At 64.5% G+C, this 108,804-nt stretch carries 122 protein-coding genes and 3 pseudogenes (1 of these 125 only partly in view); 68 read left to right on the plus strand and 57 right to left on the minus strand.

The annotated features are described in order from the left end of the window. Positions 1-336: 336 nt before the first annotated feature. Entirely contained in the window at positions 337-1,755 is a 1,419-nt protein-coding gene (locus R5H32_RS14265; RefSeq protein ID WP_318339360.1) for an amidase family protein, read from the plus strand. A 144-nt stretch (positions 1,756-1,899) separates the two neighbouring features. After that, a pseudogene (locus R5H32_RS14270) lies at positions 1,900-2,604 on the plus strand (IS6 family transposase). 238 nt (positions 2,605-2,842) lie between these two features. On the opposite strand, the gene R5H32_RS14275 reads toward R5H32_RS14270, so the two are convergent. Both R5H32_RS14275 and R5H32_RS14280 read right to left on the minus strand, forming a co-directional pair. Then, positions 2,843-4,144 (minus strand): glycosyltransferase, encoded by a 1,302-nt coding sequence (locus tag R5H32_RS14275; RefSeq protein ID WP_318339361.1) that lies wholly within the window; start codon positions 4,142-4,144, stop codon positions 2,843-2,845. A gap of 4 nt (positions 4,145-4,148) precedes the next feature. Then, positions 4,149-5,105, minus strand: a complete 957-nt coding sequence (locus R5H32_RS14280) for a GntR family transcriptional regulator (protein WP_318339362.1) — start codon at positions 5,103-5,105, stop codon at positions 4,149-4,151. A 202-nt stretch (positions 5,106-5,307) separates the two neighbouring features. Here R5H32_RS14280 and R5H32_RS14285 point away from each other — a divergent pair, with 202 nt between their 5' ends. The 9 genes from R5H32_RS14285 (at position 5,308) to R5H32_RS14325 (ending at position 12,884) form a co-directional block, all read left to right on the plus strand. Beyond that, on the plus strand, positions 5,308-6,333 hold the full coding sequence (locus R5H32_RS14285; RefSeq protein ID WP_318339363.1) for a spermidine/putrescine ABC transporter substrate-binding protein: 1,026 nt from the start codon (positions 5,308-5,310) through the stop codon (positions 6,331-6,333). An 86-nt stretch (positions 6,334-6,419) separates the two neighbouring features. Beyond that, complete coding sequence (locus tag R5H32_RS14290; RefSeq protein WP_318339364.1) at positions 6,420-7,253, plus strand: ABC transporter permease; 834 nt, start codon at positions 6,420-6,422, stop codon at positions 7,251-7,253. Next, complete coding sequence (locus R5H32_RS14295) at positions 7,246-8,040, plus strand: ABC transporter permease (protein WP_318339365.1); 795 nt, start codon at positions 7,246-7,248, stop codon at positions 8,038-8,040. The genes R5H32_RS14290 and R5H32_RS14295 overlap by 8 nt, the downstream gene beginning before the upstream one ends. Next, a complete protein-coding gene (locus R5H32_RS14300; RefSeq protein ID WP_318339366.1) occupies positions 8,037-9,020 on the plus strand; it encodes an ABC transporter ATP-binding protein in 984 nt (327 codons plus the stop codon). Before R5H32_RS14295 ends, R5H32_RS14300 begins: the two co-directional genes overlap by 4 nt. A 15-nt stretch (positions 9,021-9,035) precedes the next feature. Then, positions 9,036-10,313 carry a glycosyltransferase gene (locus R5H32_RS14305; RefSeq protein WP_318339367.1) on the plus strand — a complete coding sequence of 426 codons (1,278 nt, stop codon included), beginning with the start codon at positions 9,036-9,038 and terminating at the stop codon, positions 10,311-10,313. Next, positions 10,310-10,675 (plus strand): cupin domain-containing protein, encoded by a 366-nt coding sequence (locus tag R5H32_RS14310; protein WP_264772902.1) that lies wholly within the window; start codon positions 10,310-10,312, stop codon positions 10,673-10,675. The genes R5H32_RS14305 and R5H32_RS14310 overlap by 4 nt, the downstream gene beginning before the upstream one ends. Further along, positions 10,672-11,013 (plus strand): cupin domain-containing protein, encoded by a 342-nt coding sequence (locus R5H32_RS14315; RefSeq protein ID WP_318339368.1) that lies wholly within the window; start codon positions 10,672-10,674, stop codon positions 11,011-11,013. Before R5H32_RS14310 ends, R5H32_RS14315 begins: the two co-directional genes overlap by 4 nt. Before the next feature lie 7 nt (positions 11,014-11,020). Beyond that, complete coding sequence (locus R5H32_RS14320) at positions 11,021-11,368, plus strand: cupin domain-containing protein (RefSeq protein ID WP_318339369.1); 348 nt, start codon at positions 11,021-11,023, stop codon at positions 11,366-11,368. 61 nt (positions 11,369-11,429) lie between these two features. Continuing rightward, complete coding sequence (locus tag R5H32_RS14325; RefSeq protein WP_318339370.1) at positions 11,430-12,884, plus strand: aldehyde dehydrogenase family protein; 1,455 nt, start codon at positions 11,430-11,432, stop codon at positions 12,882-12,884. Positions 12,885-13,190: 306 nt separating this feature from the next. On the opposite strand, the gene R5H32_RS14330 is transcribed toward R5H32_RS14325, so the two are convergent. From R5H32_RS14330 to R5H32_RS14380, 11 genes are all read right to left on the minus strand, one after another. After that, positions 13,191-14,318, minus strand: a complete 1,128-nt coding sequence (locus tag R5H32_RS14330) for an alpha-hydroxy acid oxidase (RefSeq protein ID WP_318339371.1) — start codon at positions 14,316-14,318, stop codon at positions 13,191-13,193. Positions 14,319-14,333: 15 nt separating this feature from the next. Next, the gene (gene comE, locus R5H32_RS14335; RefSeq protein WP_318339372.1) at positions 14,334-14,888 is read right to left on the minus strand and encodes a sulfopyruvate decarboxylase subunit beta; all 555 of its coding nucleotides are present in this window, start codon (positions 14,886-14,888) and stop codon (positions 14,334-14,336) included. Continuing rightward, on the minus strand, positions 14,885-15,391 hold the full coding sequence (gene comD / locus R5H32_RS14340; protein WP_318339373.1) for a sulfopyruvate decarboxylase subunit alpha: 507 nt from the start codon (positions 15,389-15,391) through the stop codon (positions 14,885-14,887). Before comD ends, comE begins: the two co-directional genes overlap by 4 nt. Before the next feature lie 64 nt (positions 15,392-15,455). Continuing rightward, entirely contained in the window at positions 15,456-15,860 is a 405-nt protein-coding gene (locus R5H32_RS14345; RefSeq protein ID WP_318339374.1) for a universal stress protein, read from the minus strand. Positions 15,861-15,894: 34 nt separating this feature from the next. Then, positions 15,895-16,890, minus strand: a complete 996-nt coding sequence (locus R5H32_RS14350) for a zinc-dependent alcohol dehydrogenase (RefSeq protein WP_318339375.1) — start codon at positions 16,888-16,890, stop codon at positions 15,895-15,897. Beyond that, positions 16,887-17,657: an SDR family NAD(P)-dependent oxidoreductase gene (locus R5H32_RS14355; protein ID WP_318339376.1), complete on the minus strand. Its 771-nt coding sequence runs from the start codon at positions 17,655-17,657 to the stop codon at positions 16,887-16,889. Before R5H32_RS14355 ends, R5H32_RS14350 begins: the two co-directional genes overlap by 4 nt. Beyond that, positions 17,650-18,957 (minus strand): histidinol dehydrogenase, encoded by a 1,308-nt coding sequence (gene hisD / locus R5H32_RS14360; protein ID WP_318339377.1) that lies wholly within the window; start codon positions 18,955-18,957, stop codon positions 17,650-17,652. The genes R5H32_RS14355 and hisD overlap by 8 nt, the downstream gene beginning before the upstream one ends. An 11-nt stretch (positions 18,958-18,968) precedes the next feature. Then, positions 18,969-20,300 (minus strand): TRAP transporter large permease, encoded by a 1,332-nt coding sequence (locus tag R5H32_RS14365; RefSeq protein WP_318339378.1) that lies wholly within the window; start codon positions 20,298-20,300, stop codon positions 18,969-18,971. 10 nt (positions 20,301-20,310) lie between these two features. Further along, a complete protein-coding gene (locus R5H32_RS14370; protein ID WP_318339379.1) occupies positions 20,311-20,826 on the minus strand; it encodes a TRAP transporter small permease in 516 nt (171 codons plus the stop codon). Positions 20,827-20,946: 120 nt separating this feature from the next. Then, positions 20,947-22,095 (minus strand): TRAP transporter substrate-binding protein, encoded by a 1,149-nt coding sequence (locus tag R5H32_RS14375; RefSeq protein ID WP_318339380.1) that lies wholly within the window; start codon positions 22,093-22,095, stop codon positions 20,947-20,949. Between the two features lie 20 nt (positions 22,096-22,115). Further along, on the minus strand, positions 22,116-22,301 hold the full coding sequence (locus R5H32_RS14380) for a hypothetical protein (protein WP_318339381.1): 186 nt from the start codon (positions 22,299-22,301) through the stop codon (positions 22,116-22,118). Between the two features lie 151 nt (positions 22,302-22,452). Between R5H32_RS14380 and R5H32_RS14385 the strand changes: the two genes are divergently transcribed. After that, a complete protein-coding gene (locus R5H32_RS14385) occupies positions 22,453-23,538 on the plus strand; it encodes a LacI family DNA-binding transcriptional regulator (RefSeq protein WP_318339382.1) in 1,086 nt (361 codons plus the stop codon). A 416-nt stretch (positions 23,539-23,954) separates the two neighbouring features. Here the strand turns inward: R5H32_RS14385 and R5H32_RS14390 are convergent, their stop codons facing one another. The 4 genes from R5H32_RS14390 to R5H32_RS14405 form a co-directional block, all read right to left on the minus strand. Further along, positions 23,955-24,566 (minus strand): hypothetical protein, encoded by a 612-nt coding sequence (locus tag R5H32_RS14390; protein WP_318339383.1) that lies wholly within the window; start codon positions 24,564-24,566, stop codon positions 23,955-23,957. Further along, positions 24,563-25,351, minus strand: a complete 789-nt coding sequence (locus tag R5H32_RS14395) for an ATP-binding cassette domain-containing protein (protein ID WP_318339384.1) — start codon at positions 25,349-25,351, stop codon at positions 24,563-24,565. Before R5H32_RS14395 ends, R5H32_RS14390 begins: the two co-directional genes overlap by 4 nt. Further along, positions 25,348-26,436: an ABC transporter permease gene (locus R5H32_RS14400; protein WP_318339385.1), complete on the minus strand. Its 1,089-nt coding sequence runs from the start codon at positions 26,434-26,436 to the stop codon at positions 25,348-25,350. The genes R5H32_RS14395 and R5H32_RS14400 overlap by 4 nt, the downstream gene beginning before the upstream one ends. A gap of 124 nt (positions 26,437-26,560) precedes the next feature. Continuing rightward, positions 26,561-27,577, minus strand: coding sequence for a sugar ABC transporter substrate-binding protein (locus R5H32_RS14405; RefSeq protein WP_318339554.1), 1,017 nt, complete (start codon positions 27,575-27,577; stop codon positions 26,561-26,563). Positions 27,578-27,859: 282 nt separating this feature from the next. Here R5H32_RS14405 and R5H32_RS14410 point away from each other — a divergent pair, with 282 nt between their 5' ends. Beyond that, positions 27,860-29,005 (plus strand): ROK family transcriptional regulator, encoded by a 1,146-nt coding sequence (locus R5H32_RS14410; RefSeq protein ID WP_318339386.1) that lies wholly within the window; start codon positions 27,860-27,862, stop codon positions 29,003-29,005. Positions 29,006-29,098: 93 nt separating this feature from the next. Beyond that, positions 29,099-29,491, plus strand: a pseudogene (locus R5H32_RS14415) (transposase); the annotation flags it as partial. Positions 29,492-29,581: 90 nt separating this feature from the next. On the opposite strand, the gene R5H32_RS14420 reads toward R5H32_RS14415, so the two are convergent. Both R5H32_RS14420 and R5H32_RS14425 read right to left on the minus strand, forming a co-directional pair. Then, complete coding sequence (locus R5H32_RS14420) at positions 29,582-29,893, minus strand: ETC complex I subunit (RefSeq protein WP_318339387.1); 312 nt, start codon at positions 29,891-29,893, stop codon at positions 29,582-29,584. Between the two features lie 136 nt (positions 29,894-30,029). Next, the gene (locus R5H32_RS14425; protein ID WP_318339388.1) at positions 30,030-31,955 is read right to left on the minus strand and encodes a DUF3604 domain-containing protein; all 1,926 of its coding nucleotides are present in this window, start codon (positions 31,953-31,955) and stop codon (positions 30,030-30,032) included. Between the two features lie 412 nt (positions 31,956-32,367). Here R5H32_RS14425 and uvrB point away from each other — a divergent pair, with 412 nt between their 5' ends. Then, on the plus strand, positions 32,368-34,542 hold the full coding sequence (gene uvrB, locus R5H32_RS14430) for an excinuclease ABC subunit UvrB (protein WP_318339389.1): 2,175 nt from the start codon (positions 32,368-32,370) through the stop codon (positions 34,540-34,542). A 21-nt stretch (positions 34,543-34,563) separates the two neighbouring features. On the opposite strand, the gene R5H32_RS14435 is transcribed toward uvrB, so the two are convergent. Next, positions 34,564-35,379: a protein-disulfide reductase DsbD domain-containing protein gene (locus R5H32_RS14435; protein WP_318339390.1), complete on the minus strand. Its 816-nt coding sequence runs from the start codon at positions 35,377-35,379 to the stop codon at positions 34,564-34,566. A 126-nt stretch (positions 35,380-35,505) separates the two neighbouring features. Between R5H32_RS14435 and R5H32_RS14440 the strand changes: the two genes are divergently transcribed. Continuing rightward, positions 35,506-36,060, plus strand: a complete 555-nt coding sequence (locus R5H32_RS14440; RefSeq protein WP_318339391.1) for a YqgE/AlgH family protein — start codon at positions 35,506-35,508, stop codon at positions 36,058-36,060. A gap of 2 nt (positions 36,061-36,062) precedes the next feature. On the opposite strand, the gene R5H32_RS14445 is transcribed toward R5H32_RS14440, so the two are convergent. Together R5H32_RS14445 and argH are read right to left on the minus strand one after the other, a co-directional pair. Then, on the minus strand, positions 36,063-36,206 hold the full coding sequence (locus R5H32_RS14445) for an argininosuccinate lyase (RefSeq protein ID WP_318339392.1): 144 nt from the start codon (positions 36,204-36,206) through the stop codon (positions 36,063-36,065). Beyond that, a complete protein-coding gene (gene argH / locus R5H32_RS14450; RefSeq protein ID WP_318339393.1) occupies positions 36,203-37,594 on the minus strand; it encodes an argininosuccinate lyase in 1,392 nt (463 codons plus the stop codon). Before argH ends, R5H32_RS14445 begins: the two co-directional genes overlap by 4 nt. A 21-nt stretch (positions 37,595-37,615) precedes the next feature. Between argH and R5H32_RS14455 the strand changes: the two genes are divergently transcribed. After that, positions 37,616-38,173, plus strand: coding sequence for a TlpA disulfide reductase family protein (locus R5H32_RS14455; protein WP_318339394.1), 558 nt, complete (start codon positions 37,616-37,618; stop codon positions 38,171-38,173). A gap of 71 nt (positions 38,174-38,244) precedes the next feature. On the opposite strand, the gene R5H32_RS14460 is transcribed toward R5H32_RS14455, so the two are convergent. Beyond that, a complete protein-coding gene (locus R5H32_RS14460; protein ID WP_318339395.1) occupies positions 38,245-38,814 on the minus strand; it encodes a DNA-3-methyladenine glycosylase I in 570 nt (189 codons plus the stop codon). A gap of 100 nt (positions 38,815-38,914) precedes the next feature. Here R5H32_RS14460 and R5H32_RS14465 point away from each other — a divergent pair, with 100 nt between their 5' ends. The 5 genes from R5H32_RS14465 to R5H32_RS14485 all read left to right on the plus strand — a co-directional run bounded on the left by R5H32_RS14465 (position 38,915) and on the right by R5H32_RS14485 (position 43,488). Further along, the gene (locus R5H32_RS14465) at positions 38,915-39,754 is read left to right on the plus strand and encodes an EAL domain-containing protein (protein ID WP_318339396.1); all 840 of its coding nucleotides are present in this window, start codon (positions 38,915-38,917) and stop codon (positions 39,752-39,754) included. 158 nt (positions 39,755-39,912) lie between these two features. Beyond that, a complete protein-coding gene (locus R5H32_RS14470; RefSeq protein ID WP_318339555.1) occupies positions 39,913-41,088 on the plus strand; it encodes an acetyl-CoA C-acetyltransferase in 1,176 nt (391 codons plus the stop codon). A 106-nt stretch (positions 41,089-41,194) separates the two neighbouring features. Next, positions 41,195-41,917: an acetoacetyl-CoA reductase gene (gene phbB, locus R5H32_RS14475; protein ID WP_318339397.1), complete on the plus strand. Its 723-nt coding sequence runs from the start codon at positions 41,195-41,197 to the stop codon at positions 41,915-41,917. A gap of 354 nt (positions 41,918-42,271) precedes the next feature. Next, complete coding sequence (locus R5H32_RS14480) at positions 42,272-42,856, plus strand: sigma-70 family RNA polymerase sigma factor (RefSeq protein ID WP_318339556.1); 585 nt, start codon at positions 42,272-42,274, stop codon at positions 42,854-42,856. Beyond that, positions 42,853-43,488 (plus strand): ChrR family anti-sigma-E factor, encoded by a 636-nt coding sequence (locus tag R5H32_RS14485; RefSeq protein WP_318339398.1) that lies wholly within the window; start codon positions 42,853-42,855, stop codon positions 43,486-43,488. Before R5H32_RS14480 ends, R5H32_RS14485 begins: the two co-directional genes overlap by 4 nt. A 99-nt stretch (positions 43,489-43,587) precedes the next feature. Here R5H32_RS14485 and R5H32_RS14490 read toward each other — a convergent pair whose 3' ends face one another. Further along, the gene (locus tag R5H32_RS14490; protein ID WP_318339399.1) at positions 43,588-44,313 is read right to left on the minus strand and encodes an SDR family NAD(P)-dependent oxidoreductase; all 726 of its coding nucleotides are present in this window, start codon (positions 44,311-44,313) and stop codon (positions 43,588-43,590) included. Further along, complete coding sequence (locus tag R5H32_RS14495; protein WP_318339400.1) at positions 44,310-45,083, minus strand: DUF1365 domain-containing protein; 774 nt, start codon at positions 45,081-45,083, stop codon at positions 44,310-44,312. Before R5H32_RS14495 ends, R5H32_RS14490 begins: the two co-directional genes overlap by 4 nt. 167 nt (positions 45,084-45,250) lie before the next feature. Between R5H32_RS14495 and R5H32_RS14500 the strand changes: the two genes are divergently transcribed. The 7 genes from R5H32_RS14500 (at position 45,251) to R5H32_RS14530 (ending at position 51,350) form a co-directional block, all read left to right on the plus strand. Continuing rightward, complete coding sequence (locus R5H32_RS14500) at positions 45,251-46,582, plus strand: NAD(P)/FAD-dependent oxidoreductase (protein ID WP_318339401.1); 1,332 nt, start codon at positions 45,251-45,253, stop codon at positions 46,580-46,582. Next, a complete protein-coding gene (locus tag R5H32_RS14505) occupies positions 46,533-47,690 on the plus strand; it encodes a cyclopropane-fatty-acyl-phospholipid synthase family protein (RefSeq protein ID WP_318339402.1) in 1,158 nt (385 codons plus the stop codon). The genes R5H32_RS14500 and R5H32_RS14505 overlap by 50 nt, the downstream gene beginning before the upstream one ends. A gap of 55 nt (positions 47,691-47,745) precedes the next feature. Further along, positions 47,746-48,177, plus strand: a complete 432-nt coding sequence (locus R5H32_RS14510) for a hypothetical protein (protein ID WP_318339403.1) — start codon at positions 47,746-47,748, stop codon at positions 48,175-48,177. Then, positions 48,177-49,403 (plus strand): MFS transporter, encoded by a 1,227-nt coding sequence (locus R5H32_RS14515; protein WP_318339404.1) that lies wholly within the window; start codon positions 48,177-48,179, stop codon positions 49,401-49,403. Before R5H32_RS14510 ends, R5H32_RS14515 begins: the two co-directional genes overlap by 1 nt. After that, complete coding sequence (locus R5H32_RS14520; protein WP_318339405.1) at positions 49,400-49,960, plus strand: DUF3833 domain-containing protein; 561 nt, start codon at positions 49,400-49,402, stop codon at positions 49,958-49,960. Before R5H32_RS14515 ends, R5H32_RS14520 begins: the two co-directional genes overlap by 4 nt. Positions 49,961-50,015: 55 nt before the next feature. After that, entirely contained in the window at positions 50,016-50,747 is a 732-nt protein-coding gene (locus tag R5H32_RS14525) for a hypothetical protein (protein ID WP_318339406.1), read from the plus strand. Between the two features lie 78 nt (positions 50,748-50,825). After that, the gene (locus R5H32_RS14530; RefSeq protein ID WP_318339407.1) at positions 50,826-51,350 is read left to right on the plus strand and encodes a DUF3833 domain-containing protein; all 525 of its coding nucleotides are present in this window, start codon (positions 50,826-50,828) and stop codon (positions 51,348-51,350) included. 84 nt (positions 51,351-51,434) lie between these two features. On the opposite strand, the gene R5H32_RS14535 is transcribed toward R5H32_RS14530, so the two are convergent. From R5H32_RS14535 to R5H32_RS14550, 4 genes are read right to left on the minus strand one after another with little or no spacing between them, the layout of a single operon-like run. Then, the gene (locus R5H32_RS14535; RefSeq protein ID WP_318339408.1) at positions 51,435-52,697 is read right to left on the minus strand and encodes a glycosyltransferase 87 family protein; all 1,263 of its coding nucleotides are present in this window, start codon (positions 52,695-52,697) and stop codon (positions 51,435-51,437) included. Positions 52,698-52,705: 8 nt separating this feature from the next. Next, a complete protein-coding gene (locus tag R5H32_RS14540) occupies positions 52,706-53,701 on the minus strand; it encodes an NAD(P)-dependent oxidoreductase (protein WP_318339409.1) in 996 nt (331 codons plus the stop codon). Between the two features lie 31 nt (positions 53,702-53,732). Beyond that, on the minus strand, positions 53,733-54,101 hold the full coding sequence (locus R5H32_RS14545; RefSeq protein WP_318339410.1) for an EamA family transporter: 369 nt from the start codon (positions 54,099-54,101) through the stop codon (positions 53,733-53,735). A gap of 21 nt (positions 54,102-54,122) precedes the next feature. Continuing rightward, positions 54,123-55,094, minus strand: coding sequence for a UbiA prenyltransferase family protein (locus R5H32_RS14550; protein ID WP_318339411.1), 972 nt, complete (start codon positions 55,092-55,094; stop codon positions 54,123-54,125). 250 nt (positions 55,095-55,344) lie between these two features. Here R5H32_RS14550 and R5H32_RS14555 point away from each other — a divergent pair. Further along, positions 55,345-56,324 (plus strand): annotated as a pseudogene (locus R5H32_RS14555) (IS5 family transposase). Between the two features lie 110 nt (positions 56,325-56,434). Here the strand turns inward: R5H32_RS14555 and R5H32_RS14560 are convergent. The 3 genes from R5H32_RS14560 to R5H32_RS14570 form a co-directional block, all read right to left on the minus strand. After that, positions 56,435-56,602 (minus strand): YdcH family protein, encoded by a 168-nt coding sequence (locus tag R5H32_RS14560; RefSeq protein ID WP_318339412.1) that lies wholly within the window; start codon positions 56,600-56,602, stop codon positions 56,435-56,437. Positions 56,603-56,729: 127 nt separating this feature from the next. Next, positions 56,730-57,485: a tRNA1(Val) (adenine(37)-N6)-methyltransferase gene (locus R5H32_RS14565; protein WP_318339413.1), complete on the minus strand. Its 756-nt coding sequence runs from the start codon at positions 57,483-57,485 to the stop codon at positions 56,730-56,732. A gap of 1 nt (position 57,486) precedes the next feature. Next, entirely contained in the window at positions 57,487-57,696 is a 210-nt protein-coding gene (locus R5H32_RS14570) for a DUF2007 domain-containing protein (protein ID WP_318339414.1), read from the minus strand. 54 nt (positions 57,697-57,750) lie between these two features. Between R5H32_RS14570 and R5H32_RS14575 the strand changes: the two genes are divergently transcribed. The 3 genes from R5H32_RS14575 to R5H32_RS14585 all read left to right on the plus strand — a co-directional run bounded on the left by R5H32_RS14575 (position 57,751) and on the right by R5H32_RS14585 (position 61,905). Beyond that, positions 57,751-58,752, plus strand: a complete 1,002-nt coding sequence (locus tag R5H32_RS14575) for a polyprenyl synthetase family protein (RefSeq protein WP_318339415.1) — start codon at positions 57,751-57,753, stop codon at positions 58,750-58,752. Positions 58,753-58,830: 78 nt separating this feature from the next. Further along, positions 58,831-60,849 carry an NADPH-dependent 2,4-dienoyl-CoA reductase gene (locus R5H32_RS14580; protein WP_318339416.1) on the plus strand — a complete coding sequence of 673 codons (2,019 nt, stop codon included), beginning with the start codon at positions 58,831-58,833 and terminating at the stop codon, positions 60,847-60,849. Between the two features lie 150 nt (positions 60,850-60,999). Beyond that, the gene (locus R5H32_RS14585) at positions 61,000-61,905 is read left to right on the plus strand and encodes a LysR family transcriptional regulator (protein ID WP_318339417.1); all 906 of its coding nucleotides are present in this window, start codon (positions 61,000-61,002) and stop codon (positions 61,903-61,905) included. 37 nt (positions 61,906-61,942) lie between these two features. On the opposite strand, the gene R5H32_RS14590 is transcribed toward R5H32_RS14585, so the two are convergent. Genes R5H32_RS14590 through R5H32_RS14605 form a run of 4 tightly spaced genes read right to left on the minus strand, consistent with a single transcriptional unit; the run spans position 61,943 to position 64,888 of the window. Then, the gene (locus R5H32_RS14590; RefSeq protein ID WP_318339418.1) at positions 61,943-62,863 is read right to left on the minus strand and encodes an OmpA family protein; all 921 of its coding nucleotides are present in this window, start codon (positions 62,861-62,863) and stop codon (positions 61,943-61,945) included. Next, positions 62,860-63,393, minus strand: a complete 534-nt coding sequence (locus R5H32_RS14595; protein WP_318339419.1) for a peroxidase-related enzyme — start codon at positions 63,391-63,393, stop codon at positions 62,860-62,862. Before R5H32_RS14595 ends, R5H32_RS14590 begins: the two co-directional genes overlap by 4 nt. A 59-nt stretch (positions 63,394-63,452) precedes the next feature. Then, a complete protein-coding gene (locus R5H32_RS14600; RefSeq protein ID WP_318339420.1) occupies positions 63,453-64,160 on the minus strand; it encodes a GNAT family N-acetyltransferase in 708 nt (235 codons plus the stop codon). After that, the gene (locus R5H32_RS14605; RefSeq protein ID WP_318339421.1) at positions 64,157-64,888 is read right to left on the minus strand and encodes a competence/damage-inducible protein A; all 732 of its coding nucleotides are present in this window, start codon (positions 64,886-64,888) and stop codon (positions 64,157-64,159) included. Before R5H32_RS14605 ends, R5H32_RS14600 begins: the two co-directional genes overlap by 4 nt. A 97-nt stretch (positions 64,889-64,985) precedes the next feature. On the opposite strand from R5H32_RS14605, the gene map reads away from it, so the two are divergent. Beyond that, a complete protein-coding gene (gene map / locus R5H32_RS14610; RefSeq protein WP_318339422.1) occupies positions 64,986-65,816 on the plus strand; it encodes a type I methionyl aminopeptidase in 831 nt (276 codons plus the stop codon). Positions 65,817-65,818: 2 nt separating this feature from the next. On the opposite strand, the gene R5H32_RS14615 is transcribed toward map, so the two are convergent. After that, positions 65,819-66,673: a glycosyltransferase family 2 protein gene (locus tag R5H32_RS14615; protein ID WP_318339423.1), complete on the minus strand. Its 855-nt coding sequence runs from the start codon at positions 66,671-66,673 to the stop codon at positions 65,819-65,821. 196 nt (positions 66,674-66,869) lie between these two features. Here R5H32_RS14615 and R5H32_RS14620 point away from each other — a divergent pair, with 196 nt between their 5' ends. Next, positions 66,870-67,733, plus strand: coding sequence for a DUF302 domain-containing protein (locus tag R5H32_RS14620; protein WP_318339424.1), 864 nt, complete (start codon positions 66,870-66,872; stop codon positions 67,731-67,733). Positions 67,734-67,843: 110 nt separating this feature from the next. Here the strand turns inward: R5H32_RS14620 and pnp are convergent, their stop codons facing one another. Continuing rightward, complete coding sequence (pnp, locus tag R5H32_RS14625; protein WP_318339425.1) at positions 67,844-69,997, minus strand: polyribonucleotide nucleotidyltransferase; 2,154 nt, start codon at positions 69,995-69,997, stop codon at positions 67,844-67,846. A 175-nt stretch (positions 69,998-70,172) separates the two neighbouring features. Beyond that, positions 70,173-71,015 (minus strand): hypothetical protein, encoded by an 843-nt coding sequence (locus tag R5H32_RS14630; protein WP_318339426.1) that lies wholly within the window; start codon positions 71,013-71,015, stop codon positions 70,173-70,175. 600 nt (positions 71,016-71,615) lie between these two features. Between R5H32_RS14630 and R5H32_RS14635 the strand changes: the two genes are divergently transcribed. The 11 genes from R5H32_RS14635 to R5H32_RS14685 all read left to right on the plus strand — a co-directional run bounded on the left by R5H32_RS14635 (position 71,616) and on the right by R5H32_RS14685 (position 81,759). Beyond that, positions 71,616-71,813, plus strand: coding sequence for a hypothetical protein (locus tag R5H32_RS14635; protein WP_318339427.1), 198 nt, complete (start codon positions 71,616-71,618; stop codon positions 71,811-71,813). 148 nt (positions 71,814-71,961) lie between these two features. Further along, the gene (gene cpaB / locus R5H32_RS14640) at positions 71,962-72,765 is read left to right on the plus strand and encodes a Flp pilus assembly protein CpaB (protein WP_318339428.1); all 804 of its coding nucleotides are present in this window, start codon (positions 71,962-71,964) and stop codon (positions 72,763-72,765) included. A gap of 19 nt (positions 72,766-72,784) precedes the next feature. Continuing rightward, the gene (locus R5H32_RS14645; protein ID WP_318339429.1) at positions 72,785-74,290 is read left to right on the plus strand and encodes a Tad domain-containing protein; all 1,506 of its coding nucleotides are present in this window, start codon (positions 72,785-72,787) and stop codon (positions 74,288-74,290) included. 4 nt (positions 74,291-74,294) lie between these two features. Continuing rightward, positions 74,295-74,819 carry a TadE/TadG family type IV pilus assembly protein gene (locus R5H32_RS14650; RefSeq protein ID WP_318339430.1) on the plus strand — a complete coding sequence of 175 codons (525 nt, stop codon included), beginning with the start codon at positions 74,295-74,297 and terminating at the stop codon, positions 74,817-74,819. Next, positions 74,816-75,466 (plus strand): TadE/TadG family type IV pilus assembly protein, encoded by a 651-nt coding sequence (locus R5H32_RS14655; protein WP_318339431.1) that lies wholly within the window; start codon positions 74,816-74,818, stop codon positions 75,464-75,466. The genes R5H32_RS14650 and R5H32_RS14655 overlap by 4 nt, the downstream gene beginning before the upstream one ends. Before the next feature lie 54 nt (positions 75,467-75,520). After that, complete coding sequence (locus R5H32_RS14660; protein WP_318339432.1) at positions 75,521-76,729, plus strand: AAA family ATPase; 1,209 nt, start codon at positions 75,521-75,523, stop codon at positions 76,727-76,729. Between the two features lie 5 nt (positions 76,730-76,734). Beyond that, on the plus strand, positions 76,735-78,126 hold the full coding sequence (locus tag R5H32_RS14665) for a CpaF family protein (protein ID WP_318339433.1): 1,392 nt from the start codon (positions 76,735-76,737) through the stop codon (positions 78,124-78,126). Then, positions 78,123-79,091 (plus strand): type II secretion system F family protein, encoded by a 969-nt coding sequence (locus R5H32_RS14670; RefSeq protein WP_318339434.1) that lies wholly within the window; start codon positions 78,123-78,125, stop codon positions 79,089-79,091. Before R5H32_RS14665 ends, R5H32_RS14670 begins: the two co-directional genes overlap by 4 nt. 12 nt (positions 79,092-79,103) lie before the next feature. Beyond that, complete coding sequence (locus R5H32_RS14675; protein ID WP_318339435.1) at positions 79,104-80,102, plus strand: type II secretion system F family protein; 999 nt, start codon at positions 79,104-79,106, stop codon at positions 80,100-80,102. A gap of 291 nt (positions 80,103-80,393) precedes the next feature. Next, a complete protein-coding gene (locus R5H32_RS14680; protein WP_318339436.1) occupies positions 80,394-81,257 on the plus strand; it encodes a helix-turn-helix transcriptional regulator in 864 nt (287 codons plus the stop codon). A gap of 13 nt (positions 81,258-81,270) precedes the next feature. Then, a complete protein-coding gene (locus R5H32_RS14685) occupies positions 81,271-81,759 on the plus strand; it encodes a prepilin peptidase (protein WP_318339437.1) in 489 nt (162 codons plus the stop codon). Between the two features lie 22 nt (positions 81,760-81,781). Here the strand turns inward: R5H32_RS14685 and R5H32_RS14690 are convergent, their stop codons facing one another. Genes R5H32_RS14690 through R5H32_RS14705 form a run of 4 tightly spaced genes read right to left on the minus strand, consistent with a single transcriptional unit; the run spans position 81,782 to position 84,894 of the window. Continuing rightward, complete coding sequence (locus R5H32_RS14690) at positions 81,782-82,561, minus strand: ABC transporter permease (protein ID WP_318339438.1); 780 nt, start codon at positions 82,559-82,561, stop codon at positions 81,782-81,784. Further along, positions 82,558-83,283 (minus strand): ABC transporter permease subunit, encoded by a 726-nt coding sequence (locus R5H32_RS14695; protein ID WP_318339439.1) that lies wholly within the window; start codon positions 83,281-83,283, stop codon positions 82,558-82,560. Before R5H32_RS14695 ends, R5H32_RS14690 begins: the two co-directional genes overlap by 4 nt. Positions 83,284-83,292: 9 nt before the next feature. After that, complete coding sequence (locus R5H32_RS14700; protein ID WP_318339440.1) at positions 83,293-84,066, minus strand: transporter substrate-binding domain-containing protein; 774 nt, start codon at positions 84,064-84,066, stop codon at positions 83,293-83,295. Positions 84,067-84,096: 30 nt separating this feature from the next. Beyond that, positions 84,097-84,894, minus strand: a complete 798-nt coding sequence (locus R5H32_RS14705; protein ID WP_412099028.1) for an ABC transporter ATP-binding protein — start codon at positions 84,892-84,894, stop codon at positions 84,097-84,099. A 142-nt stretch (positions 84,895-85,036) separates the two neighbouring features. On the opposite strand from R5H32_RS14705, the gene R5H32_RS14710 reads away from it, so the two are divergent. The 3 genes from R5H32_RS14710 to R5H32_RS14720 all read left to right on the plus strand — a co-directional run bounded on the left by R5H32_RS14710 (position 85,037) and on the right by R5H32_RS14720 (position 87,331). Then, positions 85,037-85,819, plus strand: coding sequence for a dimethylarginine dimethylaminohydrolase family protein (locus tag R5H32_RS14710; RefSeq protein ID WP_318339442.1), 783 nt, complete (start codon positions 85,037-85,039; stop codon positions 85,817-85,819). Between the two features lie 121 nt (positions 85,820-85,940). Then, positions 85,941-86,246 (plus strand): hypothetical protein, encoded by a 306-nt coding sequence (locus R5H32_RS14715; RefSeq protein ID WP_318339443.1) that lies wholly within the window; start codon positions 85,941-85,943, stop codon positions 86,244-86,246. 110 nt (positions 86,247-86,356) lie between these two features. Next, positions 86,357-87,331 carry a zinc-dependent alcohol dehydrogenase family protein gene (locus tag R5H32_RS14720; RefSeq protein ID WP_318339444.1) on the plus strand — a complete coding sequence of 325 codons (975 nt, stop codon included), beginning with the start codon at positions 86,357-86,359 and terminating at the stop codon, positions 87,329-87,331. Positions 87,332-87,346: 15 nt separating this feature from the next. Here the strand turns inward: R5H32_RS14720 and R5H32_RS14725 are convergent, their stop codons facing one another. From R5H32_RS14725 to R5H32_RS14735, 3 genes are all read right to left on the minus strand, one after another. After that, a complete protein-coding gene (locus tag R5H32_RS14725) occupies positions 87,347-88,339 on the minus strand; it encodes a DUF4105 domain-containing protein (RefSeq protein WP_318339445.1) in 993 nt (330 codons plus the stop codon). 61 nt (positions 88,340-88,400) lie between these two features. Further along, positions 88,401-88,679 (minus strand): YiaA/YiaB family inner membrane protein, encoded by a 279-nt coding sequence (locus tag R5H32_RS14730; RefSeq protein WP_318339446.1) that lies wholly within the window; start codon positions 88,677-88,679, stop codon positions 88,401-88,403. Between the two features lie 123 nt (positions 88,680-88,802). Further along, positions 88,803-89,480, minus strand: coding sequence for a PspA/IM30 family protein (locus tag R5H32_RS14735; RefSeq protein ID WP_318339447.1), 678 nt, complete (start codon positions 89,478-89,480; stop codon positions 88,803-88,805). Between the two features lie 104 nt (positions 89,481-89,584). Here R5H32_RS14735 and R5H32_RS14740 point away from each other — a divergent pair, with 104 nt between their 5' ends. Both R5H32_RS14740 and R5H32_RS14745 read left to right on the plus strand, forming a co-directional pair. Beyond that, positions 89,585-90,202 (plus strand): TetR-like C-terminal domain-containing protein, encoded by a 618-nt coding sequence (locus R5H32_RS14740; RefSeq protein ID WP_318339448.1) that lies wholly within the window; start codon positions 89,585-89,587, stop codon positions 90,200-90,202. 68 nt (positions 90,203-90,270) lie between these two features. Continuing rightward, a complete protein-coding gene (locus R5H32_RS14745) occupies positions 90,271-91,041 on the plus strand; it encodes a FadR/GntR family transcriptional regulator (RefSeq protein ID WP_318339449.1) in 771 nt (256 codons plus the stop codon). 6 nt (positions 91,042-91,047) lie between these two features. Here the strand turns inward: R5H32_RS14745 and R5H32_RS14750 are convergent, their stop codons facing one another. The 6 genes from R5H32_RS14750 to R5H32_RS14775 form a co-directional block, all read right to left on the minus strand. Next, the gene (locus R5H32_RS14750; protein WP_318339450.1) at positions 91,048-91,806 is read right to left on the minus strand and encodes an SDR family oxidoreductase; all 759 of its coding nucleotides are present in this window, start codon (positions 91,804-91,806) and stop codon (positions 91,048-91,050) included. Positions 91,807-91,924: 118 nt separating this feature from the next. Continuing rightward, positions 91,925-92,479, minus strand: coding sequence for a F0F1 ATP synthase subunit B (locus tag R5H32_RS14755; RefSeq protein WP_318339451.1), 555 nt, complete (start codon positions 92,477-92,479; stop codon positions 91,925-91,927). 4 nt (positions 92,480-92,483) lie between these two features. Further along, complete coding sequence (locus R5H32_RS14760; protein WP_318339452.1) at positions 92,484-93,059, minus strand: F0F1 ATP synthase subunit B'; 576 nt, start codon at positions 93,057-93,059, stop codon at positions 92,484-92,486. A gap of 80 nt (positions 93,060-93,139) precedes the next feature. Further along, positions 93,140-93,376, minus strand: coding sequence for a F0F1 ATP synthase subunit C (locus R5H32_RS14765; RefSeq protein ID WP_263334738.1), 237 nt, complete (start codon positions 93,374-93,376; stop codon positions 93,140-93,142). A 49-nt stretch (positions 93,377-93,425) separates the two neighbouring features. Beyond that, positions 93,426-94,196 (minus strand): F0F1 ATP synthase subunit A, encoded by a 771-nt coding sequence (locus R5H32_RS14770; protein ID WP_318339453.1) that lies wholly within the window; start codon positions 94,194-94,196, stop codon positions 93,426-93,428. 2 nt (positions 94,197-94,198) lie between these two features. Further along, positions 94,199-94,528, minus strand: coding sequence for an AtpZ/AtpI family protein (locus R5H32_RS14775; protein WP_318339454.1), 330 nt, complete (start codon positions 94,526-94,528; stop codon positions 94,199-94,201). A 258-nt stretch (positions 94,529-94,786) separates the two neighbouring features. Between R5H32_RS14775 and R5H32_RS14780 the strand changes: the two genes are divergently transcribed. Next, positions 94,787-95,122, plus strand: coding sequence for a metalloregulator ArsR/SmtB family transcription factor (locus R5H32_RS14780; protein ID WP_318339455.1), 336 nt, complete (start codon positions 94,787-94,789; stop codon positions 95,120-95,122). 189 nt (positions 95,123-95,311) lie between these two features. Here the strand turns inward: R5H32_RS14780 and R5H32_RS14785 are convergent, their stop codons facing one another. Then, positions 95,312-96,223 (minus strand): DMT family transporter, encoded by a 912-nt coding sequence (locus R5H32_RS14785; protein ID WP_318339456.1) that lies wholly within the window; start codon positions 96,221-96,223, stop codon positions 95,312-95,314. 4 nt (positions 96,224-96,227) lie between these two features. Next, complete coding sequence (locus R5H32_RS14790) at positions 96,228-97,115, minus strand: LysR family transcriptional regulator (protein WP_318339457.1); 888 nt, start codon at positions 97,113-97,115, stop codon at positions 96,228-96,230. A gap of 102 nt (positions 97,116-97,217) precedes the next feature. On the opposite strand from R5H32_RS14790, the gene R5H32_RS14795 reads away from it, so the two are divergent. The 11 genes from R5H32_RS14795 to trmD all read left to right on the plus strand — a co-directional run bounded on the left by R5H32_RS14795 (position 97,218) and on the right by trmD (position 104,096). Continuing rightward, positions 97,218-97,808, plus strand: coding sequence for an FMN-dependent NADH-azoreductase (locus tag R5H32_RS14795; protein WP_318339458.1), 591 nt, complete (start codon positions 97,218-97,220; stop codon positions 97,806-97,808). Between the two features lie 347 nt (positions 97,809-98,155). Further along, positions 98,156-99,664 (plus strand): signal recognition particle protein, encoded by a 1,509-nt coding sequence (gene ffh, locus R5H32_RS14800; protein ID WP_318339459.1) that lies wholly within the window; start codon positions 98,156-98,158, stop codon positions 99,662-99,664. Further along, entirely contained in the window at positions 99,661-100,206 is a 546-nt protein-coding gene (locus R5H32_RS14805; RefSeq protein ID WP_318339460.1) for a GNAT family N-acetyltransferase, read from the plus strand. Before ffh ends, R5H32_RS14805 begins: the two co-directional genes overlap by 4 nt. Further along, positions 100,203-100,712, plus strand: a complete 510-nt coding sequence (locus tag R5H32_RS14810) for a GNAT family N-acetyltransferase (protein ID WP_318339461.1) — start codon at positions 100,203-100,205, stop codon at positions 100,710-100,712. Before R5H32_RS14805 ends, R5H32_RS14810 begins: the two co-directional genes overlap by 4 nt. Continuing rightward, positions 100,709-101,245: a GNAT family N-acetyltransferase gene (locus tag R5H32_RS14815; RefSeq protein WP_318339462.1), complete on the plus strand. Its 537-nt coding sequence runs from the start codon at positions 100,709-100,711 to the stop codon at positions 101,243-101,245. Before R5H32_RS14810 ends, R5H32_RS14815 begins: the two co-directional genes overlap by 4 nt. Beyond that, positions 101,242-101,772 (plus strand): GNAT family N-acetyltransferase, encoded by a 531-nt coding sequence (locus R5H32_RS14820; protein WP_318339463.1) that lies wholly within the window; start codon positions 101,242-101,244, stop codon positions 101,770-101,772. Before R5H32_RS14815 ends, R5H32_RS14820 begins: the two co-directional genes overlap by 4 nt. 147 nt (positions 101,773-101,919) lie before the next feature. Next, on the plus strand, positions 101,920-102,216 hold the full coding sequence (locus R5H32_RS14825) for a chorismate mutase (RefSeq protein ID WP_318339464.1): 297 nt from the start codon (positions 101,920-101,922) through the stop codon (positions 102,214-102,216). 54 nt (positions 102,217-102,270) lie between these two features. Next, positions 102,271-102,627, plus strand: a complete 357-nt coding sequence (gene rpsP, locus R5H32_RS14830; protein ID WP_263334765.1) for a 30S ribosomal protein S16 — start codon at positions 102,271-102,273, stop codon at positions 102,625-102,627. Between the two features lie 11 nt (positions 102,628-102,638). Further along, the gene (locus R5H32_RS14835) at positions 102,639-102,791 is read left to right on the plus strand and encodes a hypothetical protein (RefSeq protein WP_318339465.1); all 153 of its coding nucleotides are present in this window, start codon (positions 102,639-102,641) and stop codon (positions 102,789-102,791) included. Next, the gene (gene rimM / locus R5H32_RS14840; protein WP_318339466.1) at positions 102,781-103,287 is read left to right on the plus strand and encodes a ribosome maturation factor RimM; all 507 of its coding nucleotides are present in this window, start codon (positions 102,781-102,783) and stop codon (positions 103,285-103,287) included. Before R5H32_RS14835 ends, rimM begins: the two co-directional genes overlap by 11 nt. Before the next feature lie 68 nt (positions 103,288-103,355). After that, positions 103,356-104,096, plus strand: coding sequence for a tRNA (guanosine(37)-N1)-methyltransferase TrmD (trmD, locus tag R5H32_RS14845; protein ID WP_318339467.1), 741 nt, complete (start codon positions 103,356-103,358; stop codon positions 104,094-104,096). A 78-nt stretch (positions 104,097-104,174) separates the two neighbouring features. Here the strand turns inward: trmD and R5H32_RS14850 are convergent, their stop codons facing one another. Continuing rightward, positions 104,175-104,633, minus strand: a complete 459-nt coding sequence (locus tag R5H32_RS14850) for a c-type cytochrome (RefSeq protein ID WP_318339468.1) — start codon at positions 104,631-104,633, stop codon at positions 104,175-104,177. A 595-nt stretch (positions 104,634-105,228) separates the two neighbouring features. On the opposite strand from R5H32_RS14850, the gene rplS reads away from it, so the two are divergent. Further along, complete coding sequence (gene rplS, locus R5H32_RS14855; protein WP_318339469.1) at positions 105,229-105,612, plus strand: 50S ribosomal protein L19; 384 nt, start codon at positions 105,229-105,231, stop codon at positions 105,610-105,612. 11 nt (positions 105,613-105,623) lie between these two features. Beyond that, positions 105,624-105,845, plus strand: coding sequence for a 50S ribosomal protein L31 (rpmE, locus tag R5H32_RS14860; protein WP_318339470.1), 222 nt, complete (start codon positions 105,624-105,626; stop codon positions 105,843-105,845). Positions 105,846-105,922: 77 nt separating this feature from the next. On the opposite strand, the gene R5H32_RS14865 is transcribed toward rpmE, so the two are convergent. Continuing rightward, complete coding sequence (locus R5H32_RS14865; protein WP_318339471.1) at positions 105,923-106,444, minus strand: hypothetical protein; 522 nt, start codon at positions 106,442-106,444, stop codon at positions 105,923-105,925. A 251-nt stretch (positions 106,445-106,695) separates the two neighbouring features. Between R5H32_RS14865 and R5H32_RS14870 the strand changes: the two genes are divergently transcribed. After that, the gene (locus tag R5H32_RS14870) at positions 106,696-107,505 is read left to right on the plus strand and encodes a division plane positioning ATPase MipZ (RefSeq protein ID WP_318339472.1); all 810 of its coding nucleotides are present in this window, start codon (positions 106,696-106,698) and stop codon (positions 107,503-107,505) included. 7 nt (positions 107,506-107,512) lie between these two features. Here R5H32_RS14870 and R5H32_RS14875 read toward each other — a convergent pair whose 3' ends face one another. Beyond that, positions 107,513-107,689: a hypothetical protein gene (locus tag R5H32_RS14875; protein ID WP_318339473.1), complete on the minus strand. Its 177-nt coding sequence runs from the start codon at positions 107,687-107,689 to the stop codon at positions 107,513-107,515. Positions 107,690-108,345: 656 nt separating this feature from the next. On the opposite strand from R5H32_RS14875, the gene R5H32_RS14880 reads away from it, so the two are divergent. Beyond that, the gene (locus R5H32_RS14880) at positions 108,346-108,726 is read left to right on the plus strand and encodes a hypothetical protein (protein ID WP_318339474.1); all 381 of its coding nucleotides are present in this window, start codon (positions 108,346-108,348) and stop codon (positions 108,724-108,726) included. 13 nt (positions 108,727-108,739) lie between these two features. Next, positions 108,740-108,804, plus strand: partial view of a dynamin family protein gene (locus tag R5H32_RS14885; protein WP_318339475.1) — the beginning only. 1,966 nt of this gene lie beyond the right edge of the window; only the first 65 of its 2,031 coding nucleotides appear in the window; its start codon is at positions 108,740-108,742; the stop codon falls past the right edge of the window.

The raw sequence follows: 108,804 nt of genomic DNA on the forward strand, positions 1-108,804 counted from the left end.
CTCGGAGCGCAGCTTCTACTCGAGGGTAAATTTCAAGAAGAACCGCGCCGCTGCTCTCGCCGAGTGGCGCGGCCTCGGCGCGTCATAAGGGACAGCGATCCTGCCCTCGTGGAGACGGGTTCGAATTGGTCTGACACCACCCCGAAAAGCGTTGCAAGGGAGCGTTGCTGACGGCACCATGACGCCGGACGCGAACCTCTTGGGAAAGATCGGCCAAAAGTGCAAGGAGTGATCCCAATGGTTGGACAAACTCGTAGATCATTTTTAAAGGGGTCCGCTGCCGCGGCGTCTGTTATTAGTATGCGGCCAATTGCAGCGGTCGCACAAACGCGTCGCATGGATGAACTGATCGACGAAGATGCGACGGGGCTCGCGGAGCGTTTGCGCGCTCGTGAATTTACTCAAGCAGAACTGGTCGAGACGTTCATCCGCAGGATCGAAGTCATGAACCCAGCGCTGAATTTCATGACAAACTCGGCCTTCGACCGAGCCCGCTTGAAGGCTGACACAATCCCGCTTGATGCTCCCTTCGCCGGTGTTCCAATCCTGATGAAGGACATGATCGACATCGGTGGTTTGCCCCGTACGGACGGGTCACGGTTCATGTTGAATAACGTTCCAGAGCGTAACGTAGAATATGTTGACGGTGTCGAAGCCGCTGGGTTCAACATACTTGGCCAAACAAACGTGCCTGAATTGGCAAGTTTCATCATTACAAACAATGATGTCTTCGGGGCCACCAAAAACCCGTGGAACCCGGACTATTCGGTTTTTTCTTCAAGTGGTGGATCTGCTGTCGCGGTTGCGGCCGGGGTTGTACCGATGGCGCATGGAACAGACGGCGCAGGGTCCAATCGGCTTCCACCTTCAGCGACTGGCATTTTCGGCATGAAACCGAGCCGCAGGCGTATGCGGTCCGGTGAAGCAAACGGCACTCACGATGTCGCAAAAACAAACCAAATGCTGAGCCGCACGGTCCGCGACAGCGCACTTGCTTTTTCTCTTACGGAATCTCTGTCAGGTGATCCATTCCCGCCAGTGGGCTTCGTCTCAGGGCCGTCTGGCCGACGGCTGAAAGTCGGACTGGTTGTTGACGATGGTAAATTGATAACAACGGAGCCGGAGATTTTGGAGTCTCAGCGCAAGGTGGCGCTCCTGATGCAAAACCTTGGTCATGCAGTGGAAGAAACGCCCTGGCCCGTCGACGCAAATGTAATGGCCGACGCCTATTCAAATTTCTTTGGTGGCAAGCTCGGCGCCCTCAAATCAGCAGTCGAGGGGGCCACTGGGAAATCGGTCATGGAGTCGGGTCTGCTGACGCGGTTTCTGGCGTCCAATATCGAGGCATCAGCAAAAATTTCGCCAGAAGAAATCGCGGAGGGCCGTGCGTTCCTCGACAATTTGGTGCCCGTGTTCGCCGGGATTTTTGAGCAATTTGACGTTCTTCTGGCACCAGTTGCACCCGTGGTGGTACCCCCGTTGTACGAGCATACTCCTGACGAATTGTTTTCTGATGAGTTGTCTCAATATGTTGCGGCGCGTCTGAAATTCACATCGCCAATCAACTTCTCTGGATGCCCGGCCATGTCCGTACCGCTCTCTTGGAGTTCAGACTTGGGTATTCCGATAGGTTCACACTTCATTGCTGCAGAAGGGCAAGACCGACTTCTATATGAACTGGCCTATGAACTGGAAGAGGCGCGCCCCTGGAGAAACATCTGGGCACCGTTTTCATTGAAATACGTGCCTGTCTAATTTCGCATCACTTAGTTTCAGGAGCGGACACACGGGTTCAAGTGAAGCGAAATCTCGTCGAAGGCCAAAGCGTTGAGTTTCTTGCTGGGCATTGTCAGAGCAACTTGGCTTGAGGCGCGGCAGGGGGCTGGGTAGCGTCCGAGCATGACCAAACCCAGCCCGTTCAAATACTTCAAGACGAGCGAGGAGATCATCCGACTGGCGGTGATGCTCTACGTTCGTTTCCCGCTCTCGCTGAGAAATGTCGAGGATCTGCTGCACGAGCGCGGCATCGACGTGAGCCACGAGGCGGTCCGGTTTTGGTGGCATCGCTTCGGCCCGATTTTCGCCGCGGAGATCCGGAAGCGCCGGATCGAGGGCATGAAATCGAGCCGCTGACAGTGGCATCTCGACGAGATCTTCGTGAAGATCAACGGCGAACGGCACTACCTCTGGCGCGCTGTCGATCACGAGGGCGAGGTCTTGGAAAGCTTCGTCACGAAGACGCGGGACAAGAAGGCTGCATTGAAATTCCTCAAGAAAACAATGAAGAAGCATGGACGGGCCGACGTCTTCGTGACGGACAAGCTCCGGTCCTATGGCGCTGCTTTGAGGGATCTCGGCGCGGTCGACCGCCAGGAAACGGGGCGGTGGGTGAACAACCGCGCGGAGAATTCGCACCTGCCATTCCGACGAAGGGAACGCGCCATGCTCCGCTTTCGGCGTATGCCAACTTTACAGAAGTTCGCGGCCGTCCACGCCTCAGTCTACAACCTCTTCAACACGGAACGCAGCCTCTCCAGCCGACACCTCTTAAAGGCCAACCGAGCCGCCGCTCTCACCGAGTGGCGCGGTCTTTGCGCGGCATAAGGACAGGTCTGCTGTCCTTATGGAGACTGGTTCGCATTTGTCTGCCAGCACCCCCGATCCTGATATTCTCGTCGGCCGAGTAATGCTTGCGGGTCTTGCGCTTGATGCCCCTGACCAGCCTGTCAGCGGCGTCCTTTGATGTTCCGGATCTCTTGTTCATCTTCGCTCCATAATGGCTTCGATGAACCGGAGATCCTCCGTCGCTCAAACGCCGAAATCTGTCCGGTGGGCGCTGACGTCAGACAATCATCGGGGCGGCGCCTTCGCGCCCCCGAAGCGCTACCGCAATTATCTGGTCCGCCGCCAGATCGACGCCGTTTTCAGGGACCATGCGGCGGGCGTTTTCCTTCAGCGTCTCGCGCATCAACGTATCTTCGAGTGCCGATCGCATCACCGCCACCAGTTCGTTCGTCGTCCAATGCGCACGATGGAGCCACCTGCCTGTCCCGGTTTCAACAGCACGGCGGGCGTTGTCGTGCCCGTCCCAGCAATAAGGCATGATGAGCGACGGCACACCGCAATATAGCGCTTCGCAGAAGCTGTTGTTGCCGCCGTGGTGGATGAAGAGATCCGCCTTGGCCACGACACTTGGCTGCGGGAACCACTGATCGAGAATGATATTGTCAGGTACCGCGCGATAGGCGTCCCGGAATGCGCCGACATTGACGAGGAAACGGGCAGGAAACTCGGCGAACACGGCGATCAGTCGCTTTATGAGGTCGGTATCCAATGCACCAAGGCTGCCGAAAGAGACATAGATCAGCGGCCCCTCGCCCGTCGCGAATTCCGGAACGTTGTAAGGCGCTTCCTGCCGGACGCATCCCTCGAGGAAGGTGAAGCGCGCAGTGTCCAGCGGGACTTGCCGGTCATGACGCAGGATCGAGGGGGCCAGCAGAAGATTGTGCCAGGGCGAGGGCTCGAGGAACAGGCCCTCGTCGAGCGGCGGCAGGCCATGACGGGTGCGGAAACTGTTGAACCGGGCATGGACAGGCCCGACCGCGGCATTGTAGCGGTCTTTGAAGGCCCGCCATTGCTCTTTGTCATCCCCCGGAAGACCGGACAAGTATGGCGGAACATTCGGATCCGGCAGCTCGGTTTCAGCGCAGGAGATCACCCGCACCCAGGGACAGCCCGCACGCAGGATCGCGGGAAACATCACAACGTTGTCGAGAACGACCGTATCGGGTCTGAGCCTTTGCAACAGCGCGAACAGCGGCGCCTCGGCTTGTTCTGCGGTCTCGACGATCGCGTCCCATGTGGGGGCGACATAGGTTTCGATCTGGTCGTCGGGGTCGAGATTGAAATGAGGCTGGTGGCGGCTGATGAAATCCTGCCAGTAGGTTTCCGGCGCAGATGCGTCGGCCAGCGGCAAATGGTATTCCTGAAAGCCGTATTCCGCGAAGACGCCGGAAAACCCCGCGTGGCAGATGAAGACCGGCCTCGCTCCGCGCGCCTTCAAAGCCCGCGCGATGCCGACGCAGTTCAGAGCGGCGCCGAAGCTTGCCTCGGGAAAAAGCGCGATGGTGGGGCCGACGTTCATTCCGTCATCGCTCGTGTGGAGTGGTGCGGATGGCAAGCGGCGGCACGCCGCGGTTCGCGGCCCTTGGCCGTTGGCTGCGCGACAGGCGCAGGTGGACGCGCAGCAGGTCGGCCGCGACCATGACCTGACCGCTTTCCAGATGATCGAGGATCTGGAGGTGCTCGTGCATAGCCTGCCTGAGCCGCACGACATTGCTGCTCACCACTGCGCCAGGCAAGCCGCGTAGGCGGTGATGGGCAACGAGCACCCCGCTGACGTAGCGGTTCGATGCTCCGCGCGCGATCAGCATGTGAAACTCGAGGTCCAGCCGGCGAAAACGGTTGCCATCGAGGCGGTCGTCGGGTTCCGCCAGAAGCGTCACCATTGCGCGGCGCAGCGCGGCGGCCCGATCCTGATCGAGCGCGAATCCCGGTGTCGTCAAGGCAGCAGGTTCGAGAATCAGCCGGAAATCGAGGCTGTCGGACTGCGACTCAGGACTGTCGGGAAGTTTGGCGAAGACCCAGGACTGGCCTGGCGCGCGCGAAACGAGACCATCCTCAGCCAAGGTGCCGAGCGCCTTGAGGACTGTTCGGCGATCGGAGGCATAGCGGCGCATGACCTCGCCCACCGTCACGGTCTCGTCCAGGCGGCGGGCGGCGCGGTCGCGAATGATGCGGGCGGCAAGCTCGGCCTCCTCGGGGTCGGGCAGCGGCTCGGCAAAGGCGCCGGCGAGGGACACTCCGTTGGCGAGACGGTAGCCCTGATCTGTCTCGTGTTCGACAAGACCTTGTTTCGTCAGGAGCTTCAGCGCCGCGCGGACGGGCGTACGCGAGACGTTGCACTGCGTGGCGAGGAACTGTTCGGGAAGGTGCGCGCCGGGCCCCATCCCCCGTTCACGCGCGACATCGAGAATTCGGCGTGCGAGATCCAGATGGTTCTGGCGCGGTCGTGACGAAGGGGTTCTGCTGCCGGTTCTCTGCATCATCCTTCCATCTCGTAGGGCGGCATCCCCGCCGCCTAGGATATTGACGTATTTTTTCACTGAATAATACTATCCGGTCAAGGCGATCAGCCAAAGGTCGTCCAGTATCGGTTCTAAATGCAAAAATAATACAGACCGACTTCGGTCAGCATCCAACAGAAGAGGACCTGAAATGACACAACAGAACCCTCATTTTCGGCTGTTGCTAGCCGGCGTGGCCGCCACTGGTCTTGCCGCCGCCGGCCCGGCATCGGCCGAACTGGTGATCTCGAACTGGGATGGCTACATGGCGCCGGACGCGGTCACGGCCTTCACAAGTGAAACCGGTGAGGCCGCCGAGATGGTCGTCCATGCCACCAACGAAGAAATCATGGGTAAGCTGATCGCGTCGGGCGGCGCCGGTTACGACGTCGTGTTCGTCTCCTCACCCTTCGCAGAAGTTCTGCACAACCTTGACCTCTTGGAGCCGATCGACGCGGGCAAGGTGCCGAATCTCGTCAATCTCTTTCCCGAGGCGGCCGCATTGCCGCACGATCCGGGCAACACCTTCTCGGTGCCCTATGCCTGGGGCACGACGGGCCTTTGCTACCGCTCTGACCTCGTCTCGCCCGAGCCGACGTCTTGGAACGACCTTCTCCACCCGGCCGAGGCTCAGGTGGGCAAGGTCACGCTTCTCGGCACCGACCGCTGGCTTCTGGCCGCCGGGTTGCTTGCACACGGCTTATCAGTCAATGAAACTGACCAGGCCAAGCTCGACGAGGTCGAGGCCGACCTGATCGAGGCGAAGAAGACCATGCTCGCCTTCGACGACACGACCTTCTATTCGAAGCTCGTCTCCGGCGAGGCGACACTGGTTCATGCGTGGGATGGCTGGTGCAACTACGGCATTGCCGAGAACCCGGCGATCAAGTTCATGATCCCGTCCGAGGGCTCCGACCTCTGGGTCGACACGATGGTGGTGATGAAGGCGTCCGGGAACAAGGACGGCGCATTCAAGTTCATCAACTACATCCTCGACGCCAAGAACCATGCCTGGGCGGCCGAGAACATCCTCTACAAGGTGCCGAACAAGCCCGCGATGGAGAGCTTGTCGCCCGACATGGCCGCGACCTATCCCAACATGGGCATGGCGCCGGCCGACCTGGTCGCGCTGGAACAGCTTCGCGACGTGGGCGAGGCGAGCCGCGCCTATGCCAAGGCCGTCAGCGCGATCAAGGCCGCGCAGTGACCTGAAAGGCGGGGCCGTCCGGCCCCGCACCCTTTCCCGAAAAGACCTGTCGCGTGCAAAGCCCAAATACCCGCTCGACCCTCCTTATGGCGCCGGCCCTTCTGTGGCTGACGGCGCTGATGGTCGTTCCCTGCGGGCTGATCCTCGCGCTCGGCTTCTTCCGGCGCGGACTTTACGGCGGGATCGATTACACGTTCACGTTGGAAAATTTCGCGCTGATCATCGATCCGCTCTATGCCGGGATCTTCCTGACCTCGGCGCGGATTGCCGGACTGGCGACCCTGATCGCCGTTGTCATCGGCTATGCCGCCGCCTATGCCATCGCCGCCGCGCCACGCCATCGCCAGCCGCTCCTGCTCTTCCTCGCCGTCCTGCCCTTCTGGTCGAACTACCTTATCCGCACCTATGCCTGGATCGTGCTTCTGAACCGCGAGGGGCTGATCACCCAAGCACTGCGGATGCTGGGGTACGAGGGCGAGCCACCCTCGATGCTTTACACCGAAGGCGCGGTCATCACCGGGCTCGTCTACAACTACCTGCCGTTCGTTATCCTCGCTTGCTACGCACCACTCGCGCGGCTGAACCCGGAGCTTGCCGAGGCGTCGCGCGATCTCGGCGCCTCGGCCTTCACCACGTTCCGAAGGGTGATCCTGCCGATGACGCTGCCGGGGATTGCTGCCGGCGCGGTCTTTGTGTTCGTCCTCTCGGTCGGCAACTTCATCACCCCTGCCCTTCTCGGCGGCGGGCGGTTCCAGATGATGGGCAACCTGATCTACGCGCAGTTCCTGACCGCGAACGACTGGCCCTTCGGCGCGGCGATCTCGATGGTGCTGATCGCGATCATGATGGGGCTTCTGACGCTCCAGGCCATCGCCGCCGAGAAGGGCGCGGGCGAGAGGCGGGAGGGCGCCAATGGCTGATCGTTCGCCCGCCACCCGCCGCAGCCTCGCGGCGCTTCTCGTCGCGGTCTTCGCCTTCCTCTACATTCCGATCGTGACCCTCGTCGCGCTCAGCTTCAACGAGGGCGGGATGCCAACCGCCTGGACCGGCTTTTCGGTCAAGTGGTACAGCGCGCTGATGGCGAACCGCGACATCCTTTCCGCCGCAATCAACACGCTGATCGTCGCGGTGATCTCGACCGCCATCGCCGCGGTTCTGGGAACCCTCCTCGCGCTCGGGATCGAGACGCGCAGACGGAAGGGGCGGGCGCTGGAGGCCCTGGTCTTCGCGCCGATGATCATTCCCGACATCGTGCTCGCCATCGCGCTTCTCAGTTTCTTCTCACTCCTGAAGGTGCCGATGGGGCTGCACACGATCATCCTCTCCCATGTCGTCTTCAACCTCGCCTTCGTCTCGGCTGTCGTGCGGGCGCGGCTGAAGAGCTTCGACTGGTCGGTGACGGAGGCCTCGGCCGATCTCGGCGCGCCCGCCTTCACCACCTTCCGCCGGGTAACGCTGCCTCTGATCCTGCCCGCCGTCATCGCCGGCGCGCTTCTGGCGTTCACGCTGTCGGTCGACGAGTTCATCATCGCCTTCTTCACCGCCGGGGCGGGCCGCGCCTCCACCACCCTGCCGATGCAGATCTTCGCGATGATCCGCTTCGGCGTGACGCCCGAGATCAACGCGCTCGCGACGCTCGTGATGATCGTCTCGGTCACCGCGCTGACCCTGTCGCAACGGCTCAACAAGGGGGTGCTCGCGCCGTGACCGCGCTTTTGTCGATCGACGACGTGAGCAAACGCTTCGGCGCCGTGACGGCGGTCGACCGGCTGTCGCTCGACATCATGGAGAACGAGTTCTTCGCGCTTCTTGGTGCCTCCGGGTCGGGCAAGACCACGCTTCTCAGGATGCTCGCGGGGTTTGAGACGCCGGATGCGGGCGCGATCCACCTCGACGGCGCCGATATCTCGCGCGTTCCGCCGAACCGGCGGCCGGTGAACCTTATGTTCCAGAGCTATGCGCTCTTCCCGCATATGACGGTCGAGGGGAACATCGCCTACGGGCTGGAGATGGAGCGCCTGCCCCGGTCGGAAATCGCTTCGCGCGTGGCTGAGATCATGGAGATCACCGAGCTTGCGCCGATGGCAAGGCGAAAACCCGACCAGCTGTCGGGCGGCCAAAGGCAACGCGTTGCGCTCGCGCGGGCACTGGTCAAACGGCCGCGTCTTCTCCTGCTTGACGAACCTCTGGGCGCGCTCGACAAGAAGCTCCGCGCGGCGATGCAACTCGAACTCAAGCGGCTCCAGCACGAAGTCGGCATCACCTTCATCGTCGTGACCCACGACCAGGAGGAGGCGCTGGTCATGGCGGACCGCGTGGCGATCCTGAAGGACGGGCGGCTTCTGCAATGCGGCACACCGCACGAGGTCTACGAGCACCCAGCAAACCGCTTCGCCGCCGACTTCATCGGCGTGATGAACTTCATAGAGGAAGGCGGCCGCACGCTCGCTGTCCGGCCTGAGCGCTTACATCTCTTCCCCGACCGGGCCGATCGCACGGTCGAGGGCCGGGTCACGGCACGCGCCTATCACGGGCTCGACCTGCAGCTTCACGTCGCAACCCCGCTGTCACCGAAACCGCTTCTCGTCCGTCTGACCGCCAACGCTGCCGACCGGCGTCCCGTCGCCGAGGGCGATATCGTCACGCTCGGTTGGAACGAGGCCGACACACGCCATTTCAACGATTAGAACAGGGAGACAATCATGGCCCAAAAAACCTTCGCCTTCTTCCCCGAAGCCGCCTTTGGCCCGGCACTGAATTCCGTCGGCATCGCTCAGGCGGTCGAGGCGCTCGGCCACAAAGCGGTGTTCCTCTCCGATCCGGGTTTCGTCGAGGTCTACCAGGGCTACGGGTTCGAGGCGCATCCCGTGGCCTTGTCGGAACCGATGCCCCCCGAGCAGATGGCGAAGTTCTGGGAGGACTTCATCAACGGCCACATCCCGAACTTCCGCAAGGCACCTATCGACCAGATCGACAACTACGTGAAGGACTGCTGGGAGGCGATCGTCGACAGTGCGAAATGGGCACAGAAGGATCTCCCGGGCGTGCTGGCAAAGGTAAAGCCCGACGTGATCGCCGTCGACAACGTGATCCTGTTTCCCGCAATCAAGCAATACGGCGTACCCTGGGTCCGCGTCATCTCCTGCTCGGAAAACGAGATCGAGGACGAGGGCATTCCCCCGCACCTGTCGGGCTGCGGCGAGAAGGACTTTACCTGTCACAAGGCCTTTCGTGACCGCTTCAACGAGGTCATCAAACCGATCCACGATGACTTCAACGCTTTTCTCGCCGAATGCGGCGAGGACGCCTATCCGGTCGGCCAGTTCTTCGAAGCCTCGCCCTACCTCAACCTGCTCCTCTATCCCGAGCCGGTGAAATTCCACCGAAACGAACCTTTGGACGCAGCGCGTTTTCAGTATCTCGAAGGCTGCGTCAGGAAGGAGGAGCCATACGAAGTCCCGACCTTCGCGAAGAACAATGACGGCCCGCTTCTTTATGTCTCGTTCGGCTCGCTCGGCGCGGGCGACACCGACCTTCTCAAGCGGATCATCGCCGCGCTCGCGTCTTCGCCCTATCGTGCGCTGGTCAATATCGGCGACTATGCGGCTGAGTATTCCGACCTGCCGGGCAATGTCCATGTGGCGGGCTGGTTTCCGCAGCCCTCTGTCATTCCACAGGTCGACGCGGTGATCCATCACGGGGGCAACAATTCTTTCACCGAATGCCTCTACTTCGGCAAGCCCGCGATCATCATGCCCTATGTCTGGGACGGCCATGACAACGCCACGCGGGTCCAGGAAACCGGCCACGGCTTCAAGATGCCGCGCTACGACTGGACCGATGCCGAGCTACTGGCGAAGATCGAGACCTGCCTGACCGACAAGGCGATGGCGGCGAAGCTCGCCGCGACATCAAAGCATATGCAATCCCAGAGCGGTCCGGCCAAGGCCGCGAAGCTTCTAGAAGGGCTCGCGAAGTGAGCTCGGCACCGCATTTTCATGACGCCTCTACCCGGGCAGACCTCGTCGACTGGGGCGCCCAGCCGGACGCGATTTCGGGCGCCTCGCGATCCTCGGGCAAACTCGTCCACAAGGGGCCGGGGAACCGGCCCGAAATCGGCATCTGGGTCTGCACGCCGGGGCGCTGGCGGCTCTCCATCCCGCGCGACGAGTTCTGCCATTTCGTCGCCGGCCGGGCCACCTACCGCTCCGATACGGGCGAGGTGATCGAGGTCACGCCGGGCACCGCCGTGATGTTTCCCGCGGGCTGGACGGGGGAATGCGAGGTGCACGCGACCATGCGCAACACCTACTACCTTTCCGATCGCGAGGCCGACAAATGACAACCCCCAACTGGCCCGACGCTACCGAAGTCACGCTCGACGACTGGGGCCCGAGCAATAACGTGATCGAAGGCGCGCCGCATCTCTCGGGCAAGGTGATGCATGCCAACCCTGACGGGTCGAGCGAATGCGGCCTCTGGTCCTGCACGCCCGGCAAGCGGCGCGTCACCATCCCCTCGGACGAGTTCTGCTACTTCGTCGCGGGCAAGGGCCGTTATGTCGCCGATGACGGGCAGGAGATCTCCATCGCCCCCGGCGCGATGGTCTTCTTCCCCGCCGGCTGGACCGGCCTCTGCATCGTCACCGAAACCGCCACCAAGGCTTTCATGAGCCGCTAGGAGTCCCATGACCACCACACCTTTGATGCGCAAACCGCTGGACCAGACAGACCTCGTCGACTGGGGCGTCGTCCCGACGATGATCGAGGGAGAATCGCGGGTCTCGGGTCGGCTCATCTCGCGCAACCCCGACGGATCGAGCGAATGCGGCCTCTGGATCTGCACGCCCGGCAAGTGGTTCTGCCATGTCACCCGCGACGAGTTCTGCCACTTCCTCGAAGGTCGCAGTACCTATGTGCACGAAAGCGGCGAGGTGATCGAGATTACGCCCGACACGGCCGCCTTCTTCCCGCAGGACTGGAAGGGCACCTGCACCGTCCACGAGACGATCAAGAAAGTCTACATGATCCGCTGAGGCCAGAATGGATTTCGACCCCGCAAGACCCGCTTGCTTCGTGAATCCCGATTTCCGCCCAATGGCGGGCGTACCGCGCGACGTCATTGATCCCGCGACGCTGGAGGTCGTAGGCCATAGTACCGAGGCCGACGAGAGCGAGACATCGGCAGCACTCGATGCTGTTACCGCTGCACAGGCCAGGTGGAAGCGGATCGACTCCAAGTCGCGCGCGAAGGTCTTGCACGATCTGGCCAACGTGATCGAGACGACGGATCACAGGCGCGCCGCGATCCTGATGAGCCGCGAGATGGGCAAGCCCTACCCAGAGGCCATCGGCGAGATTGCGAACTGCGCACCGATCTTCCGCTACTACGCGGAAATGGCTCGGGACGAGGCGGGTAAGGTCGCAGGCACGACGCAAGCCGGATCGTTTCAGTACGCCCGCTATGAACCGCTCGGCGTGTCGGTCCATATCATGCCGTTCAACTTCCCTGTGCTTCTCATGTGCTGGACGGTCGCGGCGTCGATCGCCGCCGGCAACGGCTGCATCGTAAAGCCGGCGCCCGCAACGACGCTGTCGACGCTCGAATTCATGAAATGCTTCCGGGGATTGCCTGAGGGACTCGTCGCCTGCCTGCCGGGCGGGGCGACGCTGGCCGAAGCGCTCATCGCCTCGCCCCGCACCCACGCGGTCGCCTTTACCGGATCGGTCGCGGCGGGCAAAGCGGTTGGCATGGCCGCCGCCGCCGCGATGAAGCCCGCGGTGATCGAGGCGGGCGGTAGCGATCCGATGATCATCTGCGAAAGCGCGCCGATCGACGTCGCCACCGCCGGCGCGGTCACGGCGGCGTTCCACCTCTCGGGGCAGGTCTGCACCTCGGCGGAGCGGTTCTATGTGGTCGATGCCGTACATGACGCCTTCGTCGAAGCTTTCGCGGAAAAGACGCGCGCGCTAAGGATTGGCAATGGCCTCTCGAAGTCCGAAATCGGCCCGCTTGTCTCCGAGGCCGCGCGCGACCGGGTCGCGGGGTTGGTTGCGGATGCGGTCGCGAAGGGCGCGGAGGTCGTCACCGGCGGACGCGTTCCGCCCGAACTGAGCCGGGGCTGGTTCTACGAGCCGACGATCCTGACGGGCTGCAACGAGGGCATGGCACTTCTGCAGTCGGAATGCTTTGGTCCGGTTGCCGCCGTCGTCCGCGTGCGTGACTTTGACGAGGCCGTCTCGCGCGCGAACGCCTCCCCCTTCGGGCTTGGCGCATCAGTCTTTACCACCAGCCTTGAAGAGGCGATGGAAGCAGCCGAACGGCTGGAGGCCGGTATGGTCTGGGTCAACAATCCACTCATCGACAACGACGCACTGCCCTTCGGCGGCTGGAAGGCTTCGGGACTCGGGCGCGAACTCGGGAGGCAGGGGATTGACGCATTTCGGCGTACGAAGATGGTCATCATCGACCACAAGCCGGCACTCCAGGACTGGTGGTATCCTTACTCCGACGACTGGTTTCTGGAGGGAGGCGGCCGCTCGTTAGGTTGACGCCCTGCCGGCGACTACTTGTGCGGGCACTTTCAGATAAACCCCGCTTGAGGCGGGAAAAGGGGCTCGGCAGCGTTCGCCATGACCCAACGCAGCCCCTTCACGTGGTTCAAGACCAGCCCCGATAGGCTCTGTCGCACAAATCGAGTGACAGTCAGGCTTCCCCTTTCCCCGGACAGACTTATCCCGCAACCTCTGTGACAGGTGTGCCGAGCGCGGTGAAGCCGTTCAGGACCGCGACTCGTTCTTGACTCGTAGCCAGACCACCTTTGAATGGAGGTCGTTTGACAGCGCCGCAGCGCGAGATTAGCCGGAATCTGGTTGCGCAAGGCCCCCTTCAAGCGACGTCAGTCCCGTACGACCGATCTGCGCCAGTGTCACGCTGGCTTCTTCAGCAAGCGCGTTCCAAAGGCTGTGCAGTCCGGCTTCCCCTTTCGCCGCAATTGCGAAAAGCAGAATTCGTCCGAGAAACACGAAATCGGCGCCCACCGCATAGGTTTTGACGACATCTTCGCCCGATCTGATGCCGCTGTCGAAATAGAGAGGGAACTCCGGGCCGAGGGCACGGCGTATGTTCTGCAACGCGAGGATCGGCGGCAAGGCACTGTCAAGCTGACGGCCACCATGACTTGAGACCTGAATTGCATCCACGCCGGCGCGCTTGAGTTCTTGGGCATCTTCCACGTCGAGCACACCCTTGACCACGAGCTTGCCGGTCCAGCGATCGCGCAGGCGGGCCAGATAGGACCAGTCCGCCTTTGCGCGGCTTTCCGTTCGGTCGAAGGTAAAGCCCGGGCGTTGGAAATTCGCCATGCCCGGCTTGCCTTTGACGAGCATGGTCAGCGACCATCGGGGATGCAGGGCGAAGTCGACGAACTGGCGCGGCCCGATGCGGAACGGCATCGTGAAGCCGTGGCGCAGTTCGCGCGGGCGCCGGGCCACTTCGGGCACGTCGAGGGTCAGGACGAGGGTCTTGTAGCCGGCGGCCTCGGCACGGTCGACAAGCTTCATTGTGCCGCTGCCGTCGCCACTGAAATAGAGCTGGAACCAGGCATGGCCCTCGGCGGTCTCGATCATCGTCTCCAGGGGCGTAGAGGCGACGGTGGAGACCCCGAGCGGTACCTGGTGGCGCGCCGCGAGCCGTGCCAGCATCAGATCGGCGCCCGGTGCCGCAAGGTTGCACATGCCCATCGGGCTGATCCCGAAAGGTCGATCGACGGTTTCGCCGGACAGTGTCACGCCGAGGTCGCGGCGGCTCACATCGACGAGCACGCGGGCGCGCAGCCTTATGTCACGGAGCGCGGCGCGGTTCAGCGCCACGCCATGTTCTTCACCGGCGGCCCCGTCGATATAGTCGAAAACCATCCACGGCAGGCGTCGCCGTGCCTGCCGCCGTGCCTCTGCACTCGAATGGATATCGGGGGACCAGAGCATCGAGACGCGGCCGGATCAAGACCTGACCACCATCATGAACCGGTCGCGGATCACGACCGGGTCCATGGTGATCACAGGGTGTTTGGCATTACCGCTTTCGCATTTGCAGACGATCACGGTCATGCGACCACCTGCAAGCGCCTCTTCCAGCGCCGCCTTGGTGTCCTCGGCTCTGCATTCGATCACGTTGTCGCAGCCGCAGGCCTTCGCCACAGCCGTCAGCGAGGTCTTCTTGCCGGCATAGGTCGGCTGATCGCCGGTCGAGCCGTAAGAGCCATTATCGATGATCAACAGGATGTAATTGTCCGCGGCGTTGTTGGCGATCGTGGGCAAGGTGCCGAGATTGGTCAGGACCGAACCGTCGCCGTCGATGGCGATCACCTTCTTCTCCTGGGCCAGCGCCAGCCCGAGACCGATTGACGATGCAAGCCCCATCGTGCCGAGCATGTAGAAATTCGACGGCTGGTCGTCGATGGCGTGCAGTTCCTGGCTCGGGATGCCGATATTGCAGACGACAAGCTGGTCGCGAATGACGGGGGCGATGTCCTTGAGGATATCGGAACGGATCATTGGTCTCCATAGCCTCCCCAGAATGACGCGTCGGTCAGGATCGCGACGGGCTTGTTGCACATGAAGGTGTATTTCAGGATCGCATCCAGTTCGTCGGCATCCGTTTCCTTGTGAAAGTGATAGGTCGGGATGTGCAACTGCGATAGCAACGCCTTGGTGTGGACCGCCATCTCAACCTGACAGGCAACCGGTTCACGCAGTTCACCGCGATAGGAAATCAGCATCGGCAGTGGAATCCGGTAGAACTGGATCAACGTGGCCAGCGTGTTGATGGTCACGCCGATTGCGGCGTTCTGCATGATGATCGCAGGTCGCTTGCCACCCATGAAGGCGCCGGCACAGAGGCCCATGCCCTCATCCTCCTTGTTCGAGGGCACATGTAGAATTTCGGGGCGTCGCTCGACCTCTTCGATAACCCCCGCAAGCTGCTTGCACGGAACGGTTGTGACTAATCCAATGCCATTGGCGATCAGGTCATCGGTTATGCGAGCATGAATGGACACGGTGGTCGAGCTCCCTCATGGAATGGCTGTGTCTGACGGGCGTCAGCCGGCCAAGTTCGCTCCGTCAGCGTAAGACGTGGACCGAACAGGGTGCGTGCCGCACGACCCGCGCAGCCGTCGATCCGAGAAAATAGTCCTTCAGACCGGGTTTGTGCGATCCGATCACGATACAGTCCGCGCCGATCTCGTTAGCGTAGTCGGCGATTGTGCGGCCGGTATGCCCGGCGAGGATGACCGGGGTAACGTCTTTATGGTCGGCCACCCGCTGCTCCAGCCGCGCGCGGGCGGCCTGAAAGGCGGAGGTCACCGCTTCTTCGTCGAGATAGGTGCGGACTGAGCCCTGCGGCGCTTCATAGACGTGAAGGGCAACGATCTCCCCGTCCTTATCAAGAAGATGTCGGGCAACCCCAATCGCGGAAATGCCTATACCGTGATCGAGTGCCATGGGGATCAGGATCTTCTTGTACAACGGCCTCTCCTCTTGTCGTGGACTTGAGGTGCGGTCAGGCACCGGGTGTAAGTATGATCTTCGGCGCGGGCGCCGTGCCGGATCGGATCTCGCCGAAACTCGCGGCGCCGCCGCTGAGTGGTCTTTGGTCGATCCAGTCGAGCGCGCCGAGATGGCCGTCGAAAATCGCCGCCGCGGTCTGGCGGAAATCCTCGGCGGTGTAGGTATATGTGCCGATGAAGGCGATCTCTTGCAGCGTCATCCGGCGGACATCCAGCCCGCCGGCATTCTCGCCCAGTCCGATATGCAGGATCACGCCGCCGGGCCGGGCATGTCTGGACGCCGTGGCGCGGGTCGCGGCGAAGCCCACGCCGTCAAGGACGACGTCGAACAGGTCACCCGCGCCAAGCTGATCCGGCGCGATCGCGTTCTGGCCGCAGCGGTAGCGCAGATAGGTCCGGCGGGTCGGATTGGGTTCGATCACGGTGACATCGGAAATGCCTTGGGCGGAAAGGCTGAGCGCGCCGCCAAGTCCGATTGCCCCTCCGCCGAGCACCAATGCCCGTGGTGATCCTGCGGTGTCGCCGAGGGCTGCCCGGCCGAGCCGCACTGCATGCCAGCCGCAGCCGATTGGCTCGGCCAGGGCGGCCTTGGCGAAGGAAACGTGGTCCGGAACGGTTACGAGATTGCGCGCCGGCATCGCCACCCATTCGGCGAAGGCGCCTTCGCGCGGCGGCATCGAGATGATCTGCCGGCTGGCGCAGAGGTTGTCGCGCCCCGCCTGGCAGGCCGGGCAGGCACCGCAGGTCACGAGCGGATTGATCGTCACCCGCTCCCCGTCGCGCGGCCCGCCGGTGATCACGCCGGATGCCTCGTGGCCGAGGATCAATGGCGCGGGTCGTCGTTCGTCATGGCCAAGATAGGCATGCATGTCCGAGCCGCAGATGCCCACCGCCTCGATCCGGATCAGTTCCTCACCCGGGCCTGGTGTCGGGTCGGGCATGTCACGGTAGGTGAGCGTCTCGGGGGCTTCGTAGACCAGCGCTTTCATTTTGCCGTGAATCCTCCGTCGACCATGAGGACCTGTCCCGTAACATATGCAGATGCCGCGGAGCAGAGGAACAAGAGCGGCCCGTCGATATCCTCGGGTTCGCCGTTGCGCCCGATGCAGGTTTGCGCGGCGTTCCGAGCGGCGCGCTCGGGATCGGCAAAGACCGGCGCCGTCAGCTCCGTGCGGAAGAATCCCGGACCGATGGCGTTCGCGTTGACGCCATGACGCGACCACGCCTCGGCCATCGCACGGGTGAGCTGGGCGATGCCACCCTTCGACGCGCCATAGGCGAGCCCGCCGGGAAAGGCACGCGTCGTCTGAAGCGAAGCGAAGGTGACGATGCGGCCCCAGCCCTTCTCCTTCATCGCCGGCACAAGCTTCTGGCTCAGAAAGAACGGGATTGCGAGGTTCAGGTTCAATGTCGCGTCCCAGCCCTCGGCGGTCACGTCATCAGCCGTCTGCCGCGTGTTGATCCCGGCGGCATGCACGACGATGTCAGGTGCGCCAAAGGGCGCGGCCACTTTCTCGGCGAGTGCCGGCACTGATGTGCGATCGGAGAGATCATGTGCGACCGCAGCGGTTTCACCCGCTACCTCGGATCGCCAGGCATCGAGCACGTCCGCCCGCCGCGCGACCCCGATAACGCGCGCACCGGCTGCCGCCAGCACCGTGGCCGCACGACGGCCAAGCCCCGAACTGGCGCCCGTGACGCACGCCACCCGGCCGGACAGGTCCAAGAGTCCGGATATGCGCGCGGCGTCAGGCATCGGCGGTCAGGTCGAACTCTTCATCGGGAAAATACTTTTTCAGCCGAATGTCAGCCGTGCGGGCGTGACCCTCCATCCCCTCCAGCCGCGCGATGCGGGCTGTTGCCTCGGCGACTGGTTTGGCCCCATCGCGCGTGGCGCGTTGCCAGGTCACGATCTTCATATACTTGTGGACGCTGAGCCCTCCGGTGTAGCTGGCCGCGCCAGATGTCGGCAGAACGTGGTTGGTGCCCGACGCCTTGTCACCGAAGGCGACCGTCGTCTCTTCACCGAGGAACAGCGAGCCGTAGCAGGACAGCCGGCCAAGCCACCAGTCGAGATCCTTGGCCTGCACCGTCAGATGCTCGGGCGCGTAGTCGTCCGATGTCGCCGCCATTTCCTCGCGGTCCGCGCAGACGATAACTTCGGCGTAGTCGCGCCATGCGGCCGCAGCGTTCTCGCGGTTCACCTCGGGCAGATCGTCGATCAGAAGCGGCACCAGCCGCATCACCTCTTCGGCAATCGCGCGATCGTCGGTGACAAGCCAGACCGGCGAGTTGTAGCCGTGCTCCGCCTGACCAACCAGATCGGTCGCCACGACCATCGGATCGGCTGAACTGTCGGCGAGGATCAGGCTGTCGGTCGGACCGGCTATCATGTCGATGCCGACGCGCCCGAACAGCATGCGCTTGGCCTCGGCGACAAACTGGTTACCCGGTCCGACGAGGATGTTTGCCTTCGGCAGCCCGAACAGGCCGAACGTCATCGCGGCAACACCCTGCACCCCGCCCATCGCGAGGATCTTGTCGGCGCCGCAGATATGGGCCGCGTAGATGATCGCCGGCGCGATCCCGACGTCTGGCCTCGGTGGCGAGCAGGCGACGATGTTCTTGCACCCGGCGACCTTGGCGGTCGTTACCGTCATGATGGCGCTTGCGATATGGCTGTAGCGCCCTCCGGGAACGTAGCACCCTGCGGCATTGACCGGGATCGCCTTCTGCCCGGCGACAAGGCCGGGAACCACTTCGGTGTCGAAATCGGCTACGGTCGAGAGCTGCGCCTCGGCGAACTTCTTCACGTTGGCGTGGCTGAAGGCGATGTCGCGGCGAAGCTTCTCGGGCACTTCTGCTGTTGCGGCCGCGATCGCCTCGGGCGACAGAATGATCTCGCCATCGTACTTGTCGAACTTCTTGGCATAGTCGAGAGCCGCGGTGTCTCCACCGGCCTCGATCGTGTCGAGAATCTCCCGGACGATACGCTTGGTTTCCGAGGCGTCACTGCGGGAGTGGAGCTTTGCCTTCTTGAGATACTCTCTCGCCATGAGTCCAGGTCCTATTTGTAGATGTCAGGAAGAAGCGTCGTCGAGATCACCGGCAGGTAGGCGATGAAGAGCGTGACGATCAGCATGAAGATGACGAAGGGAACCGCACGCCACGCGATCTTGAGGATCGACTCGCCGGTGAGGCCCGAGACGACGAAGAGATTGAGCCCGAGCGGCGGCGTGATGAAGCCGACGCCCAGCGCCGTGATCATCATGATGCAGAACTGGATCTCGTTCATGCCGATGTTGTCGGCCAGGGGCTTAAGGATCGGCGCCAGGATCACGATATTGGGCGTCGTCTCCATCACGCAGCCGGCGGCGATCAGGATCCCCACCATCATCAGGATCAGCACCCACGGTTCCTCGCTCACCGATGTCGCGGCAGAGACGAAACCCTGCGGCACACCAAGGATCGCGAGCGCCTGCGCGAGAGGCAGAGAAAACGCGATGATCGGCAGGATGACGCCGTTCACCTTTGCCGAACTCACCAGCATCGCCGGGAAGTCTGACAGTTTCAGCGTACCAAGGATGAAGCCCATGAGGATCGTGACGACGACCGCCGTCGCACCGGCTTCTGTCGGCGTGAGCCGCCCGGAAAAGATGCCGTAGAAAATGATTCCGGGCACGATGAACGCATACCAGCCCGACTTGAGCGCGGTTCCGAGCCGGCCCGTCCATTCCGAGAAGGCCATGTTACCGCCACCTTCCCAGCCGTAGAGGCGGTTCATGATGATGTTCGTGGCGAGGATCGAAAAGAGGATCGCGAGACCAGGAATTACAGCGGCAAGGAACAGGGTCGAGGCCGAGATGCCCAGAACGAGACCAATGATGATGTAGGCAATCGACGGCGGGATAAGGATGCCGGTGCAGGCCCCGGCGGCGACCAGAGCACAGGCATAGGGCCGCGGGTAACCGGATTCGACCAGCCGGTCGATCGTCATCCGCCCCACCGCCGCGGCGCCCGCCGCGTCCGAACCGGAAATCGCCGCGAACATTCCGCACACAAGCACCGTGGCCGAGCCGAAGCCGCCCTTGGCGAACTGCGTCAGCGCCTCGGCCACGTCGAGGAACTTGCGGCTGAGCCCCGTCCGGACCAGAACGTCGCCGGTCAGGATGAAAAGCGGCACCGCCGTGAGTGCGAAGTGGTCGATACCATGAAAGAGGCTTTCGCCTACAAGCGATAGCGGCAACGCGCCCGAAATGAGCAGCATGAGGATCGCCGACGCGCCGATCGCGGCCCAGACGGGAACGGCCAGCGCCACAAGCACGATGAACAGGAGGACCGGACCGTAGAAGTCCCAGCCAAGCTCGACGGTCTGTTCCTGAAGCTGGTTCCAAAGCATCGGCTGTCCCTCAATCGAATAGCTTGTCGCCCTCGTACACGGACCGCCCGTGTCGAAGGTCGGATAGGTCGCGAAGGAACGACTGGACGAGGCGGAAGCTGACGAGTGCGAAGCCGATCGGCACGGCCGACAGGAACCATACCTGACTGATGCGAAGCCCGTGCGTCACCGAGCCGAACTTCGCGGAAACGATGACGGTCTCGAACGACCAATAGAGCGCGACCAGCGCGACGGCGAACATCACGATGTCGCCGAAGATGTAGAGGAGCGCCTTCATCCGTCGCCCGACATACTGGAGGATCACGTCGATCCGTATGTGGCCGCGCTCGCGGACCGCAGAGGCCGCACCGATCCATGCAAGGTAGATGAACGAATAGCGCACGATCTCCTCGCCCCAAATCGATGAGTAGGACAGGATCTCGCGCCGAAGCACCTCGATGAACATGGTGATCACGAGCATCACGTAGAAGACAAGGAGCGCCCATCGCTCCGCGTTGCGGTTCAGGGCATCAAGAATGCGTGGCATATGCTCCTCCCGTCGCCGGTCGCCTCGGGGGCGCCGGCGCTTCGTCAGGTTCGTTGTCTGTCAGACCGTGGATGGCACCGGGTCGGCGTGGATCGCACCGACCCGGTAACCTTTCTTGGATCAGGCGTCGTGAACGTAGAAACGCCCCTGGGTGCTCGCCGCTTCTTCGAGCTTGGCGAAGACATCCATCGAGCCGGCCAAATCAGTCTTGAACTTGTCCCATTCGGAGCGCTGGTAGCCGCCAGCCTCCTGCCACTCGCCGAGCTGGTCCTCGGTGAGGGAATGGAACTCGACGCCGGCCTTGCGCAATTCTGACATCGCGTAATTGCGTGCCGCCGGCACTTTGGCGAGGTTCTGCTGGCGAGTGATCGAGCCCGCGAACATGATGCCTTCCTGCACGTCGCTCGGCAGGCTGTTGAACCATTCGAGGTTCATCGAGTAGATCTGGCTGTCCGGCACCGCCTGGGTGAAGGTGATGTGGCTCAGGATGTCCTTGAAGCCGAAAACGTAGAGCGCGCCCACGGACGGGTCGAGCGCATCGGCCACGCCCTGCTTGATCGCCGACGGCGTCTCGCCCCAGGCGACCGGCGTCGGATTGGCCCCAACCATCCGGTAATATTGCTGAAGCATCTCCGACCCCGGCACGCGGAACTTGACGCCCGACAGATCCGAAGGCGACAGGACCGGACCAGCCCCGCCCTTCCGCATCGCCACGACGCGTGGGTCGATGTTCACATAGAAGAGCGCCTTGAAACCCGAAGCCTCGACCTTCGGATTGACCTCTGCCCGCCATGCCTCGGACGAAATGAGGTTTTCGAAACGCTGGTTAGACCCGCAGAAATACGGCAGGTTGATCAGGTCGACGACACTTGCGAAAGGCGCGAAATTCGACAACGAGTGCTGCGCGCACTGAATCGTGCCGGTCTGCACCCCCTGGGCCAGGGCACCGCCAGCGCCAAGCTGGCCACCGGGCGCAAGCTTGACGTAGACCTTGCCATCGGTTGCGTTCTGGACGTTCTCTTTCAGATCGAGCTGCATGATCGGATAGCTGCGGTCGGCCGTCAGCACATAGGCCGTCGCAAGAGTCATGACGTGCTCGGCGGCCGCCTCGCGCTCACGTTCCTCGTTGGCGGTTTGCGCTGAGGCCTCGTCAGACCAGAGGGTCCCTCCTGCCCCGGCGACGACAGCGGCGGTAAAGCTGCCCGTGCTGGCGAGCTTCAGAAAGTTCCGCCGCTCTGCCGACTTCAGTTCGTCGCTCTTGAGTCCCATGCCTTCCTCCCTATTTGGCGTTAGTTATCCTTGGTGGCTTTCGCGGCCGCCTCGCGGCGCAAGATCGATGCAACGAATGCGATCGACGCAGCGAACAAGACAAGCATCTCGGAAACATCGCCAAGGAACTTGGCGCCTGACATCGCTCCGAGCACGACGTTGGCAACGAAGATCGCGAAGAGGCCGGCCGCCAATCCCAAGGCCATCGAAATGCTCCTGTCTTCATCGATTTCGACTCAATGTAAGCGCTTACATGAAATTTTGCAAGCCCTTACATTTCGGCACTCGCTGGCTTATCCTGACGAACACTTGCGGTCGGTACGACACAGCCGGCCGCGGGTTGGAAAGGAAAATACGATGGGTTCCGGCACGACCAGGTCAGCGACATCGGCTCCGACGCTCGAGGACGTGGCAGAACGTGCACGGGTCTCGACGGCGACAGTCTCGCGTTGCCTGAACTCGCCCGGCCAGGTAACGGCGGCGACCCGCGAGCGCGTCATGCAGGCCGTGCGCGAGCTGGGTTACGCGCCGAACTTTGGCGCCCGAGTGCTTGCGGCCAAACGCACCGACACTTTCGGCGCGATCATCCCCACAATGGAAAACGCGATCTTCGCTCGCGCGCTCCAAGCCTTTCAGGAAGAGCTGGGCAAGCACGGCATCACCCTGCTCGTCGCCAGCTCGTCCTACCGGCTGGATATCGAGGAAGATCAGATCCGGGCACTCACGGCACGCGGCGCCGAGGGGCTCTTGCTCATCGGCCATCACCGCAGCCCAGACATCTACAGTTTTCTGCAGCAGCACGGAATCCCTACCCTTATCGCATGGGTCTACGATCCGCAGGAGCCCCAGGTATCGGTCGGTTTCGACAACCGGCGCGCAATGGAGATGCTGGCAAGCGAGGTGATCGCGCTGGGTCACCGGCGTATTGCCGTCATCTCTGCCGAACAAAGCGCCAACGACCGTGCCAGCGCACGGGTGGAGGGCATTCGTCTGGCGATGCGTAAGGCCGGACTCGATCCCGACTCTTACGACTTAATCGAAACGCCCTACGGGATCGATTTCGGGGCCGAGGCTTTTGTCAGATTGATGGATCGCGAACAACGCCCGACCGTGGTCATGTGCGGCAATGATGTTCTTGCCGCAGGCGCCATACGCCAAGCGAGAGCGATGGGTATTCGGGTGCCGGAAGACGTCTCAGTAACCGGGTTCGACGACATCGAATTGGCGAGCGTTATTGTGCCGGCGCTGACCACGGTTCATGTTCCACACCGCGAAATGGGTCGAGAAGCCGCACGGATGCTTGTTTCCATGGTTCGGGGCGAAGGCCAGCCAGCCAGTCGTGAACTCGCCACTGAACTGCGCTGGCGTGATACGCTGGCTGCCCCCTCGCAAACACAACCGAAACCCGACACAGCGGTATCAAAACAACATGGCTTCAAGTAGGCAGGGCGGATTCATAGCCTCAGCCTATGATCAAACGCTTGCCGTTCCGCTTGTCCGTCGTCAGATGATTTGCAACACGAGCCGTTGATCTCGAACGGACGGCCTAGCTCGCTGAGGTTTCAGTTTGCGTCGCAGTCTGTCGATGCAGCAAGCGGCGGTTCTCAATGGTCCTGGCTTTGATCTCCTTTCGTCGTTCGAGGATCGTTTCGGCCCTGGCCTAGTGCCTGAGGCATTGCACCTCCTGACAGGCGTTCGTCGCCTCAAAGCTCTCGAAAAGGGGCATGGGCACCAGAAAATTCCTGTGCTCGAAGCCAATCACACCTTCGACACTGCCCTTGTTGTTGCCCGGCCGACCGAACCGGTCCTCGAACCGGTTACACGCGCCGCTCGCATATGCCCCGAGCCCCGCGGTGAGGTCAAACCAGAACCAGATCGGCTGGCCGGGAGTGCCGAGCGACGCGTTCGGCATTGGCCAGATCATTATCAAGCGCACGCCGTAGGGCTTCGTCGCGACTGAGTCCTTGATCGAGCCAGCGGCGGAGCAACCGTTGCTTCAACTCCGAGGGTGGCACGTCCAGCCGGATCGTGAGGTCCCAAAGTTCATGCAAAGACGACCATCCCGGCTCGTCGAGCAGAAGATAGTTGCCCTCAACGACCACGAAACGGACCGATGCTTCAACTACGCCGCCCCCCTCGACAACACGATCCGCAGCACGGTCAAAGGTGGGATACCTTACGGCACCGCCTGCCGTTAGCTGCACGAGCAGCGCATGGAATGCAGCGACATCAAAGGTCTCAGGCATGCCCTTGCGATGCAGAAGCCCGCGGCGTTGCAGCTCGTCGTTGTCGAGGTGGAAACCGTCCATCGGCACAGCTGCGGCTGTGTGGCCAAGCTCTAGTGCGAGCTCCGCCGCAAGGGTCGACTTGCCCGAGCCCGGCGAGCCCGCAATCGCGACGAGGATCCGGGGGCGGCCTGCCCCGCAGGCCCGGATCCTATCTGCCAAGTCGCTTCGGCTGACGTCTGTCATTTGCTCGCATTATCCTGCGGTGGCTCCTTCGCGCCGGTCATGAAGGCGACCGCGTCAGACATCGTGTAGTCCTTCGGTCCGATCGTGCAGAGCCTGCGGCCGAGGCGGTGGACATGGATTCGATCGGCGACCTCGAAGACATGAGGCATGTTGTGGCTGATCAGGACGATCGGAATCCCGCGGGAACGTACGTCGAGGATGAGTTCCAGCACTTTGCGCGATTCCTTCACACCCAGTGCCGCCGTTGGTTCGTCAAGGATGATGACCTTCGAGCCGAAGGCTGCTGCGCGCGCCACGGCGACGCCTTGACGCTGGCCCCCCGACAGCGTTTCAACCGCCTGATTGATGTTCTGGATCGTCATCAGGCCGAGTTCGGACAGTTTGGCGCGGGCGAATTCCTCCATAGCCCGGCGGTCGAGCATCTTGAACACGTCGCCGAGAACACCTTTCTTGCGGATCTCGCGACCAACGAACATGTTGTCGGTGATCGAAAGCGCGGGCGAGAGCGCCAGGGTCTGGTAGACTGTCTCGATCCCTGCATCGCGGGCCTCCAGCGGCGAGGCGAAGCGGATCGGCTTGCCTTCGAGCGTCATCTCGCCTTCGTCGATCGTGATCGCGCCCGAGATCGCCTTGATCAGAGAGGACTTGCCCGCGCCGTTGTCACCGATCACCGCGAGGATTTCACCCGGATAGAGATCGAAGTCGGCATGATCGAGCGCGGTGACCCGCCCATAGCGCTTGACGATGCCACGGGCCTTGAGGATTGGTTCGGATGTCGTTGTCATGCGGAAACCCTCCGGATCCACTGGTCGATTGCGACCGCCAGAATGATCAGCCAGCCGATGGCGAAGACCTGCCACTGCACGTCCAGCCCGGCGAGGCGCAGCCCGCTTTCGAAGACGCCGACAATGAGCGCGCCGAAGAGCGGCCCGAGGATCGAGCCGCGGCCTCCGAAGAGCGAGATACCTCCGATCACCACCGCAGTGATGGACTGCAGATTTGCCTCGGCGAAGGCGTTGGGCGAGATCGAGCCGACGCGGCCGATCGAGGCCCAGGCGGCAATCGCGCAGATAAAGCCCGCGAGCATGTAGACCGCCATGAGCGTCCGGTCGGTCCGGATGCCGGCAAGCTCTGCCGCCTCCTTGTCGTCACCGACGGCGTAGACATGGCGGCCCCAGGCCGTCTTGTTCAGCACATACCAGAGCGCCGCGAATACCAGGACCATGAGAATTACGCCGAAGGTGATCCGCGCGCCGCCGAGGTTTATGAACAGCCCGAACAGTTTCAGGAGTGGCGCTTCGGCATCGATGTCCTGCGACCGGATGGATTGCGAGCCCGTCAGGAGCCGCAGGAGCGACAGGTAGACGCTCCACGTCCCCAGCGTGACGATGAAGGGCGGCAGCTTTAACCGCGTGACGAGCAGGCCGTTCAGCGCTCCGCAAGCGATCGCGAGGACGAAGCCCGCGAGGATTGCGATCGGCGCCGGCAAACCCGCGTCGACGCCGACCATGCCCATCACGACCGCGGCGAAGACCATGAGCGCACCGACCGACAGGTCGATGCCGGCGGTCAGGATCACAAGTGTCTGCGCCGCGGCGAGGATGCCGATGATCGAGACTTGCTGCATCACCAGCGAGAGGTTGAAGGCGGTCAGAAACTTGCCGTCCGTGACCATGGGCAGGCTGAACACGGCGATGCTCACCACCAGAACGAGCACCGGCACCAGCGTCGGGTTGCCATGCAGGGCACGCTGGACCCGGTCCAGAGGCCCGGCGCCGCGATGCTCGAAACTCGCGACCCGGGTGTCGCTCTGATCGAGCGTGGTTTCGAAACCCTGGCCCTTGCGCGCCGTCACGGATTCTTCGGTCATGACAAACTCCTGCAGCGATGGAGTGCGAACTCCGGATGCATTGCGGTCAAAGACGCTTGGAGATCCCGGTCGGGATCAGGGGGCGGAGCGCGCCGCCCCCCGTCGGTCTGCAGTGGCTGGGCGCTCAGCCCCAGCATTTCTCCAGTCCTTCGGCCGAGGTCAGCGATGGTATGCCGTCGACCGGATCATCCGTGATCAGTTCCACGCCGGTGTTGAAAAAGTCTAGACCTTCGGTGTTCTCCGGCTTGGCGCCGGTTTCGGCAAAGGCCTTGATCGCCTCGATACCCTTCGACGCCATCAGCAGCGGGAACTGCATAGAGGTGGCGCCGATCACGCCATCGGCGATGTTTTGCACGCCCGGGCAACCGCCGTCGACCGATACGATCAACACGTCGCTTTCCCGACCAACGGCTTTCAGGGCCTCGTAGGCACCGGCGGCGGCAGGTTCGTTGATGGTGTAGACGACGTTGATTTCGGGATCCTTCTGAAGAAGGTTCTCCATCGCGGTACGGCCGCCTTCCTCGTTGCCATCGGTCACGTCATGGCCGACGATACGCGGATCGTCCTCGTCGCCGATATCGGTTGGATCCTTGATGTCGATGCCGAAGCCTTGCAGGAAGCCGCCGTCGCGCAGGTAGTCGACCGAAACCTCGGAAGGGTTGAGATCCAGAAGCGCGATCTTGGCATTCGCCGCCTCTTCGCCGAGCTTGGCCTTTGCCCATTGGCCGATAAGTTCGCCGGCCTTGAAGTTGTCGGTCGCGAAGGTCGCGTCGGCGGTGTCGGCCGGCTCAAACGGCGTGTCGAGCGCGATGACGAGAGCGCCGGCCTCGCGGGCCTGCGTCACCACCGGAGCCAGCGCGCGGCTGTCGGACGGCGTGATCAGGATTCCCTTGACGCCCGACGCGATGCAGGATTCGACCGCGGCGATCTGGGTCTCGACGTCGCCATCGATCTTGCCCGCGAAGGTCTGGAGCGAGATGCCGTTTGCGTCGGCTCCGGCCTGCGCCCCTTCCTTCATCTTTACGAAGAACGGGTTGGTGTCGGTCTTGGTGATGAGGCAGGCGCCGGTTTCGGCCTGCGCGGTCCCGGCGGCCAGGACGAGGCCGGAAAGGGCGCAGGCTAAATAGAGCTTCGATTTCATCTTCATGACGTTCCTCCCTAGAAACTGACTTCAGGGCCCGGATGCGCGCGCAATGCCCGCCGCAACGGATCGACCCGCTCCCTTTGAGCTAGGTAAGCCGATTCTCGTTGGAGGTGTCAATAAATAAATCATAGTGAATTAATATTGACATCACCCTCGACAACCACCACGCTTCCAGAAAAGTCAGGCAAAACGACAGCGAACGACCGAAGACACCAGGCCATGAGAATAAATGACCCATCCGCCGCAGTCGGCGCGACGCGCGGTTCCAACCAAAGCGGAATGCGCGCCCATAACGAGCGGATCGTCCTGACGCTTATCCGCCAGAAGGGCCCGCTGGCCAAGGCCGAGATCGCGCGCATGACCGGGCTTTCAGCGCAGACCGTCTCGGTCATCATGCGGGCGCTGGAGGCGGATGGCCTTCTCGGCAAGGGCGAGCCGGTCCGCGGCAAGGTCGGCCAGCCGTCGGTACCGATGCATCTGATGGCGGAGGGCGCGTTCTTTTTCGGCCTCAAGGTAGGGCGGCGCAGCCTAGACCTGATCCTTGCCGACTTCCTTGGGCGGGTGCGGTCGCGCGCCCGGCTGACCCACCGCTTTCCGACACCAGACGGCGTGGTGCGCTTTGCTAGTGTCGCGGTTGGCCAACTCCTCGACCAGTTGACGCCGACCGAGCGCGGCCGGGTTTCGGGGCTCGGCATCGCTATCCCCTTCCGGCTATGGGACTGGGCGGCGGCGCTCGGGGTGAGTCAAGCCGAGATGGACGAATGGCGCCAGCGCGACATCGCGGCAGAGATCGCGGCGATCTGCGAATTTCCGGTCTATCTGCGCAACGACGCCTCGGCGGCATGCGGAGCGGAACTTGTCTTCGGTGACAACGACAATCTGCAGGATTTCCTCTATTTCTTCATAGGGTTCTTTGTTGGCGGTGGCCTGGTGCTGGGCGGCAGCCTCTATACCGGGCGCACCGGCAACGCGGCGGCCCTGGGTTCGATGCCGGTCCAGCGAAAGTCGGGCGAACTGTGTCAGCTTATCGATGTCGCCTCGCTCGCAGAGTTGGAAAAGGCGCTCGTCGATCAGGGGTTCAACGGCGCCGAGATCTGGGAGAATCCTGTCTCTTGGGAGTTACCATCGGGCGTGCTCGATCCGTGGCTCGACGAGGCGGCGGCCGGGCTGGCCCACGCGATCCTGTCCTCGTCCAACCTGATCGACTTCGAATGCGCGATGATCGACGGCTGGATGCCCGAGGCGATCCGCTCCGATCTGGTGTGCCGCGTCAGCGCCAGCCTGGCCGGGATGAAGCACTCCGGGATCGATCTGCCGGCGATCCGCGAGGGCACGATCGGGAGCGATGCGCGCGCCCTTGGGGCCGCGAGCCTTCCCCTTTCCGAGAGATTTCTCGTTGACCGGAATGCGCTTCTCATCATCTGAGGCCGAAAGGATCCCGCATGATATTGTGCTGCGGCGAGGCGTTGATCGGCGTTGTTGCGCAACTCACGCCTGAGGCATGATGACCCCTTTCCCGATCAGCTCCTCGAGGACGAAGAGATCGCCACCGTGACCGCGGACGGCGCCTACGGCACCCGCCGGTGCCACACCGCCACCATCGCGCGCCGGGCCACTGCGATCATACCGATCCGCAAGAACGGGCGGCCATGGAAAGAGGCCTGCCCGGCGGCCCGGGCCCCCAATGAAACCCTGCGCTCCACGCGGCACTACGGCAGGGCGTTCTGGAAGCGATAGTCCGGATACCATACCCGCAGCCGTATCGAAGCCAGGACACGCTGCCTCAAATCTTTCGGAGAACGAATCGCTGCACGAGACCCCTATCGCCAGACCGCCGAAATCGACAACCGCATCGCTCTCATGAACCGCTTCTACGCCCTCGGCGCCGTCGAGATCATCCGCGTGGCCTGACCGAGCCGGGGAAAGGGGTAGTCAAGCCTCAACCGCGAATTGCGCAACAACGCCACCCGTTTGGCAGATTTATGCCCGCATCCGCAACGCTCAGTGCGTCCACGCACTCTTGCGGTCGGTCGCGAAGTTCTCGCCGTAGCCGCGCGCGCGGATGTTGGGCTTGCGCTTATGCGGCTCGCTCACGACATAGTCGAGGCCATTGGCGCGGGCGTAGTCCTCGGCCGCCTCGCGGCTGTCGAACCTGAGCCGGACCTGGGCCTGGGTGTCGCCCGAACCGGTCCAGCCCATCAGGGGATCGACCTCGCGCGCCTCGGCGGGTGTGAATTCCAGCAGCCACTGCCTCGTCTTCGCTGTCCCCGACTGCATGGCGTTGCGGGCCGGCTGATAGATGCGCGCGCGCATGGGCAAACTCCATCTGGTTCCGGCCTCTTATCCTGAAACTGGCGGGACTCCGCAAGGGGGGCGATCCACATCCGAGATCGTGCCGGCGCCCGCGTCCGCCTTTCCGGAGACGGCGGCGCGGGCGTCGGTCGGGACGTCAGCCGGCCGGCGTGTACCAGATCGGCGAGGTATAGGCCCGCTCCTGAAGCGTGGTCGTCGCGTCCTCCGGGATCTCGACCCCGAAGCGGACCGCGTCGTACACCACCCACCGAGGCGTCGGGATCTCGATCACACGGGCGTAATAGAACGCCCTTTGCGACGGATCGAACTCCGGATCGGTCCAGACGGTGCCAAGCTCGGCCGCGCCGATCGTGTTCGTCCAGCTTGCCGCCTCGAGATCGACGGTGTTGCCGACGGGGGGCAACTTGCCGTCATCGCCCGGTTCGCGGCCGTCCGACCATGCGACGTCATAGACCTTTTCGCTCAGGGTTCCATCCGCTTCGCGCCAGCCCTTGACGATCTGGATGCGGTCGAGATTGGCGCCGATCGGATCGCGCAGGGCATAGACCATGAAGGTCGGTGCTCCGGCGCCGTCGGGCGCGGGCTTGAGGTCGCCGCCCATTGGCACGCCGTCGCCGTAGCCGCGGAACGCGGGCTGCCGCGACCGAAGGTCGGTTTCGGTGAAATCCCAGCCGCCGAAGAACCGCACCATCATGCGCGGTCCGGTCGTCGCGTAGACCTCCTTGCGCGCCATCGCGTCCCAGATTGCTTCGCGCGTGTTCTCGGTTGCCCAAACCCCCGCATAGCCCGAGGCGGACAGCGACCATCCCGGGAAGACGCCCTTGTCGGTCTCCGCAAACGCATGGCTCATCCGCTTGGGCGAGGGTTCGGCACTTGTCGACTTGCCGAAGTAATTGTCCTCGTCCGCGGTGGCGAGAGAGGTGTGGCTGTCGGTGGAGCCGACCATCCCGAACTTGTAGGGATTCGTCCCGAGCTTCTCTTCGAGAGCAAGACCCTGCTTCAGCGCCTCACGGGCATATTCGGCGGGCAACATCGCATCGGTCTTGGCCTCCGACAGGTCGAGGTTGCCGGCATCCCAGGTCTCGAAATCCGCGAACTCGTCAGCCGGGCTGAGGACGGGGTGCGTCTCGCCATCGCCCTTGATCTGGGTGACCTCGTAGAGCGGCTCCCACTTGTTGCGCAGCGTGACGTAGTTCTCGTCGACGGCGGCGCCGGTGTACTGCGCTTCGATCGGGAACATCAGCCCGTTCGACAGATTGCCGTTGTGGGCAATCGCGAGAGCGCGGCCGCCGGTCTTGGCCTCGTAGTTTTCGAGCCAGGCATAGAGGTCGAGCGGATCGGTGCTGCCGAACGGCTCTTGGGTGACCATCGGCAGCACCTGCTCGGCCCGGCGGGATCCGTCGCGTAGTATGACGTTCCGATGCAGGTTGTTGCCCTTGACGAGCGAGGTCCACTCATAGCCGATGAAGGTCGTGAACACGCCCGGATCGTTGTATTTCTCGGCCGCTTCGATCACGTCCTCCCAGATGGCATTGTAGGCGCTGGAACCGGGCGAGTAGGCCGCGAGGAGATTGGGGTCGAGCTTCGCCTGGGCAAAGGTCGTGATGAGATCGAGCGCCGCGCTGGAAGCGGCCTCGCCGCCTTCCTGGAGGCCTTCGTACCACCGTCGGCCCTGCTCGGTATCGACGATCGCGGGCGCGCCGCCAAAGAGATCAGGTGCGAAGCCCATCATGTCGGAATGATCCGCGACAGCCATCCAGTCGAGCGGCCTCGCGAGCCGGACCGGCAGGCCCGTGGCCGAGGTCACCTCCTCCCCGCGGGCGAAGCGGTAGGCCTCGTCGAGGCCGAGGGTATTGCCAAAAAGGCCGGCATCGGGAGACAGGGCCGTGTGTAAATGGGACTCGCCCCAGAAGACCCGGCTCGGGAACGGCCGCTTCGCGTAGGGCGAATAAGTTTTCCCAGGGTAAAGGCCTTCAAGCGATTCCGCGGACGGAACGAACTGGGCCGCCACCGGACCCGAGAGCGCGGAAATCAATAGCGCCGCAATGATGCGATACTTCATGGAATACCCTCCAACCAACCTTGCGTTCCTGTTCCCGACGCGGAGGATAGCACGGATCGGGGGCAGCGACGACCGTAGTGGTCAGGACCTGTCCACCCCCGTCCCGCAAGCCTGCAAGCAGGCCTGACTGCCGGTCGGTGCTACACGGAGCGTTCATGGGTGGATGGTGGCAGGTGGGTGGGTGCCAATGACCGGCAGTCAGGAGCTGCTTGCAAGATCCATGTTACCGCAACGCGCAGCTAATTCAATCTGAAGTTGTTATTAATGTCGAAACTTCGCCTTTTATGGCCGCTCGCCGGACAACACTCCAGCACGGACGCGATTTCCCTTCCAGACGCGACAATGAACTCCCGCGACCAGCCTTGAACCGGAACAAAAACGGATCAAATTGGGGAGGCCGGAGGAATCGCCCATGCCCCACAACAACACCAACGCCCCGTCCCCCCGCCCGGAGGTCCTGACCCGCCCCAAGCTCGAGGGCGGCCGGCGTTTCGCGATGCGGACGGACTTCGCGCCGGCGGGCGACCAGCCGACGGCCATCGCGGAACTCAGCGCCGGGGTGAACGACGGCGAGCGCGACCAGGTGCTGCTGGGCGCGACCGGCACGGGCAAGACCTTCACAATGGCCAAGGTGATCGAGGAGACCCAGCGCCCGGCCATCATCCTAGCGCCCAACAAGACGCTCGCGGCCCAGCTCTACGGCGAGTTCAAGGGCTTCTTTCCCGACAACGCGGTGGAGTACTTCGTCAGCTACTACGACTACTACCAGCCCGAGGCCTATGTCGCCCGGACCGACACCTACATAGAAAAGGAATCCCAGATCAACGAGCAGATCGACCGGATGCGCCACTCGGCGACCCGGGCGCTTCTGGAACGTGACGACGTGATCATCGTCGCCTCGGTCTCCTGCATCTACGGCATCGGCTCGGTGGAGACCTATTCGGCGATGACCCAGGACATGGAGGTCGGCAAGCTCTACGAACAGCGCAAGTTCCTCGCCGATTTGGTCGCCCAGCAATACCGCCGCGCCGACGCCGCCTTCCAGCGCGGCGCGTTCCGGGTGAAGGGCGACACGGTGGATCTCTGGCCCGCCCACCTCGAGGACCGGGCCTGGCGGTTCTCGTTCTTCGGCGAGGAGCTGGAAGGCATCACCGAGTTCGACCCCCTCACCGGTGCCCGCACCGACACGTTCGAAAAGATCCGCATCTACGCGAATTCGCATTACGTCACCCCGCGCCCGACGCTGCAGCAGGCCATTGTCGGCATTCGCAAGGAGCTGGCGCTGCGGCTCAAGCAGCTGCAGGAGGAGGGCAAGCTGCTCGAAGCCCAGCGGCTCGAACAGCGGTGCAACTTCGACCTGGAGATGCTGGAGGCCACCGGCTCCTGCGCCGGGATCGAGAACTACTCGCGCTACCTCACCGGGCGCGCCCCCGGTGAACCGCCGCCGACGCTGTTCGAATTCATCCCCGACAACGCAATCGTCTTCGCCGACGAGAGCCACGTTTCGGTTCCCCAGATCGGCGGCATGTACAAGGGCGACTACCGCAGGAAGTTCACCCTCGCCGAGCACGGCTTCCGGCTGCCCTCCTGCATGGACAACCGGCCGCTGAAGTTCGAGGAATGGGACGCGATGCGGCCGCAATCGGTCTTCGTCTCCGCCACGCCGGCGGCGTGGGAACTGGAGCAGGCCGGCGGCGTCTTCACCGAACAGGTGATCCGCCCCACCGGCCTCATCGACCCCGAGATCGAGATCCGCCCGGTCGAGATGCAGGTCGACGACCTCCTCGACGAGGTCCGCAAGGTCGCCGCCAGGGGCTTCCGCACCCTTGTCACTACGCTGACGAAGCGCATGGCCGAGGATCTGACCGAATACATGCACGAACAGGGCATCCGCGTCCGCTACATGCATTCCGACATCGACACGATCGAACGGATCGAGATCCTGCGCGACCTGCGCCTCGGCGCCTTCGACGTTCTGGTGGGCATCAACCTTTTGCGCGAGGGGCTCGACATTCCCGAATGCGGGCTGGTGGCGATCCTCGACGCCGACAAGGAAGGCTTCCTGCGCTCCGAGACCTCGCTGATCCAGACCGTCGGGCGCGCGGCCCGCAACGCCGAGGGCCGCGTCATCATGTATGCCGACCGCGTCACCGGCTCGATGGAGCGGGCCCTGGCCGAAACCAACCGGCGGCGCGAGAAGCAGATCGCCTACAACGCGGCGCATGGCATCACGCCCGCGACGGTGAAGAAGAACGTCGAGGACATCCTTGCGGGTCTCTACAAAGGCGATGTAGACATGAGCCGGGTAACGGCGAAGGTCGACCGGCCGATGCATGGCGCGAACCTTGAGACCCATCTCAACGGCCTTCGCACCCAGATGCGCAAGGCCGCCGAGAACCTGGAATTCGAAGAAGCCGCCCGGCTCCGCGACGAGATCAAGCGGCTCGAAGCGGTCGACCTCGTCCTCTCGGACGATCCCTTGGCGCGGCAGTCGGCGGTCGAGGAGGCGGTGGACGCCGCGACCAGGACCAGCGGCCGGTCAACGGCGGGGCGGCCGGGCCAGAGGGGCGGCAAGCGGCGGAGGTAAGGCCGAAGCCCGGCGGCTGTGCTAACCGGTGCAGCCCTGAAGGTCGACGGCCCGGCCGGATCCGCCGAAGACCGTGATTTGCACCGACGACCGGTCGAACGCGAAGGGTGCGGCAGTCGACGGCACCAGGTCCGCTACGGCCACGAGCTCGCCGCCGTCGCGGACCGTCTCGGCCTGCGAGACCCAGATGCTGCGGTCGGCAAGCTCGACGACCGCGAATTCCTCCGGTCCGATGCGCGGCATCGTCAGCTCCGAGGTCAGCCGCAGCCCGTCGCGGATCGGCTCGACCGAGCAGCGGGCCCGGGAAAGGCCGACCGCCGCGGCGGGCTCAGGCTGACGGGCGAGCGCCGCGCGGATCATCGGGTCGGACGCGCCCGCCGGATCGAGATCGGCCGCCACGTCGAGCGAGACCGGCACGCAGACCGTTTCGCAGACGCCGAGATCTATCCGCGCGGCTACGGCCATCGGCTGGCCGGGGGCGGCAGGGCGGAACTCGATCGGCAGGACCAATTCGTCACGGTAGCCGGCGAAGCGAAGACCGTTCAGCTCGAAGAGCTCGGGCACCGGCCAATGAATCGCCGCGCCGGCAATGTTGGAAGAACCGCTCCAGTCGAACTGCGGCGGAATGCCGGCCTCGCCGGGCGCGCGCCAGTAGGTCTTCCAGCCCGGCGCCAGGGTCAGGTGCAGGGCCGCCATCTGGGTGCCGCTCTCGGTCCGCCAGCCGCCACGGATCTCGGCCGCGACGAGGTTCGCGGGCAGGTCCTGGGCCGCGACCATCGCGGGCAGGAAGGCGAGGACGGCAGGCAGCGCCAAGGCAATGGTGCGGGCATTGATCATGAAGCGAACCTATGCCCTTTAACGGCGATTGGAAGTCACAACCGCATCGCTCACGAAGAGTTTTGTCGGCCACCGCCCTTGTATCCGGCTCCGTCACGGGCGATCTTGGGGGTGGGAGGTCCCGACATGAACCTCAGTGGCAAGTTACTGATCGCTATGCCCGGCATGGGCGATCCTCGGTTCGATCACAGCGTCGTCTTCATCTGCGCCCATTCCGACGATGGCGCGATGGGGCTGATCGTCAACAAACCGGCGCGCGATCTGTCATTCGACCAGCTTCAGGAACAGCTCGGTATCACCCGCACCGACCGTTCGAAGGCCATAAGGGTGCATTTCGGCGGCCCGGTAGAACATGCCCGCGGCTTCGTGCTGCATTCTGCCGACTACGGCGGCGAGGGCACGACGCTTCAGGTCGACGACCAGTTCGGAATGACCGCGACGCTCGACATTCTCGAGGCGATCGCCCAGGGCCGCGGACCGTCGGAATCGATCCTCGCGCTCGGGTATGCCGGCTGGGGGCCGGGGCAGCTTGAAGGCGAGATCCTGTCGAACGGCTGGTTGACCTGTGATGCCAATCCCGACCTCGTCTTTTCCGACCAGGACGATGGCAAGTGGACCCGCGCGCTGAAGACGCTCGGGGTCGATCCCCTCACGCTTTCCTCGGCCGCGGGCCACGCCTGAGGTCAGCTTCCCGAAACCCCGACCTTGACCATGCCGCTGACGCTCATCCCCGGCGCGGTTTTCTCCGCCGGAGGCTTCGGCGGGCCGTCGGCGCCGCAGCCGGCGAGCAGCGCGAGCAGGCTTAAGGATGCGATCAGGCCCTTCATGCCAGCGCCTCCTTCCAGCGGGCGATCTGGGCGCGCACCTGATCGGGCGCCGTGCCGCCGTAGCTCTGCCGGCTCGCCACCGAGTTGTGGACACCGAGGACGGTATAGACCTCCTCGGTGATGCCGGCATGGGCCGACTGCATGTCGGCAAGGCTCAGTTCCGGCAGGTCGCAGCCCTTCTTCTCGGCCAGCGCGACGAGGCTGCCGGTGACGTGGTGGGCGTCGCGGAACGGCAGGCCGAGCGCGCGGACAAGCCAGTCAGCGAGATCGGTCGCGGTGGAGAAGCCCGAAGCGGCGGCGCGTTCGAGATTGGCGCGGTTCGCGGTCATGTCGCGCACCATTCCCTCCATCGCGGCGAGCGCGAGCATCAGGTTGTCGGCGGCGTCGAAGACCTGTTCCTTGTCCTCCTGCATGTCCTTGGAATAAGCCAAGGGCAGCCCCTTCATCACCATCATCAGCGCGACATTGGCGCCCATGATCCGGCCGATCTTGGCGCGGATCAGCTCGGCCGCGTCGGGGTTCTTCTTCTGCGGCATGATCGAGGAGCCGGTGGAGAAGCGGTCCGAGAGCGCGACGAAGCGGAACTGCGCCGAGGACCAGATCACCAGTTCTTCGGCGAAGCGCGAGAGATGCATGGCGGAGATCGAGGCGGCGGCGAGAAACTCCAGCGCGAAGTCGCGGTCCGAGACGGCGTCGAGCGAGTTGGCCATCGGCCGGTCGAAGCCGAGCGCCGCAGCCGTCGCGTGGCGGTCGATCGGGAACGAGGTGCCGGCGAGCGCCGCCGCGCCCAAGGGGCATTCGTTCATCCGGGCGCGCGCGTCGCGGAAGCGGCCGAGGTCGCGGCCGAACATTTCGACATAGGCCATCATGTGATGGCCCCAGGTCACCGGCTGCGCGGTCTGGAGATGGGTGAAGCCGGGCATCACCCACTCGGCCCCGGCCTCGGCCTGCGCCAGAAGCGCCTTCTGCAGCGCGGTGAGCCCTTCGATCGCGGCGTCGGCTTGGTCACGGACCCAGAGCCGGAAATCGGTCGCGACCTGGTCGTTGCGGCTCCTCGCGGTGTGGAGCCGGCCGGCGGGCTCGCCGATCACCTCCTTCAGCCGCGCCTCGACGTTCATGTGGATGTCTTCCAGAGCGGTCGAGAAGGCGAGCTTTCCGCCCTCGATCTCTGACAAGACCGTGAGCAGGCCTTCCCGAATGGCCTCGGCGTCTTTATCGCTGATGATGCCCGTCGCCGCGAGCATCGCGGCATGGGCGCGGGACCCGGCGATATCCTGGGCGAAGAGCCGCTTGTCGAAGCCGATCGAGGCGTTGATCGCCTCCATGATCGCGTCCGGCCCGGCGGCGAAGCGCCCGCCCCACATCGCGTTCTGGGTTCTGTCGGTCATATCTCGCCCCCGGAGGCTCACATGCGCTGGTTTCTGTCCGCCGTCCTCTACACGGCCCTCGCGTTCGGTGCAAATGCGGCCTTGGCCGGCACCGCCGAACTCGAGGCCTTGCGTGAGGGGTCGATGAAGAAGCTGATGTTCCATGCCGAACCCGCCGCGGTATCGGACGTGGCCTTTACCGATCCCGAGGGCGGCGAGCACCGGCTGGCCGACTGGAGCGGCAAGTATGTGCTGGTAAACTTCTGGGCAACCTGGTGCGCGCCTTGCCGCGCGGAGCTGCCGGCGCTCGACGCGCTGAACCGCGATTTCGGCGGCGAGGATTTCGAGGTCGTGACCATTGCGACGGGCCGCAATCCGGTTCCCGCGATCACCCGGCTCTTCGGCGAGGTCGGGGTCGACGGACTGCCGGTCCTGCTCGATCCCAAGCAGGATCTCGCCCGCGACATGGCCGTGTTCGGCCTGCCTGTCAGCGTTCTTCTCGACCGCGAGGGCCGCGAGATCGCGCGGATGGCGGGCGACGCGGACTGGAATGGCGAGAGCGCGCGGGCGATCGTTTCGGCGCTTCTCTCGGGGGGCTGAGGCGCCTCGGCCGGGCGGCCGGGGGTTTCACACCCCCGGACCCCCGTGGGGTATTTCGGCAATGAAGAAAATCAGCCGAGGCGCGCCACCCTGTCATGCGCCGGGCAGGTGATGATGTGATCGTTGACCAGGCCCACGGCCTGCATGAAGGCATAGGTGATCGTCGGGCCGCAAAACCGGAAGCGGGCTTTCTTCAGGTCTTTCGAGATGCGCTCGGAGAGCGCGGTCGACGCAGGCACGTCGGCCATCGTGCGAAACCGGTTCTGGATTGGGGCCCCGTCGACGTAGCGCCACAGGAAATGGTCGAACCCCTCGCGCTCGGCGATTTCGAGATAGGCGCGCGCGTTGCCGATCGTCGCCTCGATCTTCGCGCGCGAGCGTACGATGCCCGAATCGGCAAGGAGCCGGGCGACATCGGCTTCGCCCCAGCGCGCCACGGTCTCGGGATGGAAACCCTCGAACGCGGCTCGGAAGTTCTCGCGTTTCTTCAGGATCGTGATCCAGCTCAGCCCGGCCTGGAAGCCGTCGAGAACGAGCTTTTCCCACAGCGCCCGCGGATCGCGTTCGGGAACGCCCCATTCGGTATCGTGGTAGGCGACATAGATCGGATCTGTCCCGCACCAGGCGCAGCGTTCTGCCATCGACCCCTCCGGTTTCGCCGCACCGTGCTATTTTGGACCCGGTTTACGGCTTGTTATCCCCTTTTGCCCAATCTGTGCGCTGACGGCGAGGAGATTGTGGATGAAAGACCCCGACAAGTTCAGACAAAAGCCAATCGATCCGGCCCAGGACAGCCCGCTCAGCGCGGCTGTCAGCCAGCGCGACCGGAATGTCCTGACGATGGTCCGGGACGCCGTCGAACGGCGCGATGTCCGGCTCGCCTATCAGCCGGTCGTTCAGTCCACCCAGCCGGGCGTGCCAGCGTTCTACGAGGGCCTGATCCGGATTCTCGACGAGACCGGCCGGATCATTCCGGCGAAGGAGTTCATGGACCGGGTCGAGACGATGGAGCTTGGCCGGATTCTCGACTGTCTCGCGCTGGAAATGGGGCTGAACGCGCTGAAACGGGAGCCGACGCTGCGGCTGGCCATCAACATGTCGGCCCGCTCGATCGCCTATCCACGCTGGAGCCGGAGCCTCAGGAAAGGGTTGTCCGACGACCGAACCGTCGCCGAGCGGCTGATTCTCGAAATCTCCGAGTCTTCGGCGATGCTCGTGCCCGATAAGGTGGCCGTCTTCATGGCGGATCTGCAATCGGAGGGGATTTCCTTCGCGCTTGACGATTTCGGCGCGGGTTTCACGTCGTTCCGGTATCTGCGGGATTTCTATTTCGACATCCTGAAGATCGACGGCCAGTTCGTTCGGGGCGTCGCCGACAGCCCCGACAATCAAGTTCTGACGCAGGCCATGCTGTCGCTCGCGCGGCATTTCGACATGTTCGCGGTGGCGGAATCCGTCGAGACCGCAAGAGACGCGGCCTGGCTGACGGAAATCGGCATGGATTGCATGCAGGGCTACTACTTCGGTGCACCGTCTATGACTCCGCCCTGGCAGATACCGAAGAGCGCGCAACGGGCCTGATCCAGGGAGGGCCGACCGAATGCTGCAATTTTCACGGGTTGAACGAAGTATTCTTTCGGTTGCGCTTGACGCGACCGATCCATTGATCATGCTGCACAGCGGCGCGAGGGCCTCAACTGTCTTCGCGCGGAAATCGCGCCAGCATGAGGACCCAGACTATGACCAATGTCGTGATCGTCTCCGCCGCCCGCACTGCCGTCGGCAGCTTCAACGGCTCTTTCGCAAACACGCCCGCCCATGATCTCGGTGCCGCCGTTCTCGAGGCTGTCGTGGCCCGCGCGGGTATCGACAAGGCCGAGGTGAGCGAGACGATCCTCGGCCAGGTCCTGACCGCGGGCCAGGGCCAGAACCCCGCCCGGCAGGCCCATATCAAGGCCGGCCTGCCGCAGGAAAGCGCGGCCTGGTCGATCAACCAGGTCTGCGGCTCCGGCCTGCGCTCGGTGGCGCTCGCCGCCCAGCACATCCAGCTTGGCGACGCGGCGATCATCGCCGCGGGCGGGCAGGAGAACATGTCGCTCAGCCCCCATGTCGCGCATCTGCGCGCCGGCCAGAAGATGGGCGACATGTCGTTCATCGATTCGATGATCAAGGACGGGCTCTGGGACGCGTTCAACGGCTACCACATGGGCACCACCGCCGAGAACGTCGCCACAAAGTGGCAGATCAGCCGCGAGATGCAGGACGAATTCGCGCTGGCCAGCCAGAACAAGGCCGAGGCGGCGCAGAAGGCCGGCAAGTTCGCCGACGAGATCGCGGCCTTCACGGTGAAGACCCGCAAGGGCGATATCGTGGTGGATCAGGACGAGTACATCCGCCACGGCGCAACGCTCGAGAGCATGCAAAAGCTGCGCCCGGCCTTCTCGAAGGAGGGCACGGTGACCGCCGGCAACGCCTCGGGCCTCAATGACGGCGCCGCGGCGGTCCTCTTGATGTCGGCCGAGGAGGCCGCGAAGCGGGGGCTGACGCCCTTGGCGCGGATCGCGTCCTATGCGACCGCGGGCCTCGACCCGGCGATCATGGGCGTGGGCCCGATCCACGCGAGCCGCAAGGCGCTGGAGAAAGCCGGCTGGAAGGCCGCAGATCTTGATCTCGTCGAGGCCAACGAGGCCTTCGCGGCGCAGGCTTGCGCGGTCAACAAGGACATGGGCTGGGATCCCGCGAAGGTGAACGTGAACGGCGGCGCGATCGCCATCGGCCACCCGATCGGCGCTTCCGGCGCGCGGATCCTCAACACGCTCCTGTTCGAGATGAAGCGGTCGGGTGCCAAAAAGGGCCTCGCCACGCTCTGCATCGGCGGCGGCATGGGCGTCGCCATGTGCCTCGAACGCGCCTGACGCCCGCTTTTTTCTGCAAATGCAAAAACGCGGGCGCAATAATGTTGCGCCCGCGAAATCGTTTCGGTAACAGGATTTCAACAAGGTCCACTCAATAGGAGGAATCATGTCGAGGGTTGCACTGGTCACTGGCGGGTCTCGCGGCATTGGCGCCGCGATTTCGGTCGCGCTGAAAGCGGCCGGCTACAAGGTCGCTGCCAACTATGCCGGCAACGACGAGGCGGCCGCCGCTTTCAACAAGGAAACCGGCATTCCGGTCTACAAGTGGAACGTCGCCGACTACGACGCGTCGAAGGCCGGCATCGCCAAGGTCGAGGCCGACCTTGGCCCGATCGAGGTTGTGGTTGCCAATGCCGGCATCACCCGCGACGCGCCGTTCCACAAGATGAGCCCGGAGCAATGGCACCAGGTCATCGACACCAACCTGACCGGCGTCTTCAACACCGTGCACCCGGTCTGGCCCGGCATGCGTGACCGCAAGTTCGGCCGCGTGATCGTTATCTCGTCGGTGAACGGCCAGAAGGGCCAGTTCGCACAGGTCAACTATGCCGCCACGAAGGCGGGCGACATAGGCATCGTGCGCAGCCTCGCACAGGAAGGCGCCCGCGCCGGGATCACCGCCAACGCCATCTGCCCCGGCTATATCGCTACCGAGATGGTGATGGCGGTGCCGGAGAAGGTGCGTGAATCGATCATCGCGCAGATCCCGGCAGGCCGGCTGGGCGAGCCCGAAGAAATCGCGCGCTGCGTGGCCTTCCTCGCCTCGGATGACGCGCAGTTCATCAACGGCTCCACCATTTCGGCCAACGGGGCACAGTTCTTCGGCTGATCTCAGCCACGAGTTTTGCAAGGGGCCGGTTGCGCGCGACCGGCCCCTTTTTTGGTCCTGGAGGACCAGGGTCAGGGCCTGGTGATCTCGCGCTGTCGGCATTGTGCAGGATCCGCAGGCGACCTGAGCATGAGCGGCCTTTCTGGCCGATGGACGCGCAGATGGCCCGGCTTCAGCCGTTTGCCGTGCAATCCATCTGCTGCTTCGATTTCTGACCCGTCTTACTCCCCGAGAGCCATGGCAAGGCGCGCGTCGATGACGCCGCCGATTGATCCAATTTACATGCGGCGTCGTATTGGGGTTATGTTGATGCCAACTCTTGATATCGCGCAGTCAGGGCTACGAGTGCCCTTCATGCGCCGTGCCCATGAAAAGTTGGTGTCGAAGAAACACATGGATGTGTCGCGGGAAACGGCTTGGATGATTGCGGTCAGGGACAACCGTGACCGTGACGCGTTCTCGCAGCTGTTCGATTTCTTCTCGCCGCGTCTCAAGGGGGTTGTTATGCGATCTGGTCTATCGGTCCAACAGGCCGAGGAGATCGTGCAGGATGTCATGCTGGCGGTCTGGCGGAAGGCTGACATGTTTGACCCACACCGCGCGGACGTGTCGGCATGGATCTACAAGATAGCGCGGAACCGCCAGATTGACATTCTCCGTACGGAGCGGCGCCCTCTGCCCGAAGAGCTAAGGGAAGAGCCCGGCACGGAACCGGACGCCAGCCAGATTGTTGCGATCGAACAGGAATCGGCTCGTCTGAAGAAAGCGCTCTCGCTTCTCAAACGCGAGCAGCGCGAGATCATCGAAAACGCCTATCTGGGCGAATTGACTCATCAGGAGATCAGCGATTTGACCGGCCTTCCGCTCGGAACCATCAAGTCGCGCATTCGGCTCGGACTGGAGCGCTTGAGACACGAGTTGAAGGAACTCAACCGTTGAGTACCATCGCCCATCATGTCCCGGATGCAACCTTGGCGTGCTACGCCGCGGGCAACCTTCCCCATGCCTTTGCCGTTGTCGTCGCGAGCCACGTGTCGCTCTGCATTCAATGCCGTGCGGCGCTGGAGGCGCATCAACATGTCGGCGGCGCGCTGCTGGAAGCGGCTGATGCGGTTGCCGTTTCCGCGGATCTCAAGTCCGCTGTCCTTTCGCGTCTGGATGAGCCTTTCATGCCCGAGCCGGTCTATGAACGCTCCGGAATCTATCCCGGGCCCGTGATGGAAGCGCTCAAGGGGCGGGCTCCCAACTGGAAATCGATTGGAATGGGCGTTCGCCAGGACATTCTGTGGTCTGGGAAGGAAGGATCGGTTCGGCTGCTTTTCATTCCGCCAAGCCAGGCGGTGCCCGATCATAGCCATAACGGGCTTGAGATGACCCTGGTATTGCAGGGCAGCTTCCGTGACCAGACCGGCGGGTTCGGCGTCGGTGACATCGAGATCGCATCTCAAGACATGGAGCACGCGCCGGTTGCTGGCAAAGGTGAGCCCTGCATATGCCTGGCCGCTACAGACGCACCCTTGCGGTTTCGCGCGCTCTTTCCGAGGCTGCTTCAGCCGCTTTTCCGGATCTGATGCCAAAACCCGATAGCGTGCGCGAAGCGTTTCAGGTGATGCAAGCGCATGCTAAGTGGATCGGGCCGCTATATTGTTGTTGCAGGGTGCTGAAAGCGGCTATTTCCCCCGATACACGAGAAGATCGGGCAGAAACACCAACGACCTGATGAACCAGGAAAATGGCGCTGGGAAGTCGCTGCGGAAGCGGTTCTTGCGCATGGCCTTCAGAACTCTAGACGCCGCATCCTCCGGCGACATGATCATCGGCATCTTGAAAGCGTTCTTTTCCGTCAAACGCGACTTGATGAACCCGGGGTTGACGATCCTGACCACCACGCCGCTGCCTTTCAGATCGTGGCGCATCGTTTCGGCCAGGCTGAGCAAGGCGGCCTTGCTGGCGCCGTAGCCTATGCTGGCGGGAAGACCGCTATAGGCGGCCAACGAACCGATCAGCGTGATGTCGCCCATTTCCGCCTTCACGAAACGAGGAACAATTTCGCCCAACACCCGCAACGCGCCGACGAAGTTGACATCGCACATGGACAGCACCGCATCGCTATCCCACTCCGTCGCGCGGACCGGATCGTACGTCGCAGCGTTGTATATGATGCCTTCGACCGGCCCGAGTTCGGCCGCGGCGCGGCGCACAGCATCGGAGTCTGTCACATCAAGCGGGTGCACGCGGGCATGCGAAAGCTCGGCGCAAAGGCTTTCCAGTCGGTCGGCATTGCGTGCGGACAACACGACATGCGCGCCTTCCGCGTCGAGCATCCTGGCCAATTCGCGGCCGAGCCCTTCGCTCGCTCCGATCAACCAGTAGGTCTTGCCGGCGAAGTATGTCATTTCGTCATGCCCCGGAATGTTTGGCTGTCGGAGATCAGCGAAGCCGGTCGAGGCTGCTTTTTTAGGAATGGTGCGCGCTTGAAGTACAATATGATCGCCTGCCAGTGAATCAGCGTCAGCACGCGCAACGCCCCCAGGGGGCGGCGCAGCGCTGCCCAGAGAAGCGAGGCGCTGGTCGCGGGGCGGCGCTTGCCGGTCAGTGTGGCCAGCACGCCTTCTTCGCCGTTCTCGAACGCAATGCGGATGCTGATAGCCTCATCGGTCACGTCGAAGTTGAACAGGTATCGACCGGCGACCTTTTGAAACGGTGACACGTGCATGAGCTTCTCGGCGCTGATGGTGTCGGCTTTGTCTATCGGCCGGAAATCTTCATGCGCGCAAAAGTAACAGTGCCGGTGTCCGAAGGTGTTGTTCACCTCGGCCACGAAGGCACATGGCTTGTCCTCTCGAAGGGCAATCCAGAAGCTGACCGGATTGAAGTGGAACCAAAGGAAGCCTGGCTGCGCGAGCAGAAGCAGCTCAGCGTTCTCCAACGGGAAGCCGCGCGCCGCGAGCACTTCGCGAAACCACTTCGCGCCTTTGCCGTTCTCGCGCGGACCGCCGTGCTTTCGGTCGCACAGGCTCCAGAGGTTGAACCGGTTGCGCGACAGCAGCCAGGGAAACTCCGCCGTTTCAAGATCGCAAAGCAAATAGTCCACGCCATATGTGAACGCGTTCTGCAATGCGCCGCGTCGGACGTGACACGTCTTACCCTGGATGTGTTCGACCATCATGCGGTTAATACGGCCGCTCCCACTGTTTGGATCACCAGGTCACGCCACGAAGCGCCTCTGACCCCCCATGCGCAGACGGCCACCGTCATCAATGAAAGTCTTTTTTGATCCAACCTCACCGGATCGGCGTATCCAATTGGTAAGTTTACGATGACGAGGCATCGATGTTCGATCAAACGCTTGGCCCCCGCAGGAAGATTGCCATCGTCGGCAGCGGTATTTCCGGTCTGTCCGCCGCATACGACCTGTCGCCCAACCACGACGTCACTCTTTTCGAGGCGGCCCCGCGACTTGGCGGACATGCGCGCACTGTGATGGCCGGCAGGAATGGCGATCAGCCGGTCGACACCGGTTTCATCGTCTTCAACTATGTCACTTACCCGCATCTGACCAGGCTGTTCCGCGACCTCGACGTGCCGGTAACGAAGAGCGAAATGAGTTTTGGCGCAAGCATCGATGACGGCTGGCTGGAATACAGCCTGGTCAATCTGAAAACCATCATCGCGCAACGGCGCAACCTGATGCGACCGCAATACTACAAGATGATTGCCGACATCGTAAGATTTGGCAAAACGGCCGAGGCAGCAGCGAAGGACGACGAAAAGACCATAGGCCAGCTCGTTGATGAGCTTGGGTTGGGTGAATGGTTCCGCAACAATTACCTGATGCCGATGTGTGGCGCGATCTGGTCGACACCTGTGGAGGACGTCGACCAGTTCCCGGCAAAGTCGCTTGTACGCTTCTTCCGCAACCACGCGCTCCTTGCGGGTCTCGGCAAACATCAATGGTGGACCGTGAAAGGCGGCAGCGTGGAGTATGTACGGCGCCTCGAAACTGCACTGCTCGCGCGCGGCTGCGTTATTCGAACCCACACCCCGGTGACTCGCGTCAAACGGCACGCTTTCGGCGTGACCGTGCAAGCGCGCGGCGGCGAGGAAGCCTCGTTCGACGACATCATCTTTGCGTGTCACTCCGATCAAGCACTGACGATCCTTGGCGGCGATGCGACGGCACAGGAAGCCTCGGCCCTGGGAGCCATACGCTACCAGCCGAACAAGGCGGTACTGCATTGCGACCCCGGTCAGATGCCAAGGCGGAGAGCTTGCTGGGCAAGCTGGTCCTACCGTTCGCACAATGGCCAGACCGGCGTCACCTACTGGATGAACAAGCTTCAGAATATCCCCGAGAGCGATCCGCTGTTCGTTACGCTCAATCCCACACAAGAGATCCCGACGGCGTCGATCTACGACGTTGTCGAATTTGCCCATCCGGTATTCGACACGGCGGCGCTGAGAGCGCAGCGCCGCATCCGCGAGATGCAGGGACAGAACCGCACATGGTTTGTCGGCGCCTACAACCGCCATGGGTTTCATGAAGACGGCATCGCCAGTTCGCTTCGTGTCGTCCGCATGATCGACGGACACCAACAGCCGAAAGGACCGCAAATTGCGTCTCACGAACAAGGCTCTGAAATCGAAATTTCTCTCAACGTGTGAACGTCTTGACGACGGTCGGCTGACGCTGCGCACGCCGGAGAGCGAATGCTATCACTTCGGGACCTCCGGACCCGAGGCAGAAATGGTCATCCGCGACTGGGCCGCGGTATCCGCCTTGGCCGCTCATGGTCAGGTGGGACTCGGCGAGGCCTATGTGCAAGGTCTTTGGGATACGTCCTCCGTCGAGACCCTGATGACCGTCGCTTTGCGCAACCGTGAGCACCTTGGTGCCTATGATCAGGCAAGCCCAGTCAACAAGATGAAATTCCGATTGCTTGATACGGTGCTTCGGGCCAATTCGCGGAGCGGTTCGCGCCGCAACATCCGGTCGCACTACGATGTCGGCAATGAGTTCTATCAACTTTGGCTGGATGAAGGGATGACCTATTCCTCCGGCCTGTTTGACGGGCACGACGAAGATCTCGGGCGCGCGCAAGCACGCAAGAACGCGCGCGCGCTCTCACGGCTCGGCTCGGGCGAGCGCATTCTGGAAATAGGCTGTGGCTGGGGCGGGTTTGCGGAACACGCCGCGCAGGACGGACGCGACGTGACCGGCATCACGATCTCGCGCAACCAGCACAGCTATGCCGAATGCCGCCTTGACGGGCGGGCCGATATCCAGCTTCGCGACTATCGCGACATCGAAGGCAAGTACGACAACATCGTGTCTATCGAGATGGTCGAGGCGGTCGGCGCGCGCTATTGGCCGAGCTACTTCTCGGTTCTGAAACGGAGCCTGGCCGAAGGCGGTCGCGTGCTTTTGCAGGCGATTACCGTGAAGGACAGTTACTTCGAAACCTACAGGACATCCTCGGACTATATTCGCCAGTACGTGTTTCCGGGCGGAATGCTCTTGTCGGACAGCGCGATCGCGGACCAGACGTCGCGGGCGGGTCTTCAGGTGCGCGACTATTTCGCGTTCGGACAGGACTATGCCAAGACTTGCCGGATCTGGGCTGACCGGCTGACCGCCCGGAAGCGCAAGATCGCCGAAATGGGGCATGGCGAGAGCTTCCTGCGCAACTGGCAGTATTACCTGGAAATCTGCGCGGCCTCCTTTGCCGTCGGTCATACCAATGTGGTTCAGGTGGAACTGGCCCATGCTTAGATCCGCGCTCATAGCCACTTTCCTTCTCTGCGCGTCCGGAGCACAGGCCTCCATCGTGAAATCCACGCTTTCGGGAGCCGAGCTGCGCGGCACCGCGACGTTCAGATTTGTCGGATTTCCCCTTTACGAGGCAAGGCTTTACACAAAGGGTGGCGCCCCCCTGGATTGGAGCAGCGATTTCGGTCTGGAGTTGAACTACATGCGCAATCTGACCGCGCATGACCTGGTCGAAAGTACGATGCGTGAACTGCGGCGAACCGGCGGCGCGCTGCCGCTGCGGGCGGAGTTCGAACGCTGTTACAGGGACGTGCGTGACGGCGACCAGTATGCGGCGGTGTCGAAAGGACCGGATCAAGTCCACTTCTGGTACAATGGCACCAAGGTCTGCTCGATCAAATATCCTGAAATCAAGACGCGGTTCATGGCGATCTTCCTTGGCGAAAACACGAGGTCGAGCGCATTCACCAGGAAGCTCAAGGGCGAGTGATGCTCTATCCGCGCGTGAGCCTCTATGCGCTGATGCTGGCAGCGGCCGGAATTCCACTTTATATCCATCTGCCACGCTTTGCTTCTGTAAACCTGGGCATCGGGCTGGCGACGATCGGCACGATCCTTCTGATCATACGCCTGATCGATCTGGTGCAGGATCCGTTGATCGGCTGGGCCATCGACCGGTGGCCGCGGGCGCAGAGCGCTTTCGCGGTCGCAGCTGCGGGCGGGCTTGCCATCGGCTTTCCGCTTCTCTTCTGGCTACGTTCCGGGCCCCATGTGGCTGCGGAACTTGTCGCAATTCTCGTCCTGCTGTTTTCGGCCTACAGCCTTGGAATGATACTGCTCTATGGGCGCAGCGCGACGCTCGCGCACAGGCCCGAGCCTCGGGAGTTGATGCGGCTGGCTGCATTCCGCGAGGTCGGCATGCTTGCCGGGGTGGTGGTCGCCGCGATCATGCCCGAGGTCTTTCGCAGCCTTGGTGCCGGAAACCAGGGCTATACTGCCTTCGGACTGTTCCTGGGAGCGCTTGCCATTGTCACGGCCGTGCTCACGCTGCCCGCGTGGCGCCGTCCCGCCATCATCGGCGAGCGGTTGTCGTTGGCGGGGCTGGGCGAGGCCGGCGCGGTTCGGCTTCTCGCGATCGCTCTCGTGAACAGTCTGCCGGTTGCGGTCACGTCGACCCTGTTTCTGTTCTTTGTCGAGGACAGGTTGCAACTGCCCGGCAAGGCCGGTCCACTTCTTATCCTGTTCTTCCTAAGCGCCGGACTCAGCGTGCCGCTTTGGACGCAATCAAGCCAGCGGCTGGGTTCAAGGAAGACACTGATAGTCGCCATGCCGCTTGCCATCATCGGATTCGTTGGCGCCGCCTTTCTTTCGCCGGGAAACCTGGCAGGCTTTGCCATCATATGCGTCGCCTCCGGGGCGGCACTGGGCGCTGACATGGTCATCCTGCCGGCGATGTTTTCAATCGCTCTGACACGGGCCGGGCTGAATGCATCGCTGGCATTCGGAATCTGGTCCTTCGCGGGAAAGCTTGGCCTGGCAATCGCTGCCTTTGCCGTCCTGCCATTGCTGGACTTCAAGGGCTTCACACCCGGCCAGGCCAACAGTGACGAGGCGCTGATGGTCCTCAACATTTCCTACGCGATCATACCTTGCATCTTGAAACTGGGGGCACTGTCCCTGGTCCTTACTCTGCCCAGAGAGGAGCAACATTCATGAAGATCCTTACCGCCTTGCTCCTGGTCAGTTTGGTAGCGGTAATCGCGAAGAGCCTCCTTTTCAGCTTTCGAGCGCAGAACCCCGCCGACTACGCCGACACCCTCCCCAGATTTTCCCTAAAGGAGCATCTGTCGGGTGAAATCCTCTCCGAAGGGGTCATCTATGGCCCCAATGGCAGGGTAGCCAACAGTTTCGTCGCGACCATGGTGGGCGAGTGGGACGGTGATACCGGCACGTTGACCGAAAACTTCATCTACTCCAACGGCAAGGAGCAGGCGCGCAAATGGTTCCTGAAATACGACGGAGGAACCACTTTCACGGCCACCGCAGATGACATCGTCGGTGAGGCCCATGGCGTCGTGTCCGGATCGACGGTGATGATCAAGTACAGGATCGTTCTGCCGGAGGATGCCGGCGGATACACACTCAGTGCAACGGACTGGCTCTATCTGACGCAGGACGGCGTCATCATGAACAAGTCTGAAATGCGCAAGCTTGGCATCAAGGTTGCCGAACTGGTGGCCACGATGCGCCCCGCGAGAGCCAACAAGCCCTGATCATCGGCACCGTGCAGCGGTGCCGGCCGAGATCAACCCAAGAACGTTGAAGACGATGAGCCATCCCAAACCTATCCTCGCGCTTTCCGTGCTTGCTGCGTCGCTGGCCTTCGCGCTTTCGCCCCTGTTCAGCAAGGGTTTCGCGGGTTTTACTCCCGCGCAGTTCCCGGTGGTTCTGGATTACTGGCCAGTTCAGCCGGCAGGGTGGGCTTTCAGTATCTGGGGGTTGATCTACCTTTGGCTAATCTGCGGTGCGATCTGGGGGCTGGTGAAGGCCCCCTCGGATCGCGACTGGCAACGCATGCGCATACCGCTCCTCATAAGTCTCGGAATCGGTGTGTTCTGGATCGCCGCAGCTAACGCATCCCCAGTTCTAGCCACTGCGATGATATTCATGATGTTGTTTGCGGCGATCTTCGCAATGCTTCGTGCCGGTTCAGATGACCCGATCTGGCAGGTCCGCCCGGTCGCGCTCTATGCCGGATGGCTGACTGCCGCAGCCGGGGTCGGAACCGGAGTCGTTCTCAGTGGCTATGGGGTTCTTTCGGCCCAAATGGCAGCGCTCGTGATGCTCGTTGCGGTCCTGGTCGCCGCGCTGGTCGTGCAGGCGCTCCGCCCGGAGGAATGGGCCTATCCCCTAGCCGTCATATGGGCGCTGGCCGGTATCATCGCGGCCAACCTTGAAGCGGCGAATTGGCCCGTCATCGCCCTTGCGAAGGTTGGCATTCTGGCGCTCGCCATACGGTTCTATTCGACCGGCAACCGTGACCGAGCGCGCGAGCGATGATCAACCAGTCTGGTCCTGTCTTCAGATGCGGCCGGATCACCGTCAAAGCCAGATGCGATCAGAATTGGAGGATTGTTCATGAAACACATGCTTGCAGCCCTTGCTCTTGCGACGCTCGCGGCATGCTCTGGCAAACCGCAGCCACAGGACAGGCTTCTGTCAGATCGGCAACTGGATCTCGAGAAATTCTTCGAAGGCGACTCGGTTGCGCATGGGCAATTTCAGGATCGGTTCGGAAATGTCGTCCGCCGTTTCGACGTAGCCATCAAGGGCACCTGGGATGGGCGCATAATGACGCTGGTGGAGGACTTCACCTACGATGACGGTCAAACAGAGCAGCGCATCTGGACGCTGGAGAAAACCGGCGCGGAAACCTGGAAAGGAACCGCCCAGGGGGTAGTGGGCATTGCGAGCGGTGAAGAAAGAGGCGACACGTTCAACTGGAAGTACCGGATAGACCTGCCCGTTCGAAAGGGCACAGTGCGTGTCGATTTCGATGACTGGATGTGGCTGTTGGATGAGGACCGCATTCTAAACCGGGCCTATGTGACGCGCTTTGGCGTGCGGATCGGCGAAGCAATCATTGTCTTTGAAAAGCGATGATGGTTTCGCCCAGGCGTTTCTCTTTGCCGTCGCCCGAGCCGAAAATCGTCATGTCTTGGCATTGCATGTCAATTGGCTTCAAGCCTAGGAGCATGAACTCACCGTACGGTATGAGATCTGAAAAGAGCGGGCATAGATCAGTAGGGCAGCAGTCACAAACATCATTGTCAGGCTTCGAAAAAGAGACATGGCAAAAGAAAACCACGCCTCAGAAGCGAACGAAAGCTTCAAGAATTGATTAACCACAAGAAGGTTTTGGATAGTTCCCGCGAGGACGGCCAGCAAGACAAGAATCACAGCTCCTCTTGGCATTTGCCTCCGAAAGGCAATGGTTTGAGCAACGGGGATGAAGAGGATCATCAGATAATGGCTCCATACGATCGGCGAAAGTGAAAGCGCCACCATACCGCAGATGAGAAAGATGAAGTAGCGGGCGGCCGCGTCATTCTGGCGTCTCTTTCGTGTGAAAAAAGCCGTTGAAAGCCACAGTGTGACCAAGGCAAGGGAGGCAATGAGACGCACCTTAAAGTAGATCTCCGGATCGCCATCGCTATAGAAGATCGGCGCCAGCCAAGCGAGGGCACTACTGTTCCATCGTTCAGGTGCGCTCGATCCTTCGGAAAGGACCATCCCCAGAAACTGCTGATGAATGTCCCAACCCACGAGTGCCAGGGAAATACCCAGCCCGATCACTCCAGAAACCAACAATCCGGCTCTGAACTTGTGCGTCGACATCAGGAACATGGCGATTGCAGCACTTGCGAACGCGGGCTTTAAACAGACGACAACTGATAGGGCGATGGCAGCTGCTACATCGCTTCCCCGCTCATACCACAGAAGTCCGATCAAAAACAAAAGGAACGCCACGGAGGAAGATTGTCCACCGACCTGCAGTACGGTCCAGAACGGCTGGAAAAGGAGCACAGCGGCACAGAAAAAGAAAAAGAAACCCGGCCTGTCTTCCTCTGTCACAAATGCTCCGAACCGGCGATATAACAGGAAGAGGCCAACCAGAATGCAGAGCGTGGAGAATATCTTGAACAGGATCGCGGCCACCACCGGTGGGAAAGCTGCCAAGGGCGCGTAGGCGTATGCACTGATGGGAGTGCCAAAAAAGCGCATACGGCCGTATGGCGCCTTTCCGGAAATCATCGCAAACTCATCGTAGAGATTTTCCGTCTCGCCTGCCGCGGCTTTTTGCCCAGCATCGTAGAAATTTGCAAAATCGAGATAGAGACCGCGCGGTGACAAGATCCCATGTGCGAGAACCACGGCAAGGAGAAAGAGCGAAACAAAGCCAAGGAGATAATATAGTTCGGAGGCCGACTTCAATTGCGCCTTGGTCATGATGGCTCTTACTTGCATGAAATACCCTTCGAGTACGCCCTGTAAGCCGCCAGGAGAAGTTCCATGTCCGTGCTTGTCGGGGCCCAATCAAGGTCGCGTTTCGCTGCGCTGGTATCGAGTCCCACTTCGAGGTCGGCAATCTCGTACTGTTCGGGGTCCATGGGCGCCATCTTGAACGCATTCAGACTACGAAGCACCCCCTTCACCAGCCAGGCCGGGGTTCGCACGATACGGCTCGACGAGCCGATTTTCCGTACGAATTCAGTCATAAGCTCGTACACTTGCGGCGAGTTGTCGTTCGTCAGATTGTAGACGCCATTCGGGCAGCCCCGTTTCGCGGCCAAAAGGCTGGCGGTGGCGCAATCGTCGACACCTACGAACGGAAAACGCGTGGTGCCAGGGCCGATGAGCGGGACGGGGCGGCCGGCATTCACGGCGTCGAAAAGAAGCTTAAAGATGCCGACACGACCTGCCCCGAGGATGAGCCGAGGACGAAAGATCGTACAGTCCAGATGGCCGGCAGCAACCTCGTTTCTGACGATATTTTCCGCCGCAACTTTCGAGCGTCCGTACGGCCCGAACGGTTTCATCGGATGATTTTCCGTGCGAGGAACCTCGAGCACGGGGCCGTACACCATGTCAGTGCTCCAGAACACGAGCTTGCGACCCCCATTTTTCTTCAGCCATGCGATCAGTTCGCGGGTGCCGTGAACCGCGCATTTGCGGAAATACTCGTCGCGGCCAAATCGCGGCTTGTTTGGCGAAATGAGCATTGTAGCAAGGTGATGAATCACGTCATCCGGACCGACCGCGAGGCTGTCAAGTGACCCCGGCACGGATATGTCGGCGGAGTAATCGGAAATGGCCGTATGGCAAAGTACAGGGCGGGCTGCCAGAGACTGAGGCAAATCCACCACCACGGCTTCGTCTTCTTGATCCGCGACGATCCTGTCGACGATCGCTCGCCCGACAAAGCCATTACCCCCTACCAGAATATGCCGCATTACAAGTCAGTTCTCCAAATCGACGCAGGCCTCAACTTTTCGCCAATATGACGGTCCCAAGCATGATCACGCAAATTCCGATGATGCGCATCGCGTTCATACTTTCTCCAAAGAAGAAAAATCCCCAAATGGCAACGATAACATAGGCGACGCTCAAGAACGGAAACGCGAAACTCACATCGAAACGTGACAGAGAGAGTAGATGCGTTCCCATGCTGATCGTCATGGTCGTAAGTCCGAGAATTATGAAAGGGTCCGTCATTGCTGAAAGCGCTAGACTCAGGATCTTGGATCTGGAAAATTCAGCCTCCCCCACCCTCGACATTCCAGCCTTCATCAGAAGTTGCGACGCGGCGTTCAGGCACACCGTTATAACGATAAATACAAAGTATTGACGCATGGAGACCAAGTGTCCTTCTCGCTACTCGACCCGAATGTCTTTCAAGACACTGTGTTCAGTTAGATACCGTATAGCAGTGATTTCAGTTACGGAAAGAACTCCTACAAGCACGGTAAGAAAACCGACGTAGATCATGAAGCGCGGATCCAGGTAGAGCTTCTCCGGGCTGGCCGCCAGAGAATCTTTCTTATTCGCGAGAATTTGATACCATACGAAGAGCGCCGCAAAGAATGGAAATGCGATAATAAACTCAATTTTATATTTTATCAGGAAGATTCCCAGAAACAGGCTCGCACACAAGGCATAGAAGAATGCGGACAATGACAGCATGTCTTCCGTGTAGTATTTGAAAGATCTGCGGTAGAGTGCAGCCCTCTCCGGATCTCCGATCGACCTGAACTCCGAATACCGTTTGGTCGCCATGAGATAGGCGCCGCCCATCCAGTAGGTGATTAGCAGACTGACAGGTGGTAGGACGATGGTGCTTATCGCTGACCATCCGAGTGTCAGGCGGATCGGATTGTTGAACGACTCTGACAGCACATCGAGAAATGGAGTGTCCTTAGATCGTATTGGCTCAACATTATAGATAATTCCCATGATGAGCAGCGTGACGCTCGCATAAAAGAATACCGGATTTAGCAGGCTGGCCACGCCCAGGCCCAAAGCGCAAAGCAGGCAATACTGAGCAAGTATGATCTTGCCGTTCAGCCGGTTTTGGGCGGCCGGACGGGACGACTTTTTGGGATGGAACTGATCGAAAGCCCCATCCAGGTACTCGTTGATCGTGTAGTTGGCTGACGCGATCAGGCACGTTGAAACCAAGCCCAAGCCAAGCCACACTGTGTCGGATGCCGTAACCTCGGGGTCGATCACTGCCGCTATCGCAGCTCCGGGCAGCATGAAAATGTTCTTCCCCCAGTGATCAGGACGGGCAACCGAAATATAGTCCCGCGCAACACTGATCTTTCCGCTTGAAGCCGACTTGCTCATTTTTCCAACAAAAACCTGAATCCCAATACAGCAACCAGTGTACAATGAAGTCTATCCGCGGCAGGCTCGTCAATAAAAACCTCTCGACTTTTCCACGGGGCATTGTTGCAGAACTCTACGAGGCGAGGGATTCACTATGCGAATCCGGCAGGTTAAGTACCTTCGCATGAGGAAGCCCGAACCTGGCCGCTACCGCGGCTCTGTTGCACAATTCCTGTGAGGGGTTCATCTCGTGAAACCAGCGTGGCAGCTGGGATGCACAAGCAGACCGATACCCCCAACCCACAAGACCAGGAACTGGCCGGCCTATAACGAAACGCTCAAGCGCCGTGGTTCGCTAACGATCTGGTTCGACTCCGAGATGAGCTGGGATGCCGCGCCGACTGGCAGGCGCGGTCGCCAGCAGGCTTACATCGATGCTGCCATCCAGACGTGCCTTTCGATGAAGGTGCTGTTAGGCATGGCCTTGCGGCAGACGACGGGGTTCGTCGAAAGCCTGTTGCGGCTGGTCGGCCTCGACTAGGCCGTGCCCGATTTCAGCACACTCAGCCGCCGTCAGAAGACGCTGGCTGTCAACATCCCCTACCGTGGGTCGAAGGGCCCGCTGCACCAGTTGATCGACAACAAGCCATGGGAACGCCACTGGTCCGAGTGACCATGGCGAGGGGCATCAAGGTCGAAGGCGAAGGCGAGTGACATGCGCGCAAGCACGGCGGTCCCAAACGGCGGGTCTGGCGCAAGATCCATCTCGCGATTGATGAGGAAACACTGGAGGTCCGCGCTGTCGAGATCACCGGGAGCCATATCGGTGACGCACCGGTGCTGCCCGACCTGCTCGGTCAGATCCCGGAGGACCAGGAGATCGGCAGCGTCACTGGCGACGGCGCCCATGACACACGCAAATGCCACGATGCCATTGCCGACCGAGGCGCTCACGCTGTCATCCCGCCCAGTAAGAATGCGAAGCCGTGGAAGACCGTCACCGCCGGAGCCATGGCCCGAAACGAGGCCCTGCGGGCATCGAAATACCTCGGCCGCGCCCTCTGGCGACGATGGAGGGGGTATCACCGCAGGAGCCGTGTCGAGACGAAGATGCATTGTGTGAAGTTGCTGGGCCAACGGCTCATGGCATGGAACTTCAACCGCCAGGTGGCGGAACTACAGGTCCGCATCGCCGTCCTGAACGGATATACCGCTCTCGGGATCACCGTCACAGAGGCCGTGAGATAGGTCTGTCCGGGGAAAGGGGAAGCCCGGTCATCAAACCATTTGTGCACCAGAGCCTATGGAAATGCAAAAGGCGCCGCTCCGGGGCGGCGCCTTTCAGCAACATGTCGGTATCAGGCCTCGCTGAGGCGGGTGATTTCTTCCTTGATCCGCAGCTTCTGCTTTTTCATTTCAGCGATCGCGAGGTCGTCGGAGCCCGGCTGGCGTTGCGCCTCCTCGACCGCCACGGACAGGCTTTGGTGTTTCTTGCGAAGTTCCTGCAGGTGCGAACCCAGCGACATTCCAGTCTCCTCTCCTGTGAACCTTGTCACAATCCCATCATATTCCACGAGCCATGTCACGCGGAACAATGCCGCATTGCGCGCCCGGCACACTGTGACGGCGAAACCTTGCCGCGCCCTTAAGGACCTACATCTGCAGGGCCGCTCCGTCGCGAAGCACGGCGCGCGCGGCCTCGGTGTGATCGTCACCGTCGGCGAGATGGCCGGCACCCTCGTGCAGAATCAGTGGCGCGAGCATCCGGAACGGGTTGCGGCCGCCCTTGCGTGTGCGCAGGAGGATCCGCCCTGCCGGCCGTCCCGGTCGCGCCGCGATCGGCAAGATCACGATACTGCCCGCGCCGGGTCCAAGCGCGCCCAGCAGATCGGGAAGACGGTCCGCCGACTGGATGACCGTCAGCCAGCCGCCGGGCCTGAGTCGCCTGAGACCCGCAGCCATCCAGACCGCGAGCGGAGTCGCCTCGCGAAGCGCGGTCTCGCGTCCGGGATCGGCGGCGGCGGTGCCGCCGCCGGCCGGGTAATAGGGCGGATTGGCGATCACATGATCGAAGCTCTGCGCCCGGAGCACGGCCGGCACCGCCTGAAGATCGCCCTCGACCACTTCGAAGGAAAGCCCGTTTCGGTCCGCGTTCCGCCGTGCCAGTGCCGCATAGGCGGCCTGCAGCTCAAGCCCGGTCAGGCGAAGCCCGGCCACACGGGCGCCGAGGCAAAGACTCGCCACGCCCGCGCCGCAGCCAAGCTCCAGAACGCTTTCGCCCGGTTTCGCCGGCACCGCTGCGGCGAGCAGGACCGGATCCATCGCCGCGCGGTAGCCGCCCTTGGGCTGCGCGATGCGCAGCCGTCCGTTCAGGAACCCGTCCTCGGTCAGTTCGGCCTCTGCGAACATCTCAGGTCTCGATCCCGTTGTCCTTCAGAATTGCCGTCGCCATGAAGTGATCGGAGTCGCGCACCATCAGCCGGCGCGGCAATATGCCTATGGATCCTTCCAGAATGCTCATGTGGACGTCCATCTGAAACGCCGCTATACCCTCAGCCTCAAGCAGGGCTGTCGCGAAGGCGATCTGGGTTGGGTCGGTGGTGCGAAGAAGCTCTTTCATAATCCAAGACTTAAGGACAGAGCGACGGCTTTGTCGAGTGAGCACGGGACGACGATGGGTTTGGACGAGACCGCGCAGAAACCTCACGACCGGCTGAGCGCCCATCTCGCGCCAGATATGGAGCGCGTGAACGCGCTGATCCGGCGCCGCATGGCGTCCGAGCACGCGCCTCGCATTCCCGAGGTCACCGCGCATCTCGTGGAGGCCGGCGGCAAGCGGCTCCGGCCGATGCTGACGATCGCCGCGGCGCGTCTCTGCGGCTATGACGGCGATCACCATATCCGCCTCGCCGCGACGGTGGAGTTCATCCACACCGCGACGCTTCTCCATGACGACGTGGTCGACGAAAGCGCCCAGCGCCGCGGGCGGCCGACCGCCAACCTTCTGTGGGACAACAAGTCCTCTGTCCTGGTCGGTGACTATCTCTTCTCGCGTTCGTTCCAGTTGATGGTCGAGACCGGCTCGCTCCGGGTACTCGACATCCTGTCGAACGCCTCGGCGACGATCGCCGAGGGCGAGGTGCTGCAGCTGTCGGCGGCGCAGGATCTCAGGACCGACGAGGCGATCTACATGAAGGTGATCCGCGGCAAGACCGCGGCGCTCTTCTCCGCCGCGACCGAGGTCGGCGGGGTGATCGCCGGGGCGCCGGAGGAGCAGGTCCGGGCACTCTTCACCTATGGCGACGCGCTCGGCATCGCGTTCCAGATCGTCGACGACCTTCTCGACTACGGCGGGTCCACCGCGACGATCGGCAAGAATGTCGGCGACGATTTCCGCGAGCGCAAGCTGACGCTGCCGGTGATCAAGGCGGTGGCAAAGGCCACGCCCGAGGAGCGCGAGTTCTGGAAGCGGGTGATCGAGAAGGGCGACCAGCGCGAGGGCGATCTCGACCGCGCGATGGCGCTTCTCACGGGCCACGGCGCGATGGACGAAACCCGGGCCGAGGCGCTCTGCTGGGCGCGGACCGCGAAGGCGGCGCTTGCGGTGCTGCCGGACCATCCGCTGCGGGCGATGCTCTCCGATCTGGCCGATTACGTGGTGGCGCGCGTCAACTGAAACCCCGCGCGTGACGCCGCGTCCCGCGTGACAGCATCCGGCGTATTGGACATGGTGGCTCCATCGCAAGGAGCCCCCATGTCACCTTACCCCCGCCTGCTCGCGCCCCTCGACCTCGGCCATGTGACGTTGCCGAACCGCGTCCTGATGGGCTCGATGCACACCAATCTGGAGGAGACGAAGGATTGGAACCGGGTGGCCGAGTTCTATGCCGCCCGCGCCCGCGGCGGGGTGGCGCTGATGGTCACCGGCGGCATGGCCCCGAACCGCGAGGGCGGGGTGTTTCCCGGCGCCGCCGGGCTCTTCACGCCCGAGGACATAGCCAATCACCGGATCGTCACCGAAAGGGTCCATGCCGATGGCGGCCGGATCGCGATGCAGATCCTTCACGCCGGGCGCTATGCCTACGGGCCGGAATGCGTCGCGCCCTCTCCGATCAAGTCCCCGATCTCGCCCTTTCCGCCAATCGAGCTCGACGAGGCCGGGATTCAGAGGCAGATCGACGACATCGCGACCGCGGCCGCGCGGGCGCGCGAGGCAGGCTATGACGGCGTCGAGGTGATGGGATCGGAGGGCTACTTCCTCAACCAGTTCCTCGTCGCCCACACCAACCGCCGCAGCGACCGCTGGGGCGGCAGCCCCGAGAACCGCATGCGGCTGCCGCTTGAGGTCGTGCGGCGTGTACGCGCGGCCGTCGGGTCGGATTTCATCCTGATCTACCGGATTTCGCTTCTCGACCTCGTTCCCGAAGGCCAGAGCTGGGACGAGGTCGTCACGCTGGCGAAGGCGATCGAGGCGGCCGGGGCCTCGATCCTCAACACCGGCATCGGCTGGCACGAGGCGCGGGTGCCGACGATCGCGACGAGCGTGCCGCGCCGCGCCTTCGCCTGGGTGACGAAGAAGCTTATGGGCGAGGTGTCGGTTCCCGTCGTGACCTCGAACCGGATCAACACGCCCGAGGTGGCCGAGTCGGTGCTGGCCGAGGGCTGTGCCGACATGGTGTCGATGGCACGGCCCTTCCTCGCCGACCCGGACTTCGTGCGCAAGGCGGCGACCGGGCGCGCGGCAGAGATCGCGCCCTGCATCGCCTGCAACCAGGCCTGCCTCGACCACACCTTCGCGGGCCGGATATCGTCCTGCCTCGTCAACCCCAGAGCCTGCCACGAGACCGAACTGGTCCTGGCGCCGACGGCTTCGGTCAAGCGCATCGCGGTTGTCGGCGCCGGGCCGGCCGGGCTTTCGGCGGCGCTGGCGCTCGACGAGCGCGGGCATGAGGTGACGCTTTTCGACAAGGCGGAGCGGATCGGCGGGCAGCTCAACCTCGCCAGGATGGTGCCCGGCAAGGAAGAGTTTCACGGCCTCGTCGCCTGGTTCGAGACGATGCTTGCCCGGAGCCGCGTCACGGTGACGCTCGGGACCGAGGCGACGGCAGCCCTGCTGGAGGGCTTCGACGAGGTGGTCGTCGCCACCGGAGTGCGGCCGCGCGATCCGGGGATCGCGGGTCAGGAGGGCGGCAACACGCTTTCCTATGCCGACGTGCTGTCCGGCGCGCCGGTCGGGGCGCGGGTGGCGGTGATCGGCGCCGGCGGGATCGGGTTCGATGTCGCCGAGTTCCTCGTCGAGGCGGGGCGGAGTCCGGCCGTGGAGCTTGAGGACTGGATGAAGGAATGGGGCGTGACCGATCCCGAACGGGCCCGCGGAGGGCTCGCCGAGGCGCGGCCGCACCCGCCCGCGCGCGCGGTGACGCTGCTGCAGCGCAAGCCCGGCAAGCCGGGGCGCACGCTCGGCAAGACCACCGGCTGGATCCACCGCGCCACCCTTCTGGCCAAGGACGTCACGATGCTCGGCGGCGTGAACTACGAGCGCATAGACGCCGAGGGGCTTCATGTCACCTTCGGCCCCGAGCGGCGCAGTCCTACCCTTATCGAAGCGGATACGGTGGTGCTTTGCGCGGGGCAGGAAAGCGAGAACGGCCTCGCCGATTCGCTGTCGCGCGCCGGCGTCACGGTCCATGTCATCGGCGGCGCGGACGTAGCGGCGGAGCTCGACGCCAAGCGTGCGATCGATCAGGGCACCCGCCTCGCCGCGATGATTTGACCCGCTTGGTCATAGTCTTGCCGAAGGTCGGCAGGATACCGCCAACCCGGGCCGCGACAAAATCCAACTCTTGACCGCACCCCTCCGCATTCTTGCCTGAATTGGCCCCGATAGTCGGCTGTGGTGGTCAATGTAGAATACGGGTGCACAATGGACCGACTGACGGAAATGGAGGCATTTGCCACCGTTGTTGATCAGGGGGGATTTACGGACGCTGCGAAGAAGATGGGAATTTCCAAGTCGGCAGTCTCGAAGCATGTCTCGTCTCTCGAGGCGCGGCTCGGGGCGCGGCTTCTGAACCGCACGACACGCCGGGTCTCTCCCACCGAGATCGGCCTTGCCTATTACGACCGCGCCCGCCGCGTGCTCAACGACGCGGGCGAGGCCGACGCGCTCGTCACCTCGATGCAGTCCGATCCGTCCGGCCTGCTGAGGATTTCCGTGGCCACTGATTTCGGGGTGAATCTGCTCTCTCCGATCCTCGGGGACTTCCTGCTCGAGTACCCCGAGATCACCGTCAACATGGTTCTGAACAACCGCTACGTGGAGCTGATCTCGGAAGGCTTCGACATGGCGATCCGGGTCGGAGAGCTTGAAGATTCGACGCTGCGGGCGCGAAAGCTGACCGACACCGCCAAGCGTATGGTCGGCTCGCCGAGCTACTTCGCCAAATACGGGCAGCCGCAGAAGATCGACGATCTCAACGAACACAAGCTGCTGCATTATTCCAACCAGGCCGCCGGCAACGTCTGGAAAATCACCGCGCCCTCAGGCGAGAAGCGCCAGGTTCGCACGGCGGGATGGCTGACAGTCAACGACGGCCAGTCGCTGCTCAACGCCGCGATCTCGGGCCTGGGCATCGCCTACCTTCCGTCTTTCCTCTATGCCGACGCGATGAAGAAGGGGCTCGTCGTGGATGCGATCCCCGACCTGCCGGTCGAGACGCTCGGCATCTACGCGGTCTATCCGCCGGGCCGCTTCACGCAACCGAAGGTGCGCGCTTTCATCGACTTCCTGGGCCAGTCCTTCTCGGACAAGGGTCCGGACAACTGGTAAATCGAGCAGTGCCTTAAAGAGTTCGGCTATCTAGACCTCAGCGGGTCGAGGTGATCATCGCCTCGACCCGTCTGTTTGCGGCGCGGCCCTCGGGCGTATCGTTCGAGGCGCGGGGACTGAGATAGCCGAGCCCATCCGCGGAAAGTTGCGCCCTGTCGACGCCATATGCCGTGACGAGCCGCTCCAGCACCGCTTCGGCCCGCGCGCGCGACAGCGTGACATTGGTCGCAAGCGGGCCCACCGCATCGGTATGGCCAAGCAGCGCGACGCGGGCCTCGGGATGCGCCTTCAGCCATCCAGCGAGCGTCTCGATCGAGGCGAAACGGTCCTCGGCGAGATTGGCGGTTCCGGGCGGAAAGGCCAGACCGTCGAGCACCATGCGGCCCATGCCGTCAAGCTCGCCCGGTAGCCGCAGGACTTCGGGCTGGGCGGGCGCGGCCGCCTTCACCAGCTCGGCAGGCTCGGTGAGCGCCGGACCGACCCGCGTCATCTGGACAAATCCGCCGCTGGAGGAGCGGCTGACGAGCAGGCTGACATAGTCCGGCGAGGGTCCGGTACCGCGGCGCGCGGAGAGGAACCGGAAATCACCCAGATCGACATGCATGTCGGGCTCGGCAAGAACCGGCGTGCCGAAGCGGAAGTCGAAGCCGCCGCAATAGTCGGTGTCGCATTCGAAGATCACCTCGAACCCTTCCGCGCGCAGCTGGTCGCGCAGCGTGGCAAGCAATCCCATCGTGGTCACGTTTTCGTCCGGGATGCGCCAGGCGGTCTGGGTGATCTCTCCTTCCGTCATCAGCGTCTCGATCCCGGTCGCAGTCCACGGCCCGACCGGAAGCGGGTAGCTGCCAACAGTACGCGACTCCTCTACCGTCCGCGCCGCCTGCGGCGGCAGCGCGAGAGTCGGCGCGGCCTCGGCCGCGGGCGCGAACATCAGCAATATGAGCGCGAGCCGCTTCATCGGTGCGCCCCGTGATAGTCCGGGTTGGGCTCCATCGCGGTGGCCGAAGCAATGCGGTTCGTCATGTTGAAGAACCCCGTGACTGACGCGATGTCCCAGATGTCGCGATCGCTGAAGCCCACGTCCCGCAACAGCTGGCGATCTTCCTCCGCGATTCTGGATGAAGATAGTGTCAACTTTTCGGCGAACTCCAGCATCGCTCTCTGGCGGTCCGAGAGCCGCGCCACGCGCCAGTTCATCACCAGCGCCTCGCCCAGCATCGGATCGCCCGAGAGTTCGCGGACGGCGGCGCCATGCGCGACCTGGCAGTACCAGCACCGGTTGAGCGACGAGACCGCGACCGCGATCATCTCGCGTTCGAGCTTCGTCAGCCCGCTCTCGGCGAGCATCAGGTCGTTGTAGATGGCGGTGAAGGCGTTGAGCTTTTCGATGTCGAAAGCATATGCCTTGAGGACGTTGGGAACGAGGCCGAGCTTTTCGGTGCAGACATCAAAATACTTCCGGGTCGCATCCGGAAGTGGCTCGATCATGCGTAGATCAAGCGCCGTGGGGCGTTCGCCTATGTCTGTCAACTGCTCCCCTTGCCTGTTCAGGGTTCTTTCGACCGATAGTGATAATGTCCCACAATCCTCACCCCCAGGGAAGAATAGAGCGCGTTGGCCTCCGCGTTGGCCGCCGTAACAAGCACCAAAAACCGTTTTGCACCATGATCTTGCGCCCATGCTGCGGCTTTCCGCATCATCTTGACGGCGGATCCTTGCCGACGCTGCTCGGGCACGACCTGCAAGGCGTGCATCATGGCGATCTCGCCGTGGATCGCGACGAAGGCGGTCCCCGCAGCGCGGTCGTTCACGCGGCCGAGAACCGTGGTCTTCGGCCCCTCGGCGCGCGCCATCACGGCGAGCCGGTCGGGACCGATCCCGCCCTCCGCCCAGAGGTCGCGCATGATCGCCAGCGGCGGCCAGATCGTGAAGGCCGCAAGCGGCGACACCTCGGCCAGCAGCTCCGCCACCGGCGCGGCATAGATGTTCACCGGATCGACGACGCGGTAGCCGCGCGCCTCCAGCGCAGCGTCAAGCGCCTCTTCGCCCGGGCGGACCATGAACAGGAGCCGCTGTCCAAGGTTCCGCTGCATGGCCTCGGCGGCGTCGAGATCGGCCGCGTCCCAGGCCTCCTCGGCGGTGGCGGAACTGACGCGCTGACCGCCGCCCTGCCCCTCGCGCACGAGAAAGGCTCCGACGCGATGTACCGCCGCGGCCGGCCAGGTCGCGTCTGACGCCGCAAAAATGTCGCTCATGCGCCGCCCTTGGGAAAGAGCGCCGCGAGCTTGGAAATGGCCAGATCGATCCGCGACGGATCGCTGCCGCGGATCACGATATTCGCGCCATAGGCGCCGTTCTGGATGAACGGATAGGAGCCGATGGAAAGGTCGGCGAACTCGGCCGCGAGCATCCCGAGCGGCCCGGCGATCACGCCCTCGCCCTGGTCGATCCGAAGCGTCTGGCTGAGTAGCGGCTTGCCCCCGGCCAGTCGCGGCAGAAGCGAGGCGACCATCGCCTGGAAGATGTTCGGCACTCCGGCGAGCACATGGACATTGCCGAGCGAGAAGCCCGGCGCGATCGAGATCGGGTTCTCGATCAGGCTGGCGCCCTCGGGGATCCGCGCCATGCGCTGACGCGCGGCGTTGAACTCGAGCCCGGCACGCTCGTAATGCGCGGCGAGGAGCGCGCGGGCGTCCTCGCGCACCCCGAGATCAAGGCCGAAGGCCTCCGCCACCGCGTCGGCGGTGATGTCGTCATGGGTCGGGCCGATGCCGCCGGAGGTGAAGAGGTGGTCGTGGCTGGCGCGCAAAGCGTTCACGGCGGCAACGATCGCCGGTCTTTCGTCGGCGACCATCCGCACCTCTTTCAGGGTGATCCCGATGCGGGTCAGCTCACCGGCGAGATGATGCATGTTGGCGTCGCGGGTGCGACCCGACAGGATCTCGTCCCCGATGATCAGGATGGCGGCGGTGGGATTGGGCATGATCGTACCTCTCGCATCGAATCTATAGGCAAGCGCGGGGCGCGGGGAAAGCCCCGGCTCTGGCCAAAGCCGCGATCCTTGATTATCTAGGCGTGATATGGAGCGTAAGGAGCAGCTCGTGGATGACCCGCGCGGCCGTCTGACCAAGGACGGGATCAGAATCTATGAGCCTTCTGACTATGAGGGCATGCACCGCGCCGGCCGGCTCGCGGCGGAGATTCTCGACGATGTGGTGGCGCTCGTTGAGCCCGGTGTGACCACCGGCGCGCTCGATGCCTTCATAGAGGAGCGGGTCGAGGCGGCGGGCGCGAAATCCGCGACGATCGGCTACCGCGGCTACCAGCACGCCTCCTGCATCTCGGTCAACCATGTCGTCTGCCACGGGATTCCGGGGCCGAAGGTGCTGAAGGACGGCGACATCCTCAACATCGACGTCACCGTGATCGTCGACGGCTGGTACGGCGACACCAGCCGGATGTATGTCGCGGGCAATCTCAGCCGCAAAGCCGAGCGGCTGATCGAGGTGACCCACGACGCGCTGATGAAGGGGATCGAGGCCGTGCGCCCCGGCAACACCTTCGGCGACATCGGCTACGCGATCCAGGCTTACGTCGAGGCGCAGCGGATGAGCGTCGTGCGCGACTTCTGCGGCCACGGGCTCGGCCGGGTGTTCCACGCGCCGCCGAACGTCTTGCATTACGGCCGCGCCGGCACCGGTCCGCGGCTCGAAGAGGGTATGTTCTTCACCATCGAGCCGATGGTGAATCTCGGCCGCCCCGAGACCAAGGTGCTCGCCGACGACTGGACCGCGGTGACGCGTGACAAGTCGCTCTCGGCGCAGTTCGAACATTCGGTGGGCGTCACCGCCGACGGCTGCGATATCTTCACCCTCTCGCCCGCCGGCCGGTTCCAGCCGACACGGGGCTGAGTTCAGCCGGGCTTCCGGCTCGCGAGCACCGCGCGGAAGAACGTCCATTGCTTGGCGCGCTTGCGCTTCGACAAAAGGACCGCCGGAGACAGGAGCTGTGCCGTCGCCTGAAATAGCGCCCGGCCGAAGGCGAACTTCTGGCCATGCTTGCGCGCCGCATAGACCCGCGAGCGGCCCATGTGCCAGGCCTTCAACGCCGCCACTTCGGGGCTGCGCACCGAGGACCGCCCGCCGAGATGCTGCACCAAAGCGGCGCGGACGAACATCAACGGCCCGCGCTCGGCCCGCAGCCGGCGGCTGAGGTCGTCATCCTCGTGGTAGAGGAAGATCTCCGGATCGAAGCCGCCCACCGCCTCGAAATCCGCCCGCCGCACGAAGAGCGCAGCACCGGACAGGACGGTGACCTCGCGGTCCGCCTCGGGCCAGCCGCGCGGCATCTTCTCGGCGCGCGGCATCAGGTGGCTGTGGCGCTTGAAATAGGCGGAACCATCCGCCTCCGCGATGCGCGGGTTCATCGCCGAGGCGTGCGGATGGCGCTCTGCCGCCGCGACCAGCTCGTCGAGCGTGTCCGGCATCAGCTGGGCGTCGGGATTGAGAAAGAGCACGAACTCGGTCCCGGCGAGCGCCGCGCCCTGGTTGCAGGCGACGCCGAAACCGCGGTTCTCGGCATTGCGGACGAGGCGCGCGCCCCGCGCCCCGGCCAGCTCCGCGACGGCCGCCGCATCGGTCGAGGCATTGTCGACCAGAACGACCGGCGTATCCGCCGGGACCGAGGCGAGCATGTCCGGCAGCACCGCCATGCTGTTGAAGCAGACGCTGACGACGGTGACGCGGGCGGAGGCGGGCAGATCGCTCATAGAGGCGCAATAGCGAAACCGCCGGGCGCTGTCACGCGCGCATCTGGGCTGCCGGAACGGAACTGCACAGCCCCGCGACCGCAACGCTTCACGTTGCGGATGACGCGAATGTTTGACTCGTGCCGGGGCTAAAGGGCCAATTGTAACGCGGCGGATCGAAAGCCGACTTGTTGGTTGACAGAAAGAGGGGTTGTACATGACGCGGATTGTTCGAATTGCCTTCGCTGCAGGCACAACGATTTTCCTCGCAACAGCGAGTTTGGGCCAGTCCGCTCAGCAAACCGTGGATTCAGTGATTGAAGCCGCGAAAACCGCTGCGGCGGAAGAGCAGCTGGAGCCGGTAGTCGAGATCGACCATGCGAGACTTGCCGCAGCCGCAGGCGTCGAAATGCCGCCTTCCCGAGTGGCATTGTTTTCCGACCCCGAGATCAACACTCAGCTTCTGTCTTTGAACATCCGCGCCGGCCTGGACTTGCCTTTCAGGGTTCTGTCATTCGACGAAAACGGCAAAGCCAGCGCCGTCTTCACCTCGTCGGAGTTTCTGAAGGCGCGGCATGGCATCACTGACGCCGATATTCTCGGAAAATTCGATGACCGCCTCGCGCCCGTCCTGCAAGCCATGTCCGAAAGCGGTCCGCGCCCGGTGCAAACCTCCGCTCTGACCCCCGACTACGGGATCATTGAGCTTGCATCCTCCCACGGCGTCCCGGAGACGGTCGCGAAACTGAAGGAGGCGATCACCGCGCAGGCAGATACGGTATGGTTCGGAGAAGTGGATTACGCCGCACAGGCCCAGCAACTCGGTTCCGAACTCGTGCCGGCGGTCCTCCTGCTCTTTGGCGGTCCCGCGCCCGGTGGGGTGGCGATGGCGAATTTCCCGTCAATCGGCATTGATGCCTTCTGCCAGAAGATATTGGTCTATGCTTCGCCCGATGGCGGATCAGTCGTTATCTTCAACGATATCGCCGCACTGGCGGTACTGCATTACGGCACATCCGCTCCACCCCATGCCGCATTGAATGAGCGGCTGACCGCGACATTCTCGGCCGCCATCGAGTGAGCAGCGGCCGCCCGGTCTTGACCCCGAAGCGGACCGACCCGGAACCGGCATAGCGCCAAACGAAACGGCCCGGGCGAATGCCTGGGCCGTCGGTTCGTTTCAGCCAGACCTCACGCCTCGGCGGTGTCGGCCTTTTCCTTCGCGTCCGGCGCGATCTCCTCGCCGGTCTCCTGGTCGACCATCTTCATGCCGAGCCGGACCTTGCCGCGCTCGTCGAAGCCGAGCAGCTTGACCTTCACTTCCTGGCCTTCCTTCAGCACCTCGTTCGGGTGCTGCAGGCGCTTGTTGGCGATCTGGGAGACATGCACCAGACCGTCGCGCTTGCCGAAGAAGTTCACGAAGGCGCCGAAATCGACGAGCTTCACGACCTTGCCGGTGTAGATCTTGCCCTCTTCGGGCTCGGCCACGATCGAGTAGATCATGTCGTAGGCCTTCTTGATCGACTCCGCGTTCGCCGAGGCGATCTTGATCACGCCGTCGTCGTTGATGTCGACCTTGGCGCCCGACACTTCCACGATCTCGCGGATCACCTTGCCGCCCGAGCCGATCACTTCGCGGATCTTGTCGGTCGGGATGGTCATCGTCTCGATGCGCGGGGCATGGGCGGAGAATTCCGACCGGCCCTCGGAGAGCGCCTTGGCCATCTCGCCGAGGATGTGCATCCGGCCGTCCTTCGCCTGGGCGAGGGCCTGCTCCATGATCGCCGGGGTGATGCCCGCGACCTTGATGTCCATCTGCAGCGAGGTGATGCCGTTCTCGGTGCCCGCGACCTTGAAGTCCATGTCGCCGAGGTGATCCTCGTCGCCAAGGATGTCGGTCAGCACCGCCCACTTGCCGTCATCCTCGAGGATGAGGCCCATCGCGACGCCGGCGACCGGCGCCTTCAGCGGCACGCCCGCGTCCATCATCGACAGCGAGGAGCCGCAGACGGTGGCCATCGACGACGAGCCGTTCGACTCGGTGATCTCCGAGACGATGCGGATCGTGTAGGGGAAGTCGGTCGGCGCCGGCAGAACCGCCTGCAGCGCGCGCCAGGCAAGCTTGCCGTGACCGATCTCGCGGCGGCCCGGAGGACCGAAGCGCCCCACTTCACCGACCGAGTAGGGCGGGAAGTTGTAGTGCAGCAGGAAGTTGGAGCGGTAGTTCGCGTGCAGCGCGTCGATGATCTGCTCGTCCTCGCCGGTGCCGAGCGTGGTGATCACGAGGCCTTGCGTCTCGCCGCGGGTGAAGAGCGCCGAGCCGTGGGTGCGCGGCAGGATGCCGACTTCCGAGACGATCGGACGCACGGTCTTGGTGTCGCGGCCGTCGATGCGCTTGCCGTTGGCGACGACGTCGCCGCGCAGGATCGAGGATTCAAGCTTCTTGAACGCCGAGCCGAGGTTCGCATTGGCCAGCTCGTCCTCCGTCAGCTCGGCCTTCACGGCGTCGCGGGCGGCGGAAATGGCGTTGGTGCGCTCCTGCTTGTCGAGGATCGCGAAGGCGGCGCGCATCTTCTCCTCGCCGGCGGCCTTCACCTTCGCGTAAAGCTCCGAATAATCGGCCGGCTGGAAGTCGAACGGCTCTTTCGCGGCGGCTTCGGCGAGCGAGATGATCAGGTCGATCACCGGCTGCATCGCCTCGTGGCCGAACTTCACGGCGCCGAGCATCTCGGCCTCGGACAGCTCGTAGGCCTCCGATTCCACCATCATCACGGCGTCCTTGGTGCCGGCGACGACGAGGTCCAGACGCTGCTCGGGGTTCATCCGGAGCTGGTCCATGTCGCTGACTTCCGGGTTCAGCACATAGGCGCCATTGGCGAAGCCGACGCGCGCGGCGCCGATCGGGCCCATGAACGGCACGCCCGAGATCGTCAGAGCGGCCGAGGCGGCGATCATCGCGACGATGTCGGGGTCGTTGACGAGATCGTGGGAAAGAACGGTGCAGATCACCAGCACTTCGTTCTTGAAGCCCGGCACGAAGAGCGGGCGGATCGGACGGTCGATCAGGCGCGAGGTCAGCGTTTCCTTCTCGGAAGGACGGCCCTCACGCTTGAAGAAGCCGCCCGGGATCTTGCCGGCGGCATAGGTCTTTTCCTGGTAATGCACGGTGAGCGGGAAGAAGTCCTGGCCCGGCTTCTGCTCGCGGGCATAGGTCACGTTGGCCATGACGGAGGTCTCGCCCAGCGTGGCGATGACGGAGCCGTCGGCCTGACGGGCGACCTTCCCGGTTTCCAGCGTGAGCGTTTCCTGGCCCCACTGGATGGATTTCTTGGTCACGTTGAACATATATCGGTTCCTCTCGGGAGCACCCACGGGCGTATCCCGTGTCTCCCATTTCATATGGCGGCCCCATTGCCGCCGCCCCCAATCCTTCGCATGCGCCCGGGGGCATGGGCTCACGTCACAGATGCGCGGCCCTTACAGGAAAACCGGGGGATTGGGAAGAGATTGCATGAAGCGCCTAGCGGGCCGAAGCCGCCAAGGCCGTCTCCATCTCGTGGATGGTCGCGATCATTGTGTCCGGGTTCAGCCGCACCGCGCCTTCAAGCGATCGATCGAGGTCCAGGATCATGATCATCACCACGGCAAGAAGGCACGGGAAAACGAAGGTGCGCCAGGTTTGCTGCCGGCCTTGCAGCGCCGACCGGTTGCCTACGATCAGGATGGCGACGACGGAGGTCAGAAAGATCATCAACTGGGCGGTCGGCGGTACTTGCTCTGCAGCCGCCGCGATGCGCCGGGTATGTGAATCGAGCATATCCATCACACTGCGCGCGACCAGGGCCCGGATCGGATCGGACGTGGTCTCGTCCATCGCGCGCTTGGTCGCAGGCCAAATCTCGGCCTGAGCCTCAAGCGTACGCCCAAGAAACGCTTGAAAGGCTTCCTTCGACCGAATGTCGTCTGGGCTGGCAAGGCGAGTCCGCGCGTATGCAAGTATACGATTCTGGAGATTGGTGCGGCCCGGGTCGTTCAGAAAATCGACGCTCAGAAAGGCCGAGCTGATCGCCGCCGTCTCCTCGACAAGCGCCGACTGACGCTCCCCGCGCCAGTTGAGCACGGAACTGAAGGCAAAGCCCAGCAACAGCCCCAGAAGCGCCAGCATCGCTCCAAGTGACGTTGCGTCGGAAACCTGGGCCGGCGGTATCTTGTCGTATTTCAACCGACGATACTCGACGCTCCCAACGCGGAACCCGACGAAGGCTGCGAGCGGAAGCGCGACAAGTATCAGCAGCGCGAGATAGTTAAACGGCAATTGTGCCTGCCCGAACCGCGCGTAAAGATCTGCTGTCTCGATGTCCACGATCGCCCTTTCCCTCAACACGTTTGATCGTTCGCCGCCACCGCCACCCTCGATGGAAGCAGCGCCGAAGCCCCGCTTTCGACACACGAGCCGATCAAACCAAACTCGACTGAGCCATTGCTGAATCCTTGGGCAGATTCACGGCTCATTCAAGCCCAACTTTGCGGCCGGTATCGGCTCGCGTAGCAGTCGGACGGAGGTCCGAAGGCAGGTCATCGCCGTTTCCGGACACGGCCTCGCCGAGTTGCAACCGCAGCACGTCAGGCCGGCGGACGTGGTGGACCTGGCCGCCACCGGACGCAGCGAGCGCAAAGTGAATGCGCGGTCCGGAACTGCGGCCGGCAGGATTCGTCGCTCGCCGCCGGGCCCGATTCCCAGATTCGACTCGGCGCGTGCGGCCGTCCGTCACCAGCGTGACTCGCCACCATTTCGCCCCATTTTCGCAGATAATTCTACTTATGCGTGTTTTTGTCAGCGTTTCAGACGATGCCGCAACACATTTCAGCCGCAATCATGAATTGGAGCCGAACACCCGTCTCGGCTTGTCTCTCTCCCGGGTTTCAGCCCGAAACCCAAGAAACCGCATTTGAGGAGATTACAATGCGTGATGCACTTCTGAAAAAATGGATCCAGTTCCGTCATTGCGAAGAGGGCGTGACCCTCGTCGAGTACGGCGTCGGCGTTGCGCTCGCCGTGATCGTCTTCGGCCTGTTCGGCGCCGTGCTGGCACCGGAAATCAACGGCGCGTTCACCGCGGCCGGCAACGGCATGCCGGGCGCTGCGGTGGCCATTCCGTAATCTGAACTCGGCCAGGTCGCGATGCGACCGTCTGGCCGGGGCGTCACCGATGCCCCGGCAGAGGCCTCCGGACCAAGATCCCGAGGCACCATCCGGACCGGGCGACGCCCCCTTCCGCCCGCCCGGTCCCGCAATCAGGAGAAAAACCGTGGGAGCCCGTTCCATTCTCATCGCCGTCCTCGGCGTCGCGGTTGCCGGCGGTTCCGCCTTCGGCGCACGCGAATACATCAACCAGAGCCGGGCGACGGCCTCGACCGATACCGAAGCAGCCCTTGTCAACGTCATTGTCGCGGGCCGCGACATCCCGTTCGGCCAGCCGATCCAGCCGCAAGTCCTCCAGGTCATCGCCTGGCCCCGCGCGGCGCTGCCGCCGGGCGCGATCACCGATCTCGACCAGCTTATCGCCAAGCCCGGCCTGCCGCCGCGCCGTGCCACCCGTGCGATTGCGCAAGGCGAACTCGTGCTCGCCTCCAAGGTGTCCAACTTCGGCGACAAGGTGACGATCGTGCAGAGCCTGCGCGAGAACACCCGCGCGATGGCGATCAAGGTCGCCGCAGAGACCGCCGTCGGCGGTTTCGTCACGCCGGGCGACACTGTCGACATCCTCCTGACGCAAGGCGGCGGCGAGGATCTGCGCGCGGTGACCATCCTGCAGAGCATCCGCATCCTCGGCGTCGACCAGGATGCCGACCGGCAGACCGACCAGCCCGAGGTCGCCCAGACCGTTACGGTCGAGGTGACACCCGAAGAGGGCCAGAAACTCGCGCTCGCCCAAAGGGCCGGGACGCTCAGCCTGTCGCTGCGCTCGCTCGACAACATCGAGGACAAGCCGCTCGACTCGATCCGCCTGACCGACCTCATGCGGGACAAGTCGCCGGTGCCCGAGGCCATCACCAAGACGACGATCCGCGTCCGCCGCGGCAGCACCGTCGAGGACGTGGAAGTCGAGTGAGAAACCAGGAGGCGGCGCGATGACGATCCGAGATCACATCAGAGAGTTCAACCGGGACCAGGACGGCGCAGTGCTCGTCTTCTTCGCGGGGGCGCTCGCGGTGCTGCTCGGTCTCATCGCGCTGTCGTTCGACTTCGGCCGCAGGGCCTCCACCCAGTCGGAGCTGCAATCCTACGCCGACCATGTGGCGCTCGCCGCGGCGGGCGAGCTCGACGGCGGCACCGACGCGATCACCCGCGCAACCGCCGCCGCGGCCAACCTCATCTCCGACAGCCAGAGCTTCGGCCGCACCTCGGCCGAGACCTATGGCAACGCCTCGCACACGCTGGCTGGCGCCAGCAACTACACCCTGACCTTCTTTAAGACCTTGCCGAGCAGCGATACCGCCAGCATGAACGCCGGCGTGACCACCAAGCCCAAGGAGGCCGCCTTCGTGCGCGTCGTGGTCACGCCGAAGATCGTCGATAACACCTTCGCCGCCGCCTTCTACGCGATGATCGGCGGGCAGGAGCCGGCCAACGCGGTCACCGCCACGGCAGTCGCCGGCTTCACCCAGTATGCCTGCGACATCACCCCCCTGATGTTCTGCCTGCCGGACCCGAGCTACAAGGCCGACGCCCATATCGGCGACATGATCCTGCTGCGCTCGGGCGGCAACGGCGCGGCCTGGGGGCCCGGCGACTTCGGCTTCCTCGACCCGTCCTATGCCAAGGTCGATCCCAATGGCCCCTGCGCGGGCAAGTCCGGGGCGCAGCTCGACGCCTGCCTTCTCGGCGCGATGGGCAGCATCACCCAGTGCTTCTCCCAGCGCGGCGTCGACACCGCGCCGGGCCAGAAGGTCGGCATCGAGGATTCAAGCTTCAACGTCCGCTTCGACATGTACCACGCGATCATGAACGGCAAGAAGAACGACCCGGCCTATGCGCCCGCGCCGAACGTGATCAAGGGCGTCGCGGACAAGAACGGCAATGCCTGCACAGGCAGCAACCCGGACGCCTCCCCCAACACGAAGCCGCTGCCCAAGGACAACTGCTTCTACACCAGCACCTGCCTGAACGGCCGCTTCGGCGACGGCGACTGGAGCGCGAAACGTGCCGAATATGTGCAATACAACCACGGCGGCGTCGATCCGCATCCCGCCGCGAAAACCCGGTACCAGTACTACCTGGACGAGATCACCGCGGCGGGCGGCAGCGCATCGGCGACGAAGATCGTCACCGGCCTCAGCGTCGACGGCCAGCCGCACCGGGAGACCGGCCGCCCGCAATGCTCGAACAACCAGGCGATCGACCCCGACCGTCGCCTCATCATCGCCGCTGCGGTCGACTGCGCCGCCAATCCGATCAACGGCCAAGCCAACAACGTGCCCGTAGAAGAGTTCGTCAAGATCTTCCTCACCCAGCCCGTCGGCACCGACGGAGCCTCGCCGCCGACGCTCGACATCTATGGCGAGGTCGTCGGTTCCGCGAGCGGCCCGGCCGGCGGTGGCGGTCTCTTCCACGAAGTCGTCCAGCTCTACAGGTGATCCGATGACCCGGTTTTCGATCCGACACACGCCCCTGAGCCGCACGATCAACGCCGCGCGCCGCTTCCGCCGCGCAGAGGACGGCGTCGCGCTCATCGAGTTCGCCATCGTCCTGCCCGCGATGCTTCTCGTCTTCGCGGTGATCATCGAGGGCAGCCGGCTCATGTTCGCCTACCAATCCGCGATCAGCGGGGTGCGCGACGCGACGCGCTACCTGTCGCGGGTCGTGCCGGTCGACATCTGCACCAAGGGCGGATCGGTTACCGGACACACCACGAAGCTGACCAGCATCGTCGCCCAGAGCGTTTCCGGCACCCCGGTCTTCCCGCCGCTGGTGACGATCAACTCGGTGACGCCGAGCCTCGCCTGTGTCGCCGGCACCTACCGCAACAACCCCGCGCCGGTCGCGACCGTCACGGCGAACTTCTCGATCTCCTTCCCGTTCAGCGGGGTCTTCGCGCTCTACGGCGGCAACGTGACGCCGCTGACCAAGAGCGTGACCGATTCAGCGAGGGTCTTCGGCACATGACACAGCGCATCCATCATCCCGCGCGGCTCCTGTCGCGCTTCGGCCGGGACGAACGCGGCACGACGATGGTCGAACTCGCGATCGTGCTGCCGTTTCTCCTGCTCCTGATCCTCGCCCTGGTCGATTTCGGCCGGATGGGCGGCGAGTACGTCATGACCAACAAGGCGGTGCAATGGGCATCGCGCCTTGCCGTCGTGCGCCCGCCGGCCTGCAACGGCGTGCCGACTTTCAACGCCCGCGGCCCGGTCGCCGGCGGCACGATCCCGCCCAAGTTCGGCACCGCCTGCTCGGCCGGCAGCAACATCTGCATCAATCCCGGCACGATCAGCTGCACCGCCTCCACGGCCAATCCGACCGTGCAGGAAATCTGGACGGCGATCTCGCCGATGATGCCGAACAACGCCACCCCGGCCAACCTGCGCTTCAGCTACGCCTTCGACCCTGCTCTCGGCTTTCTCGGCGGCCCCTACGTGCCCGTCGTCACGGTCGAGGTGCAGAACCTCAACTTCAACTTCGTGACGCCGCTTGGCGGATTCTCGACGCTCTACGGCACCGTCAACCCGCAGGTGCCGCCCAACAGCCTTCCCTTCCCGGCGATCAGCACCTCGCTGCCGGGTGAAGACCTCGACCTTGGAACGAACGGATGAGTGAAACCCGGGGCCGAACCGCCTGACCGGCCGGGCCCCGAGGAGGATGAAACGATGACCGACAAGACCAAATCCATACTTCTGATCACCCCCGACAGCAACATTTCGGACCTGATCGGATCCGCGCTCAAGACAGACGGCGGCCTGAAGATCGAGACCCAGACCGAGACGCTCGCGCAGATGAACGGACGCGCGGTCAAGATGATGTCGGATCACGATGTCATCCTGTTCCAGACGAGCCCCAACAACATGGCCGAGATCACGGCCATCGAGGCCCTGACCGCGAGCCGGCGGCCGGGAACGACCCTGATCGCCCTGGTCGACGGCAACGTCTCCCTGTCGCAGGTGCGGGCGCTGACCCATGCCGGCGTCGACGAGGTCCTGCCGCTCCCCTCGACCGAAGAGGACCTTGACGGCCGGGTCTTGAAACTGGCCCGCGCCGCAGCCGTGAAACCGGCCGAGAACCTGTCGAGGGGTCGGATCATCGCGGTCACCCAGGCGCGTGGCGGCATCGGCTCCACGACCGTCGCGGTCAATCTCGCCGACCAGCTCGTCGGCACGCGCGGCTGGGGCGGACGCAAGTCGGGCCGCAAGGTGGCGCTGGTCGATCTCGACCTGCAGTTCGGCACCGTCGGCTCGTTCCTCGACCTTCCCGAGCAGGACAGCCTCTTGCAGCTCGCGCTGGACGGGGTGGTTCCGGACGCGAACTTCCTCGACCAGTCGATGGTCAAGGGCCCGAACGGGGTCTCCGTGATGCCCGCGCCGTCGAAATTCGCGCCGCTCGACTCGCTGCGCCCGGACCAGGTGGCGGCGATCCTCGACACGCTGTGCCAGAGCAATGACTTCGTCATCGTGGACCTGCCGCGCGCGATCGTGAACTGGATCGAGCCGGTGATACAGCGCGCCGACGAGCTTCTCGTCGTGACCGACATGTCGGTTCCCGCCATCCGGCATTGCCGCCGGCTGATCGAATTTTTCACGCAGGACAATCCCTCTCTGGCGATCGACATCGTCGTCAACCATGAGAGCCGGCCGCTCCTCCAGTCGCGGGTGCACCGCGAGGCGGCCAAGGCGCTTGAGCGCAAGCTGGATCTCTGGCTACCGCATGACGCGCGCGCGGCTACGAACGCCGCCGATCGCGGGAAGCCGCTTTCACTCACCGCGCCGCGCTCGCCGCTCGGCAAGGCAATGGGCCGGCTCGCGCAGTCGGTGGTCAACCGTCAACAGGAACAGGCCCGTCGGCAGGGCAGCACTAAGGAGTAATGGTCGTGTTCAAGCAGTTTACCCGTACGGAAAAGCCCGTCGACGCCAAGATCGTGAATATCGCTGCCCGCGCCCCGCGGCAGGACGCGGCCCCCGCCGCCCCGACCGCGGAGGAGAGCGAGCTGATGGCCCGCCTCGAGCTGAAGAGCAAGTTGCACGACGTGCTGCTCGACCGGCTCAACCTCGCTGTCATCGACCGTGTGCAGCCGGACGAGCTGCGCCGGGAGGTGGCGGCGCTGGTGTCGCAGGCGCTCACCGAGGAAGGCCATCCGATGCGGACGGAGGAATTCAAGCAGCTGGTCGACGAACTTCTCGACGAGGTGCTCGGCTTCGGCCCGCTCGAGCCGCTCCTGGCCGACCCGACGATCAACGACATCCTCGTCAACACCCACCGCAACGTCTATGTCGAGCGCGCGGGCGTTCTCGAGAGGAGCCCCGTGCGGTTCCGCGACGAGCGCCACCTGCTGCGGATCATCGACAAGATCGTCTCGCGCATCGGGCGCCGTGTCGATGAATCGAACCCCTGGGTCGACGCGCGTCTCGCCGACGGCAGCCGCGTCAACGCGATCATCCGCCCCTGCGCCATCGACGGGCCGTCGATGTCGATCCGCAAGTTCGCGCGGCGCCCCCTGACGATGGAGCGCATGATCGAGATCGGCACGCTGAACGAGGCGGCGGCGCTGCTCCTCCAGGGGCTCGTGAAAGCGAAGCTGAACATCCTCATCTCCGGCGGCACCGGCTCGGGCAAGACGACGATGCTGAACGCCATGTCCAGGAATATCGGCGGGCGCGAGCGGATCGTCACGATCGAGGACGCGGCTGAACTGCAACTCCAGCAGGAGCATGTGGTGCGACTGGAGACCCGGCCCGCCTCCCCCTCCGGCGGCGGCACCGTCTCCCAGCGCGATCTCGTGCGCAACGCGCTGCGGATGCGCCCCGACCGGATCATCGTCGGCGAGGTCCGCGGCGCGGAAACCTTCGACATGCTTCAGGCGATGAACACCGGCCACGAAGGCTCCATGACCACGGTCCACGCCAACACCGCGCGCGACGCGCTTGGCCGGATCGAGCAGATGGTCACGATGATCGGGCTCGATTTCCCGGTCTCGGCGATCCGGTCGCAGATCGCCTCGGGCCTGCATGTCGTGATCCAGCTCAACCGCCTCAGCGATGGCTCCCGGCGGGTGATGAGCATCTCCGAGATCACTGGCATCGAGGGCAACACGATCACCATGCAGGACATCTTCGTGTTCCGTAAAACCGGCACCACGGAGAGCGGCCAGGTTCTCGGCGAGTTCACGGCGACCGGGATCCGCCCGCGGTGCAGCGATGCGCTCCGCCAGGCCGGCGTCGATCTGCGGTCCGACCTCTTCGCCAGCCGGGGGACAAGCCAATGAACAGCCTGCCGCAATTCGAAGCAAGCTCGCTGGCCTATGTCGGGGTGTTTCTCGGGGCGCTTCTCATATTCGAGGGGCTGCGCCAGATCATCACCCGCAGCGAAAGCCGGTCCGAGGCGCGCAACCGCCGCATGCGGATGATCGCCGAGGGCGCTTCGACCGAGGATTTGCTGCGGCTCCTGAAGCCGCGGGCCGACGGGTGGCGGCTGAACTCGCTGCCCCTGATCGGAACCCTGCCCGCTGATATCCGCAAGGCGGGGCTGACGATCAAGCCAGGCGCGTTCCTCTCCCTCTGCCTCGGGGCGACCGCGGTCTTTGCGCTGGCGGCCTCGACGGTGATATCGCCGGTGACGTCGGCCGGGGTCGCAGTGCTTGTTTGCCTTGTCCTTCCGTTGCTGCGGCTGCGGGCCCTGCGCAACAAACGGATGAAGGAACTGACGAAGCAACTTCCAGACGCGCTCGACCTGATGGCGCGGTCCCTCAAGGTCGGCCATCCGCTGAACACCTCTATCGCCGCGGTGGCGCGGGACATGCGCGACCCGATCGCATCTGAATTCGGAACCGTGGTCGACCAGGTGAGCTACGGCGACGATCTCGTGGATGCCTTCATGGATTTCGCCGACCGGATGGATATCGAGGACGTGCGGTATCTCGCCGTGAGCGTCGCCATCCAGCACGGCACCGGCGGCGACCTCGCGCGGGTTCTCTCGACGCTGTCCAAGGTGATCCGCGACCGCATGGCGATGCGCCGCCGGATCCAGGCGATCTCGGCGGAGGGCCGGCTCACGGCGCTGTTCCTGTCGGCCCTTCCCCTGGTCATCTTCGTGGGCAGCTCGGTGACCAATCCGGGCTACTACTGGGACGTTGCCGGTGACCCGCTCTTCCGACCATTCGCGGTCATCGTCGTGGGGTTGACCATCGGGAACTACGTCGCGATGCGCCGCCTCGTGAACTTCAGGATCTGAGTGGAGGCCAGAATGTTTGACACTGTGCAAAATCTTGTGAGCAACGCCGGTATCACCCTGCCGACCCTCATCATCCTTGGCGTCGGCATCGGCGTGATGCTGATCGTCGTCGGCCTGTCCGGCGGCACGTCCGGCAAGGACCCGGTTCTGCGCCGCATTGAGGAACAGGGGCGCCGGCGACCGGAGACCGCCGACAACGGCATCCTGCGCCAGTCGAGCGCGGATCCGACCGGGCTGATGAAGACCCTGATCCCCGTGGACCGCAAGGAACGCGGCGCGGTCGAGCGCCAGCTTGCCCTCGCCGGGTTCATGGGGCCGCATTCGGTGCGCAACTTCTACCTCATGCGCCTCAGCCTCGGCATCTTGTTGCCCGGCCTGCTTCTCATGGCGATCTGGACCGCGCGCACCGGCGCGCTGGCCTTGCCGAGCGTGCTCGAAGCCGCGATGGCAAGCTGGAGTCCGGCGCGCGTTCTCGTCGTCCTCGCCATCTTCGTCGGCATGGGGTTCTTCGGTCCCGCGCTCTGGCTGAAGGATCGCGCCAACGAACGCCGCCGCGCCATCGAGGAGAGCTTTCCAAACGCGCTCGACCTCGTCCAGATCTCGGTCGAGGCCGGGCTCGGCTTCGACGCGGCCATGATCCGTGTCGGCAACGAGCTTGAGACCACCGCGCCCGAGATCGCGCAAGAGTTCCTGACAGCACAGCGCGAGATCCAGGCGGGCCGCGCCCGCGACCGGGCTCTGCTCGACATGGCCGAGCGCACGGGCGTGGACGAGGTGAACTCCTTCGCCAACGTGGTGCTGCAATCCATGCAGTTCGGAAGCAGCATCTCCGAGACGCTGATGACCTATGCCGACGAAATGCGCCGCAACCGCGAGATGCGCGCGCAGGAGATGGCCAACCAGCTGCCGGTCAAGATGTCGGCCATCATGGCCTCGATGATGCTGCCGGCCCTGCTCCTGCTGTCGCTCGGCCCGGTTGCGATCCGCTACATGCGCGTGATGATGGAGTGATTCTCCGGCGCGGGCGGCATAGGATTGCCGCCCGCGTCAATGCAGCAACAATTCCCAAAATCGGTACGTAATTATTCCCAAAACCCCCGAGAAATTCCCCTCAGGGTTGCATTCGTTAACGATAACAGCCGAATATGCGGCGGAACGTTGACAGGAGCGCGCACCCGCTGTCAGCATCACATCGAAGGCGCAATGTTTTGAAACGCTGCATTTAATTCCAGTCTTGGATTTTAAGGGCTACGCCTTCATTGACCGCGGATAAGGCGGCCGTATGAGTGTGTTGGAGGTGTTATGTTTAATCGTTCCGCTAGAATTGGTGACGCCACCGCGTCGCACCCCCCCACGGTTCAAACGGACGTCGTCGACGCAATCGCCGACTGGTGCGAGGCGCTTCATGGCAACCTGCCGCTCCACGAGGCCTTTGCGCATTTCGCGATCGGTCTTGGCGCCGAGGCCGGGATGCTCGTCCGCACCCATGTAAGCGACTTCCGCCCGGTTCGGGTTGCGACCTGGGACCGCCGCGCGGACAACACGATCGCTCCGCTCCGGACCTCCTTCGCGGACAGCTGCTTCGGGCCGGCGATGGCGCGGCCGAAGGTCGCCTCGATCTGGCTCGCATCGGATCACGACGACGATCCGAGCCACCGCCCCGATCCGGCGCTGGAATCCTGGCAGGAACGCCGGAGCCTTTCGGAGTTTGCCGTGCTCGCACTGACCGGAGGCGGGGTCATCCGCGATCATATCGAGCTGCATTTCCAGACCCCGCTTTCCCCCGAAAAGCTGGCGACGCTGAACTCGGTCCTGCCGCCGATGGCGCGGACCTGGGCCAGCCGCCAGGTCGGTCTGGTGACCCGCTCGATGGCCAATCATCGCCCCGGCACGGAGCTGCCCCGCCCCAGCCGGGCCAAGCCCGCTCTGCTCGGGCCCGCGAATCCGGCCGGGCTCAGCCGGGCCGAGTTCCGGGTCTGCATCCTCCTTGCGCGGGGGCTCTCGGTGGTCGGCGTCGCGAGCGAACTGGCGGTGTCGGACTCCACCGTCCGCTCGCATCTGCGCAATGTCTACGCCAAGACCGAGACCTCGAACCTCGCCGAGCTGGTCTACAACCTTGTGACCTCTGCGGCGGAGCCGGTGCCTTCGGATCCGCGCTGCGCATGATGGAGGCGCGACCATGCCGACAGCCCTGATCCCGCTCGTCCTTGTCGCGCCGCTTCTCGTCTGGATGGCCTATGGCGACCTGCGGTTCCTGCGGATCCCGAACCTGCTCTGCATCGCGATGGTCGCGGTCTTCGCCGTCGCCGTGCTGGTCGCGCCACCGCCCGATCTCGTCGCGCGGCTGGTCGTCGCCGGCGCGATCTTCGGCCTCGGCTTCGTGACCTTCTGCCTCGGTCTCTTCGGCGGCGGCGACGTCAAGGCGCTTTCCGCGCTCATGCTCTTCGTTCCGGCCGCCACCCTGCCGCTCTTCTGCATGGTCTTCTCGGCCTCGATGATGATCGGCATCGCCTTCGTCCTCGGGCTGCGCGCGATCCCGGCCACCGGGGCGCTCGACTGGGCCTCGATGGAGCGGAGCCGGAAGTTCCCGATGGGCGTGTCGATCGCGATGGCGGGCATGGCCCATCCTTTCGCGGTGATCTGGCTCGTTCCGGAACTGCCGATCTGACGGCGTCGGCCATGAGCCGCGCTCAGTGCCCCTTCACCGGCACCCGCGCCTCCAGCTTCCGGAATCCCAGCGCAAGCAGCCCCGCGATCACCAGATAGACGACGGCGAGCAGCAGGAGCGGTTCGTAGACGATGAAAGTGTCCTGCCTGACGCGCGAGGCGACCGCGTAGATCTCCACGATGGCAATGGTGGCGACGAGCGGCGTCGCCTTGAGCTGCAGCACCGTCTCGCCGCCGAGCGTGGGCAGCGCCGTCTGGATCGCCTGCGGCAGCCAGATCCGGCGGAACATCGTGAAGCGCGGCATGCCGAAGGCCTGCGCCGCCTCGATCTGGCCCCGCGCGACGCTGGCGAAAGCGCCGCGCATCACCTCGCCCTCGTAGCCCGCATAGGACAGGGTGAGCGCGAGCACGGCATAGGGCCAGGCTTGCCGCAGATAGGGCCAGAGCTCGCTTTCGCGGATCCAGGGGTACTGCGGGAAGAGCGAGCCGAGCCCGTAGTAGAGCAGCCAGATCTGCAGCAGGAGTGGCGTGCCGCGGATCACCGTGCAGAAGACCCGCGCGGGCGCCGCGAGATACCACGGTCCGACCGCCTGGGCGAGACCGAGCGGAATCGCGAGGAGAAACCCGAGAACCGAGGTCACGGCCAGCAGCCAGATCGTGCGCCAGATGCCCTCGAGCGCGAGCGGCGCGTATTTCGGGATCCAGTCCCACCGCAGCGTGAAGGCGCACCACAGGACGAGCAGGGCGAAAAGCCCGAGCATGACGATCCGGTGCGGCAAGAGCCAGGCGCGCAGCGCGGTCATGTCCCGGACTTCCGAAGCGAGGGCTGGCCGCGGCGGGCCCAGGTCTCGATCCGCGCGAAGACACTGCCCGAGAGAAGCGTGACCATCAGGTAAAGCGCCCCGGCGGCGAGGAAGAAGGTGAAATAGGCGCGGGTGCTGCTCGCGGCCTGCCGGGTCTCCTGGGTGAGTTCGTTGAAACCGACGACGGCGAGAAGCGCGGTGTCCTTGGTCGCGATCAGCCAGAGATTGGCGAGGCCGGGAATGGCGAAGGACATCATCGCCGGGATCGTCACCCGGCGCAGCATCAGCAGGGGCGGCATGCCGTAGGCGCGGGCGGCCTCCATCTGGCCGGAGGGCACCGCCTTGATCGCACCGCGCAGGATCTCGGTCGCATAGGCGCCCTGCACGATGCCGAGCACCCAGATTCCGGCTGCGACGCCGCTGATCTCGACCCGCCCGTAGCCCATCGCCTCGGAGGCCTTGTTGATCAGGTCGGTGCCGACATAGTAGAGGATCAGGATCAGAACGAGCTCCGGCACCGCCCGCACGACGGTCGTGTAGACCGCGAGCAGGTCGCGCAGCACCGGCCCGCCGTAGAGTTTCCCGCAGGCGCCCCCGAGCCCGATCAGAAGACCGAACCCGAAGGCGCCAAACGCGATCTCCAGCGAGTGGAGAAGGCCGCGCAGGAGGTTCCCCCCCCAACCCGGGGGGGAAAGCGACAGAAGTTCGATGACCTGGTCCACGGGCGCGACTTAGCTGCCGTAGATGCTGGACGAGAAGTATTTCTTCGTGATCTCGTCATAGGCGCCGTTTTCGCGGATCGCGGCGATGCCCTTGTTGATCTGCTCGCGCAGCGCGTCGTCGCCCTTGCGCACGCCGGCGCCGACGCCGAGCCCGAGGATCGCGGTATCGTTTTCCACCGCGCCCTTGACCTCGCAGCAGGATCCCGCCTCGGAAGCCACGAACTCGTCCATCGCGATCGAGTCGGCCTGCGCCGCGTCGATGCGACCGGCGGCGAGGTCCTGGTTGATCTCATCCTGGGTCTGGTAGACCCGGATCTCGCCGGCATCGGCGAAATGCGTCTGCGCATAGGTCTGGTGGACCGTCGAACCCTGCACCCCGAGGATCTTGCCGGCGAGCCCCTCGGCCGTTGGCGCGATGTCGGCGGCCTTGTCGGCGACGATCACCGTCGGCGTGTCATAGTACTTGTCGGAGAAGTCGATGGTCTGCATCCGCTCCTCGGTGATCGACATCGAGGCCATGATCGCGTCGATCTGCTTGCCGGTCAGCGACGGAATGATCCCGTCCCAGGCCACCGGCGTGATCACGCAGTCCATCTCGGCCGCGGCGCAGACCGCATTGATGATCTCGATCTCCCAGCCGATCCAGTTGCCCGAGGCGTCGAGCGACGAGAACGGCGGATAGGGTTCGGCGGCGATGCCGATCTTGACCTCTTCGGCCACGGCCCCGCCCGCCATCATCGCCAGCGCCAGGACACCGGCCGAAAGTTTCGTCTTCATCGTCATGTGATAGTCTCCCCGTTGGTTGCTCCGTCTTCAGTTGACGGATTTCAGAAACTGCTTGAGCCGCTCGGACCGCGGCGCGCCGAACACTTCGTCCGGCGGTCCTTCCTCCTCGATCCGGCCATTCGCCAGATAGATCACGTGGCTCGCGACCTCGCGGGCGAACTTCATCTCATGCGTCACGAGAAGCATCGTCCGCCCTTCGGCGGCAAGGTCGCGGATAACCGTCAGCACCTCGCCCACCAGCTCGGGATCGAGCGCGCTCGTCGGCTCGTCGAAGAGCATCGCGCTCGGGTCGATCGCGAGCGCGCGGGCGATCGCGGCGCGCTGCTGCTGGCCGCCCGAGAGGAAGGCCGGATAGGTCGCCGCCTTGTCGGCGAGCCCGACCCGTTCGAGCAGCGCCATCGCGCGATCGGTGGCTTCCGCCTTCGGCACGCCGAGCACATGGACCGGCACTTCGATGACGTTCTCCAGAAGCGTGCGGTGGGTCCAGAGGTTGAAGGCCTGGAACACCATGCCCAGCCGCGAGCGGACACGTTCGATCTGCTTGCGGCTCGCCGGCGTGCCGTCGGCCTTCATCGCGATCTCCTCGCCGCCGATCACGATCCGGCCCGAGGTCGGCGTCTCGAGGAAGTTGATGCAGCGCAGGCAGGTCGACTTGCCCGAGCCCGATCCGCCGATGATCGCGACCACGTCGCCACGGTGCGCGGTGAGGGAGACGCCCTTCAGAACTTCGAGCCGGCCGAAGGACTTGTGCAGGTTCTCGACCCGAATGGCCTCGTCCGCCGTCGCGGTCTCGCGCGCGACAGCATCGGCCGCGGTCAGGTCCATCATGCAGAATCTCCCCGAAACTCCCCCCACAGTAAGGGTCAGACTTCGAAATTATGCAAGCGTATAGTTTCAGCCTTTCCTTGCCGGTGGATCCATGCCTATCTGGGCGCCACGAACCGACCGGCCGGAGGAGACCGCCCCGATGACTGACCGCTCCTACGAGTTCACCCGCGCGATCACCCGGCGCCCGGGGCAAAGCATCACCCGCGGCCTGCGCGCGGTGGATACCGGGGCGCCGGATCTCGACCTGATGCTCGCGCATCACGCCGATTATGTCGCGACCCTGCGCGAGACCGGCGCGACGGTGATCGAGCTGCCGCCGCTCGAGGACTTCCCCGACGCGGTCTTCGTCGAGGACACGGCACTCTGTCTGCCCGAGGGCACGGTGCTGATGCGCCCCGGCGCGCCGTCGCGGCTCGGCGAGGTCGCCCACATGGCGCCGGTCCTGCGCGACCTCTATGCCGATGTGCGCGCGATCGAGGGGCCCGGTTTCATCGAGGGCGGCGACATCCTCACCACCGGCCGCGAGATCCTGGTCGGCCGCTCCGCGCGGACCGACGCGGCGGGGGTCGCGGAACTCGCCGCGATCCTGAAGGACTGGGGCCTGACCCTGCGCGAGGTCGCGACCCCGCCCGGTGTGCTGCATTTCAAGACCGACTGCTCGCTGCTCGACGGCGAGACGGTTCTGTCCACCGAAAGGCTCGCGGCGAGCGGCTGCTTCGAGGGCTACAGGGTGATCCTCACCGCGGACGGAGAGGAGGCGGCGGCGAACGCGATCCGCTTCAACCGTTTCGTACTGATGGCGGCCGGCTTCCCCGCCACTGCCGAGCGGCTCCGCAAGGCGGGCTACGAGGTCCGCGAGATCGGCAATTCCGAATGCGCCAAGCTCGACGGCGGCATGTCCTGCCTGTCGCTGCGCTTCTGACCGGCCGGGCCGGCAGCGGCGGCATGTGGCCGGGGGACGCCCCCCGGCGCGGCGCGGATTTGAGTCGCGCGCGAATCCTGCTAGATTGCGCCGCACGAGCGGACCTATCGAGGAGGTTCACATGCATCCCGATCTTCGCGTGCAGCGCCGGGTGCTCGTCGCGTCCTACACACGATACATGGTTGCGGACCGCGAATGGACCGTGGCCACTCAGGAAGCCCGGTCGTGGTTTCCCGCCGGAAAGCGTCCGGCCTCACCTCTGCTCGGTGATCCCGGATCCCGGGTGCGGCGGCTCTACGAGGCGCGCGAGCGGGCGCTCCAACGGCTTCTGCTGGCGCGCGAAAAGCTGGAGCGCGCCCGCCTTCGGCTGGCCGAACGGCGCCGCCGGGATGCCGAGGGCACCAGGATCTACCTGCTGACCTGCTAGGGCGTCGCCCGCCACAGCCCCCGGAACGCATTGCCCGGCCAAAGGATTTGCCGGACAATTCGCCACGTCACCCGATCCGGGCAAGCGGAAAGGCCGAACACATGCGGGCAATGGTATTCGACGGACAGGCGCCGCGCCTCAGCCTCAGGGATGTGCCGAAGCCCGTACCTGGCGCGGATCAGGTCCTGATCCGGGTCGAGGCCTGCGGCGTCTGCCGCACCGATCTGCATGTCGTGGACGGCGACCTGAAGCACCCCGCGCTGCCGCTCATTCCGGGCCATGAGATCGTCGGCCGGGTCGAGCGCACCGGCAACGCCGTGGCGGGGCTCCGGCCCGGCCAGCGCGTCGGCGTGCCCTGGCTCGGCCATACCTGCGGACACTGCGACTTCTGCGCCTCGGCGCGGGAGAACCTCTGCGACGCGCCGGGCTTCACCGGCTACACGCTCGACGGCGGCTACGCCGAATACTGCGTCGCGGACGCAAGGTTCGTGTTCCCCCTGCCCGACGAGGCCGAGGCCGCCGCCCTCGCGCCCCTGCTCTGCGCCGGCCTCATCGGCTACCGCAGCCTGAAGCTCGCCGGCGATGTCTCGCGCCTCGCGATCTATGGCTTCGGCGCGGCCGCGCATATCCTCTGCCAGATCGCGCGGCACCGGGGGATCGAGGTCCATGCCTTCACCCGCGACGGCGACATCGCGGCCCAGGACTTCGCCCGCAGCCTCGGCGCCGTCTGGGCCGGCGGCTCCTCGGACACAGCTCCCGTGGCGTTCGACGCCGCCATTATCTTCGCGCCGGTCGGCGTCCTCGTCCCCGTCGCGCTGAAAGCCGTCCGCAAGGGCGGGCGCGTGGTCTGCGGCGGCATCCACATGAGCGACATTCCCGGTTTTCCCTACGCCGATCTCTGGCAAGAGCGGTCGATCCTCTCGGTCGCCAACCTGACCCGCGCGGACGGCGAGGAGTTCTTCCCCCTCGCCGCACGGGCCGGCGTGAGGACCGAGGTCGTCACCTACCCGCTTGAAAGCGCGAACGAGGCCCTGGACGATCTTCGGACCGGGCGGTTGCAGGGCGCGGCGGTGCTGACGCCGTGACCGCGTGATCCCGGATCAGTTCCCGCCCGGACGCATGAGGCGTATGGCCGCGGAGAAATCGGCACCCGCCTCAACGACCCGCGCGCGCGGCGTGATCAGGGCGGCACGCCGCCGCGCCTCCATCGACCCCTCGCCGCCGAGGACGCCGAGCGACTCGACATAGTCCGGCAGATGCCCCGACATCACCAGCCGCCAGTCCATCGGAAGGTCAGGCGTTATCGTCTGGGCAAGCTGGTAGACCACGGTCGTGCAATTCGCCGTCAGCGTGTTGTAGAAGGCAGGCTCGCGCTCCAGCCGTTGGGCCAGCGCGACATAGGACATGAACAACGTGCGGCGTTGCGCGGCGTCGAGTTCGATCGGATAGAGGCTCACCTGCTCGCCGCGATGGTTCGTGCGCAGCTTGACGATGTCCTCCTCCGTCGCGGCGATCAGCACCAGCTCGAACTGGCGGAAGAAGCCGCCGATCTCGTTGAACGTCTCGCCCGCCTCGCGCCGGATCTCGACCGAGAACACCACATGCTCTCCGTCCTCGAAGCCGAAGCTCACGAGAAGATGGGCGATGTCCGGGCTGTCCCAGACCGAGGTCAGCATGTCCACGCTCTGCAGCCGGTCAAGATCGTAGGACGCGGTCGTCCAGCGTTCCTTCGCCTCGCTCGCGCTGACCCAGTCGAAATCGCGCAGGTCTCGGAGCGTAACGGTATCGCCCGCCACCTCGGCCCGCACGCCGTGACGGACGTCGAAATCCCAGTCGCGGTCCTGACGCGGGGTGATCGTCTGGTACCAGCCGCCGACGCCGAGCGCCGCCAGCGCGAGGACCGCCCAGCCGGCGCGCCGCGAGCGGATCCGCGCCAGCCCCGCGGCGATCAATGCCCCGAGAAGCGCGCCCCAGCCAGCCAGGCGGGCGATCCCGTCGAGCTGGACCGAGACCGCCGTCGCCGCCCAGGCAGCGCCCAGCAGGGCGACCACCGCAAAGACCGAAACGCCGAAGATGCGAAACGTCCGTTTCATGCCGCCTGCTCCCTATCGGACATGGCGGGGCCTGGCTCCAGACCCCGCCGTTCCTCCACGCTCAGACCCGGTCGCTCGAGGCTTCGGCCAGAAGCCGCTCGGTGCGCGCATCCTCGAGCTTGTTGTAGATGCGGTCCGATTCCTCCTTGTCGCGCAGCGCCTTGGTGATCGAGGCCGTCGAATAGACCAGCATCAGCGCCGCCATCGCGTAATAGCCCTTGGCGGAAAAGCTCGCCTCGGGCGAGTAGATGCCGCCTGCCATCATCACGACGGCAACGCCGAAGTTGAAATAGGTGAAGACGTTCCAGGCATTGGAAACCTTGGGGGCGTAATTGATCATTTGAACCTCCTGAGAATTTGTCGGCGTCACGCCTTTGTGGTGAATCCGCCCCGGCGCAAGCGCGCCGGAACAGGGACGTTTTCATGCGGACGCTCTACTGCGGCCGCGCGGCCGCGATCCGGCTCAGTTCACCCGGCCGCGGAGCCGTTCGAGCACCGCCGCCGCGTCCGGGCGCAGCGGCGCGCCGCATCCCGCCGCCGCAAGACGCGCGCTGGTGGCCTCGGCGCTGGTGCCGGCAGAAAGCTCGGCCACCGCGGCCGCCGCCGCCTCGGCATGGGCCTGCCGCTCCTGCAGCCGGTCCAGCGTCGCCTCGGCCTCCTTCAGGCTCGCGAGAACACCCTGCGGGACCGTGCCGCGCAGCTTTTGCGACTTCGCCGTCGCATCGGCGAGCTGGAGCCCGCGCTGCAGGGTCCGGAGCCGCCCCTCGGCCAGCCCCACCTCCTCGCGCAGCCGCGCGATCTCGGCGCCGTAGGTCTCGATCGCCCGCTCAGTGGTGGTGCGTTCGGCCTCGAGCTGGGCGATCGCCGCGGCCGCCTCGGTCGCGAGATCCTCGCGGTCCATCCTGAGCGCCGCAATGGCGCGGCCCTCGAGGTCGTCGAGCTGCTGCGCGATGCGGGCGGCGGCCTTCTTCTCGCGCTCGCAATAGGCCATCACCACAGAGACCGACCGCCGCGCGCTTTCCAGCCCCTGCGCCGCGTCGCGCAGCTGCTGGCGCAGGATCGTGACCGCATTGGTGTCGGCCACCGCCTGCGCGGCGTCGTGGCCGTGGCCTCGGATCAGGGTCGTCAGCGTCTTGAACATCTTCGCCTCCCCAGTTATGAACCTTGTTCACAAACTTTATGCCCGAGCCGTGAACGCCGTTCAAGATTTTTCTGAACACCGTTCACGAAACAGTGAGGTGCCGCATGGGAAACAAACGCGAAGCCAGACGCACCGATCTGCAGAACCGCCTGATCGCCGCCGCGGAAGCGCAGATCGCCGAAACCGGGCTCGCCGGCGTGAAGGCGCGCGAGGTCACGGCAAGGGCCGGCTGCGCGCTCGGCGCGCTCTACACCGCCTTCGACGATGTGGACATGCTGGTCCTCCATGTCAATTCGCGCACGCTGGCCCGGCTCGGCGAGGCGCTCAAGACCGCCCGCGCGACCTGCGACGGCACGCCCGAGGAGGTGCTGCAGGCGCTCGCCGCCGAATATGTCCGCTTCGCGCGCGACAACCGCAGGCTCTGGTCCGCGCTCTTCGAACACCGCCTGCCGGAAGGGGTCGAGCCACCGACCTGGCACAAGCGCGACCACGCCGTGCTGATCGAGGAGATCATCGCCCCGCTCGGCGCGCTGCGGCCCGATCTCTCCTCCAAGATGCTGCTGATGCGCGCGCGCACCACCTTCGCCGCGGTCCACGGCGTGGTGCAGCTGTCATTGCAGGGCCGGTTCGTCGGCGTGCCGCCCGACAGCCTCGCCGCAGAGGTCACGGCCCTCGTCGACGCGATGGTGCGCGGCGCGCATCTCGCGCGGCCGGGGGCCTGACGCGCGGGCCTTTCCGATTGCGATCCTCCGTCTTTGGTCATACCTTTTGACCAATCGCAGGAGATGCCATGCCCTTCCGCAAGGTCGAGCCCGAGAAGCTGTCGCAGTCCGTCGTCCGCCAGATCGAGCGGCTGATCCTGCAGGGCATCCTGCGCCCCGGCGAACGCCTGCCGGCCGAGCGCGAGCTCTCCGAGCGGCTCGGCGTCTCCCGCCCGTCCCTGCGCGAGGCGGTGGCGGAATTGCAGGAAGCCGGCCTCCTCACCGCCCGCGCCGGGTCCGGTATCTTCGTTGCCGAGGTGCTGGGCTCGGCCTTCTCGCCGGCGCTGATCAAGCTCTTCGAGAGCCATGAGGAGGCGGTCTTCGACTATCTCGACTTCCGCCGCGACCTCGAAGGACTCGCCGCCGAACGCGCGGCCCGGCTCGGCTCCGACACCGACCTGCAGGTCGTCGACGCGATCCTGCGCAAGATGGAAGCCGCCCATCTCAAGCGCGACCCCGCCGACGAGGCGCGGCTCGACGCAGAGTTCCACATGGCGATCATCGAGGCGAGCCACAACGTCGTCATGCTGCACATGATGCGCTCGATGTTCGACCTCTTGCGCCAGGGCGTCTTCTACAACCGTCAGGTCATGTTCCGGCAACGCATGACCCGCGACGCCCTCCTCGACCAGCACCGCGCGATCAACGCGGGCCTTCAGGCGCGCGACCCCGAGGCCGCCCGCGCCGCCGTCGAGGCGCATCTGAGCTACGTCCGCCGAGCGCTCGAAGACGACCTCAAGGCGAACCGCAACGAGGCCGTGGCGCGGCTCCGCTACGAGCACGAGCAGGCGCGGCGCTGACCGCCCTCAGGGGCAGGTGTAGCCGCCGGTGACGTCCATCGCCGCGCCGGTGACGTAAGACGCCGCGTCCGACAGGAACCACAGCACCGGCTCCGCCATCTCCTCGACGCTGCAACTGCGGCCCATCGGCACGCGGATCAGGAACTCGTCGGCCCAGCCGGGATGATCCTTCATGTACTCTTCGTTCATCTCGGTGCGGGTGAAGCCCGGCCGCACGCAGTTGACGCGGATGCCCTCGCCCGCAAGCTCCTTCGCGAGCCCCATCGTGAAGGTCTCGATCGCGCCCTTGGTCACCGCGTAGTCGAGATAGGCGCCCGGCGCGCCGTGCTTCGCTGCCGCCGAGGAGATGTTGACGATCGCCCCGCCCGGTCCGCCGTTGCGCGTCGTCATCCGCCGCACCGCCTCCTTGGCGCAGTAGAACGGGCCGAGCACGTTGACATCGAAGATCCGCCGCGTCTTCGCGACGTCGAGATCCTCCACCCGTCCGGTGCTGCCCATGATCCCGGCATTGTTCACCAGCGCCGTCACCGGGCCGAGCCGCTCGTCGACGGCGGCAAACATCGCGGCGACCTCGCCGGCATCGCCGACATCGGCGCGCTGCGCGAAGGCCGTGCCCCCCGCGCGCCGCACCTCCTCCACAACCGCCTCTGCACGGTCGCGGTTCGCGACGTAGTTCACGCAAACCGCCATTCCCCGCCGCGCGCCACCCCGGCAGATCGCGGCGCCAATTCCCCGACTGCCTCCGGTCACCACGAGTACCGACATCGCTTCCTCCCTAGCTGGATGAGGAAGTCTAACACGGCGCGGCACACCTCTGGCGTCGCCCGGAAACGAAAAAACCCGGCGCGGGGCCGGGTTCCTTCACATCTTTCGGCTCCAAGCCTCAGTGCAGCTTGGCCTCGACCTCGCCGATCGCGTCCTCGATCAGCTTGCCGCGCTCGGCCGCCGTCATCTGCTTGGCGATCATCTCGCCCGCCGCCGCGACCGCGATCGTCACGGCGCGATCACGCACCGCGCGCACCGCGCCGGCCTCGGCCGAGGCGATCTGGTCCTCGGCCGCCGCCAGCCGGCGGGCGATCGAGGCCTTGAGGTCGGCCTTGGCCTGCTCGGCCGCGGCCATCGCCTCGCGCTTCGCGGTCTCGACGATCCGCTCGGCCTGGTCCTGCACTTCCTTCTGCTTGCGCTCGTAGGAGGCAAGGATCGAACGGGCCTCGTCATGCAGAGCCCGCGCCTCGTCGAGGTCGGACTTGATGCCGGCCGCACGCTTGTCCAGAAGCCCGCCGAGCAGCGCCGGCACCTTGAAGTAGACCAGCACGCCGACGAACAGCAGGAACGAGAGCGTCACCACGAAATCGGTGTTCCGGAGCGAGAAGAAAGGCCCCGTCGCCGCCAGGGCGGGCGTCGCGGCCAGGCTCAGGAAGATTGCGAGTGTCCTCATGTCCCTACCCTTTCAGCCGCGCATCGACCGCTGCGGTCACCGCCTTGGCATCGGCCTTGCCGCCGAACGCCGCGACGATCTCCGCCGCCGTCGCCTTGGCGACCTCGGCGACGTTCTCGACCGCATGGGCGCGGATCTCCTCGATCCGCTTGGCCGATTCCGCGGCCTTCGCGGCGATCTCGGCATCCGCCTTCACGGTCGCGGCGTCGAGATCCTCCTGGATCGCGGCCCGCGCCTCGGCGATGATCTTGTTCGCCTCGGCCCGCGCATCGACCAGCGCCTGGTTGTAGGCCTTCTCGGCCTCCTCGGCCTTGAGCTTCAGCTCCTCGGCCGCGGCGATATCGTTGGTGATCGTGCCCTGACGGTCGGCCAGGATGCCACCGATCCTCGGCAGCGCGATGCGCGAGAGGATGTAATAGATGATGATCAGCGCGACGACGAGCCAGAAGATCTGGTTCGGGAACGTCGCGAAGTCGAGTTGCGGCATGCCCGCGGATTCGGCCGCGTGGCCTGCCGCTTCGGCCGCGTGGCCGGCAGCTTCGGTTGCCGTCTCGGCGACCTCATGCGTGGTGTTTGCCATCTCGGCCCCCTCGAAACCCGGAATTACAACCCGGATGGGCGCGTGCGCGCCCACCCGGCCGTAAGGATGGTTCTAAAGGCTCAGACGGCGAACATCAGCAGGAGCGCGACGAGGAACGAGAAGATCCCGAGCGCTTCGGCGAAGGCGATGCCGATGAAGAGGGTCGCGGTCTGGCCGGCGGCGGCCGACGGGTTGCGCAGCGCACCGGCGAGGAAGTTGCCGGCAACGTTGCCCACCCCCATCGCGGCTCCGCCCATGCCCATGCAGGCCAGGCCAGCGCCGATATACGCACCCATTTGAACGATAGAGCCTTCCATGTTCGTCACTCCTTACGGTTGGAATTGGCTGAAATTGGTTACCCTGACCTCAGTGGTGCGGATGCAGCGCATCCTTGAGGTAGACGCAGGTCAGGATGGTGAAGACATAGGCCTGGATGAAGGCCACCAGAACCTCGAGCCCGTACATCGCGGTGATCGCGACGATCGACAGCGGCGTCACGGCGACGCCGATGCCCGAGATCAGGATGAGGGGCGCGAAGGCCGCGAAGACCTTGATCACGGCGTGGCCGGCCATCATGTTGCCGGCAAGTCGGATCGAATGGCTCACCGGCCGCACGAAGTAGGAGATCACCTCGATCAGCGCGAGGATCGGGCGCAGCGGCAGGGGCGCCGAGGACACCCAGAAGAGCGACAGGAAGCCCGCGCCGTTCTTGACGAAACCGACGATGGTCACGGTCAGGAACACGGCCATCGCCATCACGGCGGTCACGGCGATGTGGCTCGTCGTGGTGAAGGCCTTGGGCAGGAGCCCGAGAAAGTTCGAGAAGACAATGAAGCAGAACAGCGTGAAGATGTAGGGGAAGAACTTCAGCGCGTCCTTGCCGGCGACGTCCTCGACCATCTTGTGAACAAAGCCGTAGGCGAGCTCGGCGATCGACTGGATCCGGCTCGGGATGATGGCCCGGCCGCGGGTGCCGAACACGAAGAGCGCCGTGATCGCGAGGATCGTGAGCGCCATCCACAGCGTCACGTTGGTGGGCGTCATCATGCCGACCGTCTCGCCGCCGAAGAGCGGCTTGACGATGAACTGATCCATCGGATGGAATGCCAGACCTTCGCTTTGCGCTTCCGTCGCCACGTCTATTCCCCTTCGTCCCGGGCGGATCCCTCCGCCGCGTTTGCGCCCTGGATCTCCCTGGCGGTGCGAAGCATCGTCTTCACCCCGGCCACGAAGCCCAGAAGTATGAACAGCACCAGAAACAGCGGCATGGTCCCGAAGACCGTGTCGAGCCCGTATCCGATGCCGAAACCGATCGCCAATCCGGCCACCAGCTCGATCACCATCCGCCAGCCTTGGCTCGCGGCAGAATAATGCTCGTCCGCACGGGGCTTCGGCGCGCCGGCCTTCTTCGCCTCTGCGAGCCGTTTCTCCAGCGCCTTGATGCGGCCGGGATCGGGTTCGTCGGACATGAGGCGCGCCCCCTCGGACAGTCGCCGGATAGCTAGAGCGCCGGGCCGCCTGAGTCAATGCGGCTGTTCATTCACCGGAAACCTTTTAAAGCTTTGATATATATATGTTATCTGACAGACCGCCCGAGGGCCTGCCTGCGCTTAGCCACCGCGCGGACCGCATTTCGGCCCCGAACGCATATTCAACCGCGCGGTTGAAGATCGGCCAGACCCTCGCGGCGCTTCCGCCCGCCGCGGCATGGCGCTAGTCTCGCGGCCATGAACCTCGACGCCATCTTCGCCGCCCTTGCCGACCCCACCCGCCGGGCGATCCTCGCCATGTTGCTGGAGGACGACATGGCCGTGACCGATGTCGCCGAACCGTTCGAGATGTCGCTCGCGGCGATCTCAAAGCACCTGACGGTGCTCGCCGAGGCCGGGCTCATCAGCCAGGAGAAGCGCGGGCGGGTCAAATGGTGCAAGCTCGAACCCGACGCGATGCGTGCCGCGACCGTCTGGATCCAGGGCTTCGGCCAGTTCGATCCGCTGGATTTCGACGCCTTCGAACGCTTCCTGCAGGTCGAGCTGCCCGGCGACGACCCGTCGACCAGTTGAACGCCCGCAAGCGGGCGCAAGCGTTGCCTCGCACCCGCCGCCAATGCGGCGGGCGCTCGGAAGGCCTCCGGCGGGGGTATTTGGAAAAAGAAGAGCGCGGCGGGCCTTCCTTTCTTCTTTTTCCAAATACCCCCGCCGGAGGCAAAACCGCACGAAGTGCCAGAAGGCATGCGCCCGCCGCGCGGGCGCTCAATCCGGTCGCGCGGCACGGGGCCGCGCGGCGGGTTCCTCCTTGAGGAGCAACACCAGCGCCAGCCCGGTCAGGACGACGCCAGCCGCGACCCGCGCGGGCGGCGCGTCCTGGCCGAGCGCGATCTGCCAGAGGATCACCCAGGAAGGAATGAGGTAGGTGTAGGCCATCACCTTCGACGATGGCAGCCGCAGCGTCGCGAACTGCAGGAGCACGAAGGTCGCCGCACTGGCGAAGACCGCGGTATAGCCGAGCGTGATCCAGACGATTCCCGGCAGCGCCGTCCAGTCGGTGGTGCGAATCGCGCCCCAGCCGTAGAGCGTCAGCAGGATCGCGCCCGCCACCAGCACGCCGAAGCTGAAGACCGTGGCGCTCTCGCCCCGGTTCAGGCGCCGGACCAGCGGCGTATAGAGCGCATGGGCCATGCAGCCGGCGAAATAGACCGCCTCGCCGCGGCCGACCTCGAAGTCGAGAAGCGCGGCCGGATCGGCGCGGAAGATCACCCAGAGTGCCCCCGCCGCGCCGATCGCCAGCGCCGCGGCGATGCGCGGCGTGGTCACCTGGCGCAGAAGCAGCCAGCCGAAGCCCGCCGAAAGCACGGGCGTCAGCGTGAAGACCGCCGCCGCGGAGACCGGGGCCGCGGTCTTCAGCCCCTCGAACATCAGCACGAAATAGGCCCCGAAGCTCGCCCCGAGCAGAAGGTAGCGCCAAGGCGCCGCCAGTGCCGCGCGCGGCACCCCGCCCCGCGCCCGGACGACCGCGCCGATGATCGCGCCCGCCAGCACGAAGCGCAAGGCGGTGAAGGCGGTGGGAGAGACCTCGTTCGCCATCATCGCACCGAGCGGGAACGACCCCGCCACCAGCGCCGAGAACAGAAGCATCGCCAGATGGCCGCGCGTCGCCTGGCTCATCGGCCTAGCACATGCCGCAATCGCGCGCGTCTTCCTTCAGCGCCTTGAGGAAGAGCTGGATCCGGGGCGTGCGGTGCAGATCGACATGGGTGACGAGCCAGAGCGGGCTGTTCCAGTCGTCGCGCTGCGGCAGCGCCTCGACCAGCCCCTCCTCGCGCCGCGCCGCGAGGACCGGCAGGAAGCCAATGGCGGCGCCGGACCGGATCGCCTCGCGCACTGCCTCGGCCTCGTTGGTGCGGAAGGCGATCGCGGCATCGGGCGCCTTCGCGGCGAGCCAGCGGTGGAACGGCGCGCGGCTGTCGGGATCGGCCGGGCCGACGAAGCGGTGACCGGCGAGGTCGGACTCGTCCGCCGGCAAGCCGTGGGCGGCGACATAGCTCTCGGCGGCGTAAAGCCCGGTCCGCTGGGTGCAGAAGGCCTGCACGACGTTGTCGGGCTCCTGCGGCTTGCCGCCGGCGCGGATCGCCACATGCGCCTCGCCGTACTCCAGCCGGAAGAGCCGCGCGTCGCTGATGTAGCGCACCCTCAGGCCGGGAAACTCGGTCTGCAGCCGCAGCAGCGTCGGCGTCACCAGCTCGGCCAGCCCCGGCAGAGAGGTCACCACGAGCTCGCCCGAGATCTCGGTCGCGGCGCCGGTGATGCGGGCGGCGAGATGGGCGAACTGGTCCTCGGTGGTCTGCGCCACCTTCAAGAGCTCCTGCCCGGCCTCGGTCGCGGTATAGCCGCGCGGATGGCGCTGGAAGAGCTTCGCGCCGAGCCGCGCCTCCAGCGCGTCGATATGGCGGATCACCGTGGCGTGGTGGACGCCCAGCACCTCGGCCGCGCCGGAGACGGTGCCGACTCGGGCAACCTGGAAGGCGGTGCGGATCTCATCCCAGTTCTCGAAGGTCATATGTGTGCGCCTATCAACAGAATTGGTGCGATCATGCCGGTTGTGTTCAGAATGGCAATGAACATTTTGGTGACCGGACACCGAAACCGCAAGGACACCGACATGACCCACATTCTCCGCATCGAGACCTCGATCAAGGGCGAGGCCTCCGTCTCCCGCAAGCTCACCGACCGCATCGTCGCGCGGCTCACCAAAAGCGCGCCCGGCGCCGAGGTCACCGTGCGCGACCTCTCCGCCGGCGTGCCGCAGATCGACGCCGACTGGATCGGCGCGGTCTACACCCCGGCCGAGGCGCGCACCCCCGACCAGAGCCGCATCGCCGCCTATTCGGACGCGCTTCTTGACGAGGTGAAGGCCGCCGACGTCCTGGTCATCGCGCTGCCGGTCTACAATTTCGGCCTGCCCGCGCAGCTGAAAAGCTGGATCGACCACCTCGCGCGGAAGGGCGAGACCTTCCGTTACACCGAGAAGGGCCAGGAGGGTCTCCTGACCGGCAAGCGCGCGATCGTGGCGCTTTCTTCCGACGGCACGAAGATGGGCAGCGAGATCGACTTCGCCTCGGGCTACCTGCGCCACATGCTCGGCTTCTTCGGCATCACCGATGTCGAGTTCGTCGCCGCCGACCGCATGGTCTTCGACCCCGAGGCGACGCTGAAGGCCGCCGAGGCCGAGATCGACCGGCTCGCCGCCTGACCCGCCACGGCGGCCCCGCAACCGGCCCCGGACGGGGCCAGGCGCCCCCGTCGAAAGCCACGACCGGCGCGTCAACGAGGACAAGCCCCTTTGCCGGGGCTTGTCCTTGCCGTCATCCTGAGCGGCCCCGGTGACCGCCAGCCGGCCCCGCAGGACACGGCTCGCTTGACTCGCGCGCCCCGCTCGCCTAAATCCCCCCGGATTACGGAAGTCCCGTGCTTCCGGTCCCCGCAGATCAGGGGATCGCCACCAGTCAGCGCGTTGCGCCCACTGGTGCGATTTGCGTTTGGGCGCTTCCTCACTATCTGAGGGGCGGGAAAGTCAACGAGGCCAAGGAGGGCCGCGAGATGTTCGAGAACCTGTCAGAACGCCTTGGCGGCGTCTTCGACCGGCTGACGAAACAGGGCGCCCTCTCGGCCGAGGACGTCAAGGCCGCGCTGCGCGAGGTCCGCGTCGCCCTTCTCGAAGCCGACGTCTCGCTTCCCGTCGCGCGCGACTTCGTCAAGGCGGTGGAGGCCAAGGCCACCGGCCAGGCGGTGACGAAATCGGTCACGCCGGGCCAGCAGGTCGTCAAGATCGTCCACGACGCGCTCATCGACGTCCTGCGCGGCGCCGAGGATCCCGGCGTCCTCAAGATCGACAACCCGCCCGCGCCGATCCTGATGGTGGGCCTCCAGGGCTCGGGCAAGACCACCACCACCGCGAAACTCGCGCGCCGCCTCAAGGAGCGCGAGAAGAAGCGCGTCCTAATGGCCTCGCTCGACACCAATCGCCCGGCGGCGATGGAACAGCTCGCCATCCTCGGCACCCAGATCGGCGTCGACACGCTGCCGATCGTCAAGGGCGAGAGCGCGGTGCAGATCGCCAGGCGCGCCAAGCAGCAGGCGACCCTGGGCGGCTACGACGTCTACATGCTCGACACCGCAGGCCGCCTCCACATCGACGAAGTCCTGATGGACGAGGTCCAGGCCGTCCGCGATGTCGCCAAGCCCCGCGAGACGCTCCTCGTCGTCGACGGCCTCACCGGCCAGGACGCGGTCAATGTCGCGACCGAGTTCGACGCCAAGGTCGGCATCTCCGGCGTCGTCCTCACCCGGATGGACGGCGACGGCCGCGGCGGTGCCGCCCTGTCCATGCGCGCGGTCACCGGCAAGCCGATCCGCTTCGTCGGCCTCGGCGAGAAGATGGACGCGCTCGAGACCTTCGAGGCCGAGCGCATCGCCGGCCGCATCCTCGGCATGGGCGACATCGTGGCGCTGGTCGAGAAGGCCCAGGAAACGCTCGAGGCCGAGCAGGCCGAGCGGATGATGAAAAGGTTCCAGAAGGGCCTTTTCAACATGAACGACCTCAAGTCGCAGCTCGAGCAGATGCTCAAGATGGGCGGCATGCAGGGCATCATGGGGATGATGCCGGGCATGGGCAAGTTGTCCAGGCAGATGGACGAGGCCGGCTTCGACGACACGGTGCTCCGCCGCCAGATCGCGCTGATCAACTCGATGACCAAGAAGGAGCGCGCCAATCCCGACCTCCTGCAGGCCAGCCGCAAGAAGCGGATCGCCGCCGGCGCCGGCCTCGAGGTGAGCGAGGTCAACAAGCTTCTGAAGATGCACCGCCAGATGGCGGACATGATGAAGAAGATGGGCAAGATGGGCAAAGGCGGCATGCTGAAGCAGGCGATGAAGGGCATGATGGGCGGCAAGGGCGCGATGCCCGACATGAACGACCCCAAGGCGATGGAGGAAGCCGCAAAGGCGCTGAAATCCGGCATCGGCATGGGCGGCGGCCTGCCGGGCGGGCTCGGCGGCATGAACCTGCCCGGCGGCCTCTCCGGCCTCGGCTTCGGGAAGAAGAAATGACCCATCGGGTAACGCAGGACGCCGAAGGCCGTCCGGTCCTCTGGACCGAGCGGCTGCGCCTGCGCGTACCCAACGACGGCGATCTTCCCGCCTCGGCCCGGTTCTGGGCGTCCGACCGTTCGCATCTGATGGGTGGGCCGTGGACGTATGAAAAGACGCGTGAAGGTTATCTCGACATACTGGACCAGTGGCAGCGCCACGGCTTCAGCCTTTTCACAGTGACTTTCCACGACAGTGACAAGGGAATCGGCGGCATCGGCCCGTTCTATCCCGAGACCCATCCCGAACCTGAACTCGGCTGGAGCCTCTGGGACGCGGCGAACGAGGGCCGGGGCCTCGCCTTCGAAGCCGCCTCGGCGGCGCGCGACTGGTTCTTCGCGACCAGCGGGTTCCGGACCGCCGTGTCCCACACGGACCCCGACAACGCCGCCTCGCACCGGCTCTGTGAACGGCTCGGCGCGGCCGTCGATCCAGACGCCCGCCATCCTTACGGCGACGAACCGACGTTGACCTGGCGCCATGATGCCGGGAGGGCCGCATGACCCCTCCCACGCTCCAGACCGACCGCCTGATCCTCCGCGCCCCGAAGCTTTCCGACTTCGAGCATTGGGCGGCCTTCTTCGCCTCCCCCCGCTCGATTCCGGAGCGCGGCATGATGAGTCGGGAAGAGGCGTGGAAGAACTGGGCCACCGATGTCGCGCTCTGGCCGCTCAAGGGCTACGGCGCCTTCGGCCTCGACGACCGCGCGACCGGCGCCTATGTCGGCGAGGTCGGCATCTACGAATTCGCGGGCTATCCCGAACCCGAACTGGGATGGTTCGTGATCCCTGAAGCCGAGGGCAGGGGCTATGCCGCCGAGGCCGCCCGCGCCGTGATGCTCTGGGTGCGCCGGACCCTCGGCTGGGACCGGCTGATCAACATCGTCGACCCGGCCAACGACCGGTCCATCGCGCTCGGGCTGAAGCTCGGCGGCGTGATCGACCCGACCATCCCCGGCACCGATCCCGGGGACCTGGTGATCGTCCACGACATCAGGGGGCTGGCATGACACCGGTGCTCGCCAACACCCCGGTGATCGAGACCGAACGGCTCGCCCTGCGCGCGCCGGCGGCCGCCGACTGGCCGGCCTGGCGCGCGTTCCTGGCCTCGCCGCGCTCGGATTTCATCCGCGCCGAGGACTATGACGAGGGCAAGGCCTGGCGCGCCTTCGGCCATGTCATCGGCCACTGGGTGCTGCGCGGCTTCGGCATGTTCGTCTTCACGCTCAGGGGCGCGGACGACGCCCTCGGCATGGCCGGCCCCTGGTATCCCGCGGGCTGGACCGAGCGCGAGATCGGCTGGACCCTCTGGAGCGAGGCCGCCGAGGGCAAGGGCTACGCCCGCGAGGCGGCGACGGCGGCGCGCGACCACGCCTTCTCCGTCCTGGGCTGGACCACGGCGGTGAGCTACATCCACCCCGAGAATGCCCGCTCGATCGCGCTCGCCGACCGGCTCGGCGCCGCGCCCGACCCGGCCGCGGGCCATCCCTTCGACCGCCCGACCCTCGTCTACCGCCACCCCGCTCCGAAGGTGCCGGCATGAGCGCGCTGACCTTCACCATCCCCGAGCTCACGACCGAACGCCTGATCCTGCGCGCGCCGCGGGTCGCCGATTTCGCCGACTATGCCGGGATCCTGATGTCGGACCGCGCCGTGCATATGGGCGGCCCCTACGACCGCCGCGCGGCCTGGCTCGATTTCTTCGCCGAGACGGCAAGCTGGCCGCTCCGCGGCTACGGCCCCTTCGCGATGGAGGACCGCGCGACCGGCGCGTTCGTCGGCATGTCGATCCTGCATTACGAGATCACCGACCCCGAGCCCGAACTCGGCTGGATGGTCACCGAGGAGGCCGAGGGCCGGGGCTTCGCCTTCGAGGCCGCCGTGGCGACCCGCGACTATGTCTTCGACACGCTCGGCTGGGACAGCATCGCCTCCTACATCGCGCCCGGCAACCGCCGCTCGGTCACGCTCGCCGAACGGCTCGGCGCGCGGCTCGACGCGGCGGCCGCGCGGCCCGAAGCCTGCCCCGGCTGCCTCGTCTACCGCCACGACCGGGAGGCCCGCGCATGACGCTGCCGGCTTCTTCATTGGCCAAATACCCCGGGGTCCGGGGCAGCGCCCCGGTCCCGCCCCCGCCGCTCGCGCCGTCGGTACGCCGGCTGTACGCGCGCTGCACGCAAGCGGCACGGAAACCCGTCCCCAGTCCCGGAGGCCCGAATGAGTGACCCGACGACCCGCGCCGCGAACCTCCTGAAGGGCCACCGCGACTCGATCGACCGTCTCGACGCGATCCTCGTCTACACGCTGGCCGAGCGCTTCAAGCACACCCAGGCGGTGGGCCGGCTCAAGGCCGAGCACGACCTGCCGCCCTCGGACCCGATGCGCGAGGCAAGCCAGATCGAGCGGTTGCAGCGGATGGCGCTCGACGCCGACCTCGACCCCGAATTCGCCAAGAAATTCCTGAGCTTCATCATCTCGGAAGTCATCAGGCATCACGAGCAGCTACAGAAATAACCAAGGAATGACAGGCACTTCGCCTGCGTCACAGCCAGATATAGGAGAACTGACATGGCTATGAAGATCCGCCTCGCCCGTGGGGGCTCCAAGAAGCGCCCGCACTACTCGATCGTCGCCTCGGACAGCCGCATGCCGCGCGACGGCCGCTTCCTCGAAAAGCTCGGCACCTACAACCCGCTCCTGCCGAAGGACAGCGAGGAGCGCGTGAAGATGAACATGGAGCGCGTCCAGTACTGGCTCTCCCAGGGCGCCCAGCCGACCGACCGCATCGCCCGCATGCTCGAAGCCGCCGGCGTCCGCGAGAAAGCCACCCGCGCCAACATGAAGAAAGCCGAACCGGGCGCCAAGGCGAAGAAGCGCGCCGAGGAAAAGGCCAAGAAGGCCGCCCCGGCCGAAGCCTCCGAGTGAGGCCCTGAACCATGATGGTCGGCTTTTTCCTGCGCCGGTTCGTCACCTTCGCGCTCTGCGGGGGCGCGTTCTGGCTCGGGATGAAGACCGACCGGCTCATGGTCCCGCAACCGGCCGCCGCCATGGTGGCGGCCGAGTGCCCGGAGGCGGCGAATGGCAACTGACCGGATCTGCGTCGGCGCCATTTCCGGGGCCTTCGGCGTCAAGGGCGAGGTGCGGCTGAAAAGCTTCTGCGCCCAGCCCGAGGCGATCGCCGCCTACGCCCCTCTTTACACCGAGGACGGCTCGCGCAGCTTCACCGTGAAGATCACGCGGGAGGTCCCGGGCGGCCTCGGCGCGCGGCTCTCGGGTGTCACGACCAAGGAGCAGGCCGACGCGCTGCGCGGCGTGTCGCTGTTTGCCGATCGGTCGAAACTGCCGAACCTGCCCGACGACGAATTCTACCACACCGACCTGATCGGGCTCGAAGTACTCGATACCGGCGGCCAGCGGCTCGGCACGGTCCGGGCCGTCTTCAACCACGGCGCGGGCGACATCCTCGAAATCTTCGCGCCGGGCCGCAAGACGGCGCTGCTCTTGCCCTTCACCAAGGCCGTGGTGCCGACCGTGGACCTTACCGCCGGCCGGATCATCGCCGACCCGCCGGAGGAAACCGAGTGACTGAGGCGGAAAAGCCCAAGTCTCACGGACGCTTGCGGGTGTCCGTCTCGGCCCGGCCGCGCGACCTGATGGAAGAACCGCTACGCCTGAAGGGCGCCTGGACGGCCCGGATCATCACCCTTTTCCCCGAGGCCTTTCCCGGCACGCTCGGCCTTTCGCTCACCGGCAAGGCCCTGCAGGACGGGCTCTGGGGGCTCGAGACCATCGACCTGCGCCCGTTCGGCATCGGCAAGCACCGCAATGTCGACGACACGCCGGCGGGCGGCGGCGCCGGCATGGTACTCCGCGCCGACGTGGTGGGCCGCGCCTTCGACGAGGCCTCGATCGGCACCCCGCCGGACCGCGCCCGCTGGCCGGTCATATACCTGTCCCCGCGCGGAAAGCCCTTCGATCAGGCTATGGCGCGCCGGCTTGCCTCGGCCGAGGGCGTGACGATGCTTTGCGGCCGGTTCGAAGGCGTCGACCAGCGCGTCCTCGACCATTACGCCGTCGAGGAGGTCTCGCTCGGAGACTTCGTCCTGACCGGCGGCGAGATCGCCGCGCAGGCGATGATCGACGCGGTGGTGCGGCTCCTGCCGGGCGTGCTCGGCAACGCCGCCTCGACCGAGGAGGAAAGCCATTCGCACGGGCTCCTGGAGCATCCGCAATACACGAAACCCGCGGCCTGGGAGGGACGCGAGATTCCACCCGTCCTCATGTCCGGCCATCACGGCGAGATCGCGAAATGGCGGCGGGCCGAGGCGGAACGGCTGACGAAGGAGCGTCGGCCGGACCTCTGGAAGGACCGAAATGATGGGCCGAACAAATGACGTGCCGGAGATTTGCCGCGCAGTACGGCCCGGCCCTCGGATCTCGTCCGCCGTGTTGTCGGCCTGACGTGGCGGCCGTCACTGCGCCTGGATTGACTCCAGGAATTTGACCAGAGCGGTCACCCGCCCGAGTGCAAGCGCCTGCGCATCGACGTCATGGGGAACGGACTGCGACCGTTCAGCCGCGGTTTGAAAATACCGATCTCCCCAGATCGGCATGTCGCGATCCCCGTGCGGATTGATCATGTTCCGCCCGTCGATGATCTCCTGAATTGTCCCGGTCGGGAATTGCCCGCTGTAGCGAGAGGCAATTTGCGTAAGATCGGGTGGTTTCTTTTCGAGAACTGCGGCCACTGGTCCGTCCCCGTGCGCTTCAGCACCGTGGCATGACGCGCAATGCGCCATGTATTCCGACTGGCCCAATTGGATCTGCGCGGCTTCGTCGAATGCCAGGGCCTCTCCGCTCCAAGCAGCAATCGCGATGCTCACCCCCGCCGCAATCGGCAATGCACGGTCGATGACTCTGAGAAGATGCATTTTTTTCCTCCTTTGCCACATGTCGTTGAACGAAGGCCAATCGGCCGAGGCTCACAGCCAAGCCGGAGCCGCCTCAAAGCCATTGGTCGCGGCACTTGGGCGTACCGCCGTGAACGTGTAGTCAGGATTCCAACCACAATGATCCATTCCTGATGCGACGCACTGATACGGATCAGTCGGCACGGGTGTTTCCGTGCGGCCGTGTCGGGTTTGCGTATGTGCCGCCGTCTGCAGCCCCCCGCGATCCGCAGGAACACGAACCGCGTACAGCGGCTCAAGCCTGCTTGATCGCACGCGGCGAGGTGACCGCCGCGGATGATCAACTGCGCAGCTTCGCCCGACAAAATTCGCTTGATCGCAAGGCCCGCCCCCCCTATACCCCGCCCGTCCGGGGCTCTCGCGAGTCGTCCGGGCCTGTTGTCTATTGGCCACGGCCCTTCGCTTTCTTCGGCAAGGTGCGGCCCCACGGCGGCAGCAACAAGGAACGACGACCTGATCTCTGGCGGGCGCTGATGCGGACCCGGAAGAAGACCGAGAGCTCTGAGGCGCGCACATCTTCGCGGAGAGAACCGCGAGCATTGGAAAGGATCACGCGATGAACCTGATCGCGCAAATCGAAGCCGAGCAGATCGCCGCGCTCGGCAAGTCCATCCCGGACTTCAAGGCGGGCGACACGGTCCGTGTCGGCTACAAGGTGACCGAAGGCACCCGCACCCGCGTGCAGGCCTATGAAGGCGTCTGCATCTCCCGCAAGGGCGGCGCGGGCATCTCTGCCTCGTTCACCGTCCGCAAGATTTCCTTCGGCGAAGGCGTCGAGCGCGTCTTCCCGCTCTACTCGACCAACATCGACTCGATCGAGGTCGTGCGTCGTGGCCGCGTGCGCCGCGCCAAGCTCTACTACCTGCGCGACCGTCGCGGCAAATCCGCCCGGATCGCCGAAGTCACCAATTACAAGCCCAAAGACGCGGCTCAGGCCTGAGGAGCGGGACCATGAGAAAAGACATTCACCCCGACTACCACATGATCGACGTCAAGATGACGGACGGCACGGTCTTCAAGGTCCGCTCGACCTGGGGCAAGGAAGGCGACCAGATGTCGCTCGACATCGATCCCTCGGTGCACCCGGCCTGGACCGGCGGCTCGGCCAAGCTGATGGACACCGGCGGCCGCGTGTCGAAGTTCAAGAACAAGTACGCCGGCCTCGGCTTCTGAGCCACCCGCATAGAAACGCAAAGCGCCGCCCCCTCGGGCGGCGCTTTCGTTTTGGCTCGGCCCGGCGGAAGCCGCGCTCAAAGTGCCTCGGCGCAGTTCGCCCCCTTCGCGACCGCCTCGGCCGCCCCGAGCAGGCTGAAGACGGCGATCGGCGTGCCCGCGCCGTCACGAATCGCGAGATCGGGCTGACCCTCGGCGACATCCCCGGATACCGCGGCCAGCGCCGCTTCGAGATCGGAAAACGCGGTGCCGGATTCATCCGTGAAGAGGATGGCAACGCCGTCGATCCGCGCGGCCAGGCTCACCGGCGCGGCGGCGGCTCCGACCGCGATTTCCACGTTGCCCGCTCCGTCCTCCCAGCGTCCGGGAACCTCGGTCCAATCCATGGAGTCGATGGTCGCGAAGGCCCGGTCTGGCAGGTGGACCAATGTGAGCTTCGCCCCGGAACCATCCACGGCCGACGTGGTCACGAGGCAGCTGTCGTCGCGCCCCATCACTGTCCAAGCCGAATGGTTCTCGATGAAGGCGGCAGCCGAAAGCGTGGCCGGTGCGGCGGTCAGCGCCACGGCCGCGACGCCGGCGCATTGCAGTAATCTCAAGGTCAGGTCTCCCGTTCGCCCCCGCGCGGCAAAAGCATCAGAACGGCGGAAATCGCAACCATGAAGTGTGTCCCCGCAAGCCATGGATGTTTTTTCAGGCTTCGCGGCACCCCCGCGCCACTTCGCATGGCAATCGCGCCACGGAAGTGGCACGAACACATGGGTGGCAGCTTCCTCCGCGTAAAAACACCACCTATAGTGGCGCCAACAAGGGCAGCAGCGATGCCCACCGGTGCAACGAGGGCAGATCAGTGGCGCATATCATCGTCGTGGGCAACGAGAAGGGTGGGTCCGGGAAATCGACCACCTGCATGCATGTCGCCACGGCGCTTTCGCGAATGGGACACCGGGTCGGCGCCCTCGACCTCGACCTGCGCCAGAGAAGCTTCGGCCGCTATATCGAGAACCGGATCGCCTTCTGCCGCAAGCTGGGGATCGATCTGCCGACCCCCGATTACCGCGAGCTGCCCGAGATCGACCAGGCCAGCCTCGGCGCCGGAGAGAACGTCTACGACCGGCGCCTGTCGGCCGCCGTAGCCGGGCTCGAACGGGATACGGATTTCATCGTGATCGACTGCCCCGGCTCTCACACGCGGCTGAGCCAGGTGGCGCATTCGCTTGCCGACACGTTGATCACGCCGCTCAACGACAGCTTCATCGACTTCGACCTCTTGGCGCGCGTCGATCCCGATACAAGCCGGGTCATCGGACCGTCGATCTATTCGGAGATGGTCTGGAACGCGCGCCAGCTCCGGGCGCGGGCGGGGCTAAAGCCGATCGACTGGATCGTGCTGAGAAACCGGCTCGGCGCGCAGCAGATGCACAACAAGCGCAAGGTCGGTGCGGCGCTCGAGCAGCTGTCGAAGCGGATCGGATTCCGCGTCGCGCCCGGCTTTACCGAGCGGGTCATCTTCCGCGAGCTGTTTCCGCGAGGATTGACGCTTCTGGATTTGCGCGATGTCGGCGTCGAGGGGCTGAACATCTCCAACGTCGCCGCCCGGCAGGAGGTGCGAGACTTGGCGCGCGAACTCAACCTGCCCGGCGTCGAGGTCGACTTCTGAGCGCCACTCAGGCGGCGCGGCGCACGCCACCAGCGCGGCGGCAGAACAGGTTCGGAAGCGCGATCTGATTGACTGGTGCCTTGGTGTTCTCGCTGCCCATGGTGATCAGACGCAGTTCGAACGCGTCAGGCTCGACGGCCTTACGACGCGTGATACGTTGCAGGATGGCCGCCATGATTTTCATTTTTGTGGTCCTTCGCCTCTGCTTGCCCCTCACTTCCGACCCTGCCGGCGATCCATGTCCGAATAGCGGCGCGGGAGCGATCATTCGGAGGATTTACAATGAATACAGCTCCCCCGCGATGCCCGGGCGCGCACAATCCGACGGGGCGAGTCGCTTTGTTCCCGCAGCGGACTCAAGCCGGACCAGCAGCCCGGCCTCGGCGGGCGCAATTGTGGCGACGGAGGCGCCACCCGACTCGGCACGACCTCGGCCGGCGCATACGCCCGACGCCATAAAAAAAGGGCAGGCGCGCCCGGCAAGGACCCGCAGACGGCAGCGAAACGCCCCGAAATCGGTAAAGCCCCGGCGTAATTGAACCACCATTTTGCCACAAAAATTTACTAGCGTTCCTCGGTGCCTTGCGAGTTTCGTCCCTGTGCAGCGCGGCGGCGGACTTGCTATCGCCCATCGGANGGTAAAGCCCCGGCGTAATTGAACCACCATTTTGCCACAAAAATTTACTAGCGTTCCTCGGTGCCTTGCGAGTTTCGTCCCTGTGCAGCGCGGCGGCGGACTTGCTATCGCCCATCGGAGCAAAGAGACCAATGACGGCTCAACGCATGACAGTTCCCGGTCTGCCCGGTAGCGCCCCTTACGGTGCCGGCTCTGGCGATCTCATGCCGCGCCTACGGGCGCTGGAGCTCATGCCGCGCCTACGGGCGCTGGAGGCGGTCGCTCCCGGCATCGGCTTCGGTGTGCTGCTCACCGATTACGAGGGTGCCACGGACTTTCTGGCGAACAGGGCGCTGCCGCCGCTGGCGCAGGGCGATCAGCCGCCGCCCGGCTGCCAGCGCATCGCCGAACTCAGGAACGGCGTCTCCTACGAACACATGCTGGTGTTCGTCAGCACGTCTGAACGGCACCTCACCCGCGACGACGTCAGCAGGCTGATGGTCGCCGCCCTCGACATCCTGTCATGCCTCGACCGGACCGCCGGTCAGGTCCTCTCGTCGCTCGAGCATCTGCGCGAGGGGCATAACGATCACAACCGTAACTAAGGAGCCCTCGAAGATGCTTGAGAATGCACCCTTCCTGACCTCCGCCAACGCGACGCTCGCCGGGCTCACGTCTGAGTT

The sequence above is a fragment of the Defluviimonas sp. D31 genome, from assembly GCF_033436765.1.
GTDB lineage: Bacteria > Pseudomonadota > Alphaproteobacteria > Rhodobacterales > Rhodobacteraceae > Albidovulum.

What these genes read in the sequence shown, in the direction of transcription:
- R5H32_RS14385 (WP_318339382.1), top strand. Translation starts at nt 22,453, where the DNA reads ATGGGTTCCGGCACGACCAGGTCAGCGACATCGGCTCCGACGCTCGAG.
- R5H32_RS14635 (WP_318339427.1), top strand. Translation starts at nt 71,616, where the DNA reads ATGCGTGATGCACTTCTGAAAAAATGGATCCAGTTCCGTCATTGCGAA.
- R5H32_RS14765 (WP_263334738.1), bottom strand. Translation starts at nt 93,376, where the DNA reads ATGGAAGGCTCTATCGTTCAAATGGGTGCGTATATCGGCGCTGGCCTG.
- R5H32_RS14785 (WP_318339456.1), bottom strand. Translation starts at nt 96,223, where the DNA reads ATGAGCCAGGCGACGCGCGGCCATCTGGCGATGCTTCTGTTCTCGGCG.
- R5H32_RS14420 (WP_318339387.1), bottom strand. Translation starts at nt 29,893, where the DNA reads ATGCGCGCGCGCATCTATCAGCCGGCCCGCAACGCCATGCAGTCGGGG.
- trmD (WP_318339467.1), top strand. Translation starts at nt 103,356, where the DNA reads ATGGAAGAACCGCTACGCCTGAAGGGCGCCTGGACGGCCCGGATCATC.
- R5H32_RS14805 (WP_318339460.1), top strand. Translation starts at nt 99,661, where the DNA reads ATGACCCATCGGGTAACGCAGGACGCCGAAGGCCGTCCGGTCCTCTGG.
- R5H32_RS14600 (WP_318339420.1), bottom strand. Translation starts at nt 64,160, where the DNA reads ATGAGCGACATTTTTGCGGCGTCAGACGCGACCTGGCCGGCCGCGGCG.
- R5H32_RS14835 (WP_318339465.1), top strand. Translation starts at nt 102,639, where the DNA reads ATGATGGTCGGCTTTTTCCTGCGCCGGTTCGTCACCTTCGCGCTCTGC.
- R5H32_RS14520 (WP_318339405.1), top strand. Translation starts at nt 49,400, where the DNA reads ATGAAGATCCTTACCGCCTTGCTCCTGGTCAGTTTGGTAGCGGTAATC.
- R5H32_RS14570 (WP_318339414.1), bottom strand. Translation starts at nt 57,696, where the DNA reads ATGAAAGAGCTTCTTCGCACCACCGACCCAACCCAGATCGCCTTCGCG.
- R5H32_RS14750 (WP_318339450.1), bottom strand. Translation starts at nt 91,806, where the DNA reads ATGTCGGTACTCGTGGTGACCGGAGGCAGTCGGGGAATTGGCGCCGCG.
- R5H32_RS14745 (WP_318339449.1), top strand. Translation starts at nt 90,271, where the DNA reads ATGCCCTTCCGCAAGGTCGAGCCCGAGAAGCTGTCGCAGTCCGTCGTC.
- R5H32_RS14795 (WP_318339458.1), top strand. Translation starts at nt 97,218, where the DNA reads ATGACCCACATTCTCCGCATCGAGACCTCGATCAAGGGCGAGGCCTCC.
- R5H32_RS14305 (WP_318339367.1), top strand. Translation starts at nt 9,036, where the DNA reads ATGGCCCAAAAAACCTTCGCCTTCTTCCCCGAAGCCGCCTTTGGCCCG.
- R5H32_RS14390 (WP_318339383.1), bottom strand. Translation starts at nt 24,566, where the DNA reads ATGACAGACGTCAGCCGAAGCGACTTGGCAGATAGGATCCGGGCCTGC.
- R5H32_RS14325 (WP_318339370.1), top strand. Translation starts at nt 11,430, where the DNA reads ATGGCGGGCGTACCGCGCGACGTCATTGATCCCGCGACGCTGGAGGTC.
- R5H32_RS14655 (WP_318339431.1), top strand. Translation starts at nt 74,816, where the DNA reads ATGACACAGCGCATCCATCATCCCGCGCGGCTCCTGTCGCGCTTCGGC.
- R5H32_RS14740 (WP_318339448.1), top strand. Translation starts at nt 89,585, where the DNA reads ATGGGAAACAAACGCGAAGCCAGACGCACCGATCTGCAGAACCGCCTG.
- R5H32_RS14265 (WP_318339360.1), top strand. Translation starts at nt 337, where the DNA reads ATGGATGAACTGATCGACGAAGATGCGACGGGGCTCGCGGAGCGTTTG.
- phbB (WP_318339397.1), top strand. Translation starts at nt 41,195, where the DNA reads ATGTCGAGGGTTGCACTGGTCACTGGCGGGTCTCGCGGCATTGGCGCC.
- R5H32_RS14875 (WP_318339473.1), bottom strand. Translation starts at nt 107,689, where the DNA reads ATGAAAATCATGGCGGCCATCCTGCAACGTATCACGCGTCGTAAGGCC.
- R5H32_RS14405 (WP_318339554.1), bottom strand. Translation starts at nt 27,577, where the DNA reads ATGAAATCGAAGCTCTATTTAGCCTGCGCCCTTTCCGGCCTCGTCCTG.
- R5H32_RS14490 (WP_318339399.1), bottom strand. Translation starts at nt 44,313, where the DNA reads ATGACATACTTCGCCGGCAAGACCTACTGGTTGATCGGAGCGAGCGAA.
- R5H32_RS14425 (WP_318339388.1), bottom strand. Translation starts at nt 31,955, where the DNA reads ATGAAGTATCGCATCATTGCGGCGCTATTGATTTCCGCGCTCTCGGGT.
- R5H32_RS14705 (WP_412099028.1), bottom strand. Translation starts at nt 84,894, where the DNA reads ATGGACCTGACCGCGGCCGATGCTGTCGCGCGCGAGACCGCGACGGCG.
- ffh (WP_318339459.1), top strand. Translation starts at nt 98,156, where the DNA reads ATGTTCGAGAACCTGTCAGAACGCCTTGGCGGCGTCTTCGACCGGCTG.
- uvrB (WP_318339389.1), top strand. Translation starts at nt 32,368, where the DNA reads ATGCCCCACAACAACACCAACGCCCCGTCCCCCCGCCCGGAGGTCCTG.
- R5H32_RS14445 (WP_318339392.1), bottom strand. Translation starts at nt 36,206, where the DNA reads ATGAAGGGCCTGATCGCATCCTTAAGCCTGCTCGCGCTGCTCGCCGGC.
- R5H32_RS14815 (WP_318339462.1), top strand. Translation starts at nt 100,709, where the DNA reads ATGACACCGGTGCTCGCCAACACCCCGGTGATCGAGACCGAACGGCTC.
- R5H32_RS14395 (WP_318339384.1), bottom strand. Translation starts at nt 25,351, where the DNA reads ATGACAACGACATCCGAACCAATCCTCAAGGCCCGTGGCATCGTCAAG.
- R5H32_RS14565 (WP_318339413.1), bottom strand. Translation starts at nt 57,485, where the DNA reads ATGTTCGCAGAGGCCGAACTGACCGAGGACGGGTTCCTGAACGGACGG.
- R5H32_RS14680 (WP_318339436.1), top strand. Translation starts at nt 80,394, where the DNA reads ATGTTTAATCGTTCCGCTAGAATTGGTGACGCCACCGCGTCGCACCCC.
- hisD (WP_318339377.1), bottom strand. Translation starts at nt 18,957, where the DNA reads ATGGCGAGAGAGTATCTCAAGAAGGCAAAGCTCCACTCCCGCAGTGAC.
- R5H32_RS14315 (WP_318339368.1), top strand. Translation starts at nt 10,672, where the DNA reads ATGACAACCCCCAACTGGCCCGACGCTACCGAAGTCACGCTCGACGAC.
- R5H32_RS14290 (WP_318339364.1), top strand. Translation starts at nt 6,420, where the DNA reads ATGGCGCCGGCCCTTCTGTGGCTGACGGCGCTGATGGTCGTTCCCTGC.
- argH (WP_318339393.1), bottom strand. Translation starts at nt 37,594, where the DNA reads ATGACCGACAGAACCCAGAACGCGATGTGGGGCGGGCGCTTCGCCGCC.
- R5H32_RS14470 (WP_318339555.1), top strand. Translation starts at nt 39,913, where the DNA reads ATGACCAATGTCGTGATCGTCTCCGCCGCCCGCACTGCCGTCGGCAGC.
- R5H32_RS14725 (WP_318339445.1), bottom strand. Translation starts at nt 88,339, where the DNA reads ATGAAACGGACGTTTCGCATCTTCGGCGTTTCGGTCTTTGCGGTGGTC.
- R5H32_RS14670 (WP_318339434.1), top strand. Translation starts at nt 78,123, where the DNA reads ATGAACAGCCTGCCGCAATTCGAAGCAAGCTCGCTGGCCTATGTCGGG.
- R5H32_RS14615 (WP_318339423.1), bottom strand. Translation starts at nt 66,673, where the DNA reads ATGAGCGATCTGCCCGCCTCCGCCCGCGTCACCGTCGTCAGCGTCTGC.
- R5H32_RS14515 (WP_318339404.1), top strand. Translation starts at nt 48,177, where the DNA reads ATGCTCTATCCGCGCGTGAGCCTCTATGCGCTGATGCTGGCAGCGGCC.
- rpsP (WP_263334765.1), top strand. Translation starts at nt 102,271, where the DNA reads ATGGCTATGAAGATCCGCCTCGCCCGTGGGGGCTCCAAGAAGCGCCCG.
- R5H32_RS14540 (WP_318339409.1), bottom strand. Translation starts at nt 53,701, where the DNA reads ATGCGGCATATTCTGGTAGGGGGTAATGGCTTTGTCGGGCGAGCGATC.
- R5H32_RS14455 (WP_318339394.1), top strand. Translation starts at nt 37,616, where the DNA reads ATGCGCTGGTTTCTGTCCGCCGTCCTCTACACGGCCCTCGCGTTCGGT.
- R5H32_RS14810 (WP_318339461.1), top strand. Translation starts at nt 100,203, where the DNA reads ATGACCCCTCCCACGCTCCAGACCGACCGCCTGATCCTCCGCGCCCCG.
- R5H32_RS14460 (WP_318339395.1), bottom strand. Translation starts at nt 38,814, where the DNA reads ATGGCAGAACGCTGCGCCTGGTGCGGGACAGATCCGATCTATGTCGCC.
- R5H32_RS14825 (WP_318339464.1), top strand. Translation starts at nt 101,920, where the DNA reads ATGAGTGACCCGACGACCCGCGCCGCGAACCTCCTGAAGGGCCACCGC.
- R5H32_RS14620 (WP_318339424.1), top strand. Translation starts at nt 66,870, where the DNA reads ATGACGCGGATTGTTCGAATTGCCTTCGCTGCAGGCACAACGATTTTC.
- R5H32_RS14350 (WP_318339375.1), bottom strand. Translation starts at nt 16,890, where the DNA reads ATGAAAGCGCTGGTCTACGAAGCCCCCGAGACGCTCACCTACCGTGAC.
- R5H32_RS14355 (WP_318339376.1), bottom strand. Translation starts at nt 17,657, where the DNA reads ATGCCTGACGCCGCGCGCATATCCGGACTCTTGGACCTGTCCGGCCGG.
- R5H32_RS14375 (WP_318339380.1), bottom strand. Translation starts at nt 22,095, where the DNA reads ATGGGACTCAAGAGCGACGAACTGAAGTCGGCAGAGCGGCGGAACTTT.
- R5H32_RS14500 (WP_318339401.1), top strand. Translation starts at nt 45,251, where the DNA reads ATGTTCGATCAAACGCTTGGCCCCCGCAGGAAGATTGCCATCGTCGGC.
- R5H32_RS14660 (WP_318339432.1), top strand. Translation starts at nt 75,521, where the DNA reads ATGACCGACAAGACCAAATCCATACTTCTGATCACCCCCGACAGCAAC.
- R5H32_RS14595 (WP_318339419.1), bottom strand. Translation starts at nt 63,393, where the DNA reads ATGATCGAGCCACTTCCGGATGCGACCCGGAAGTATTTTGATGTCTGC.
- R5H32_RS14820 (WP_318339463.1), top strand. Translation starts at nt 101,242, where the DNA reads ATGAGCGCGCTGACCTTCACCATCCCCGAGCTCACGACCGAACGCCTG.
- R5H32_RS14755 (WP_318339451.1), bottom strand. Translation starts at nt 92,479, where the DNA reads ATGAGGACACTCGCAATCTTCCTGAGCCTGGCCGCGACGCCCGCCCTG.
- rpmE (WP_318339470.1), top strand. Translation starts at nt 105,624, where the DNA reads ATGAGAAAAGACATTCACCCCGACTACCACATGATCGACGTCAAGATG.
- R5H32_RS14580 (WP_318339416.1), top strand. Translation starts at nt 58,831, where the DNA reads ATGTCACCTTACCCCCGCCTGCTCGCGCCCCTCGACCTCGGCCATGTG.
- R5H32_RS14880 (WP_318339474.1), top strand. Translation starts at nt 108,346, where the DNA reads ATGCCGCGCCTACGGGCGCTGGAGCTCATGCCGCGCCTACGGGCGCTG.
- comE (WP_318339372.1), bottom strand. Translation starts at nt 14,888, where the DNA reads ATGATCCGTTCCGATATCCTCAAGGACATCGCCCCCGTCATTCGCGAC.
- R5H32_RS14370 (WP_318339379.1), bottom strand. Translation starts at nt 20,826, where the DNA reads ATGCCACGCATTCTTGATGCCCTGAACCGCAACGCGGAGCGATGGGCG.
- R5H32_RS14590 (WP_318339418.1), bottom strand. Translation starts at nt 62,863, where the DNA reads ATGAAGCGGCTCGCGCTCATATTGCTGATGTTCGCGCCCGCGGCCGAG.
- rimM (WP_318339466.1), top strand. Translation starts at nt 102,781, where the DNA reads ATGGCAACTGACCGGATCTGCGTCGGCGCCATTTCCGGGGCCTTCGGC.
- R5H32_RS14735 (WP_318339447.1), bottom strand. Translation starts at nt 89,480, where the DNA reads ATGTTCAAGACGCTGACGACCCTGATCCGAGGCCACGGCCACGACGCC.
- R5H32_RS14320 (WP_318339369.1), top strand. Translation starts at nt 11,021, where the DNA reads ATGACCACCACACCTTTGATGCGCAAACCGCTGGACCAGACAGACCTC.
- R5H32_RS14760 (WP_318339452.1), bottom strand. Translation starts at nt 93,059, where the DNA reads ATGGCAAACACCACGCATGAGGTCGCCGAGACGGCAACCGAAGCTGCC.
- R5H32_RS14525 (WP_318339406.1), top strand. Translation starts at nt 50,016, where the DNA reads ATGAGCCATCCCAAACCTATCCTCGCGCTTTCCGTGCTTGCTGCGTCG.
- R5H32_RS14780 (WP_318339455.1), top strand. Translation starts at nt 94,787, where the DNA reads ATGAACCTCGACGCCATCTTCGCCGCCCTTGCCGACCCCACCCGCCGG.
- R5H32_RS14480 (WP_318339556.1), top strand. Translation starts at nt 42,272, where the DNA reads ATGCGCCGTGCCCATGAAAAGTTGGTGTCGAAGAAACACATGGATGTG.
- R5H32_RS14365 (WP_318339378.1), bottom strand. Translation starts at nt 20,300, where the DNA reads ATGCTTTGGAACCAGCTTCAGGAACAGACCGTCGAGCTTGGCTGGGAC.
- pnp (WP_318339425.1), bottom strand. Translation starts at nt 69,997, where the DNA reads ATGTTCAACGTGACCAAGAAATCCATCCAGTGGGGCCAGGAAACGCTC.
- R5H32_RS14575 (WP_318339415.1), top strand. Translation starts at nt 57,751, where the DNA reads ATGGGTTTGGACGAGACCGCGCAGAAACCTCACGACCGGCTGAGCGCC.
- map (WP_318339422.1), top strand. Translation starts at nt 64,986, where the DNA reads ATGGAGCGTAAGGAGCAGCTCGTGGATGACCCGCGCGGCCGTCTGACC.
- R5H32_RS14545 (WP_318339410.1), bottom strand. Translation starts at nt 54,101, where the DNA reads ATGCGTCAATACTTTGTATTTATCGTTATAACGGTGTGCCTGAACGCC.
- R5H32_RS14560 (WP_318339412.1), bottom strand. Translation starts at nt 56,602, where the DNA reads ATGTCGCTGGGTTCGCACCTGCAGGAACTTCGCAAGAAACACCAAAGC.
- R5H32_RS14550 (WP_318339411.1), bottom strand. Translation starts at nt 55,094, where the DNA reads ATGAGCAAGTCGGCTTCAAGCGGAAAGATCAGTGTTGCGCGGGACTAT.
- R5H32_RS14675 (WP_318339435.1), top strand. Translation starts at nt 79,104, where the DNA reads ATGTTTGACACTGTGCAAAATCTTGTGAGCAACGCCGGTATCACCCTG.
- R5H32_RS14410 (WP_318339386.1), top strand. Translation starts at nt 27,860, where the DNA reads ATGCGCGCCCATAACGAGCGGATCGTCCTGACGCTTATCCGCCAGAAG.
- R5H32_RS14715 (WP_318339443.1), top strand. Translation starts at nt 85,941, where the DNA reads ATGCATCCCGATCTTCGCGTGCAGCGCCGGGTGCTCGTCGCGTCCTAC.
- R5H32_RS14535 (WP_318339408.1), bottom strand. Translation starts at nt 52,697, where the DNA reads ATGACCAAGGCGCAATTGAAGTCGGCCTCCGAACTATATTATCTCCTT.
- R5H32_RS14380 (WP_318339381.1), bottom strand. Translation starts at nt 22,301, where the DNA reads ATGGCCTTGGGATTGGCGGCCGGCCTCTTCGCGATCTTCGTTGCCAAC.
- R5H32_RS14730 (WP_318339446.1), bottom strand. Translation starts at nt 88,679, where the DNA reads ATGATCAATTACGCCCCCAAGGTTTCCAATGCCTGGAACGTCTTCACC.
- R5H32_RS14495 (WP_318339400.1), bottom strand. Translation starts at nt 45,083, where the DNA reads ATGGTCGAACACATCCAGGGTAAGACGTGTCACGTCCGACGCGGCGCA.
- R5H32_RS14650 (WP_318339430.1), top strand. Translation starts at nt 74,295, where the DNA reads ATGACCCGGTTTTCGATCCGACACACGCCCCTGAGCCGCACGATCAAC.
- R5H32_RS14465 (WP_318339396.1), top strand. Translation starts at nt 38,915, where the DNA reads ATGAAAGACCCCGACAAGTTCAGACAAAAGCCAATCGATCCGGCCCAG.
- R5H32_RS14690 (WP_318339438.1), bottom strand. Translation starts at nt 82,561, where the DNA reads ATGACCGCGCTGCGCGCCTGGCTCTTGCCGCACCGGATCGTCATGCTC.
- R5H32_RS14710 (WP_318339442.1), top strand. Translation starts at nt 85,037, where the DNA reads ATGACTGACCGCTCCTACGAGTTCACCCGCGCGATCACCCGGCGCCCG.
- R5H32_RS14790 (WP_318339457.1), bottom strand. Translation starts at nt 97,115, where the DNA reads ATGACCTTCGAGAACTGGGATGAGATCCGCACCGCCTTCCAGGTTGCC.
- R5H32_RS14605 (WP_318339421.1), bottom strand. Translation starts at nt 64,888, where the DNA reads ATGCCCAATCCCACCGCCGCCATCCTGATCATCGGGGACGAGATCCTG.
- R5H32_RS14645 (WP_318339429.1), top strand. Translation starts at nt 72,785, where the DNA reads ATGACGATCCGAGATCACATCAGAGAGTTCAACCGGGACCAGGACGGC.
- R5H32_RS14275 (WP_318339361.1), bottom strand. Translation starts at nt 4,144, where the DNA reads ATGAACGTCGGCCCCACCATCGCGCTTTTTCCCGAGGCAAGCTTCGGC.
- R5H32_RS14530 (WP_318339407.1), top strand. Translation starts at nt 50,826, where the DNA reads ATGAAACACATGCTTGCAGCCCTTGCTCTTGCGACGCTCGCGGCATGC.
- R5H32_RS14295 (WP_318339365.1), top strand. Translation starts at nt 7,246, where the DNA reads ATGGCTGATCGTTCGCCCGCCACCCGCCGCAGCCTCGCGGCGCTTCTC.
- R5H32_RS14330 (WP_318339371.1), bottom strand. Translation starts at nt 14,318, where the DNA reads ATGCTCTGGTCCCCCGATATCCATTCGAGTGCAGAGGCACGGCGGCAG.
- R5H32_RS14400 (WP_318339385.1), bottom strand. Translation starts at nt 26,436, where the DNA reads ATGACCGAAGAATCCGTGACGGCGCGCAAGGGCCAGGGTTTCGAAACC.
- R5H32_RS14440 (WP_318339391.1), top strand. Translation starts at nt 35,506, where the DNA reads ATGAACCTCAGTGGCAAGTTACTGATCGCTATGCCCGGCATGGGCGAT.
- R5H32_RS14585 (WP_318339417.1), top strand. Translation starts at nt 61,000, where the DNA reads ATGGACCGACTGACGGAAATGGAGGCATTTGCCACCGTTGTTGATCAG.
- R5H32_RS14700 (WP_318339440.1), bottom strand. Translation starts at nt 84,066, where the DNA reads ATGACGATGAAGACGAAACTTTCGGCCGGTGTCCTGGCGCTGGCGATG.
- R5H32_RS14685 (WP_318339437.1), top strand. Translation starts at nt 81,271, where the DNA reads ATGCCGACAGCCCTGATCCCGCTCGTCCTTGTCGCGCCGCTTCTCGTC.
- R5H32_RS14850 (WP_318339468.1), bottom strand. Translation starts at nt 104,633, where the DNA reads ATGCATCTTCTCAGAGTCATCGACCGTGCATTGCCGATTGCGGCGGGG.
- R5H32_RS14280 (WP_318339362.1), bottom strand. Translation starts at nt 5,105, where the DNA reads ATGCAGAGAACCGGCAGCAGAACCCCTTCGTCACGACCGCGCCAGAAC.
- R5H32_RS14775 (WP_318339454.1), bottom strand. Translation starts at nt 94,528, where the DNA reads ATGTCCGACGAACCCGATCCCGGCCGCATCAAGGCGCTGGAGAAACGG.
- R5H32_RS14720 (WP_318339444.1), top strand. Translation starts at nt 86,357, where the DNA reads ATGGTATTCGACGGACAGGCGCCGCGCCTCAGCCTCAGGGATGTGCCG.
- rplS (WP_318339469.1), top strand. Translation starts at nt 105,229, where the DNA reads ATGAACCTGATCGCGCAAATCGAAGCCGAGCAGATCGCCGCGCTCGGC.
- R5H32_RS14435 (WP_318339390.1), bottom strand. Translation starts at nt 35,379, where the DNA reads ATGATCAATGCCCGCACCATTGCCTTGGCGCTGCCTGCCGTCCTCGCC.